This window comes from Symbiopectobacterium sp. (assembly GCF_047692315.1).
In the GTDB taxonomy this organism is placed as follows: Bacteria; Pseudomonadota; Gammaproteobacteria; order Enterobacterales; family Enterobacteriaceae; genus Symbiopectobacterium.
In genome coordinates this window covers 57,672-173,014 of sequence record NZ_JBLLJS010000030.1, presented here as the reverse complement: position 1 = coordinate 173,014, position 115,343 = coordinate 57,672, and the positions used below count along the sequence as shown (strand labels likewise).

The 115,343-nt window shown below is 53.3% G+C and carries 79 protein-coding genes and 34 pseudogenes (2 of these 113 cut by a window edge); 36 read left to right on the top strand and 77 right to left on the bottom strand.

Features of this window, described 5'->3' with window-relative positions:
• A pseudogene (gene gmhB, locus ACMZI0_RS20075) lies at positions 1-81 on the bottom strand (D-glycero-beta-D-manno-heptose 1,7-bisphosphate 7-phosphatase); it reaches 489 nt to the left of the window's first position.
• Between the two features lie 181 nt (positions 82-262).
• Here gmhB and metN point away from each other — a divergent pair.
• The 6 genes from metN to proS all read left to right on the top strand — a co-directional run bounded on the left by metN (position 263) and on the right by proS (position 5,937).
• Positions 263-1,297 (top strand): methionine ABC transporter ATP-binding protein MetN, encoded by a 1,035-nt coding sequence (gene metN / locus ACMZI0_RS20070; RefSeq protein ID WP_415674262.1) that lies wholly within the window; start codon positions 263-265, stop codon positions 1,295-1,297.
• Entirely contained in the window at positions 1,290-1,943 is a 654-nt protein-coding gene (locus ACMZI0_RS20065) for a methionine ABC transporter permease MetI (protein ID WP_415674261.1), read from the top strand. Before metN ends, ACMZI0_RS20065 begins: the two co-directional genes overlap by 8 nt.
• Before the next feature lie 70 nt (positions 1,944-2,013).
• Positions 2,014-2,826 (top strand): MetQ/NlpA family lipoprotein, encoded by an 813-nt coding sequence (locus ACMZI0_RS20060; protein WP_415674260.1) that lies wholly within the window; start codon positions 2,014-2,016, stop codon positions 2,824-2,826.
• A gap of 122 nt (positions 2,827-2,948) precedes the next feature.
• The gene (gene rcsF / locus ACMZI0_RS20055; RefSeq protein WP_415674259.1) at positions 2,949-3,356 is read left to right on the top strand and encodes an Rcs stress response system protein RcsF; all 408 of its coding nucleotides are present in this window, start codon (positions 2,949-2,951) and stop codon (positions 3,354-3,356) included.
• 10 nt (positions 3,357-3,366) lie between these two features.
• Positions 3,367-4,035, top strand: a complete 669-nt coding sequence (tsaA, locus tag ACMZI0_RS20050) for a tRNA (N6-threonylcarbamoyladenosine(37)-N6)-methyltransferase TrmO (protein WP_415674258.1) — start codon at positions 3,367-3,369, stop codon at positions 4,033-4,035.
• 183 nt (positions 4,036-4,218) lie between these two features.
• Positions 4,219-5,937 carry a proline--tRNA ligase gene (proS, locus tag ACMZI0_RS20045; protein WP_415674257.1) on the top strand — a complete coding sequence of 573 codons (1,719 nt, stop codon included), beginning with the start codon at positions 4,219-4,221 and terminating at the stop codon, positions 5,935-5,937.
• Between the two features lie 125 nt (positions 5,938-6,062).
• Here proS and rpoS read toward each other — a convergent pair.
• The 29 genes and pseudogenes from rpoS to ACMZI0_RS19900 form a co-directional block, all read right to left on the bottom strand.
• Positions 6,063-7,054: pseudogene (gene rpoS, locus ACMZI0_RS20040) on the bottom strand (RNA polymerase sigma factor RpoS).
• A 53-nt stretch (positions 7,055-7,107) separates the two neighbouring features.
• Positions 7,108-8,172 carry a murein hydrolase activator NlpD gene (nlpD, locus tag ACMZI0_RS20035; protein ID WP_415674256.1) on the bottom strand — a complete coding sequence of 355 codons (1,065 nt, stop codon included), beginning with the start codon at positions 8,170-8,172 and terminating at the stop codon, positions 7,108-7,110.
• Positions 8,173-8,373: 201 nt separating this feature from the next.
• Positions 8,374-8,997 carry a protein-L-isoaspartate(D-aspartate) O-methyltransferase gene (locus ACMZI0_RS20030; RefSeq protein ID WP_415674255.1) on the bottom strand — a complete coding sequence of 208 codons (624 nt, stop codon included), beginning with the start codon at positions 8,995-8,997 and terminating at the stop codon, positions 8,374-8,376.
• A 103-nt stretch (positions 8,998-9,100) separates the two neighbouring features.
• Complete coding sequence (truD, locus tag ACMZI0_RS20025; protein ID WP_415674254.1) at positions 9,101-10,165, bottom strand: tRNA pseudouridine(13) synthase TruD; 1,065 nt, start codon at positions 10,163-10,165, stop codon at positions 9,101-9,103.
• The gene (ispF, locus tag ACMZI0_RS20020) at positions 10,165-10,662 is read right to left on the bottom strand and encodes a 2-C-methyl-D-erythritol 2,4-cyclodiphosphate synthase (protein ID WP_415674253.1); all 498 of its coding nucleotides are present in this window, start codon (positions 10,660-10,662) and stop codon (positions 10,165-10,167) included. Before ispF ends, truD begins: the two co-directional genes overlap by 1 nt.
• 58 nt (positions 10,663-10,720) lie before the next feature.
• Complete coding sequence (ispD, locus tag ACMZI0_RS20015; protein ID WP_415674252.1) at positions 10,721-11,431, bottom strand: 2-C-methyl-D-erythritol 4-phosphate cytidylyltransferase; 711 nt, start codon at positions 11,429-11,431, stop codon at positions 10,721-10,723.
• A gap of 3 nt (positions 11,432-11,434) precedes the next feature.
• Positions 11,435-11,797: a cell division protein FtsB gene (gene ftsB, locus ACMZI0_RS20010; RefSeq protein WP_415674251.1), complete on the bottom strand. Its 363-nt coding sequence runs from the start codon at positions 11,795-11,797 to the stop codon at positions 11,435-11,437.
• Positions 11,798-12,027: 230 nt separating this feature from the next.
• On the bottom strand, positions 12,028-12,354 hold the full coding sequence (locus ACMZI0_RS20005; protein WP_415674250.1) for a DUF3561 family protein: 327 nt from the start codon (positions 12,352-12,354) through the stop codon (positions 12,028-12,030).
• A 58-nt stretch (positions 12,355-12,412) separates the two neighbouring features.
• A complete protein-coding gene (gene cysC, locus ACMZI0_RS20000; protein WP_415674249.1) occupies positions 12,413-13,105 on the bottom strand; it encodes an adenylyl-sulfate kinase in 693 nt (230 codons plus the stop codon).
• Positions 13,044-14,471 carry a sulfate adenylyltransferase subunit CysN gene (gene cysN, locus ACMZI0_RS19995; protein WP_415674248.1) on the bottom strand — a complete coding sequence of 476 codons (1,428 nt, stop codon included), beginning with the start codon at positions 14,469-14,471 and terminating at the stop codon, positions 13,044-13,046. The genes cysC and cysN overlap by 62 nt, the downstream gene beginning before the upstream one ends.
• A gap of 11 nt (positions 14,472-14,482) precedes the next feature.
• Positions 14,483-15,934: a sulfate adenylyltransferase subunit CysD gene (gene cysD / locus ACMZI0_RS19990; RefSeq protein ID WP_415674274.1), complete on the bottom strand. Its 1,452-nt coding sequence runs from the start codon at positions 15,932-15,934 to the stop codon at positions 14,483-14,485.
• A gap of 348 nt (positions 15,935-16,282) precedes the next feature.
• Positions 16,283-16,672: a hypothetical protein gene (locus ACMZI0_RS19985; protein WP_415674247.1), complete on the bottom strand. Its 390-nt coding sequence runs from the start codon at positions 16,670-16,672 to the stop codon at positions 16,283-16,285.
• A gap of 720 nt (positions 16,673-17,392) precedes the next feature.
• A complete protein-coding gene (locus ACMZI0_RS19980; RefSeq protein ID WP_415674273.1) occupies positions 17,393-18,880 on the bottom strand; it encodes a DUF1983 domain-containing protein in 1,488 nt (495 codons plus the stop codon).
• A 366-nt stretch (positions 18,881-19,246) separates the two neighbouring features.
• Positions 19,247-21,751: pseudogene (locus ACMZI0_RS19975) on the bottom strand (host specificity protein J); the annotation flags it as partial.
• 47 nt (positions 21,752-21,798) lie between these two features.
• Positions 21,799-22,068 carry a hypothetical protein gene (locus tag ACMZI0_RS19970; protein ID WP_415674272.1) on the bottom strand — a complete coding sequence of 90 codons (270 nt, stop codon included), beginning with the start codon at positions 22,066-22,068 and terminating at the stop codon, positions 21,799-21,801.
• A 122-nt stretch (positions 22,069-22,190) separates the two neighbouring features.
• Positions 22,191-22,797: pseudogene (locus ACMZI0_RS19965) on the bottom strand (tail assembly protein).
• The gene (locus ACMZI0_RS19960; protein WP_415674246.1) at positions 22,781-23,710 is read right to left on the bottom strand and encodes an NlpC/P60 family protein; all 930 of its coding nucleotides are present in this window, start codon (positions 23,708-23,710) and stop codon (positions 22,781-22,783) included. Before ACMZI0_RS19960 ends, ACMZI0_RS19965 begins: the two are co-directional and overlap by 17 nt.
• Before the next feature lie 63 nt (positions 23,711-23,773).
• On the bottom strand, positions 23,774-24,121 hold the full coding sequence (locus tag ACMZI0_RS19955) for a phage tail protein (protein WP_415674245.1): 348 nt from the start codon (positions 24,119-24,121) through the stop codon (positions 23,774-23,776).
• Complete coding sequence (locus ACMZI0_RS19950) at positions 24,121-24,729, bottom strand: phage tail tape measure C-terminal domain-containing protein (RefSeq protein WP_415674244.1); 609 nt, start codon at positions 24,727-24,729, stop codon at positions 24,121-24,123. The genes ACMZI0_RS19955 and ACMZI0_RS19950 overlap by 1 nt, the downstream gene beginning before the upstream one ends.
• Positions 24,638-25,459, bottom strand: a complete 822-nt coding sequence (locus ACMZI0_RS19945) for a phage tail tape measure C-terminal domain-containing protein (protein ID WP_415674243.1) — start codon at positions 25,457-25,459, stop codon at positions 24,638-24,640. Before ACMZI0_RS19945 ends, ACMZI0_RS19950 begins: the two co-directional genes overlap by 92 nt.
• Positions 25,443-25,745: pseudogene (locus tag ACMZI0_RS19940) on the bottom strand (phage tail assembly protein T). Before ACMZI0_RS19940 ends, ACMZI0_RS19945 begins: the two are co-directional and overlap by 17 nt.
• Before the next feature lie 20 nt (positions 25,746-25,765).
• Positions 25,766-26,152 (bottom strand): phage tail assembly chaperone G, encoded by a 387-nt coding sequence (gene gpG / locus ACMZI0_RS19935; protein ID WP_415674242.1) that lies wholly within the window; start codon positions 26,150-26,152, stop codon positions 25,766-25,768.
• A gap of 101 nt (positions 26,153-26,253) precedes the next feature.
• Positions 26,254-26,706, bottom strand: a pseudogene (locus ACMZI0_RS19930) (phage tail tube protein); the annotation flags it as partial.
• Between the two features lie 7 nt (positions 26,707-26,713).
• Complete coding sequence (gene gpU / locus ACMZI0_RS19925; protein WP_415674241.1) at positions 26,714-27,004, bottom strand: phage tail terminator protein; 291 nt, start codon at positions 27,002-27,004, stop codon at positions 26,714-26,716.
• Positions 27,005-27,180: 176 nt separating this feature from the next.
• Positions 27,181-27,633 carry a hypothetical protein gene (locus ACMZI0_RS19920; protein ID WP_415674240.1) on the bottom strand — a complete coding sequence of 151 codons (453 nt, stop codon included), beginning with the start codon at positions 27,631-27,633 and terminating at the stop codon, positions 27,181-27,183.
• Between the two features lie 80 nt (positions 27,634-27,713).
• Positions 27,714-28,133: pseudogene (locus ACMZI0_RS19915) on the bottom strand (lysozyme).
• Between the two features lie 127 nt (positions 28,134-28,260).
• A complete protein-coding gene (locus tag ACMZI0_RS19910) occupies positions 28,261-28,479 on the bottom strand; it encodes a class II holin family protein (RefSeq protein ID WP_415674271.1) in 219 nt (72 codons plus the stop codon).
• Between the two features lie 458 nt (positions 28,480-28,937).
• Positions 28,938-29,342 (bottom strand): hypothetical protein, encoded by a 405-nt coding sequence (locus tag ACMZI0_RS19905; protein ID WP_415674239.1) that lies wholly within the window; start codon positions 29,340-29,342, stop codon positions 28,938-28,940.
• 268 nt (positions 29,343-29,610) lie between these two features.
• The gene (locus tag ACMZI0_RS19900) at positions 29,611-30,075 is read right to left on the bottom strand and encodes an antiterminator Q family protein (protein WP_415674270.1); all 465 of its coding nucleotides are present in this window, start codon (positions 30,073-30,075) and stop codon (positions 29,611-29,613) included.
• Positions 30,076-30,349: 274 nt separating this feature from the next.
• Here ACMZI0_RS19900 and ACMZI0_RS19895 point away from each other — a divergent pair, with 274 nt between their 5' ends.
• The gene (locus ACMZI0_RS19895; RefSeq protein ID WP_415674238.1) at positions 30,350-31,084 is read left to right on the top strand and encodes an XRE family transcriptional regulator; all 735 of its coding nucleotides are present in this window, start codon (positions 30,350-30,352) and stop codon (positions 31,082-31,084) included.
• Positions 31,085-31,155: 71 nt separating this feature from the next.
• Here ACMZI0_RS19895 and cysH read toward each other — a convergent pair.
• The 3 genes and pseudogenes from cysH to cysJ all read right to left on the bottom strand — a co-directional run bounded on the left by cysH (position 31,156) and on the right by cysJ (position 35,466).
• Positions 31,156-31,891 (bottom strand): annotated as a pseudogene (cysH, locus tag ACMZI0_RS19890) (phosphoadenosine phosphosulfate reductase).
• 12 nt (positions 31,892-31,903) lie between these two features.
• On the bottom strand, positions 31,904-33,601 hold the full coding sequence (cysI, locus tag ACMZI0_RS19885) for an assimilatory sulfite reductase (NADPH) hemoprotein subunit (RefSeq protein ID WP_415674269.1): 1,698 nt from the start codon (positions 33,599-33,601) through the stop codon (positions 31,904-31,906).
• A gap of 32 nt (positions 33,602-33,633) precedes the next feature.
• Positions 33,634-35,466, bottom strand: a pseudogene (cysJ, locus tag ACMZI0_RS19880) (NADPH-dependent assimilatory sulfite reductase flavoprotein subunit).
• A gap of 307 nt (positions 35,467-35,773) precedes the next feature.
• Between cysJ and queD the strand changes: the two are divergent.
• The gene (gene queD / locus ACMZI0_RS19875) at positions 35,774-36,136 is read left to right on the top strand and encodes a 6-carboxytetrahydropterin synthase QueD (protein ID WP_415674237.1); all 363 of its coding nucleotides are present in this window, start codon (positions 35,774-35,776) and stop codon (positions 36,134-36,136) included.
• Between the two features lie 16 nt (positions 36,137-36,152).
• Here the strand turns inward: queD and queE are convergent, their stop codons facing one another.
• On the bottom strand, positions 36,153-36,824 hold the full coding sequence (gene queE / locus ACMZI0_RS19870; RefSeq protein ID WP_415674236.1) for a 7-carboxy-7-deazaguanine synthase QueE: 672 nt from the start codon (positions 36,822-36,824) through the stop codon (positions 36,153-36,155).
• Positions 36,825-37,049: 225 nt separating this feature from the next.
• Between queE and ACMZI0_RS19865 the strand changes: the two are divergent.
• Positions 37,050-38,029 (top strand): annotated as a pseudogene (locus ACMZI0_RS19865) (MBL fold metallo-hydrolase).
• A 57-nt stretch (positions 38,030-38,086) separates the two neighbouring features.
• Here the strand turns inward: ACMZI0_RS19865 and ACMZI0_RS19860 are convergent.
• From ACMZI0_RS19860 to rlmD, 9 genes and pseudogenes are all read right to left on the bottom strand, one after another.
• Positions 38,087-39,224 (bottom strand): annotated as a pseudogene (locus ACMZI0_RS19860) (glycoside hydrolase family 88/105 protein).
• A gap of 39 nt (positions 39,225-39,263) precedes the next feature.
• Positions 39,264-40,826: pseudogene (locus ACMZI0_RS19855) on the bottom strand (MFS transporter).
• 295 nt (positions 40,827-41,121) lie between these two features.
• Positions 41,122-42,087, bottom strand: a pseudogene (locus ACMZI0_RS19850) (ABC transporter substrate-binding protein).
• 82 nt (positions 42,088-42,169) lie between these two features.
• Positions 42,170-44,349 (bottom strand): annotated as a pseudogene (locus ACMZI0_RS19845) (TonB-dependent receptor).
• A gap of 316 nt (positions 44,350-44,665) precedes the next feature.
• Positions 44,666-45,967, bottom strand: coding sequence for a phosphopyruvate hydratase (gene eno / locus ACMZI0_RS19840; RefSeq protein ID WP_415674235.1), 1,302 nt, complete (start codon positions 45,965-45,967; stop codon positions 44,666-44,668).
• A gap of 80 nt (positions 45,968-46,047) precedes the next feature.
• Positions 46,048-47,685, bottom strand: a complete 1,638-nt coding sequence (pyrG, locus tag ACMZI0_RS19835) for a glutamine hydrolyzing CTP synthase (protein WP_415674234.1) — start codon at positions 47,683-47,685, stop codon at positions 46,048-46,050.
• A gap of 225 nt (positions 47,686-47,910) precedes the next feature.
• On the bottom strand, positions 47,911-48,708 hold the full coding sequence (mazG, locus tag ACMZI0_RS19830; RefSeq protein WP_415674233.1) for a nucleoside triphosphate pyrophosphohydrolase: 798 nt from the start codon (positions 48,706-48,708) through the stop codon (positions 47,911-47,913).
• Between the two features lie 72 nt (positions 48,709-48,780).
• On the bottom strand, positions 48,781-51,012 hold the full coding sequence (gene relA / locus ACMZI0_RS19825) for a GTP diphosphokinase (protein WP_415674232.1): 2,232 nt from the start codon (positions 51,010-51,012) through the stop codon (positions 48,781-48,783).
• A 9-nt stretch (positions 51,013-51,021) separates the two neighbouring features.
• Positions 51,022-52,427: pseudogene (gene rlmD, locus ACMZI0_RS19820) on the bottom strand (23S rRNA (uracil(1939)-C(5))-methyltransferase RlmD).
• A gap of 60 nt (positions 52,428-52,487) precedes the next feature.
• On the opposite strand from rlmD, the pseudogene barA reads away from it, so the two are divergent.
• Positions 52,488-55,263, top strand: a pseudogene (gene barA, locus ACMZI0_RS19815) (two-component sensor histidine kinase BarA).
• Positions 55,264-55,319: 56 nt separating this feature from the next.
• Here the strand turns inward: barA and ACMZI0_RS19810 are convergent.
• The 5 genes and pseudogenes from ACMZI0_RS19810 to ACMZI0_RS19790 all read right to left on the bottom strand — a co-directional run bounded on the left by ACMZI0_RS19810 (position 55,320) and on the right by ACMZI0_RS19790 (position 60,238).
• A pseudogene (locus ACMZI0_RS19810) lies at positions 55,320-55,883 on the bottom strand (RBBP9/YdeN family alpha/beta hydrolase).
• Between the two features lie 295 nt (positions 55,884-56,178).
• Positions 56,179-57,065 (bottom strand): annotated as a pseudogene (locus ACMZI0_RS19805) (glycerate kinase).
• A 107-nt stretch (positions 57,066-57,172) separates the two neighbouring features.
• Positions 57,173-58,056, bottom strand: a pseudogene (garR, locus tag ACMZI0_RS19800) (2-hydroxy-3-oxopropionate reductase).
• 56 nt (positions 58,057-58,112) lie between these two features.
• A complete protein-coding gene (gene garL / locus ACMZI0_RS19795; protein WP_415674231.1) occupies positions 58,113-58,892 on the bottom strand; it encodes a 2-dehydro-3-deoxyglucarate aldolase in 780 nt (259 codons plus the stop codon).
• 62 nt (positions 58,893-58,954) lie between these two features.
• Complete coding sequence (locus ACMZI0_RS19790; RefSeq protein ID WP_415674268.1) at positions 58,955-60,238, bottom strand: MFS transporter; 1,284 nt, start codon at positions 60,236-60,238, stop codon at positions 58,955-58,957.
• A gap of 547 nt (positions 60,239-60,785) precedes the next feature.
• Between ACMZI0_RS19790 and garD the strand changes: the two genes are divergently transcribed.
• From garD to ACMZI0_RS19775, 3 genes are all read left to right on the top strand, one after another.
• Positions 60,786-62,351, top strand: coding sequence for a galactarate dehydratase (garD, locus tag ACMZI0_RS19785; RefSeq protein WP_415674230.1), 1,566 nt, complete (start codon positions 60,786-60,788; stop codon positions 62,349-62,351).
• A gap of 538 nt (positions 62,352-62,889) precedes the next feature.
• A complete protein-coding gene (locus ACMZI0_RS19780) occupies positions 62,890-64,317 on the top strand; it encodes a methyl-accepting chemotaxis protein (RefSeq protein ID WP_415674229.1) in 1,428 nt (475 codons plus the stop codon).
• Positions 64,318-64,513: 196 nt separating this feature from the next.
• Positions 64,514-64,834, top strand: coding sequence for a FlxA-like family protein (locus ACMZI0_RS19775; protein WP_415674228.1), 321 nt, complete (start codon positions 64,514-64,516; stop codon positions 64,832-64,834).
• A gap of 42 nt (positions 64,835-64,876) precedes the next feature.
• Here ACMZI0_RS19775 and ACMZI0_RS19770 read toward each other — a convergent pair whose 3' ends face one another.
• From ACMZI0_RS19770 to ACMZI0_RS19750, 5 genes and pseudogenes are all read right to left on the bottom strand, one after another.
• Positions 64,877-65,092 (bottom strand): DUF3820 family protein, encoded by a 216-nt coding sequence (locus ACMZI0_RS19770; RefSeq protein ID WP_222158046.1) that lies wholly within the window; start codon positions 65,090-65,092, stop codon positions 64,877-64,879.
• A 3-nt stretch (positions 65,093-65,095) separates the two neighbouring features.
• Entirely contained in the window at positions 65,096-67,126 is a 2,031-nt protein-coding gene (gene ligA, locus ACMZI0_RS19765; protein WP_415674227.1) for an NAD-dependent DNA ligase LigA, read from the bottom strand.
• 26 nt (positions 67,127-67,152) lie between these two features.
• The gene (hldE, locus tag ACMZI0_RS19760; protein WP_415674226.1) at positions 67,153-68,586 is read right to left on the bottom strand and encodes a bifunctional D-glycero-beta-D-manno-heptose-7-phosphate kinase/D-glycero-beta-D-manno-heptose 1-phosphate adenylyltransferase HldE; all 1,434 of its coding nucleotides are present in this window, start codon (positions 68,584-68,586) and stop codon (positions 67,153-67,155) included.
• An 85-nt stretch (positions 68,587-68,671) separates the two neighbouring features.
• A pseudogene (gene glnE, locus ACMZI0_RS19755) lies at positions 68,672-71,283 on the bottom strand (bifunctional [glutamate--ammonia ligase]-adenylyl-L-tyrosine phosphorylase/[glutamate--ammonia-ligase] adenylyltransferase).
• A gap of 45 nt (positions 71,284-71,328) precedes the next feature.
• A complete protein-coding gene (locus ACMZI0_RS19750; RefSeq protein WP_415674225.1) occupies positions 71,329-72,660 on the bottom strand; it encodes an inorganic triphosphatase in 1,332 nt (443 codons plus the stop codon).
• A 253-nt stretch (positions 72,661-72,913) separates the two neighbouring features.
• Between ACMZI0_RS19750 and ACMZI0_RS19745 the strand changes: the two genes are divergently transcribed.
• Both ACMZI0_RS19745 and ACMZI0_RS19740 read left to right on the top strand, forming a co-directional pair.
• Positions 72,914-73,522, top strand: a complete 609-nt coding sequence (locus ACMZI0_RS19745; protein ID WP_415674224.1) for a TIGR04211 family SH3 domain-containing protein — start codon at positions 72,914-72,916, stop codon at positions 73,520-73,522.
• Between the two features lie 140 nt (positions 73,523-73,662).
• Positions 73,663-74,871 (top strand): multifunctional CCA addition/repair protein, encoded by a 1,209-nt coding sequence (locus ACMZI0_RS19740; protein ID WP_415674223.1) that lies wholly within the window; start codon positions 73,663-73,665, stop codon positions 74,869-74,871.
• Positions 74,872-74,926: 55 nt separating this feature from the next.
• On the opposite strand, the pseudogene ACMZI0_RS19735 reads toward ACMZI0_RS19740, so the two are convergent.
• A pseudogene (locus ACMZI0_RS19735) lies at positions 74,927-75,507 on the bottom strand (class I SAM-dependent methyltransferase).
• Positions 75,508-75,783: 276 nt separating this feature from the next.
• Between ACMZI0_RS19735 and ACMZI0_RS19730 the strand changes: the two are divergent.
• Complete coding sequence (locus ACMZI0_RS19730) at positions 75,784-76,404, top strand: Crp/Fnr family transcriptional regulator (protein WP_415674222.1); 621 nt, start codon at positions 75,784-75,786, stop codon at positions 76,402-76,404.
• Positions 76,380-76,436, top strand: a pseudogene (locus ACMZI0_RS19725) (hypothetical protein); the annotation flags it as partial. The gene ACMZI0_RS19730 and the pseudogene ACMZI0_RS19725, both read left to right, overlap by 25 nt.
• 90 nt (positions 76,437-76,526) lie before the next feature.
• Here ACMZI0_RS19725 and bacA read toward each other — a convergent pair.
• Together bacA and folB are read right to left on the bottom strand one after the other, a co-directional pair.
• A complete protein-coding gene (gene bacA, locus ACMZI0_RS19720) occupies positions 76,527-77,345 on the bottom strand; it encodes an undecaprenyl-diphosphate phosphatase (protein ID WP_415674221.1) in 819 nt (272 codons plus the stop codon).
• Between the two features lie 172 nt (positions 77,346-77,517).
• Positions 77,518-77,871: a bifunctional dihydroneopterin aldolase/7,8-dihydroneopterin epimerase gene (gene folB / locus ACMZI0_RS19715; protein ID WP_415674220.1), complete on the bottom strand. Its 354-nt coding sequence runs from the start codon at positions 77,869-77,871 to the stop codon at positions 77,518-77,520.
• A 107-nt stretch (positions 77,872-77,978) separates the two neighbouring features.
• On the opposite strand from folB, the gene plsY reads away from it, so the two are divergent.
• Both plsY and ppa read left to right on the top strand, forming a co-directional pair.
• On the top strand, positions 77,979-78,605 hold the full coding sequence (gene plsY / locus ACMZI0_RS19710) for a glycerol-3-phosphate 1-O-acyltransferase PlsY (protein WP_415674219.1): 627 nt from the start codon (positions 77,979-77,981) through the stop codon (positions 78,603-78,605).
• Positions 78,606-78,700: 95 nt separating this feature from the next.
• Positions 78,701-79,228, top strand: coding sequence for an inorganic diphosphatase (ppa, locus tag ACMZI0_RS19705; protein ID WP_415674218.1), 528 nt, complete (start codon positions 78,701-78,703; stop codon positions 79,226-79,228).
• Positions 79,229-79,440: 212 nt separating this feature from the next.
• On the opposite strand, the pseudogene ACMZI0_RS19700 reads toward ppa, so the two are convergent.
• The 4 genes and pseudogenes from ACMZI0_RS19700 to tamA form a co-directional block, all read right to left on the bottom strand.
• A pseudogene (locus tag ACMZI0_RS19700) lies at positions 79,441-80,299 on the bottom strand (siderophore-interacting protein).
• Positions 80,300-82,145: 1,846 nt separating this feature from the next.
• A complete protein-coding gene (locus tag ACMZI0_RS19695) occupies positions 82,146-82,487 on the bottom strand; it encodes a gamma-glutamylcyclotransferase family protein (protein WP_415674217.1) in 342 nt (113 codons plus the stop codon).
• 2 nt (positions 82,488-82,489) lie between these two features.
• The gene (tamB, locus tag ACMZI0_RS19690; protein ID WP_415674216.1) at positions 82,490-86,359 is read right to left on the bottom strand and encodes an autotransporter assembly complex protein TamB; all 3,870 of its coding nucleotides are present in this window, start codon (positions 86,357-86,359) and stop codon (positions 82,490-82,492) included.
• A complete protein-coding gene (gene tamA, locus ACMZI0_RS19685; RefSeq protein WP_415674215.1) occupies positions 86,356-88,092 on the bottom strand; it encodes an autotransporter assembly complex protein TamA in 1,737 nt (578 codons plus the stop codon). Before tamA ends, tamB begins: the two co-directional genes overlap by 4 nt.
• A gap of 361 nt (positions 88,093-88,453) precedes the next feature.
• On the opposite strand from tamA, the pseudogene ACMZI0_RS19680 reads away from it, so the two are divergent.
• Together ACMZI0_RS19680 and ACMZI0_RS19675 are read left to right on the top strand one after the other, a co-directional pair.
• Positions 88,454-88,687 (top strand): annotated as a pseudogene (locus ACMZI0_RS19680) (peptide-methionine (S)-S-oxide reductase); the annotation flags it as partial.
• Positions 88,688-88,873, top strand: a complete 186-nt coding sequence (locus ACMZI0_RS19675; protein WP_415674267.1) for a transporter associated domain-containing protein — start codon at positions 88,688-88,690, stop codon at positions 88,871-88,873.
• Positions 88,874-88,953: 80 nt separating this feature from the next.
• Here the strand turns inward: ACMZI0_RS19675 and ACMZI0_RS19670 are convergent, their stop codons facing one another.
• On the bottom strand, positions 88,954-89,160 hold the full coding sequence (locus tag ACMZI0_RS19670; protein ID WP_415674214.1) for a DUF1107 domain-containing protein: 207 nt from the start codon (positions 89,158-89,160) through the stop codon (positions 88,954-88,956).
• Between the two features lie 312 nt (positions 89,161-89,472).
• Between ACMZI0_RS19670 and ACMZI0_RS19665 the strand changes: the two are divergent.
• Positions 89,473-90,062, top strand: a pseudogene (locus tag ACMZI0_RS19665) (YtfJ family protein).
• Between the two features lie 67 nt (positions 90,063-90,129).
• Here ACMZI0_RS19665 and cysQ read toward each other — a convergent pair.
• Positions 90,130-90,865, bottom strand: a pseudogene (cysQ, locus tag ACMZI0_RS19660) (3'(2'),5'-bisphosphate nucleotidase CysQ).
• Between the two features lie 185 nt (positions 90,866-91,050).
• On the opposite strand from cysQ, the pseudogene ACMZI0_RS19655 reads away from it, so the two are divergent.
• The 5 genes and pseudogenes from ACMZI0_RS19655 to ACMZI0_RS19635 form a co-directional block, all read left to right on the top strand.
• Positions 91,051-92,991, top strand: a pseudogene (locus ACMZI0_RS19655) (bifunctional 2',3'-cyclic-nucleotide 2'-phosphodiesterase/3'-nucleotidase); the annotation flags it as partial.
• Positions 92,992-93,259: 268 nt separating this feature from the next.
• Positions 93,260-95,221 (top strand): annotated as a pseudogene (locus ACMZI0_RS19650) (bifunctional 2',3'-cyclic-nucleotide 2'-phosphodiesterase/3'-nucleotidase).
• Positions 95,222-95,353: 132 nt separating this feature from the next.
• Positions 95,354-96,019 carry an iron-sulfur cluster repair protein YtfE gene (ytfE, locus tag ACMZI0_RS19645; RefSeq protein WP_415674213.1) on the top strand — a complete coding sequence of 222 codons (666 nt, stop codon included), beginning with the start codon at positions 95,354-95,356 and terminating at the stop codon, positions 96,017-96,019.
• A 275-nt stretch (positions 96,020-96,294) separates the two neighbouring features.
• A complete protein-coding gene (locus ACMZI0_RS19640; protein WP_415674212.1) occupies positions 96,295-96,501 on the top strand; it encodes a hypothetical protein in 207 nt (68 codons plus the stop codon).
• Between the two features lie 111 nt (positions 96,502-96,612).
• Positions 96,613-96,846: a hypothetical protein gene (locus ACMZI0_RS19635; protein WP_415674211.1), complete on the top strand. Its 234-nt coding sequence runs from the start codon at positions 96,613-96,615 to the stop codon at positions 96,844-96,846.
• A 53-nt stretch (positions 96,847-96,899) separates the two neighbouring features.
• Here ACMZI0_RS19635 and fklB read toward each other — a convergent pair whose 3' ends face one another.
• Entirely contained in the window at positions 96,900-97,520 is a 621-nt protein-coding gene (gene fklB / locus ACMZI0_RS19630; RefSeq protein WP_415674210.1) for an FKBP-type peptidyl-prolyl cis-trans isomerase, read from the bottom strand.
• Between the two features lie 399 nt (positions 97,521-97,919).
• Between fklB and ACMZI0_RS19625 the strand changes: the two genes are divergently transcribed.
• Positions 97,920-98,585, top strand: coding sequence for a LysM-like peptidoglycan-binding domain-containing protein (locus ACMZI0_RS19625; RefSeq protein WP_415674209.1), 666 nt, complete (start codon positions 97,920-97,922; stop codon positions 98,583-98,585).
• Positions 98,586-98,592: 7 nt separating this feature from the next.
• Here the strand turns inward: ACMZI0_RS19625 and ACMZI0_RS19620 are convergent.
• The 5 genes and pseudogenes from ACMZI0_RS19620 to rpsF form a co-directional block, all read right to left on the bottom strand.
• Positions 98,593-98,970 (bottom strand): annotated as a pseudogene (locus ACMZI0_RS19620) (DUF488 domain-containing protein).
• A 146-nt stretch (positions 98,971-99,116) separates the two neighbouring features.
• A complete protein-coding gene (gene rplI, locus ACMZI0_RS19615; RefSeq protein ID WP_415674208.1) occupies positions 99,117-99,566 on the bottom strand; it encodes a 50S ribosomal protein L9 in 450 nt (149 codons plus the stop codon).
• A 41-nt stretch (positions 99,567-99,607) separates the two neighbouring features.
• Positions 99,608-99,835, bottom strand: a complete 228-nt coding sequence (gene rpsR, locus ACMZI0_RS19610; RefSeq protein ID WP_000135199.1) for a 30S ribosomal protein S18 — start codon at positions 99,833-99,835, stop codon at positions 99,608-99,610.
• A gap of 4 nt (positions 99,836-99,839) precedes the next feature.
• Positions 99,840-100,160, bottom strand: a complete 321-nt coding sequence (gene priB, locus ACMZI0_RS19605) for a primosomal replication protein N (RefSeq protein WP_415674207.1) — start codon at positions 100,158-100,160, stop codon at positions 99,840-99,842.
• Positions 100,161-100,165: 5 nt separating this feature from the next.
• The gene (rpsF, locus tag ACMZI0_RS19600) at positions 100,166-100,540 is read right to left on the bottom strand and encodes a 30S ribosomal protein S6 (protein WP_415674206.1); all 375 of its coding nucleotides are present in this window, start codon (positions 100,538-100,540) and stop codon (positions 100,166-100,168) included.
• 366 nt (positions 100,541-100,906) lie between these two features.
• Between rpsF and ACMZI0_RS19595 the strand changes: the two are divergent.
• Positions 100,907-101,335: pseudogene (locus ACMZI0_RS19595) on the top strand (glycoside hydrolase family 32 protein); the annotation flags it as partial.
• Positions 101,336-101,372: 37 nt separating this feature from the next.
• Here ACMZI0_RS19595 and yjfP read toward each other — a convergent pair.
• Positions 101,373-102,182, bottom strand: coding sequence for an esterase (yjfP, locus tag ACMZI0_RS19590; RefSeq protein ID WP_415674205.1), 810 nt, complete (start codon positions 102,180-102,182; stop codon positions 101,373-101,375).
• A 264-nt stretch (positions 102,183-102,446) separates the two neighbouring features.
• On the opposite strand from yjfP, the gene ACMZI0_RS19585 reads away from it, so the two are divergent.
• Positions 102,447-104,006, top strand: a complete 1,560-nt coding sequence (locus ACMZI0_RS19585; protein ID WP_415674204.1) for a Cache 3/Cache 2 fusion domain-containing protein — start codon at positions 102,447-102,449, stop codon at positions 104,004-104,006.
• Positions 104,007-104,114: 108 nt separating this feature from the next.
• On the opposite strand, the gene ACMZI0_RS19580 is transcribed toward ACMZI0_RS19585, so the two are convergent.
• From ACMZI0_RS19580 to ACMZI0_RS19560, 5 genes are all read right to left on the bottom strand, one after another.
• A complete protein-coding gene (locus tag ACMZI0_RS19580; protein WP_415674203.1) occupies positions 104,115-104,666 on the bottom strand; it encodes a hypothetical protein in 552 nt (183 codons plus the stop codon).
• Positions 104,667-104,702: 36 nt separating this feature from the next.
• The gene (locus ACMZI0_RS19575; protein WP_415674202.1) at positions 104,703-105,254 is read right to left on the bottom strand and encodes a hypothetical protein; all 552 of its coding nucleotides are present in this window, start codon (positions 105,252-105,254) and stop codon (positions 104,703-104,705) included.
• A gap of 73 nt (positions 105,255-105,327) precedes the next feature.
• A complete protein-coding gene (locus tag ACMZI0_RS19570) occupies positions 105,328-106,272 on the bottom strand; it encodes a hypothetical protein (RefSeq protein WP_415674201.1) in 945 nt (314 codons plus the stop codon).
• Positions 106,272-106,568, bottom strand: a complete 297-nt coding sequence (locus ACMZI0_RS19565; RefSeq protein WP_415674200.1) for a hypothetical protein — start codon at positions 106,566-106,568, stop codon at positions 106,272-106,274. Before ACMZI0_RS19565 ends, ACMZI0_RS19570 begins: the two co-directional genes overlap by 1 nt.
• A gap of 21 nt (positions 106,569-106,589) precedes the next feature.
• On the bottom strand, positions 106,590-106,793 hold the full coding sequence (locus ACMZI0_RS19560; RefSeq protein ID WP_415674199.1) for a hypothetical protein: 204 nt from the start codon (positions 106,791-106,793) through the stop codon (positions 106,590-106,592).
• A 642-nt stretch (positions 106,794-107,435) separates the two neighbouring features.
• On the opposite strand from ACMZI0_RS19560, the gene ACMZI0_RS19555 reads away from it, so the two are divergent.
• The 3 genes and pseudogenes from ACMZI0_RS19555 to ACMZI0_RS19545 form a co-directional block, all read left to right on the top strand.
• Positions 107,436-107,819: a YgiW/YdeI family stress tolerance OB fold protein gene (locus ACMZI0_RS19555; protein ID WP_415674198.1), complete on the top strand. Its 384-nt coding sequence runs from the start codon at positions 107,436-107,438 to the stop codon at positions 107,817-107,819.
• A gap of 99 nt (positions 107,820-107,918) precedes the next feature.
• Positions 107,919-108,125, top strand: a complete 207-nt coding sequence (locus tag ACMZI0_RS19550) for a hypothetical protein (protein ID WP_415674197.1) — start codon at positions 107,919-107,921, stop codon at positions 108,123-108,125.
• Between the two features lie 12 nt (positions 108,126-108,137).
• Positions 108,138-108,227, top strand: a pseudogene (locus tag ACMZI0_RS19545) (biofilm peroxide resistance protein BsmA); the annotation flags it as partial.
• A gap of 30 nt (positions 108,228-108,257) precedes the next feature.
• Here the strand turns inward: ACMZI0_RS19545 and rlmB are convergent.
• The 3 genes from rlmB to nsrR form a co-directional block, all read right to left on the bottom strand.
• Positions 108,258-108,992, bottom strand: a complete 735-nt coding sequence (gene rlmB / locus ACMZI0_RS19540; protein WP_415674196.1) for a 23S rRNA (guanosine(2251)-2'-O)-methyltransferase RlmB — start codon at positions 108,990-108,992, stop codon at positions 108,258-108,260.
• Between the two features lie 62 nt (positions 108,993-109,054).
• Positions 109,055-111,517: a ribonuclease R gene (gene rnr / locus ACMZI0_RS19535; RefSeq protein WP_415674195.1), complete on the bottom strand. Its 2,463-nt coding sequence runs from the start codon at positions 111,515-111,517 to the stop codon at positions 109,055-109,057.
• 41 nt (positions 111,518-111,558) lie between these two features.
• On the bottom strand, positions 111,559-111,984 hold the full coding sequence (nsrR, locus tag ACMZI0_RS19530) for a nitric oxide-sensing transcriptional repressor NsrR (RefSeq protein WP_264644677.1): 426 nt from the start codon (positions 111,982-111,984) through the stop codon (positions 111,559-111,561).
• A 466-nt stretch (positions 111,985-112,450) separates the two neighbouring features.
• Between nsrR and codB the strand changes: the two are divergent.
• From codB to ACMZI0_RS19515, 3 pseudogenes are all read left to right on the top strand, one after another.
• Positions 112,451-113,702, top strand: a pseudogene (gene codB, locus ACMZI0_RS19525) (cytosine permease).
• A gap of 3 nt (positions 113,703-113,705) precedes the next feature.
• Positions 113,706-114,928, top strand: a pseudogene (locus tag ACMZI0_RS19520) (PucR family transcriptional regulator).
• Positions 114,925-115,343, top strand: a pseudogene (locus ACMZI0_RS19515) (zinc-binding dehydrogenase) (it continues 873 nt past the right edge of the window). Before ACMZI0_RS19520 ends, ACMZI0_RS19515 begins: the two co-directional pseudogenes overlap by 4 nt.

The window sequence follows — 115,343 nt, the reverse complement described above, 5'->3', positions numbered from 1 at the left end:
ATCGATCTCATGAACACAACCATGATCGACATTAATCGTGCCGTCGCGATCGAGAAAAACGGCTGGAATTGGCTGTGCCACTGCTGTGTGCTCCTAATGGTGTTATTTGCGCGCTAGTATCGCATGTTTTTGTGATTTGCGAGAATGGGTCACAGCGACAAAGTCAATTGACTTAGACGTCTAGACGCCCTAACATCCGTACAATATTCTGCACACGGCAAAAGTTGATCTATCCAGCGATAGGCACTTACGATAAATAAAGATGATTAAACTTTCTAACATTACAAAAATTTTCCAGCAGAAAGGCCGGACTATCACAGCACTGGACAATGTCAGTCTGTATGTCCCAGCTGGGCAAATCTATGGCGTTATCGGCGCATCCGGCGCGGGTAAAAGCACGCTGATCCGCTGCGTAAATCTGCTGGAACGTCCGACACAAGGCGAAGTCTTAGTGAATGGGCAGGATTTGATGGCGCTCTCTGAGTCACAATTGACCAAAGCGCGCCGCCAGATTGGCATGATCTTCCAGCACTTTAATCTATTGGCTTCGCGTACCGTGTTTGGCAATGTGGCTTTGCCGCTTGAGCTGGATAACACGTCGAAAGAAGAAATTACCCGCCGCGTCAACGAATTGCTCGATCTGGTCGGGTTGTCGGACAAACATGATGCTTACCCGGCAAACCTATCTGGTGGGCAAAAGCAGCGTGTCGCCATCGCGCGTGCGCTCGCCAGTAACCCGAAGGTGCTGCTGTGCGATGAAGCAACCAGCGCGCTCGATCCGGCCACTACACGTTCGATTTTAGAATTACTCAAAGATATTAACCGCCGTTTGGGGTTAACCATTCTGTTGATCACTCACGAAATGGATGTGGTGAAGCGCATTTGCGATCAGGTGGCAGTCATCAGCGGCGGTCAATTGATTGAGCAGGACACAGTAAGCGAAGTGTTCTCTCACCCCAAGACCCCTCTGGCACAAACGTTCATTCAGTCTACGCTGCATCTGGATATTCCTGAGGATTGCCAAACTCGTCTGATCGCCACACCGCACAGCGACCAGAATACGCCGCTGCTGCGCCTGGAGTTTACCGGGCAATCCGTTGACGCGCCGTTACTTTCTACTATCGCGCGCCGCTTTAACGTCAATAACAATATTATCAGTGCGCAGATGGATTACGCCGGTGGCGTTAAATTCGGCATCATGTTGGCCGAGATGCACGGCGAAGAACAGGACACGATGGCCGCCATCGCGTTTTTGCAGGAACACCATGTGAAAGTGGAGGTGTTGGGCTATGTCTGAAGCAATGATGTGGTTGATGGCGCGCGGCGTCCGGGAAACCGTCGTGATGACATTTGTCTCCGGCTTTTTTGGCTTTGTACTGGGACTGCCGATCGGCGTGATGCTCTATATTACGCGCCCGGGTCAAATTGTTGCTAACCCACCACTATATCGCACACTGTCAGCGCTGGTGAATATTTTCCGTTCGATTCCGTTCATTATTTTGCTGGTGTGGATGATTCCGTTTACCCGCGCCATCGTCGGCACCTCGATCGGGCTAAAGGCCGCAATTGTGCCATTGACCGTGGGTGCCGCGCCGTTTATCGCGCGCATGGTGGAAAACGCCCTGCTGGAAATTTCCAGCGGTTTGATCGAAGCCGCACGTGCCATGGGTGCCACACCGTTACAAATAATTCGCAAGATTCTGCTGCCAGAAGCGCTTCCTGGTCTTATCAATGCTGCCACCATCACACTTATCACCCTGGTAGGCTATTCTGCAATGGGGGGCGCTGTCGGTGCCGGCGGGTTAGGTCAAATTGATTATCAGTATGGATACATTGGTTATAACGCGACAGTCATGAATACGGTACTAATATTACTGGTTATTCTGGTCTACCTGATCCAATTCGTAGGCGATCGCACGGTACGGGCAGTGACTCATAAATAAGTTTTATTACATGTCGGATTATGCCGCTCACGGCATGCCGCAAAACGTTAAATATGCAGAGGTTAAGGAAATGACAATCAAATTTAAAACCGTCGCCGCACTGGGTGCGTTATTAGGTGCGCTGGCGGGCTGCGGACAAGAAGAAAAAGACCCGAACTACATCAAAGTCGGCGTCATTGTCGGTGCTGAACAACAAGTTGCCGAAGTTGCCCAGAAAGTGGCTAAAGATAAATATGGCCTGACCGTTGAGCTGGTCACCTTTAACGATTATGTGCTGCCAAACGAAGCGCTGAGCAAAGGGGATATCGACCTGAACGCCTTCCAGCACAAACCGTATCTGGATCAGCAGATTAAAGACCGTGGTTACAAACTGGTTGCCGTAGGCAACAGCTTCGTGTATCCGATCGCTGGCTACTCCAAAAAAATCAAATCGTTAGATGAGCTGCAAAACGGTGCACAAATCGCGCTGCCTAACGATCCGACCAACCTGGGTCGTTCCTTGCTGCTGCTGCAAAAACAGGGACTGATCAAACTGAAAGATAACGTTGGCCTGCTGCCGACCGTACTGGACGTGATTGAAAACCCGAAAAACCTGAAACTGGTAGAGCTGGAAGCACCGCAGTTACCGCGCTCTCTGGATGACGATCAAATCACACTGGCTATCATCAACACCACTTATGCCAGCCAGATTAACCTGACTCCGACCAAAGACGGTCTGTTCGTAGAAGAGAAAGACTCCCCGTACGTCAACCTGATCGTTGCGCGTGAAGATAACAAAGACGCCGCCAACGTGAAGAAATTCGTTCAGGCTTATCAGTCAGACGAAGTTTATGAAGCTGCTAACAACAAGATTTTCAACGGCGGTGCGGTGAAAGGCTGGTAATATCACCCGATACGCGAGTGACAATTTTTTTCAGGACGGGCCTCGGTGCCCGTCTTGTTATTTATGTTGTAGCTTGCTTCAATAAGCGCACTTCAAAAGAAGAAAAGTAGAGAGGAAATGCTATGCGTTCTATACCGCTCGTGTTTTTAGCGCTGTCACTAACAGGATGTTCCCTGCTGCAACCCAAAACGGCACCAGCACCGCAACCGGTGATCGAACCAGCGGTAGAAGCCCCGGCCAAACCGAAACCGGCTCCGCGTCCGGCGACCGCCGTGCTTTATAACAATGCGGAAGAATTGGTGGGAAAACCGTTCCGTGATATGGGTGAGGTTTCCGGCTCTGTGTGCCAGGCCAGCGTTCAAGATGCGCCAGCCACCGTTGCCAATGCGCGCCGCCGTATGCAGACTCGTGCAACGGCAATGCGAGCCAATGCGGTCCTGGTGCATAACTGTCAGGTTGTCAGCGGCGTTGCGGGCTGCTATCGGCAGGCCATTTGTGAAGGCACTGCACTGAAGATCTCTTCTCAATAAAGCCGGTGCAATGACCACCTATCACTTCGATCAGATTGGCGTTATCCGTTCGCCTTATAAAGAAAAATTCGCCGTGCCGCGGCAACCCGGCCTGATTGAAGGTGGCGACGGAGAACTGCACCTTCTTCCGCCGTATCATCAGCCAGAAGCAGTGCGTGGACTGGAAGATTTCAGCCATATCTGGATACTGTTTGTTTTTCACCACACCATGGAACAGGGCGGGCGTCCAACGGTACGCCCGCCACGTTTGGACGGGAACGCGCGTATGGGGGTTTTTGCCACACGCTCCACGTTTCGTCCGAATCCCATCGGCATGTCGCTGGTCAAGCTCAAAGGCGTAAGAACCGCAGGCGACAGAGTGATTCTACAATTAGGCAGCCTCGATCTGGTCGACGGTACGCCAGTCGTCGATATCAAACCCTATTTGCCCTTTGCGGAAAGCGTGCCTGACGCCATTGGCGGCTCCGCGCAACTGGCACCCAACACCACGATGCCAGTGCATTTTTCTGCGCTGGCAGAACAGCAGCTGGCGCAACATCAATCCACTTACCCGCGCCCTGCGTATCGTAAAGGGGAAGTCTCGCGCGATTACGCTGCGCTGCTGCTGGTGTTCAACGTGCGCTGGCGCGTGACGGACATGCAGACCGAGGTGCTCAGTCTTGATCCAGCGCCACGCTAAGCTGAAATTGAACACGTACGGCAGTCAGCGCGCGGTAAAATTCATGCAGCTCTCTTTTGACGAAGGAAAGTCGCTGTTACACTAGGCTACTTTATCGTGTTTTAGGGCATGCGTTGCCCTTTACATCTCGTTTTGGGGCACATCGGTGCCCATTACTTTGCGTTCTGACGGAACTAAAACACCATGCGTACTAGCCAATATCTGCTCTCCACCCTGAAGGAGACGCCTGCCGACGCGGAAGTCATCAGCCATCAGTTGATGCTGCGCGCTGGGATGATTCGCAAGCTGGCCTCCGGGTTATACACCTGGTTGCCGACCGGCTACCGAGTTCTGAAGAAGGTCGAAAACATCGTGCGTGAAGAGATGAACAACGCCGGTGCTATCGAAATTTCCATGCCCGTGGTACAACCCGCCGATTTGTGGCAGGAGAGCGGTCGCTGGGAACAGTATGGCCCGGAACTGTTGCGCTTTGTCGATCGTGGCGAACGTCCGTTTGTGCTAGGTCCGACGCATGAAGAAGTGATTACCGATCTGATTCGTAACGAACTCAGCTCTTATAAGCAGTTGCCGCTGAATCTGTTCCAGATCCAGACCAAATTCCGCGATGAGGTGCGTCCTCGTTTCGGCGTGATACGTTCTCGCGAGTTCATCATGAAAGATGCCTACTCGTTCCACACCTCGCAGGAATCGTTGCAGGTGACCTATGATGCGATGTACGACGCCTACAGTCGTGCGTTTAGCCGCATGGAGTTGAATTTCCGTGCGGTTCAAGCAGACACCGGATCCATCGGTGGTAGCGCATCACACGAGTTTCAGGTGCTAGCACAGAGCGGTGAAGACGATATCGTGTTCTCCACTGATTCCGAGTATACCGCCAATATCGAATTTGCCGAAGCGGTTGCTCCCACACTGGGCCGTGCCGAAGCGAAAGAAGAGATGCGTCTGGTCGACACACCTAACGCAAAAACCATCGCTGAACTGGTCGAGCAATTTAACCTGCCCATCGAGAAAACGGTAAAAACGCTGCTGGTGGAGGCCACGGAAGAGAGCGGTCACAAACTGATTGCCCTGCTGGTACGTGGCGATCACGAACTGAATGAAGTGAAGGCGGAGAAACTTGAGCTGGTTGCCAGCCCGCTGACGTTCGCCACAGAAGCTGAGATTCGCGATATTGTCGGTGCAGGTCCGGGTTCATTGGGCCCGGTCAATATGCCGATACCGGTGGTTGTCGATCGTACCGTTGCTGCGATGAGCGATTTTGGCGCAGGGGCAAATCAGGACGACAAACACTTCTTCGGTATTAACTGGGAGCGCGATGTTGCACTGCCGCAAGTGGCCGATATCCGCAACGTGGTCGAAGGCGATGCCAGCCCAGACGGAAAAGGTACGCTGTTAATCAAGCGCGGCATTGAAGTGGGCCACATCTTCCAGTTGGGTAACAAATACTCGCAGTCGCTGCAAGCCAGCGTACAAGGCGAAGATGGTCGTAATCAGATCCTGACCATGGGCTGCTACGGCATCGGGGTAACTCGCGTGGTCGCTGCGGCCATTGAACAAAACCATGACGATCGCGGAATTATCTGGCATGACGCTATCGCCCCCTTCCAGGTGGCGATTCTGCCGATGAATATGCACAAATCTTTCCGCGTGAAGGAACTAGCTGAAGACATTTATCAGCAGCTGCGCGCCAAAGGCATTGACGTGCTGCTCGACGATCGTAAAGAGCGCCCGGGTGTAATGTTTGCAGATATGGAATTGATCGGCGTACCGCATACTATCGTCATTGGCGATCGCAATCTGGATAACGATGAGATCGAGTATAAATATCGTCGCGACGGCGAGAAAAAGATGATCAAGGTCGGAGAGATCGTTGATTTTCTGCTGGCGAATACCGTTCGCTAATGAGTGGAAGCAAGGCATAAAAAAGGTGGGGCAAGCAAGCCCCACCTTTTTTATTTGACTGATACTTTTTATTTAACGGATAACTGGGCCAAAAGAGCAAATACGGCGATGGAATCTGCCTCCCGTTATTCACGGAACAGCTCTTCAATATCCAACCCCTGTACCTGCAAAATTTCACGCAGACGGCGCAGCCCTTCTACCTGTATTTGGCGCACACGTTCACGGGTTAAGCCAATTTCACGACCAACGTCTTCAAGCATTGCCGCTTCATACCCAGCAGCCCAAAACGACGAGCCAGCACTTCACGCTGTTTAGCATTCAGTTCGAACAACCATTTAACGATATTCTGTTTCATATCGTTGTCTTGTGTGGTGTCTTCTGGTCCGTTGTTTTTTTCATCCGCCAGAATATCCAGCAGCGCTTTATCAGAGTCTCCGCCCAATGGCGTATCAACCGATGTAATGCGCTCGTTCAAGCGCAACATGCGATTTACGTCATCAACGGGTTTGTCGAGCTGCTCGGCAATCTCTTCCGCACTGGGTTCATGATCCAGCTTGTGCGAAAGTTCACGCGCGGTACACAGATAAACGTTCAGTTCTTTTACGATGTGAATAGGCAAACGAATGGTACGGGTTTGGTTCATGATAGCCCGTTCAATCGTCTGGCGAATCCACCATGTGGCATAGGTTGAAAAGCGGAAGCCCCTTTCAAGATCAAACTTCTCAACCGCCCGGATCAACCCAAGATTACCTTCTTCGATGAGATCCAATAGCGCCAAACCGCGATTGTTGTAGCGACGAGCGATTTTAACCACCAACCGCAGGTTACTTTCAATCATGCGGCGTTGCGACAAAACGTCACCGCGCAGCGCTCTCCGAGCAAAAAACACTTCTTCTTCTGCGGTCAGAAGCGGGGAGTAACCGCTCTCTCCCAAATAGAGTTGGGTTGCATCCAGCACACGCTGGGCTGCACTTTGGGATAACAACTCATCATCGGATGCCTCATTATCCCCCGCCTCTTCCTCCGCTAGCGCCTTTTCGTCAAAAACATCAAGTCCATTTTCATCGAACTCGGCATCATCATGTAACTCGTTAACTTTCAGCGTGCTTTGGCTCATAAGTGGCTCCTACCCGTGATCCCTTGGCAGAATACCGAAATACTCTGCCCGATTTATCGCTGCGGAAGGTAACGCAGCGGGTTTACGGATTTCCCCTTGTAACGAATTTCAAAATGCAAGCGTACTGAACTGGTTCCGGTGCTACCCATGGTAGCGATCTGTTGACCCGCCTTGACCTCTTGTTGTTCCCGGACCAGCATAGTGTCATTATGAGCATAGGCGCTCAGGTAATCATCATCGTGTTTGATTATGATCAGATTACCGTAACCGCGTAATGCGTTGCCCGAGTAAACGACGCGCCCTGAAGCCGTCGCCATGATCGGTTGCCCACGAGTGCCAGCGATATCAATCCCTTTGTTTCCCCCCTCCGATGCGGAGAAACTATCTATGACTTTCCCCTCAGTAGGCCAACGCCAACTGTCGACAGCAGGAGCACTGCTTTCAACAGCCGCGGGGGTGGTCACTGGAGCCGTTACGGCAGCTCCGGTGGAAGGCAACATCTTACCTACATTCTGTTTACCCGAATTTCCAGAATACGCATTAGTTGACTGAGAATCAACCTGCGTTGTTTGAATTTGCGTCATTGACGGCGGCTGAAGCACGCCCCCCCACGTAGCATCTGAAGGCGCCAGCATACCGCCACTGCTGCTCGTCCCTCCCGCCAGCATGCGTCCGCCTCCGGTTGCACCGCCGCTCACTGGCGCTGAGGCCCCATCGCTCACCTGAAGCACCTGCCCGACATTCAGGCTGTAAGGTTCAGGGATATTATTACGCTGCGCCAGCTCGCGATAATCGCTGCCGGTTATCCAGGCAATATAGAACAGTGTGTCACCGCGTTTTACCGTATAGTTAGTGCCACCGTAGCTACCTTTAGGAATCGCGTTATAACTGCGGTTGTAAACGATACGGCCATCGCGCGTGGTAATCGGCGCATCGCCGGAAGAGGAAATGTTAGAGGGCGGAGACGATAGCATGCTACCGCGGCTACTGATATTGCCTTGACCGCCTACGCTGCTGATCGTAGCGGGTTTACTGTCATTATTGGAACACCCCGCCAACCCCAAAATAATTGCCGTGCACGCCGCCATCTGACGCAGTGTTCTCGTTTGGCTTCCCATGCGCCTTGCTCCCCTATAACCGTAATACTCAATCAATACATTGATGAGATCGCTCAAGGATCGCCCTGTCATCACAGTATTGGCACCTATCCAATGCTAGCAATATCAACGTGTTCTCACTATGACAGGGTTGTATTGAAATAAGTTCTATTAAAATAAATCGTAAATGACTGATACCTGTAAAACGTGTTTGCAAAGGTATCAGGCTAGTTCACCTTTGACCAGTGGAACAAATTTGACCGTTTCGATAGTGTTAACTACAAATTCTCCACCGTGACGTTGTATACGTTGCAACGTCTGCGATTGTTCTCCCACAGGGAGCACCATAATGCCGCCTTCATCCAATTGCTCCATCAGCGCATTCGGAATTTCAGGTGCAGCCGCCGTCACAATGATGGCATCGAACGGGCCGCGTGATGGCCAGCCCTGCCAGCCATCGCCATGCCGAGTGGCAACATTGTGCAAATCCAACTGCTTTAATCGCCGTTTAGCCTGCCATTGCAACCCTTTAATACGCTCAACGGAAAAAACCTGCTTTACCAAATGCGCCAAAATCGCCGTTTGGTAACCGGAACCGGTACCAATCTCAAGCACGCGAGAGGCAGGGGTCAATTGCAGCAGTTCCGTCATGCGGGCAACCATGTAAGGCTGAGAGATGGTTTGACCGGAACCTATCGGTAGCGCAGTATTTTCATAAGCCTTATGTTCAAAGGCTTCGTCGACAAAACGTTCGCGCGGCACATCCTCGATCGCCTTAAGCAATCGCTCATCCTGAATGCCCTGCTGACGCAACAGTGTCAGCATCGTTTGCATGCGCTTGTTCACCCTATTCCGCCAGCCTCAGTCGTGATTAACGTCTTCATGCCCTTACTCAATAACGATAATGCACCGCCTTGAGTTCGTATCCTTACTTTATCGGTACGACACCTCAATCAGCAATATCCACCTGCTCCAGCGGCGTAATGATCTCACGCACTACGCTGGTAGCAAAACTGCCCGCCGGTAGCCAAAAATCCAACGTGACCGACGTCTCATCCGGCCATGACCAGCGCATTTGCTGCGGATAAAGCAACGCAGCACGCCGCGCAACCTCAACGCGTTCGCGGCGCAGCAGCCCGAGCAGCGTTTCTTGCCCCACCAGGCAGCGTTGTTTAAACGCCAACGCGTCACCCTGAGTGCCCGGTTCGCCCTCGCCCGGCATCGGTGCCGTCACACACAGTTCACGCCGATCGACGCGAGCCTGAAGCGCCGCCAGTTCGTCTTCATTTGCTACAAACCAACTGCCGCGCCCGGCGAGTTGCAACACGTCGCCTGCGACGACTTGCGTCGCAAGTCCCTGGCTCAAACGCGCACTCACGATGAGATTAAACAGTGCGCTGCGACTGGCCGACAGGTAGAAGCTGCGTTTGCTGCGCTCTTTAACGCGAATCTCATCTCTGGCCCAACGGGCCGCTTGAATCAAATTGTTACCGCCGTGGCCAAAGCGCTGGCTGCCAAAATAATTGGGAACGCCCTGTTCTGCGATAACAGATAAGCGGGCGTCTACAGCAGCGCGATCGCTGATATCACGCAGCGTCAGCGTAAACTGATTGCCACGCAACGTACCAATACGCAGCTTGCGCCGATGACGGGCGCAGGCAAGGATTTCACCCCCTTCAAGCATAAAGGCAGAGAAATCAGGCAAGGCTTTTCCCGGCAGATGCAGGCAAAACCACTGTTCAGTCACCGCATGCCGGTCTTTCAGGCCTGCATAGCTCACGGCACGAGCGGGAATGCGGGCGAATTTCGCCAATGCTTCTGCCACAAACGCGGTGTTGCAGCCACGTTTACGCACCTGTACCAGCACATGCTCGCCATCACCATCCGGCGCGAACCCGAGATATTCCACCACGCGGAAATCATCGGCTGTCGCCTTGAGCGTCCCGGTTGCCAGAGGTTCGCCATGGAGCCAGGTCAGGGTTTCCATGTTGAGCGTAGCTGGTTCTTGCTGCATTACGATGCGACCACTTCACTCCGCTCGTCTTTCACCAACAGGGCAACGGCCTCACAGGCGATCCCCTCGCCGCGCCCGGTAAACCCAAGCTGTTCGGTGGTCGTGGCTTTTACGTTGACGTCATCCATATGACAGTGGAGATCTTCCGCCAGATTGACGCGCATCTGCGGAATATGCGGAGCCATCTTCGGCGCTTGCGCGATAATAGTGACATCCAGATTTCCCAGCCGATAGCCTTTTTCCTGAATGCGTTGCCACGCCTGACGCAGCAGATCGCGGCTATCCGCCCCTTTGTAGGCCGGATCGGTATCGGGAAACAGTTTGCCAATATCGCCCAGCGCCGCAGCGCCCAGCAGCGCATCCGTCACGGCATGCAGCAGCACATCGCCGTCAGAATGCGCCAACAATCCCTGAGGGTAAGGAATACGAACCCCGCCGATCACCAATGGGCCTTCGCCGCCCAGTTTATGGACATCAAAACCGTGACCAATACGCATGGGGTTATTCTCCTTGATTATCGAATGGTTGTGAAACATGAGGTTGGTGAAGGGCACATCACTCGTTGGGTTGTGCCAGTCTAGCCAGATAGAACTCGGCCAGCGCCAAATCCTCAGGACGCGTTACTTTAATATTATCAGCGCGCCCGGAAACAATCTGTGGATGATAGCCGCAATACTCCAGCGCCGACGCTTCATCTGTCACCACAGCGCCTTCCTGCAACGCGCACTCCAGGCAACGTTGCAATAATACCCGAGGAAACAGCTGTGGCGTTAAAGCATGCCACAGGCTACCGCGATCAACCGTATGATCGATCGCCGCTCCTTGGCTGCGCTTCATGGTATCCCGCACCGGTGCTGCAAGAATGCCACCCACGTCGCAGTGCCGAATAAGCTGCAACAAGCGATCGAGATCCTGAAGATGCAAACACGGACGCGCCGCATCGTGCACCAGCACCCAGGGCGCATCGCTTACTGCACGCAAACCGGCCAGCACCGAATCGGCCCGTTGTTTACCCCCGAACACCACGCTGATACGTGGATCTTGCGCCAGCGGCAAGGAGGCAAAGCGCCAGTCATCCGGGCTGATCACCACCACGGCACGCTGGATGTGCGGATGCTGAAACAACGCTGCCAGCGTGTGTTCCAACAGCGTTTTGCCATGAAGGGTGAGATATTGTTTTGGGCAGTCGCACTCCATTCTGCTGCCGTTTCCGGCTGCGGGCAGGACGGCGACAACCTCAGGTAAGGAAACCAGCGGTTCAAACATGGGTTAACGTGACGTCATAGGGTTAGAAGAAGACAGGGCGTTGGACGCGCCAGAATTCGCAGATGAAGGCGCTGTCGCCGCGCGGCGACCGGATTGATCCGGTACCAGACGATAGAAACTCTCACCCGGTTTAATCATGCCCAATTCGTTGCGGGCGCGCTCTTCAATGGCTTCTTGTCCACCATTAAGATCGTCGATTTCCGCAAACAGCTGTTCGTTCCGGGCTTTGAGCTTGCCGTTGTTGCCCTGTTGGGCAGCTACGTCGTCTTTAACCCGAACATAGTCATGAATGCCATTTTTACCCAGCCATAGCGAATATTGAAGCCAACCGAGCAAAATCAATAATAACAGCGTTAGCTTTCCCATCCCGCCCCCTGAAAAACCGCCTAATCATCCCATAACTTTGCCTCCGACTCCATATTATCGAGGCGGATTAACGCACCATGCTGCGCTTATCCGGTTAAAGGCGGATAACCCAAGGTTTAAAAGTGTTATTGCAAAAGGAGAGAAAAAACACGAGGAACCGCGCGTTATGTGAGACATCAGTCACATTTGTTAAAGGTCGGTAACAGATAGCGGTGCTGTTACACCGCCTCTCACCAGCCAGTGATCAGCGAAAATACCAGCCAGAATAGACAGACAATCACCGCGCCGCTGCACAGCACCATCAGCGCCATATTGCCTTTGAATATCACACTGAAAAAAACGCCAATCAGCACTGACGCAGGCATTAACGCAAGAAAGAACGGCCAGGTGTAGAGCATAAAGAACAGCGTGGTATTGGCGCCATAGACCAAAATCGGCAACACAAACGCCAGCCAGTAGAAAGAAAAACCGGCGATAGCGCCCATAGACGGATAGGTGCGTTCATCTTCACGCACCACACGCCGCTTACTCACCGATAACTGCGTTACGTTCTGCATAGTCTACCCTGTAACACTCCGCCCCACCGCAAAAGGCAGTGACACCTGACAGAGCCAATCAGACTTTGATAATAGCTCGACTGTGCAGTAGATCTAATAACTGATCGGTCAAATTTGTTACCAATTGTTCGCCTTCCAACCGCAGATCAGGCGTCTGCGGAGGCTCGTACACGGCGTCGATACCGGTAAAATTGGTCAGTAATCCGGCACGCGCTTTCTTATACAATCCTTTAGGATCGCGCGCTTCACACACCGCCAACGGCGTATCGACAAACACCTCGATAAACTTTCCTTCCGGCAGCGATTCGCGCACCATCTGACGCTCCGCGCGGTGGGGCGAGATAAACGACGTCAGCACCACCAGCCCGGCATCCACCATCAAGCTGGCTACCTCGCCAACACGGCGAATATTCTCGCGCCGATCGGCGTCGGAAAAGCCCAGATCGCGGCACAGCCCATGGCGCACATTATCGCCATCAAGCAAATAAGTACTGACGCCGAGTTGGTGTAAGCGCTGTTCCAGTTGCCCTGCCAGGGTGGATTTCCCCGATCCCGACAGGCCAGTAAACCAGACAACCGCCCCTTGATGGCGGTGCAACCGCTCGCGGTCGCTGCGCGCCACCAGGTGATCGTGCCAGACAATATTCGCATCGCTGGCGTAGCGTTTCTCTTCTGATGACAACGCCATGCTACTTCCCTCCCAACAGATCGCGCGCACCCCAATGCGGGAAGTGGCGACGCACCAGCGCATTCAGCTCCAGCTCAAACGCACTGTAGGCAGAAAGTTCCTGCGTCACCTGCACAATCGGCTCGTGTACCAGCCCGGCACCGACGGTCACGTTGCTCAGCCTGTCGATAAAAATCATGGCACCCGTGGTGGCATTTTGCTGATAGGGCTCCAGCAGCAACGGTTCATCAAAGGTCAAATCCACCAGACCAATACCGTTCAACGGCAGGTTTTCTGTGACGCGCTGCGTCAGCGAATTGATCTCAACCTGATACTGAATGTTGTCTACCCGCGCACGGGTTTTCTTGTCCGCGACCTTGATATCGTAGCTGTGTCCCGGCACCAGCGGTTGTTCCGCCATCCACACCACATCGACTTGCGCATGCTGTACCGCGCGCAAATCATCCGCCTCCGGCACCAGCAAATCGCCACGGCTGATATCTACTTCATCTGCCAGCACCAGCGTGATCGCTTCTCCCGCGTGTGCCTGTTGCAGATCGCCATCAAAGGTGACGATGCGTTCTACGGTGGAGGCCACGCCGGACGGCAGCACCTTCACGCGCTGCCCGACCTGCACCACGCCGGAAGCCAGCGTTCCCGCATAGCCACGAAAATCCAGGTTGGGCCGATTAACATACTGCACCGGAAAACGCATCGGCTGCGTATCGCTCTGCCGCGTAACGTCTACCGTTTCCAACACGTCCAGCAGCGTCGGGCCGCTGTACCAGGGCATGGTCGTGCTCGACGTCGCCACATTATCCCCATCCAGCGCAGAGATAAGCACGAAGGTCACCTGTAACGATGACGGTAGCTGCTGAGCAAAATCGAGGTAATCCTGCTTGAACTGCTCGAATACCGTTTGTTGGTAGTCCACCAGATCCATTTTATTCACCGCCACCACCAGATGGCGGATACCCAGCAGCGTGGCAATGAAGCTATGGCGACGGGTTTGATCCAGCACGCCTTTGCGCGCATCGATCAGCAGGATCGCCAGATCGCAGGTCGAGGCGCCGGTCGCCATATTACGCGTGTACTGCTCATGACCGGGAGTATCGGCAATAATGAATTTGCGTCTTTCCGTGGAGAAATAGCGGTAAGCGACATCAATGGTAATACCCTGTTCGCGCTCGGCCTGCAAGCCATCTACCAGCAACGCCAGATCCAGCTTCTCCCCTTGCGTCCCCAGACGCTTACTGTCGTTGTGTAATATGGAAAGCTGATCTTCGTATATCTGACGCGTATCGTGCAGCAAACGGCCAATCAAGGTACTTTTACCGTCATCCACGCTGCCGCAGGTCAGAAAACGCAGTAAACTTTTATGCTGCTGCGCGTGCAAATAGGCTTCAACTCCGCCTTGATCGGCAATCTGTTGTGCAATGCTTTGGTTCATTTGACGATTCCTTAAAAATACCCCTGACGCTTTTTCAGTTCCATCGAGCCGGCCTGATCCCGGTCAATGACGCGCCCTTGCCGCTCGCTGGTAGTCGATATCAGCATCTCTTCAATGATTTCCGGCAGCGTCTGCGCTTGCGATTCCACCGCGCCGGTCAGCGGCCAACAGCCGAGGGTACGGAAGCGCACCATGCGTTGATCGATCACCTCGCCCGGTTGCAGATCGATACGATCATCATCCACCATCAGCAGCATGCCATCGCTCTCCAGCACCGGACGCGGGGCTGCCAGATAGAGCGGCACGATATCGATATTTTCCAGATAGATATATTGCCAGATATCCAGTTCCGTCCAGTTGGAGAGCGGGAACACGCGAATACTTTCACCCTTGTTAATCTGGCCGTTGTAGTTATGCCACAACTCCGGGCGCTGATTTTTTGGATCCCAGCGGTGAAACCGATCGCGGAAGGAGTAGATACGCTCTTTGGCACGTGATTTCTCTTCATCACGCCGCGCACCGCCGAAAGTCGCATCAAAACCGTACTTATCCAGCGCTTGCTTCAACCCTTCGGTTTTCATGATGTCGGTATGCTTGGCGCTGCCGTGCACAAATATGAAGGGATCGCCCCCTTTCAGCCGCACCACACGTTTACCGCTCGACGCCAGCGTAAACAGCAGGCGGTTGATCTCCCCCTGCGGCAATGAGTGCGCGGAAGCACGCTTGCCGACGCAGATTTTCTCCGCATCACGACGCACCAGCTCCAGCACTTCCGGACTCACCAGATAGTCATAGAGCACCACATCTGCCAGTTGAATCAGTTGCAAGCCACGCAGGGTCAACAAACCGGCATCCCCCGGCCCGGCACCCACCAACGCCACATCACCCTGCACCCGTTGCGGTTGATCCAACTGCTGGCGCAGAGTTTCCTCCGCCACCGCCTGTTGCCCTGCGGCAATTTGGTCAGCAAAAGGGCTATTAAACAGTCGTTCCCAAAATTGACGGCGTGCGCGCATCGAATGCAGCCGATCTTTGACGCGATCGCGCCATTCGCCTGCCACTCGGGCCATATCGCCTAAACTGGCAGGCAGCAGCGCCTCCAGCTTTTCACGCAGTAAACGCGCCAGCACCGGCGCTTGTCCGCCCGAGGAAATCGCCACCACCAACGGTGAGCGATCGACAATGGACGGAAAAATAAACGAGCATTTAGGCTGGTCGTCCACCACGTTGACCAAGCGATAACGCTGCTGTGCCGCTTCAGACACTGCCGCGTTCAATGCAACATCATCGGTGGCGGCGATCACCAGAAAGACCTTATCCACCTGTTCTGGGGCGAACTCCTGCGCCAGCCAATGCAACTGATCTGCTTTTTGCTTTACCAATAGCGGATCAGCCAGCGATTGTGCAAACACATGCACATCAACCCCAGCACGCAATAACAAATCAATTTTGCGCGTTGCCACCTCACCGCCGCCGACCACCAACACCACACGCTGCTTCACGTCAGCGAACAAAGGGAGATAGTTCACAATCGCCTTAACAAAGTTAAAAATTTGATAAGTGGACTATACGGTGCTGTAGGAAGGGTTATGAAATGCCGAATTGGAATGATAAGTTCCGTAATGGAATAACAGCGGGACAGGAAACGCAGCGTAATGCTTATAGATTGATTTTATTTACGTTACTAAAACCGTACCCGGCGCACGGTGCGTGAGTGTCACTGCTGTGAGAAAAAATTTCAGGTTGGGGGGGGATTATGCGCGAACCCCAGTCAGGCCGGTCATCGCAGACCGGCCTGACTGGGGTGTTACTCACGCTTGTGCTGAGGTTTCCAAAACAACTTCGTTTGCAGCCTCATTTGGCACCGTTTCAACTACTTTCCCTTGCACTTCAGCCTCTGGCATCTGCACGCGCACCGAGATAAAGGTGTCGTGCGGGATATCGATCGGATCGCCGTTCGCGTAGCCTTCAATCTCGTTACGTGCGAACGCGGGTGCGTCCGGGTGTGGCCGATGATAGGTGCGAACGACGATAGAGCCATCCAGGTTTATCTTCTCGCTGCCCTCATCACCGCCCCAGGCGCGATCGGCATTCAGGCCCAAACAGCCGGAAATGCGATACACGCCTTCGCTCAAGCGCTCGGTAGTGATGCCTTCGGCCTCGCTGGTGAGTTCGCTAGTGCCGTCTAAGAACAATTTCACGACCGGGCTTGCTGTTTTCCAGAATCCGTTAGAGTCGGCTACGGCGTTACCGCCTTGGACCAGAATACGCTGAGTTGCCCCATGAAATATTTCACCTCCGTTTGTACCGGGATAAAGATGTATAGGTCCGGTTGCTTCAATAACCCTGAGCCCCGCCCCCTATGTTCCACTAGCAAGGAAATATCGATAATAGATACGGACGGAGTTATAAGGGAAATAAAGCTGGGTACATGCTGATAGCCCATCTGTATTTTTTGCAATAACCAACAACATGTCGCTAACTGAAACAGGGTGATTTCTGGCACCAGTAGCGGCAGTATTTGAATTTTGATACCAAACTCCACATTGTTTCCCGGTGACAGTATTTAAATCCACCCTACCCATTCCCCGGCACTTTCTGAACGTCTGAATTAAATCTGCCTTCCCTCCCAAGCGGCCAGTAGCCTGTGGCCGTGCTGATGATGAGAGCATGGTCGCGACCACTCCCCAAAATATCATTCGCCCATTGCGTACCGTTGCCGACAACGCCTTTACTACCCTACACCACCTCGAGGGTGCGATTTTTACCATGCATTCATAGTTACTCTCTTAGTCGTATAGTGCGCTATCTATGTAAGGGACTAGCGCACTCTTTCAGTAGAGTTGCGGATTAAACAATCACCACTCCCGAGAAGGTGGTTTAAAGCTGACAATTAAAAAAGGAGCAGAAGTTCCTTTTTGTTATCTCGGGTTCTCATCCGGTGTTTGCGTCATAACCTTCGCAATTGAATCAGTACGTTTGTATGCGCGAACGTCAAATCTCATAAACCCAGCATAACGACTGTTACGATGCCCGAACTTAAACTTAATTATTGCCTTACCGGTACCAGCAGGAACGATTAGTTTCACGGTTGGCACTAAATTTACGCTTTGCGCGAGGATAGTTGTTTGCCCCTGGGTTTCTCGCGGCGATAAGTGAACCTCGTTAACAAGACCACCGCCGGGCACACACCGGTTAACTTGGAAATCGTCATCAACGTAAAACCCACTCCCACTCACCTGATTGATTAGTCCGGGATAAATACCTAGGCAAAACCCTTTCATTCTCCATCCTGACGGATTACCACTGATAGGAGACCAATAGGGGTCTTCCGGCTCAGGCGAACCAATGATGAACACCTCTTTTTCGATGGTGAATAGAGCGAACGCGTGCAACACCATGCCACTCTGTCCAGAGAACGACAAGCTAAGGTTAAGCAACTCCGCTGTGATGTCGCCTTCCATCTTACCGGCATAAACCCGGCCAAAGAAGTCGGCATCGCCATTCTTGTTGATCATCCACCCAGTGCGATTAATTGCACTATAGTTATTGGACTGAACAATCCCTGCAATTTTCGCATTAGTAATAGCACCGTCAACAATATGAGCGGTCCCAATCTGAGTATTAGCAATCTTAGCCCCAGTTATTGCCGCATCTTTGATTTTAGCTGACGTAATTGTTGCGTCCCCAATTACGACACTATTCAAAATCGCCTGCGTTCCCTGCGTCGTAAATACAGGTGTCGGTGTTCCTCCCGCATTGGTCATAATGGACGTTCTGTCGGCTAACAGAATAATATTTGACTGCATCCCGGTAGTTGAATTTGAAACATCTAGACAAATACCAGCCAGATATTGTTTTCCATTTGCATCAACCCCCACTTTAATGGTTCGAGAAGCTGACAATTTACCGTCAATGCCATTAACCACTTGGCTAATGTCGCTGATTTTCGTTGTGGCACCATTCACTGTCGCTGTTAGCTGGCTAATCTGCGCTCCCTGCGCAGTAATAGTGTTACCTTGCTGCGTAACCGTTGCAGATACCGCATTGACACTCTGCACAGCGCCGTTAGCCGTAGAATGTGCCGCGGCCCCTGCACTGGCGGCGGATTTTGCTGCCGCAGCGGCGTCTGTGGCGGCCTTGTCTGTAACTGCCTGCCATGCCGAACCATTCCAGCGTTTTGGTGTATTGGCGCTATTGGTCGTGTCAATCCACACGTTTTGCGTCAGGCGATCCGCCACCGCAGGTTCTGCGGTGCCATAAATCACTTTACCTTTATTACCCGCCGCAGTAGCAGCATTCGTTGCCGCCTGCTGTGCGGCAGCGGCGGAAGATTTAGCGCTATCAGCCGTAGTCTGAGCCGTTCCGACCGACGCGGTGATTTGCGTGATGGATTGCCCCTGCGACATTAAAGTATTCCCTTGTTGGGTAACTTTGGTCTGCAAGCCATCAACAACGGTAGAGAGCCCGTCAATCTCCCCTTCCGCTGCACGCATTTTGCTTGTGAGGCTATCCACATTCTGCGAGGTCGTCTTTTCCAGTGTTGTAACCGTCTGCTGCAATGTATTCAGGTTACTTTGAGTTGTGCCAATCTGCGTTTGCATTTCCAAGAGCGCGATAGTCCGCGCTTCGACTTCATTGGCTACTGCAGCGTGTGTATCTGCAATTTCTGCCACGCGAGCACCATTTTCAGTACGCCATCTGCGAGACTCTTCATCTATTGTCAGGCTATTACGCAAAATGGCTTTCGCTTGCTCAATACTGGAGAGCATGCCATCAGCAATCTGCTGTGTGTTTGTGGCAATATTTGTTACCAGTGACTGCCAGGCACCGGAACCCTCAATCTCCGCCAAAATAGCATCCGCGATATCTCCGACATCTACGCTCGATTCACCGCTGATCCACCCCGTCTACGGCCCCTGATTACCAGACTTATCGACGATACGGGCACGGTAAAAGAATTCCTGGCCAACACTGAGGCCCATTTGCTGATAGGCACGTGTGGGATACGCCACATCTGCCAGCAGCAACGCATTCTGCCCGTCGCTCGTCGGGGAATACTGAATCTCGGTTTTCAGGGTATCGTCCGTGCCAGCGGGGAATTGCCAGTCAAGCTGGACGCCAAACACCAGCGAGGTGGTGGTGAAACTGGCCAGTGCCGGAGGGTTGCCCGCTTTACCTGTTAGCGTAGTTTCCTGCGCGTTAGCCCACAGGCTAGAGATCTCCGTGGCATTGATGGCGCGCACGCGCGCCTGATAGCGTCCGGCATAAATACCCGGCACCTCAACGCCTTGTGCCGAGGTGCGCGCCGCACTGATCCAGTTGCCGTTATCACGCCGCCATTGCACTTCATACGCAATGGCACTGTCCGCTTTGTCCCAGGTAATGCGCAGGGTGGTGATATTGATACCTTGCTCAATGTGGTTATCGCCACTGATAGCCACGTTGGTCGGCGCAGGCTGTACCGAAGGCGGAACCAGACTGATTGGGCGAGATTCAATGCGCGCACCGGTATCAATTTTGGCGAATTTATCAGGGTCGAATTCGATGGTCGTGATGTCAAATGAGGCGCTGTCCTCCCACCTCTTTCACACCAATGACGCAATACAGTTGCAATGCCAAGTCGTTGGCATCTACCGCCCACACAGACTCTGGTACTGGCGTTTCGCTATACGCCGTGGTGACGGTGACAACTTTGTCGTTTACCGCCTCAATGGTGCGCCCTTCCGCTTTCCCGCTCGGCAGGTTGAGAATCAGGCGTTCACCGATTGCCGCAGAAGAGATGCGGTCAAGCATGATGTTACGTCCGTCAACCGCACTGATACGCTCACCTAATGGACGCCCGGCCAGCAATGGATCAGCGATACCAACAATGGCGCTGGGAACCGGAATATCACCGTCCAGCCCCATGGCGTAAGAAACGGTCCGATCGGCATCGTTGGTGTGCAAAATCCATTTACCGCGCCGGATCGCTTCGGTCTAGCGCGTACAACCAATTGCGGTCACATCTGCCTGTTTGATGCCGTAGCGCCGCACCAGCTTGTTATCCGAAACGGCTTCCACCGCGTCCAGATAAGCGTTATCCGGATCGGACCACGCCACCATCGCCGTGCTGTAGTGCGTCTTGCTGCTGGTGTTGCTGTAGGTAAATCGCTCGTCACGCACATTGGCACGCGTTACCACGTAATCCATCTCGCGCGACATATCGGCCAGCACGTTCATCTGGTTATTTGCCCAGAACGAGGAACCGCGAAAGATCGCCGCCAGATCGTTCAGCACCGTCCACGCATCTTCTTGCGATTGGATGTACACATCGCACAAAAAGCGGGGTTCCGTGCCGCTGCCGCCATGACCATCCGGCACAAGCTGATCGCAGTACTGCGCAATCTGGTACAGCGTCCATTTCGACAACACCAGATTAGTGGCTTTGATGCGCTCGCCAAGGCCAAAACGTTCTGAAAGCTGAATATCGTAGTAAACCCAGGCGGGATTGTTGGAGAACGCCCACTTGAACGTGCCATCCCAACTGCCGCTGTAGCGCCGAGCTTGTGCATCATAGTTAGTGGGCACGCGGATAATACGTCCATCCGGTTCGCAGGAGATAACCGGAATATTTTGAAACTGCTGCGCGTCAAACTGCAGCAGCAGCGCCGTTTCCGGATAGCGCAGCTTGGCATCGATCACTTCGGTAATGGCTTCAATCGCCATCTTATCGGCAATACGATTGCTGGTGGAATTGGGCGTGATGCGGCGCACGCGGATCTGCCAGCCGGTTGATGCGCTGGGCAAATCGATACGGTGGCTGCGCTCATATTGCGTGGTGGTTTTACCGTCAATCGCCGTTTTGAGCACTTCACGGTAGCTGCCGCCGTCCGTTGCGATATCAATGGCATATTCAATGCGGTAGCCGCCCACGAGAAGCGTATCCGCACCGCAGAGAGGTGAATGTTGGTCAGCGAACGTATCCACGGTGTTTTACTGGTCAGCTCGGTGCTTACCGTAATGTCGTTTTCGACACCGGGAAAACCGGGGATATAGCTTTGGTCAGGCGTACTGGGACGAAATGCCCACGACACGCCGGAAAAATTGGCGTTGCCGTTACTGTCATTAAGCGGCGTACCGTCAAGAAAAATACACGAGCCATCCAGATTCCCGGCAAATTCACCTTCCCCCAGTGCCAACAGTATTTTGGCGTAGGAGGTGGATTGAATGGAATCTGGCGACTCAACAGGAACGCGCGCGTTCGCGCTGCCGCCTTTGCTGCCTTTAATCGCTACCATGGGTACTCCATTAAAAAGAAAACCCGCTCAAGGCGGGTTTGTCGAAATCAGGATTTATGTCGTTTCTTCCAGGTATCAATCATCTCTTGCGTCACTTCATTCTTATAACAGATCGGCGAATAGCCCCCAGCCCGGCTCCACGCGCTGCGTTTCCCACAGCTGCTGCCGTTGCGTGCCGAATTGTAGGGGCACGGGCAATTTCCCGGATAAGCAGAAATAGACTCATCGATGATGGCTTGTTTTATTTGATCGTTATTGACGGGCTGAGATTTGGCTATGGCAACATCCGGCAATAACAATACGGAGAAAAACATCATTGGCAGAAACAATAATTGCAGTGGCAATAATAGGGATGCTTTCATCTTTTTTACCTTGGCTGTGTGCAGACAGAGGTAAATAAAGCACGACAGCGTGAGTAAAACGTTGATGAAGGCAATAATTATTGCTGGTCTTCCGCATAAATACCGGCAGAAATAATCGCGCCGCCAATACGACGACGGCCGTAAAGAATCGGCACCGGGTTGCCCTGCGCAATGGAGTTAACCGGCCCGCCGAACGCATTAAGAGGGCTTATTCTCCGGAGACTGACGCATGGAGATACCACCTTGAATCGGGGTCAGCATTTGCATTACGCCGCCCAGCATCATGGATGCCCTCATGGCACCGACTGTTAAAAGCGCCTTGGCTGGTATTAATGAAGCAGGATTCCATATAGAAGCAACCAGCAACACTGCACCCAAAATCGTTTGAAATACGCCCGCCCGCTTACTGCCAATAATAACCGGAGCAATACGAATCTCATCTGCAACGATAAAGTCCAACTCACCCAATGCAAGATTCCGCTTACCGTCAAATATGGCATAAGTTAAACCACGCGACTTACTGCTCAGTAGAAACTTTTCAAAACCGGGAATAATCACCCCCAGCGCTTTAATGGCTTCCTGCCGGGTTTCCACCGCCAGACGATGCACGCGACCAAAGGTTGCGCCCAATACGCCGTAAAGCCGAATGGTTTTTAACGGCTGATACTCAATGGCTAGCGTCATTATTCCCTCCGGTATAACGCAGTCGGATAATGGTTCTGTCCAGCCAGTAGCCGCCGTAGGGCACTTTCTGGCTGAGCTGGCCGTACATATGGCGCAGCATTTCACCGTTGCCAACGTAGACGCCGGCATAATTCGGTTCGCTGGCGCGTACCTGCATAATGATCACATCACCCGGCGCAATATCATCCGTCACCGGCGTAAAACCCGCTTCGCGGTAGTGCGTCATATACAGGTTTTCCCCCCGATTCCACCAGTCGTCTGCGCGCGCAAAATTCGGCAGTTGAATATTGCGCTCCAACTGAGACCAGTCGCGTACAATGGCGTAGCAATCCCAAATGCCGTGCACAAAAGGACGCGCCAGCAGTGGCTTAACCCCCTGCTGCGGCATCAGAGTGCGAACATCACCTTCTGGCCAACTGACGATCACCCAGGGCAGTTGCGATCGATCGCATTGAGCAAGATCGACGGGGCTGGGCATGGTAGTGGCATCGGGATGGCCGTGCACGATCGCCACCAACGTGCCGCTGTCTTCGGCCTGCGCATAGTCCTCGGGGCTCATGATGAAATGCTCCTGCGGTGCCTGCGCCAGATTTTGGTAGACCAGGCACAGCGCGGTGATGGTGCCGTCGATATTACCCACTGCCAGTGTAGGGGTGGGAGCACTGCCATCGCTGGTCATTTCCAACCCCTCAATGTGCGTCGGCCATGCCTTATACTCTTTTCCCTGCCACCAGATGGATTTTGCCGGGAGTTTACTGTCATCCCCCGCTGCGGCGGCAAGCTCGTCAGCGGTGTGGGGGACAAGATGGTTGTGAAAATAGAGCTCCGGGCCATCGAATGCGGTGCAATCCACTTCAAACAAGCGCACGCGATCGCCCGGCGCCAGCTGTTGGGCGTCGAGATTGATAGACATCGGTTCTCCAGATACAAAAAAACCAGCGCGCAGGCTGGGGAATGATGATGAAAGACGGGGTTGTTACACGCTATACCACTGGACGAAGGTCGCGGTGATAACCCCCTGAACGTTGCCTGCCGGAGCAAACTTTATCGAGTCTTCCACCACCCGATAGAGCCCCGGTTTTTCATGCGGTGGTATCCATTGGAACGATTTTTTGCGATGACGCCGCAAGAAATCCCGAATCTCGACAGCAGTGTCAAGCTTGCCACGAAAAGAGTAGGGAAAGGTGATGGTTTCCCCGTTTAACCCAGCCCAGGACAGTTGCGTATAACCATCACCAAACTGCACTTTGCGTACCGTTTCGCTGTATTGCACCTCGGGCTGGTTGCCGATTTGCAGCGGCCAGTGAAATGTTTCTATTGTCATTAGCTTCTCCGCCCTTTCATCGCCGTGCTTAACATGCGCCCCTGCCCCATTTCTCGGGTCAGCAGCGATTTAAAGCGTTGATCGACAAAGCTGCCGATTTCACTGCCAAATTGCTCCAACCCGGCCGACGAGGTCTGAGAAATATGGCCATCGCTGGCGATATTGATACTGACCTGCGGCGCCGCATTGCCGCCCACGGCCCTCATCCCCATCACACCGTTTGCGTTACGTATCAGCGGCATAATGGCTTCCGGCCCGGCCTCGCCCATCAGCCCGGCCCCCTTGGCGAAAGCAAACAGCGTGGGGCGATCGACTACCTGCCCCGAATAGGCCGACAGGCTGGATGAGGTATAAACGCCGCCTTTGGCATTGGCGGTAAACCCAAATGCTCCCAGAACCGCATTAACCCCCTGAACCAGTGCCGACTTCACAGCGATTTCCGCCAGCATGCCCAACACCGATTCGGCGAAAGAGGAGAAATTGAGTTTTCCGGTACGAACAAAGTTCATCACGCTATTATCTAGCTGTTGGAATGCCGCCTCTCCCCCAGCCTGAATAATTGAATAGGAATCCAGTGCGCTCTCTGAATATTTCCCCCCAGGATTCACTCAGGCCATTAACCCAGGTTTTGCCGATATTTTTATTTGGCTCCCCGGCTTCCTGGCTGTTATTACTCTTCTGGGTATCGCTGCGCTGTGCCGAAGCGGTTGCCTGATTCGAAGATTTACTCTCCTTGTTTTTATCCTTATCTTTATCCTTAGTCGTTGTCAAAATATCAAAAAAACCGAGAACGGCGTTAACCCCTTCAACCAACGATGCCCTGAGCGCTACGTTCGCCAGCATACTCAGCATGGATTCAGCAAAATTTGAGAGATTCAGTTTGCCGGTTTTCACAAAGTTCTTTAATCCCGCGTCCAGCGTTTTAAATGCCGACTCACCGCCCGCTTTCACCTGAGCATAGGTATCCGAAGCGGTTTTTGCGTATTCGCTCCATGACTCAATCAGGCCGTCCCGCCAGGTTTTCACCTCTGTTTTATCTTTCGATTGATCGGTGCCAATGCCATTCAATCCCGCCAACATAAAACCGCGGGTATCGTTAAAATCAGCGCGCCCCTGCGCCATCACGCGCTGTGCCGACCAGTTACCCGGCTGGACTAACACATCACTCGCTTTCAAGGCCGCACTCTGCTCAGCGACCAATTGAGAAAAACTCTGTGTCGCCTGGGTAACGACATTTCCCAGCGACAGCAAATTCTGCTGCACGCGCAGAACGCTGCTGTTTAACAACAGAGCCTCCGCGCTAAAATTTAACACTTGTTCATTACCTATCTGGGCCATAACGCACCCCTCCAAATAATCCTTCACCTATTGCCATCAGTTCATCGTCGCTCATCGTTTCCGGCTCAGCAGGCTACTGTAACAAACTGAGTTGCTGTAACGGGATATCTTGATGACCCGCCAATAACAGCATCGTGGCACGCAGGGCGCAACACTCCGCATCCAGCAGCACATCGGAAAAGTAGTGCTCCTGATAGAAATCAAACCATTCCGATAATTCACTGGAAGAGAGTTCAGACAACATCGTGCGCCAGTCGTAACGCCGAAACTCCCGTGCAAGACGCATCGCAAAACGCACCTGTGCTGCTAAGACTTTCCCGGCGTGTTGGAGGTGCTGTCACCACCGGATTCCTCACTGGCATTTTCGGGGGCGATGCCGCTGAGTTGCTGAACAAGCAAGGCAGCCTCACTGATCAAACGCGGTGGCCAGTCGTTAAGCACCTGGTTGAAAATATCATCCAATACGCGTTCCCGATCCTGTTGCCACAGTGAGCGAGATACCAGCCAGGCGTGCAGTTTGATTGTCAGGCTGCCAAAAATGGCCATTTTCTTGGCTTCCGGGATGGCGTCAGGAATGTTCTCCAAGGCGCTCATGTGTTCAACAATGGCTTCGAGGTACTCAATGCGCTGCAACCCCGAGAGTTCAGACAGCGCCACCTGATTGGGGCCGAAAGGCTCGGTTTTCAGGTACATGTGTTCTCCTTAATTTTATGTTTACCGAATAAGCCCCGCGTAAGCGGGGCATAAAAAAAGCAGCATCACACGCTGCTTTAGGGCGTTACCGCAGCAGGTGCGTCTTCCGCCAATACCGGCTTGCCGGTATTGGTCACCTTCGCAGTGCGGGTAATCACTTCCTTAACAGGAATCGATTTACCCAATGCACTGACCCAGCCCTTAAACACATCAACCACGCCGTTGGCATACTTGATTTTGTAGCCGCGCACTGCGCCGGAAGTAAACCAATCAACCAGCTCCTGCTGCCCCACATCACCGGCTTTCCACGCCAGGGTGAAACTGGTGTCCCCCACTGATTTGATGCCCTGTGCCGTATCGCTCCATCCTGCATTTTCACCGTCCAGATAGGTGTTATCGTAAGATTCCGCCGTCATTTCGCCCGGCGTCAGCTCTTTGACCTACGCCAGACGGGTCCAACCGCTGTCTCCCGTTGGGTTTGCATAGGGGTCGCCGGTGCCGGTAAAAACCCAAAGCGTAGTCCCTGCACCTTTAATGGCTTCTGTTGTAGACATAATGGCCTCACTGATAATAACTTATTGAAAATTCTAGGTACGCTGACCTCCAAATGCTCCCTTCTTCATCGCGTCGATAGTCATACCGCTGCGTTGAGAAGGTTTCCGTACTCTCCTTCAGTGCTGAAACTGACATCAGCACGGGAGAAATTTCTTGCGCCATCTTTTCATCCAGCGTCGTATCCGGGCTGTCCTCCTTTTCGAAAAGCTCAATATGCAAACTGGCTTGCCACAGCGCTTCATCCAGAGCGTTTTCCACGGGTTCCGCATCGCTGGCGTACACCGCGATGGCGGGCAAGCGATCTGGCGTTAAAGTGACGGGGCGTCCGTCAAGAAAGTGATGTTTTCCGTGATTGCTGCACGCAGCGCATCCAAAGCGGCAGCACGTAGCCGCGTATGCTTCATCATGATTTGCATGTCATCCGTAGTTGATTGTCGGTGGGGTAGACGCACTGACGACCGGCGAACAGTGGGTTATTTTCTGTCGGCCTGAGCAGTACGTATTGCATCAAGCTGGCTGTTGGCCTGCTCCAGCGCCGCCAGCAGTGGGTCAATCCAGTAAACGGCCTGGGCGTAGGTCAATCGGCAACCGGTGGTAACGGCACCACGATGGGCTGCGTCAACGTCTGGGGCAACGCTGTGCACGACACTGGCTCGTAGACGGTGCGCGTAGTCGAGCAACCGGTCAGACACAGCATCAGGCACACACTGACGCCCCACGGGATCGCGTTTGACGATCGTGCGGTAAATGATCTGTTTTTCATCGGAATCGGCCTTGATTGAGAGGCTGCGCTGATAGGTATCGGCGGCTATCTGGTTCAAGCGCTGAAAGGTAAACGCCTGCTGCGCGATAATGGATTGTTGCTGCACCTGACGCATCTCGCTTGATTGCTTGTCACGAGCGGCAACGTCAGCGTCCCAACGCATCCCTTGTATATACTAACCAGCACCAAAGGCAGCCGCGAGAGCACAGCCAGTAAGTAATAGGTTGATTTTCATCATAGGGGTTATCCCTGCGTGGCCAAACACAGCGCCTGCTCCTTGGCGCGACGCGCCACCAAACCCGGAAGCACCTCCTGCCCGACATATACCCAACGGCTGAGCTGATTACAGGCGGCAAGGTAAGATCCCGCCATCAAATAGCGGTACAGCGTGGACGTCAGAAAATTCGAACAGCCAACGTTGAACACAAAGCTGCCGACACCGTCAAACACGTTCTGCGGTAAGCGCACGCCTAACTTACGTTCGACGTTCTATTCAAGGCAGTTTTGTGCATCCAACTGATCTTCCGCGAACCAGCGGGCAACCTGCTGGTCATCCGCCAGGGTTGCCGCCCCTGAGACACGCCGTGTATGACCAATGCCCTGAGTGCTGATACGAGCCGGACACAGATAAGCATCGCGCCGGCATCCCTCTACATTGCCCATCACCGCCATGGCCGCCTGGCTGAAACGCAAAGCATTGCCTTGTTGAGAACGATAACTATCGCTATTACTCAGCACCATTGCAACGATCACGCTGACAGAGCAAAACGTAGCAGTGGCTATCTTGCGTCTACTCATCATTCATTCCCTCTTCTCTGCGCCGGTCTTCCCTGATTTTGAAAAACAAATTCACCAGGAAAGTCAGCAGACCAAACAGCAAGCTCCCCATCACGCCAATGGCTGTCCACTGGTTTGGAGAAACCGCATCAAGTAACTGAAGCATCCAATAGCCGCCGCTGGCACCCGAAGCGCCATAGAAGATACCCGTCGTCAATTTATACATACGCATAACCTCACCGCCGTCGTGCGGGGTGCCTACAGTGATAAGAACAAAAAGCGGAAAGTAATCATGAATAAAGTTCGGACGTCTCAACATCCGCGATGCCAGAGGCGAATGAAAGGCGCCACATCATTATATGGAATACTGCTCAACAAAAGAGTTACCAATGCCAAAGTGCTGTTTATATTGCGTAGCAGTGAAAAACAAAAAGGCCTCACATAAGCGAAGCCTTTTTTATGGTTGCTGTAAATTAACGACTTTTAACAGGCTACATTATCATTTGGAATTCCACAACGTTTTTAATTTCTATTTTAATCAACAGATAGAACTTGATGACATCGAACTAAATAATCATTTTTGCAGAGTAAATGGCTTTTGGGAATTCCACAACCTCTTTTTAAAATAAGAAAAAAAGAAAGTTGCAGCATCACTCTATTTACACACGGCGATTACGTGGTACCAGATGATTATTTTGCCGGGCCAGTATATTGCTGCGTAATAGGGGTTCTGTCCCACTCCCAGTTTGATTTGGTTTGTTGCTGCCAGCCATTATCCCACATGCAGTCGTAATACGAACCGTTACGGCTACCGTCGTTGACATCTGTGACATAGCTTTGTAATTCTTCAATCTGTACCGTTCTGTATTTTTTCCCACCGCATCGCCTTCTGTTTTCACAAGGCTCGGTGATAGTACTGTATCCCGTGCGGTATGCCACTTCGTTTTGAACCGGAAACTTCTGTTCAGCGTTCACCCGACAAATCGATCTCGACGTAACATGGTCAGTCGGATTATCACGAATTTTCACCCACCGCGTCGAACACCCAGAAAGCAACACTGGAACCAACATAAATAACAGCAGCGTCTTCATCATATGCTTCGGAAAGGACGAATTGGCAACATTACTTTCATTTTTTGCGATAAGACTAATCTGGAATATTCCTGATTTACTGTTTCGGTAGGTTATTGCGAAGTTCATGCGCTCCTATGCAATACGTTCGATATTGAACGATACTACACGTATAAATACACCTTTCATTGAGAAAGATCAAAGTTTGCATGCACATTCTTTAACATACCCATTAATTAGGATAGTTAACCTATCGGAGAAAACAGGCTTGTCACAGGAAATTAATTTCGCATTAGGAATAGGATGAAATAATCATTTTCATCAGACTACATTGCCTTTTGGAATTCCACCACCTTTTTATTTTCGGCGTATAAACCAGCTCTTTTTGGCATTCAAGATCGATATCCAGTTTAATATCCATCATGCTCAGACAACCATCAATAAACCCTTCCGCCATTTGCAATTGTTTTAACACCAGCGTGTGTGAAATGCCCAGCTTGGTGCCAATCACCCTCACCGGTAAGCCGAGCACATAATGCCACTCCAATAGCATATGCAGATACGGGTCGCGCTTTTTCAGGCACGCCATAGCACCGTTGATCGTCAACCCATCGTCATCGCAGCACGACGGGCGCGAGCGCTGGCTGGAGGGCAGCAGCCCACGGAACCCCGCAGCAACCGATGAGTAATACAGCCCTTGTTCAGTATGAGAAGCCCATGCGCCATAACGCTCAAGCACCTTTTGGATATCACGAATCATCTCGCCACCTTTGTTGTATCTATACCGTTAGTTGTATCTATACCGTTACCAGACAAGACCATTGGGTTCTTGCCACACCGTCCCCTGGAATAACAAAAGAGAGGCAGTCACACACTGCCACCGGAAAGCCATTAATTTAGTTAAGAACTGGCATCCGTTACTCACGATTAGCCTGTCTTGTTGATGCGATAATACCTTTAGCTATCCATAATAGCAAAAGGTATTGCTGCTTTACTTGAAAAGCAATAGCGAATGCTATAAAGTCATCAGTATGAAAACGATGAATACTTTGGCAGAACGGCTTAACCATGCAATGTCGCTGGTGGGAATGACCCAGGGGCAATTGGCACGCGCCGTTAACATGGCTCAGCCAACCATTTGGCGTTTGACCTCCGGTCAGGCGAAAGGAACATCGCGTATCATTGATATCGCCGATGCTCTGGGGGTGCGTCCGGAATGGTTGGCAAATGGTGATGAACCTATGCGTGCTCAAGCGGTAGCGCCTTACGATTCGCGCTCCAACATTCCGCCGGAATCCCAGTGGGGAACGGTTGATGTGTGGGATAGCCATACTCCATTGCGGGATGATGAAGTGGAAGTGCCGTTTCTGAAAGATATTGAATTCGCCTGTGGGACTGGGCGCATCATGAATGAAGATCATAACGGGTTTAAACTGCGATTTTCCAAATCGACCCTGCGCCGCGTCGGCGCGAATTCGGATGGCTCCGGCGTGCTCTGTTTCCCAGCCAAGGGCGACAGCATGGAACCTTTCATTCCCGATGGTACGACCGTGACCGTCAATACCAACGATAAGCGTATTATTGATGGCAAGATCTACGCCATCAGCCAAAACGGCTGGAATCGCATCAAGTTGCTGTATCAGGTTGGGCCGAACACGGTAAGTATCCGCAGCTACAATAGCGCAGAACATCCCGTTGAGGAGAAATCCCTCAGTGAAGTCGATATTATTGGTCGCGTGTTCTGGTGGGCGGTACTGGATTACTGATGGCTGCGCCAGCGCTGCGCACAAAAAAGGCCGTTAACAAACGGGCCTTTTCCCTTTCAGCACGATGTAACTTATCCCTCGTGCAACCCACACTCCCGTTTCAGACCGAAGAAGCGCGTTTCTTCTTCGCTCATCCCCGGCTCCCACTTACGCGTGGTATGCGTATCACCCACGGACAGGTAACCCTGCTCCCACAGCGGATGGTAGGACAAACCGTGCTGCTTGAGGTATTGATACACCTGCTTGTTATCCCAATCGATAATCGGCAGCACCTTGAAGACGCCGCGTTGAACCGCCAGCACCGGCAGATGTCCACGGCTGCCAGACTGTTCGCGCCGCAATCCGGCAAACCAGGTCTGCGCCTGTAGCTCACCTCAACCCACGGTTCATCGGCTCAACTTTGTTGATCTGGTTGTAATGCTCAATGCCCTCAACGCCCTGCTCCCACAATTTACCATAGCGCGCTTCCTGCCAGGCCGGAGAGTGCTCGGCACGATAGACCTTCAGATTTAGTTTTAACTGCTCGGCCAGCGTGTCGATAAACTGGTAGGTTTCCAGGAACAGGTAGCCAGTATCGGTGAGGATAACCGGAATATCAGGGCGCAGTTGCGTGACCAGATGCAGGCTTACAGCCGCCTGAATACCGAAACTGGAAGAGAGCACATACTCTCCCGGCAGGTACTCCAGCGCCCAGGCCACTCGCCCCTCGGCAGAAAGCGTTTCCAGTTGCGCGTTGGTTTCCGCCAGAGCCTGTGCCTGCTCCGGTTTTGGTAGCGCATTGAGCGCCTCAAGAGAGAATGCCAACATCATGCCTCCCGGTTAATCGTAAAAATCGCGCGCCGGATCGAGCACCGGCTTGATGATACCGCTGCGGATGGCAAAGTCACCGAACCCTTCGCTTTGCTGGCGTTCCAGCGCCCAGCGGCCAATCAGACTATCCAGCTCGCTCAGGATCTCCGCCTGCGTAATGTTTTCGCGGTACATACGAGGAATACGCGTGCCTTCCCGGTTGCCGCCCAAATGCAGGTTATAGCGCCCAACGGCTTTCCCGACCAGGCCAACCTCCGCCAGCATGGCGCGACCACACCCATTCGGGCAACCCATCACGCGCAACACGATATGCTCGTCGCCCACGCCGTGCCGCTGCATAATGCCTTCCACTTCAGTGACAAATTCCGGCAAGAAACGCTCGGCTTCCGCCATCGCCAGCGGACAAGTTGGGAACGATACGCAGGCCATCGAGTTTTTACGCTGCTCGGTGACGTTATCGTCAATCAAACCGTGCTCACGCGCCAGCGCTTCAATATTCGCTTTATTTCGTGTACTCACGCCCGCCACAATCAGGTTCTGGTTCGCCGTCAGGCGAAAATCCCCTTTGTGGATTTTGGCGATTTCGGCCAACCCGGTTTTCAGCGGACGGCCCGGGTAATCGAGGATACGGCCATTTTCGATAAACAGCGTCAGGTGCCATTTGCTATCGATGCCTTTCACCCAGCCAATGCGATCGCCACGACCGGTAAATTCATAAGGGCGCACCGCCTCAAAGGTCACGCCAGCGCGCTTTTCCACTTCGCGTTTGAAAGTGTCAACACCGACACGCCCCAGCGTATATTTGGTTTTGGCATTTTTGCGGTTGGTGCGGTTACCCCAATCACGCTGCGAGGTCACCACCGCTTCAGCCACAGCCAACGTATGCTCTACCGGAATATAGCCCAGCTCACTGGCAGTACGCGGGTAGGTTGCCTTATCTCCGTGGGCGATAGAGAGACCGCCGCCGACCAGACGGCCATTGTCTGCAATGGCAATAAAATTGAGATCGTTGGCGTGCAGATCCACATCATTTTGCGGTGGTATCACCACCGTAGTTTTAAACTTACGCGGCAGATAAGTCGCACCGAGGATCGGCTCTTCATCGGTAGTGGCGACTTTCTCCTGATCCAGCCAGATTTCGGCATGGGCACGGGTACGAGGCAGCAGGTGCTCGGAGATCTTCTTCGCCCAGTCATACGCTTGCTGATGCAGTTCTGATTCCACCGGATTAGAGGTACAAAGCACATTACGATTCACATCGTTGGCAGTCGCCAGCGCATCCAGCCCCAACTGGTTCAGCAGTTGGGGCGCCGGTTTCACGTTCGGCTTCAGGATGCCGTGAAACTGGAACGTTTGGCGGTTAGTAATACGAATGCTGCCATAGAGCGTACTCTCGGCGGCAAACTTATCGATCCCTAACCACTGCTCCGGCGTCATCACGCCACCGGGCAAACGGCAACGCAACATCATGGCATGACGCGGTTCCAGTTTTTGTTCGGCACGCTCAGCACGAATATCGCGGTCATCCTGCTGATACATCCCATGAAAACGGATCAGCAAAAAGTTGTCGCCGTTAAAGCCGCCCGCCAGCCCTTCCTGCAAATCCTCAGCAATGGTGCCGCGCAGGTAGTTGCTTTCCCGCTTCAGGCGCTCCGCATCAGCGAGTTTCCCTTCCACCACTAACGGGCCGGGATAGCGTTCATCGATTGGTAATTTTTCGCTCATTGATAAAGATCTCGCTAGTACACATCGCGCTGATAACGGCGCTCAAGGCGCAGTTCGCTTAAAAATTCGTCGGCCTGCTCTGCATCCAGACCACCATGGGCAACAATGATGTCCAATAGTGCCTGCTCCACATCTTTCGCCATGCGATTCGCATCGCCACACACGTAAAGATGAGCACCGTCTTGGATCCAGCGCCACACCTGTTCGCCCTTCTCACGCAGTTTGTCCTGCACATAGATCTTGTATGCCTGATCGCGCGACCAGGCCAGATCGATGTGGGTCAGCAGCCCGTCTTTGACGTAGCGCTGCCATTCCACCTGATAGAGAAAATCCTCTGTAAAGTGTGGGTTGCCGAAGAATAGCCAGTTTTTTCCTTCTGCACCGTCAGCTTCTCGCTGTTGCATAAAGGCACGGAACGGCGCAATGCCGGTCCCTGGTCCGATCATGATGACGGGCGTAGACGGATCGGCAGGCAGACGGAAGTGATCGTTATGTTCAATAAAGACCTGGATCTCATCCTCTTCGTTCAGACGATCCGCCAGAAAACCTGATGCACCGCCGGATCGCGCACGCCCTTCATAGTCGTAGCGCACTACGCCAACGGTAATATGCACCTCACTTTCGGCTTCGGCCTGAGAAGAGGCGATGGAATGGCGATGGAATAAAGACGCGGCGTCAACGGGCGCAGCCAGCCAATCAGTTGCTCTGGCGTCAGTTCCGTCGGCGCCTGACGCACCATGTCCACCAGCGGCGTGCGCTGGGCGAACTGTTGCAGCGCGGGCTTTTCTGCCACCAACGCCAGCAGCGTGTCATTACGTGACAACGCGGCGTACTTCTCCACCAGTGGCGCAGTGTTCTGTGTCAATTCGAAATGGCATTGCAGTGCCTGCGACAAAGGCAATGTATTTCTCGCCACGCTTACAGGCTCATCCCCTTTTAACCACAGCAGTTCCAGCAGCTCTTGCACCAATGCCGGATCGTTCTGATACCACACGCCGAGCGCATCACCCGGTTGATAGCGCAGGCCGGAATCCCCCAGATCGATCTCGATATGGCGCACATCTTTATCGGACGCGCGCCCAGTAATTTTCTGATTAACGGAGAAACTTGCCGTGTAGGGGGGCGGTTTTACTGTAAGGACTGCTGGAAATTTCATCCCGCGTTCCGCCTGCGCTAGCCTGAACGACCGCCGCGCCTTGTGCCGGTACCCGTGCCTGGAGGATATCGACAATCTGGCGACGCCACTGTTCAGCTGCCGCTTGATAATCAACATCGGCATCCACGCGATCGAGCAGGCTCTCTGAGCCCAGTTCGGCCAACCGGCCATCAACATCTTTACCGGCTTTGCAGAAGAATTCGCAAGAGGTATCGCCCAACCCGAACACCGCAAACGACGTCGTTGTTAGCGCGGGTGCTTTTTTGGAGAACAGGAATTTATGCAGCGCCACGGCCTCTTCCGGCGGCTCCCCTTCCCCTTGCGTGGAAATCACCACCAGCAACAGCGTTTCCTGCGCGATTTGCTTAAATTTATAGTCGCCCGCATTCACCAACGTAACCGCAAGCTTGGCAGCCAGCAAATCGTCACGCAGTTGTTCTGCCACACGGCGGGCATTGCCCGTTTGCGATGCACTGATAAGCGTAATGCTTTGGGCAGGTGCAGGCGCGGCGGCGCTGACCGGGAGCGAGACGGCCGACACGGCGCCGCTCTGAGCCCCATTGCCCTGCGCGACGCCCCAAAAATAGCCTGACAGCCAGGCCAGCTGCGCCGGAGAAAAATCTCCCGTGGCGCTCTGCAAACGCGCGAGCTGCTCGGCACTAAGCGGCAGCAACGAAACCGGAGTGGTCATTGTGATTTCAGTGTCCTTGTATGTCGTCCCGCCATAAAGCGATTTTTATGCAATCTAAAGTTGTATGGAATATAAGGTTACCTATCCAGCGCGCAACAATTAAAGACGCGATGGCAATATTTAATAACCAAAATGCCTAAATGGTTTTTCTGATAATCCTTAACGCTTAAAGCGTTATAGGCCACCCGATCAGATTAACGCCCCATGATTCAGATTATTCTTCGACCAAACGTGCTTCAAGGGCAACTTTCCGGTAGTATGCGACGGCTTTTCGTTTACGCTCGGTTATCCCTTCAGGAACGTTGTTATGGTCACTACGCTATTTAAAGATTTTCAGTTTGAAGCCGCCCACCATCTGCCACACGTGCCGCAAGGCCACAAATGTGGCCGCTTGCACGGGCATTCCTTTATGGTGAGACTGGAAATTACCGGTGAAGTCGACCCGCACACCGGCTGGGTCATGGATTTCGCCGACTTGAAAGCGGTGTTCAACCCTGTTTGGCAGCAGTTGGATCACCACTATCTCAATGAAATCCCCGGGCTGGAAAACCCCACCAGCGAAGTGCTGGCGCACTGGATCTGGCAGCAGTTAAAACCGGCACTGCCTCTGCTGAGCGCAGTGATGGTGAAAGAAACCTGCACGGCGGGTTGCGTTTATCGCGGGGAATAAAAGGATCGGCCTGTTATCAGGCGATATTCAAATACTTGTGCGTCTGCATTGACAGACGCCAGTTACGGGCGATACAGGTTTCGATACAGAGTTTGGTCGCCTCGTCTTTCTGGCTTATCGGCTGTAAGGCGATAATACGTGCTTTATCATCCTGCGAGCGCGCCAGCAGGGCATCCAGCGCTTCAATGTCTTTCTCTCGCGCCACCGGGTGCTTGATTTCATCAGCGCGCTGTAGCGCCTGATCGAGCACCACCATGCCGCCACGCATATTCACTTTGGGTGAAACGGTAACCCAGGTGTGCAGTGAACAGCGCACATCATGAGTGCCGCTGGTTTCGATCTGGCAGCGATAGCCGTTTTGCTCGAGATAGTCTGTCAGCGGCGTCAAATCGTGGATACAAGGCTCACCGCCAGTGATAACGATGTGCCATGCGCTATACCCTTGTTGCTGGATACGCGCCAGAATCGCCTCCGGGCTGGCAGGTGCCCAGGCATCACTCTCCTCGGTCTTTATCAAAATCTGCGCCAGCGTGGTTTCGCGTTCAGCGAACTTATCCCAGGTGTGTTTGGTGTCACACCAACTGCAACCGACTGGGCACCCTTGCAGGCGCACAAAGATTGCCGGGACACCGGTAAAAAAACCTTCGCCTTGCAGCGTTTGAAACATCTCGTTTATTGGGTACAGCATAACATCCTATCATTTAACCATCGGGTGCCAGCCTGGCTGGCAATCTGCTATTATTGCAGATTGCTTGCGGTGCGCCAAATGCCGCATTTGAGGGATAACGCCAGATAGCCAATGCAATATAACGTTACAATAGGCAATGAGAACATTTGATGAATGTTGCAGTTCAGTTAATAATCAAGGGGATTGCCCATTTTTTTCACGGTGTTTACGACAAGGAACGATACGATGAAACGTTTGAAAGCGGCGTGTCTGATGGCTATGACGGCATTTGCCCTCCCGGATGTCGCAGTGGCAGAACCCACAACGCAAGTCAAAACCCAGCCGGGTTACTATCGGCAACTGTTGGGTCAATATGAAATCACCGCGCTTTCAGATGGCACAAACGCCATGCCGATGGACAAACTGCTCACGCGCACCGATCCCAACATCATTCGCCAACTGCTGGCGGAAAAATCATTAGCCCCAACCGTCGAAACCTCTATCAATGCGTTTCTGGTCAACACGGGAAAAAATCTGGTTTTGATTGATACCGGCAACGGCCAACAATCGAACAGCAATGTTGGCAAAGTGCAGAAAAATCTGCTGGCAGCCCCGGCTATCGCCCGGAACAGGTAGATACCATTCTGATGACCCATTTGCACGGCGACCATTTTGGTGGTCTGGTGCAAAACGGTAAGCTGGCTTATCCGAATGCAACCGTGTATGTCTCGTAAAAAGAGTACGATTTCTGGCTGGATCCTCAGCGTCTGGCGCAAGCAGCACCTGAACGTAAGCCTGCATTCCAACGGGTTCAGGACACGTTCAAGATTCTGGCGTCAGCAAATAAAGTGAAAACCTTCACTGGGGATGCTGCGCTGCTACCTGGCATTACGCCAGTGTTTGCGCCCGGGTACACACCGGGGCATACCGCATATAGCATCGTCAGTGACGGCAAGAAATTGTTGGCATGGGATGATATCGTGCACGCCGAAGCAGTGCAAATGCCGATACCGGAAACCACTATCAGCTGCGATTCGGATATGGATCAGGCCACCAAAACACGCGAAGCACTGTTTGCTCAGGCTGCCAGCGAAGGATATCTGGTAGCGGGCGCACACCTGCCATTCCCAGGCATCGGCCATGTGAATACCCGCGTGGAACGTAACAGCACCACCAACGGCTATCGCTGGATCCCGGTGAATTACAGCCTGAACGGACTGAAATAACACCAAACCCCGCGAAGCAAATAATAATGCCTTCGCGGGCCCCCCCTTGCTTACCGCTTACAGATAGACGCGCAGATACTCAGACAGGCACAGGATCGCCATTGCCTGACCATATGGCATGGAGGTAAGCGGAATCTGGCGGTAGTAATCCAGATCGCGGCCCATTGCCGTACCAAACGACACATTGACCAGTTCGCCTTCCTGATTGATGTTGGCAATAACGCCGCGAATCGCTTTTTCCGCCATTTCTGCATAGAGTTTATCCACATAACGCGCGCACCGCTTTCAGGATGCCATAGGCAAACCCGGCAGTTGCGGAGCTTTCCACATAAGAGTTGGCATCATCCAGCAGCGTATGCCACAGGCCGCTGTCATCCTGATACTGCGCCAGCGCTTCAATCTGGCTTTCCAGCACCTGCAACAGGAAGCGACGCGTTGCATTTCCTTCAGGCAGTTCCAGTAGCTCGATAAACTCAGGGATCGCCACCGTCAGCCAGCTATTTCCGCGTGCCCAACGTGCTTCGGCGAAATTGTGTTTGCCATCAAACGTCCAGCCGTGGAACCACAGACCACTACGTCTATCCATCAGATACTGCACGTGCAGTAAGAACTGGTAGGTCGCTTCTTCAATAAACTCAGGGCGATTGAGCAGCTTGCCGATTTTTGCCAGCGGTAGCACGCTCATCATCAGAGTGTCATCCCACAGTTGATCGGTGTTTTCGCTGTTGTAGACGATATGCCGCAAACCGTTTTTCTGCGTGCGTGGCATCTCGTACATTACCCACTCCTCCCAGCGCTCCAGATAAGGCACCCAGCGTGCGTCGCGTGTCTCTTCATAGCGATAGGCCAGCGTCAGGAACGGGCAGACGGTGTTGACGTTTTTGGTGGGAGTGCCTTCCGCCAAACGGGCTTCAAACCAATCGTCAATGATGGCGCGCATCTGGTCATCACCAGTCTGCTGGTAGTATTGGTAAATGCCATACAAGCCAATACCGTGCGTCCACTCCCACCCGGCCCAGCCCTTGGTATCAATGACCCGACCATCATCCAACCGCAGCAGAAACTCTCCGGTTTCATCTTTGATATTGACCAGATTATCGGTAATGCGGCAGATCAACGCTTTCAGAGAGTCGCGAGAGATAAAGTGCTCAGGCTGACGCAGCAGCGGGCTATGTTTAACACTGAATACGGTCATAGATTATCATCCACTTTTATCGTTAATGCGTTAATGCAGTTAAGGCTGAGTCACCTGGGTTGCCGAATGCGCCGGCTGTTTGTGGCGATTCAGGTAACCGATATTGTTGTTGCCCCACAGCGATTCATAAGACATGCCAGAGAGCATTTCCACTACCTGACGCTCCTGCGGCGTAATGCGTTCAGGCACAGGACGTCCGGCTTCACGCATTTTCAGCGTCTCTTCACGCAGGGTCTGGTGCGTTTGCAGGTTCAGTTTAAACCGTAATGAGACCAGAAAACCCAACGCCAGCACGCAGACTGTGCCTACGCTGAGCACCATCAGAATGGTGTGGCTCACACCCGGTGCTTGTACGCTCTGTCCTGAAACAAACCCAGACAGTTGTAACACCACATCGACCAGCATCACAGCGCCTGCCTGAGAGGCCTTGCGGGTTAACGTCATGATCCCGGCGAAGATCCCTTCACGGCGCTGGGCAGTGATCACCTCATCCACATCGGCGATATATAGGTGTAGGTATTCCACGGCACATAGTTGATCCCACCACGCCCCAATCCGGCTAATGCAGAAACCAGCAGCAGAGAGAACACATCGTGCAGGCCGCTGTAATAGAGCACACCGTAAGAAATCGCAGCCAAACCGAACAGGCAAACCACCAAACGATAGGAAGGTGCCGGTCCGAAGCGAATACACAGCGGAATCATGCCAATCACCGCCAGGAATTGCAGGATAGCCATGGTGCCCATCAGGTTTGAGGCCACCGTCGGGCTTTGCATCAACACAAACACCACGTAGTAGGTGAACACGGCGTTAAACACGTCCTGCGCGATATAGCCGCCGAGGTACATCCCCAGATGCTGACGGAAAATGCGAATGCGTAGTGTGGATGAGAGTTCGACGCTCAGGCGTTTCAGGCTTTGTCCCAGCGTCAATGACTGGCGTTCCTTTTCTGCCTGCAACGACGCTGCCGACATCTCTTCGCGCGGCCGTTCCCAGGTAAAGAAATACACCAGTGTCAGCACCGCGGCACAAATCACCGAGAAGACCAGGCTTGAATAGAAGAAAGAAATCGCGTTGTCTTTACCAAAGTGGCTGAGCAGGATACCGGGCAGGAACGCTGCCAGAATCGCAGAAAGCTGCGTCAGCGCGATACGTGCACCAGAGAATTTGGTTTTCTGTTTAAAATCATCGGTCATTTCCGGCACCAGCGTTTCATACGGCACCAGAATCATGGTGTAGACCACATCAAACACCAGGTAGGTCAGCAGATAATACCAGTACCCCATGTCGCCCACCCACATCAGGCTGTAGCTGAACACACAAGGAATACCCAGCAGAATAAATAACTTACGGTGACCAAAACGTTTGCCAAGCCAGGTCGAACCAAAGTTATCCGTCAGGAACCCCATTAGCGGGCTGACAACGGCATCCAGCACCCTGGCCATCGCCAAAAATAAACGTGGCTTCAATGGGTGTCAAACCACAAAACGTGGTGTAAAAATAGAGCAACCACGCCGCCGTTAGCGCCGTGGTCCCCGCACCGAGAAAATCACCTGAGCCGTATGCCAAATAGTTGGCCAGCCCAATTTTACGCGTTTTCATTTGCCATCCTTCCTGTGTCATTGTCTTTATGAAGGTAATGCGGCAGGCCCAAACCCTTTACTGCCGTGATAGCTAAACTACTGCCGGGGCGTTGGGAAAACCTTCGCACGGTTGCCACGCACCGGGCGGGATTGGCATCCCAGAGAAGAACGCGGCGATCGACCTCAAGGTTTTTATAAAAAGCAATTTTAAACCAATGAAACCGGCAGTTTGTTTATGGCGATCACAGGGCAGAAAGGTGATGCAAAAGGAAGATGAGAACAGGAACGCCCCATTATGGCGGCGTTCCAGATGATTAGCGTGGGTGCAAAATACCCTCGACCTGCTGCACATTCAGATCAAAACCATAGGAACGCTGGTAGAAGTCATGGGTTTCTTTTGCCATATCGATATGCTGCATCTGTTGCGGATAGAGCGTTTTCGCCAGCCAGAGAAACTGCAACGCCTGCTCGGAGGTTTCGCGGCACCACCAGAACATCCCTTGCGGATTTGCATAGACACGCCCTTGCTGAACCGCCCTAAGCGTTTGCCATTGCGGATCCTGACGGATCGCCTCGGTGTCGCTCGCGCGCATGGTAATAATCACATCGGGGTCGGCTTGCACAACCTGCTCAAGGGAAACCGGCGCGGTGCTGATACCCACCTGACGAAACCAGGGTTCGGCAACGTTAATCGCGCCGCCAAGATCCATCCAGTCCTGATTGAGAGAAAGACGGCCCGACATGGTCAGCGGATCGCCTACCGCGTGGTAGACCTTTAAGCGTTGCTCACGCGGAATGCGCTCAATCACCGCCTGTACGCGTCGCACGTTATCCTGGTAATATGCGGCGAAATCGCGGGCGCGCTGTAGGGCATCAGGCCCGAGAATTTCGCCGGTAATCAGCGTGCGCTCCACCATAGCATCCAGCGAGTTGTAACGCAGCACTACCACCTGAACCCCCGCCTTGCTAAGCGTTTCTGCTTCTGCTAACGGAGTACTCTACGGTACAAACAGCACCTGCGCGCGTTTGGCAACCAGCACTTTGCTGTTAATGCCCATATCACCGCTGCGTGAGGCTAAAGCTGCCTGCGCAATCGACGGCACAAACTGACGGAATAGTGGTGTATCACGTACGATTTTGGTGGTCGCCACAATGCGATCGCCATAACCCAACATGGCAATAATTGAATTCTGCGCATTCCAGGAGGTGGCAATCCGCTCTATTCGAGCAGGCACAGTAACGGAACGATCGCCGTAATACTGCACGGTTCTCATCGGCATTGCCTCCGCCAGCGCAGAGCCGGTCAGCAAGCAGGCAAACAGTGCCAATGAGAGACGCCGCATCATCGATTGAGTCATGGCATCACCAGTCAACGGAGAGAGAAGCGCGGATTTCACGCGGTTCGCCCAGAAAAGCATTAGCGGAACCATTGGAACCATCGTTTCGTCCCGGAAAGAGCGAAGCCCAATAGCGCTCATTCGTGACGTTATTCACCATCACGCGCACTGCGGCATTTTTGTCATGCAATTTAAAGGCATAGCGCGCACCGAGATCCAGCGTGGTGAAACCCGAAGCCCAGGTCGTATTGGTGTCGTTGGCCGCACGCTTACCGGTGTAGTGCAGGTTCGCCTGATAGACCATATTCGGGGCGCTTGGGTGGCTATACTCCGCCAGCAGGTTAGCCTGGAATTTCGGTACTCCAACTACACGTTTATCACGAGTGGCCACTGAACTGGTGTCTTTAAGCTTAGGATCAAGCAGCGTCATGCTGCCAAACAGATGCAACCCCGCCAAAGCTTCACCGTCTGCCATCAGTTCTAAACCCGTAGTTAACTTGCTTGCCCTGCTCCTTGTAGATATCGTCATCCCCGGTATAAGCAAACGGACGCTCCAGACGAAACAGCGCTGCATTCACATTCATATCTTCCCATTGGGATTTCACCCCGGCCTCATACTGGGTGCTGCGGTAGGGGTTCAGCACTTGCCCATAGTTCTTCGCCGTTTTAGGTGCGACACCGCCTTGTTCCAGTGAATCAGCATAGGCAATGTAGGTCATTACATTCGGTACAATTTTATACATCAGCGACACTGTCGGGCTGACACCGTCGTTATGCTGTGAACTGCTTTTAGCACCATAGCTGTGAGACGTAAGCCAACTTTGACTAATCACCCCCATCGCCGACCAACGCTCATTGAACGTAATAGTACCCCCTGCTGTCACCGATTGCTGGCTGCTGCGACTGGACTTATAGCGTCCAGACCCAACATAGAAACGTCCATTACTCGGGTCATCGTAGCGTCGTGGGGCATTAAGAGGGCTTGATCCCAGGGTAAACTCTTTATCCTCACCCAGCGCAGCATAGTTGGTCCACTGGAATCCCGTCGTACTCAATACCACATCATGCGAAGGCCCCGCAGTGTCGATGTGGCCATTAAGCTGTAGCGTATTGCTGAGAACTCGGAATCGCCCAGCGGTATAAGGTTGGGTAAACCCAGTGGTTATAGTGTCTGAATTACTCGACAACTTGTTTGAAATCGTGCGCATACCGCGATCGGCGGTCTGGTAACCCACGCCGCCAGTCACAGACCAATTGTTATTGAAGAAGTGTTTTATACGAGAACTGACGGTTTTCGTCACCAGATCCAAGCCTGCAAAAGATTGCCCGTATCCTTTTCGGGTAACATCCGGTGCGCTGGGCAGTTGGACGTTCGGTCCGTAGGAAAAACCACCCGCATAACCCATTTTCTTAAAGCGGTATTCGCTGGCGTTAAATTCCAACACGGTATCTGGAGAGATATTCCAGCCCAGTGCTACGCTGGCCAAACGCCGCCGCAGTGTGCTGTCGCTGACGCTGCCTTCCCCCTCGTCATGCAGCAGGTTAATGCGGTAGCCTAACTGGTCATTGTCGCCCACATGACCGCCCAGATCCGCGTGCCCCGAAGCTGCACCTTTGCTGGAGTAACCGGCTGTAAAACGGTTCAAGGTTTGCGCGGTGGGTCTTTTTTGCACAAAGTTAAATTGCCCGGCCGGGCTGGCAGGGCCATACAGCGCACCGGTCAGGCTATTGATCACATCAAGTCGCTCCAGCATCTCGACCGGAAATGCGGTAGTGGAAATGATATTTAGTCCATCGAGACGACTGTTCGCCAGCACATCCCCTTGCATGCCGCGACTTTGCGGGCGCCCCACATCAATGCCGCCGCGCGCCTGCATCTGCGCTGAAGCGCTGTATTTCAGCAAATCGTTGACGTTCTTCGCCTGTTGGTTGGCGATCATGGTGGAGGTCACCGTGGTGGTGGAATAAGGCGTATCGATACGATCGCGCTTGCCAAGAGGGCCAATCTCAACGGCATCAGTGCTCATCCCTACCCCTGCGAAGTTTGGCGAATCTTCTGCCGGTTTGGCGGTTACCATGAGCACATCTTCTTTTTTTATCCCCTTCCAGCTTGACGTTAGCCTCAGCGGACCATGAGGAAGGCGACGCGGCCAATAACGCGGGCAATAGCCAACGAATACTGGTTTTCCGTTTCTGCATTGTCATTTTCTTTATCTCAGTTTTGTATTTTGGTTATCAATATGTATTTTTTTACATATTGAATCGCAACATGCAAAGATACGAGACGCTTTTTAAGAAGAAAACTCGTTCTCATTGCCCGAGATCAATAGATAATTTATTGAAAAATAAAATATTAATCTTGATGAGGAGATATCTTACCCCCAAAGAGGCAAGCGCGTGCCGAAAAAATCAGCATCCAGATTGAGGATAGCGACAGGATAATGGCATAAAAAAACCCGGAAGCGCCGAAGCCCTTCCGGGTTTTTATCACCGGGCGCGAACGCCCGATGCAGACAGGCGATTACGCCTGGCCTTTCACTTCTTTCAGACCGTTGAATGCAGCACGGCTAGCCAGTGCTTCTTCGATACGGATCAGCTGGTTGTACTTGGCAACACGGTCAGAACGGCTCATGGAACCGGTTTTGATCTGGCCAGCAGCCGTACCTACTGCCAGATCGGCAATGGTAGCGTCTTCGGTTTCGCCAGAACGGTGAGAGATAACGGCAGTGTAGCCTGCATCTTTCGCCATCTTGATAGCAGCCAGCGTTTCGGACAGAGAGCCGATCTGGTTGAATTTGATCAGGATGGAGTTAGCAATACCTTTTTCGATGCCTTCTTTCAGGATCTTGGTGTTGGTTACGAACAGGTCGTCACCCACCAGCTGGATTTTGTCGCCCAGCACTTTAGTCTGGTAAGCAAAACCTTCCCAGTCAGATTCGTCCAGACCGTCTTCGATAGAAACGATCGGATACTCTTCGGTCAGGCCTTCCAGGTAGTGCGTGAACTCTTGAGAAGAGAAGGTTTTGCCTTCGCCTTTCAGTTCGTAGTTACCCGTTTCTTTGTTGTAGAACTCAGAAGCCGCACAGTCCATTGCCAGCGTAACGTCTTTGCCCAGCACATAACCGGCATTTTTTACCGCTTCAGCGATAACAGCCAGTGCTTCGGCGTTGGAACCCAGGTTCGGCGCGTAGCCACCTTCGTCACCCACAGCAGTGTTCAGGCCTTTGCCTTTCAGCACCTTAGCCAGATGATGGAACACTTCAGAACCGATACGGATCGCTTCTTTCACCGTTTTCGCGCCAACAGGTTGAATCATGAACTCCTGGATATCAACGTTGTTGTCAGCGTGTTCGCCACCGTTGATGATATTCATCATCGGCAGAGGCATGGAGAATTTACCCGGAGTGCCGTTCAGTTCAGCGATGTGTTCGTACAGCGGTTGGCCTTTGGACGCAGCAGCAGCTTTGGCGTTAGCCAGAGAAACGGCCAGAATAGCGTTAGCACCAAAGTTGGATTTGTTGTCAGTACCGTCCAGGTCGATCATGATTTGGTCGATGGCAGCCTGATCTTTGGCATCTTTGCCCAGAATGGCCTGTGCCAGCAGTCCGTTCACAGCGGCAACGGCTTTGGTTACGCCTTTGCCCAGGAAACGGGATTTGTCGCCATCACGCAGTTCCAGCGCTTCGCGAGAACCGGTAGATGCACCTGACGGTGCAGCGGCCAGACCTACAAAGCCCCCTTCCAGGTGAACTTCGGCTTCAACGGTCGGGTTTCCGCGTGAGTCGATGATTTCACGGCCGATGACTTTAACGATTTTGGACATTAGATTTTCCTCAGTACAAGTTAAACTAAAACCTTAGACGAACAACGCGCGGTACTGGACCGCGCGTTGCTGAAAAACCCTTACTTCACCTGACGCTTTTGGTAAGCACCAGCGGCTTTAACAAAGCCGGCAAACAGGGGATGCCCATCCCGCGGCGTCGATGTAAATTCCGGATGGAACTGACAGGCCACGAACCACGGATGCTCTGGGAGTTCAACAATCTCCACCAGCTTGCGGTCGGCGGAAAGACCAGCAACGCGCAGTCCCGCTGCTTCAATTTGTTTCAACAGCATGTTATTCACTTCATAACGGTGGCGGTGACGTTCAATAATGGTCGCCTCACCGTACATCTCACGCACCAGACTGCCCTCTGCCAGATGGCATGCTTGACCGCCTACGCGCATGGTGCCGCCCAGATCGCTCTCTTCGCTGCGCACTTCGAGGTTGCCCTCTTCATCACGCCATTCGGTGATGAGCGCGACGACCGGGAACTTACAGTCTGGCACAAATTCCGTAGAGTTTGCCGCTTCCATGCCCACAACGTTACGGGCAAACTCCATCAATGCGACTTGCATTCCCAGGCAAATGCCCAGATAAGGGATGTTATTCTCACGGGCGTAATGCGCCGCCATGATTTTACCCCCAACACCCCGGTAGCCGAACCCCCCTGGGATCAAGATAGCATCAAGATCTTTGAGAACTTCAACGCCACGCGTTTCTACATCCTGCGAATCGATCAGCTTAATGTTGACGGTAAGGCGATTTTTCAGCCCGCCGTGCTTGAGCGCTTCGATCACCGATTTGTAGGCATCCGGCAGTGCGACGTATTTGCCCACCATCCCGATGGTGACTTCGCCACCCGGATTGGCTTCCTGATAGACAACCTGTTCCCATTCGGACAGGTCTGCTTCCGGGCAATTTAAGCTGAATCGTTTACAAATATAATCGTCCAATCCCTGCGATTTCAAGAGCGCCGGGATTTTATAAATCGAATCAATATCTTTTAAGGAGATTACTGCTTTTTCCGGCACATTACAGAATAAAGCAATCTTTGCACGCTCGTTGGCGGGCACGGTACGGTCAGAACGGCAAATCAGCACATCCGGCTGAATACCGATTGAAAGCAGCTCTTTTACAGAGTGCTGAGTCGGCTTGGTCTTCACTTCGCCCGCTGCCGCCAGATAAGGCACCAGCGTCAGGTGCATAAACAGGGTATGCTCGCGACCGACTTCCACCGCCATCTGCCGAATCGCTTCAAGGAACGGCAGAGATTCGATATCACCCACAGTCCCACCGATTTCCACCAACACTACGTCGTGGCCTTCGCCACCTTCAATGATGCGTTCTTTAATGGCATTGGTGATATGCGGAATCACCTGGATAGTCGCCCCCAGATAGTCGCCGCGACGCTCTTTGCGCAGCACATCGGAGTAGATACGACCTGTGGTGAAGTTGTTGCGGCGCGTCATTTTGGTGCGAATAAAGCGCTCATAGTGGCCCAAGTCAAGATCGGTTTCCGCACCGTCTTCGGTGACAAACACTTCACCGTGCTGCGTCGGGCTCATCGTGCCCGGATCCACGTTGATGTATGGGTCCAGTTTCATGATGGTAACGTTGAGGCCACGGGCTTCAAGAATAGCCGCCAGAGAGGCTGCGGCAATGCCTTTACCCAGAGAGGATACGACCCCGCCGGTCACAAAAATATAATTAGTTGTCATGCTGAACCTGAGAGTTTAGGTTTATAACAATGTGAAGTACCAAGACGGGAAAGTAGTATACCTGAACCTGATGAAGGCTACAAATGTTGCTTTTCGTCATTGTGACGATCGTAACGCCGTGGTCAAACCGACATATCACGCACAAATTACTATAAATATAATGTTATAAATCATAAATATAAACAATAAAACTGCAAAAAAATGCTGTTTGGTTGATAAAATACTCTAACCGGCCTTTTCCTGCCGTTTTACCTGCTCCCAGGCAGCATCCATTTCTTCAAGCGATGCTTGTTCGACTGTTTTTCCCGAGGCGATAACAATCTGTTCTACCTGACGGAAACGGCGACTGAATTTGCGGTTTGCCGCCTGAAGCGCGTTTTCGGCTTTTTGACCAAGATGTCGCGAGAGATTGACGGTAGCGAACAGCAGATCGCCCACCTCTTCAGCCAGTTTTTCTTCATCCACCACTGCCTGCCAGGCTTCGTGCATCACTTCATCGATCTCTTCATACACTTTGTCGACCACCGGCCCCAGACTATTCCAGTCGAAACCGACAGACGCGCAACGCTGCTGAATTTTGTGCGACTTCATCAAAGCAGGTAGCGCGTCAGGAATATCATCCAGCACCGAATAGCGGGCTTTCTCTGCACGCTCCTGGGATTTGGTTTGCTCCCAGTTGGCAAGCACCGCATCACTGTCGGTGAGCGTTGCATCGCCAAAAATATGCGGGTGCCGCCGCTCCAGCTTGTCGCTGATGGCGTCGCACACCGCTGAGAAATCAAACCGCTCCTGTTCTTGCGCCATCTGGGCGTAAAACACCACCTGAAACAGCAGATCTCCCAACTCACTGCGCAGATCGTCAAAATCCTTGCGCGAAATCGCGTCCAGCACCTCGTACGTCTCTTCCAGCGTGTAAGGTGCGATGGTGTCGAAGGTTTGTTTGCGATCCCACGGGCAACCGTTTTCCGGATCGCGCAAGGTTTTCATAATGGCGAGAAGACGTTCAATAGCCGCTGCTGTCATGCCTGATTCCTGAAATAAATGATAAAAAAACGCCGTTCCCGGCGCGTGCCGGAAACGACGCCTTTTTTGCGATTACGCCCCTTGCTGGCGGCGCGCGTCAATGACATCCAGCAGTTGGTTGAGCTTCGCCAGCACTCTGCCTAACACCTGAAGATTGTAGATCTCGATCTCCATGTCGATCACCGCGATCTGCTGTTTGGTATCGCTGCGACTGGATACGCCCAGCACGTTCACCTTTTCATTCGCCAAAATGATGGTGATATCACGCAGTAACCCGCTGCGATCGTTGGCCGTTACACGTACCGTCAGCGAATAGCCGCTGGAGTAGCTTTCCCCCCACACGGCATCAACAATCCGCTCCGGCGCATGGCTGCGCAGATCGTCCAGTTGCTCACAGTCGGCGCGATGGATAGAGATGCCGCGCCCACGGGTGATGAAGCCAATGATCTCATCGCCCGGTATCGGCTGGCAACAACGCGCAATATGGTGCATTAGATTGCCAACCCCTTCTACCACAATGCGGTCGCTATCTTTACGGCTGCTCTGCGGGGGCGCTTTCTGCTGGGTGAGCTGGCGCAGAGCCTCGCGATCCTGCTCCTCGGCGCTGGGCTGATTGAGCTGCGTCTGAAGGAAATTCACCATCTGGTTGAGACGGATATCCCCGCCGCCAATGCCCGCCAGCAACTCATCGAGAGAGTTGATGTTATAGAGCGGCAGCAGCAGCTTCTCAGCCGCCTTCAAACTGATACCTAAATGCTCCAGTTCGTTATCCAGAATCTGGCGGCCCGCAAGAATATTCTTGTCACGATCTTGCTTGCGGAACCAGTTGTGGATTTTGGAGCGCCCACGGCTGGTGGTGATATAGCCCAGATTCGGGTTCAGCCAGTCGCGGCTAGGGTTCGGCTGCTTCTGGGTGATGATTTCAATCTGATCGCCCATCTGCAACTGATAGGTAAAGGGCACAATACGGCCGCCAATTTTAGCCCCGATGCAGCGATGCCCGATATCGCTGTGAATATGGTAGGCAAAATCCAGCGGCGTGGAACCCTCCGGCAGGTCGACTACATCCCCTTTCGGCGTAAACACGTAGACGCGGTCGTCGAAGACCTGGCTGCGCACTTCGTCCAGCATTTCGTCCGAATCGGCCATCTCATCCTGCCAGGAGAGCAGTTTACGCAGCCAGGCAATACGCCCTTCATAACCCGAGCGCCCGCCCACCGCAGTGCCCTCTTTGTATTTCCAGTGCGCCGCAACGCCCAACTCTGCATCTTCATGCATCTGTTTGGTGCGAATCTGGATCTCAAGGGTTTTGCCCCCCGGCCCTAACACCACGGTGTGAATGGACTGGTAGCCGTTAGGTTTCGGGTTTGCCACGTAGTCGTCGAACTCGTCCGGCAAGTGGCGATAGTGTGTGTGCACAATACCCAGCGCCGCATAGCAGTCTTGCAAGCGTTCAACCACAATACGCACCGCGCGAACATCAAACAGCTCATCGAACGACAAGGATTTCTTCTGCATCTTGCGCCAGATGCTGTAGATATGCTTGGGCCGGCCATAGATCTCGGCCTTCACGCCCTCGCCCGCCATCGCGGTGTGCAGCGTTTTTACAAAATCGTCAATGTACTGTTCACGGTCAATCCTGCGCTCGTGCAACAGTTTGGCAATCTTTTTGTACTCGTCAGGGTGCAGATAGCGGAAGCAGAAATCTTCCAGCTCCCATTTGAGCTGACCGATACCGAGGCAATTCGCCAATGGCGCGTAAATGTTGGTACACTCTTTGGCCGCCAATACGCGCTCTTCTTCCGGAGCGTCTTTCACTTCACGCAGGTGCGCGATTCGCTCCGCCAGCTTGATCACCACGCAGCGGAAGTCTTCCACCATGGCCAGCAGCATACGGCGAATGTTGTCCACCTGCTCAGAAGCGACAGAATCATTTTGCGTCGCTTTCAACTGGCGGATAGCATCCATATCGCGCACGCCGTGCACCAAATCGACGATATTCTTGCCAAACGCTTCGCGCAGTGTCTCTTCATCCACCGCGCCAGAATCCGCCAGCGGGAACAGCATCGCCGCGCGCATGCTGTCGTTATCCATGCTGAGCGTGGAGAGGATCTCCACCATTTCAATGCCGCGCCATAACAGCAACATCGCATCGGGATGTCCCTGCGTATGCTGTTCACAGTAGCGCCAGGTCTCGGCTAAGCGTTCACACGACTGCTGATTATTGATGCCCAACGATGCAATCCAGGCATCTGGCACAAACTCGCCGTCCGTATTCAAATGCGCACTTCTTACCGCAACCATAAATTCTCCCTACAATGCCGCTTTGCCAGAGCGTGCCGCCTTACCAGAACGCTGCAAAAACAGTGCCATCGATTCAAGGTGGCCGGTGTGAGGAAACATATCCAACATGGCGACTTGCGCCAACGTATAACCCGCGGCCAGCAGCACTTTACTGTCCCGCGCCAACGTGGTGGGGTTACACGAAACATAGACCACTCGCTGTGGCGCAAGTTTAACAATTTGCGGCATCACTTCCACCGCCCCGGCGCGTGCCGGGTCTAGCAGTATCTTATCAAATCCCTGGGCGCTCCAGGACTGTTGCGCAACATCCTCGTCGAGATTTTGGTGAGAAAATGTGACGTTAGACAAGCCGTTACGGCGCGCATTCTCTCGCCCCTTCTCCACCAACGCAGGCACACCTTCGACCCCGACCACCTCTGCCGCGCGCGCCGCCAGTGGCAAGGTGAAATTACCCATGCTGCAAAACAGATCCAGAATGCGGTCTTGCGGCTACACATCCAGCCACGCCAGCGCTTGCGCCACCATCTGCTGATTCACCGCGTCATTGACCTGAATAAAATCGCGCGGACTGAATGTGAGGACCATGCCACTCACGCTATAAACCGGCGTATCCCCCGTCAGGGACGTGACCACATCCGCCTCCGGTGCCAGATAGACAGCCACCTGGTGCGCCACGGAAAACACGCGTAAGGCATCAGTATCCGCCGCGCTCAAAGCATCGAGATGGCGCAGCACCAGCAGCGGGCCGTTATCCGCCAGCACCAGTTCAACGTGCCCGAGCCGTTTCACCCCCTGCAACTGGCTCAGACAGGCGCGCAGCGGAGCTAACAAGGCATCAAGCTCTGGAGCCAGCACCGGACACGTGGCGATATCCACCACATCGTGAGATTGCCCCTGACGATACCCCATGCGCAAACCCGACTGACGTTTAGGCATTGTCTTCGCGCTGGCTGACGATTTCCCGCCCGCAGACGCCGGCTTGTCACCCGTCAAAAAGTATAACGCAAGACGCGCACGCCGACGGTAGCCATAGGCCGGCCCCGCAATCAGCCCGATATCCGTCAGCGTTTGCCCGGTTTCTCGCGTCATCAGCTTTTGCAACGCGGCCGATTTACTGCGCTGTTGCAACGCAACATCGGCATGCTGCTGCTGGCAGCCGCCGCACACGCCAAAATACGGGCAACGAGGCTCAACGCGCTGCGCGTCAGCAGCCGTTTAAGTTCACCGCGCGCATACTGGCGTTTATCTTCCGTCAGTCGGATCTCCGCCTGTTCCTCCAGCAACACGCCGGGCACGAAAACGGTTTTACCTTGGTGACGCGCCACCCCTTGCCCGAAAGGATCGAGATCGGTCACTGTCACGTTAATGGTTTGCAGGGTCGTCACACGCCGGTTTGGAGAGTAGAATTGCGCCATAGTTTACAACTGTGTCTTTAAGCTGAACGTCTGGGCCTAATTCTCCCACATTGGAACCTCATGACCAAATACAGTCTGCGTGCCCGCATGATGATACTGATCCTGGCTCCGACGTTAATTATCGGACTGCTGCTCAGTACCTTCTTCGTTATTCACCGCAACAACCAGTTGCAGGATCAGCTTGCCAGCGCCGGTGCCAGCATTATTGAACCGCTCTCCGCCGTTGCCGCCTACTCGATGGTATCGAATCAACAAGAGATGATTCAGCTGCTGATCAATATGTTACATCGTCGTCATTCCGACATTGTGCGATCCATCATCATCACTAACGCGCAACACCAGGTATTGTTCAGCACGGATTCACGCCACATCACGCAGCTTCTCGATGCAGTGAAGCAGCAGCAGATGCCAGCCGGGCTACACTCACATTCGGTCGATGACAAGCTGTTGCTGCATATGCCTATCATTATCGGCCCGGAATTTACCCGCCATGCGGGCAAGGTCGAGCGTCCCGGCACCACCGTGGGTTATGTGCTGCTGGAGCTGGATATGGATTCCATCCTGCTACAGCAATATCAGGAGACGTTTTATCGCGACGCTGTTAATGCTGGCATGTATAGGCATTGCCGGGCTCTTTGCCTATCGGCTGGTACGGGATGTCACCAAGCCGATACGTAATATGGTGGATACCGTCGATCGTATCCGTCGCGGCCAATTGGACAGCCGTGCGGAAGGATGCATGCTGGGTGAGCTGGATATGCTGAAAAATGGCATCAACGCCATGGCAATGTCCCTGACCGCCTACCATGAGGAGATGCAGCAAAACATCGATCAAGCTACCTACGATCTGAGGGAAACCCTGGAACAGATGGAGATCCAGAACGTCGAACTGGGTTTGGCGAAAAAGCGGGCGCAAGAGGCGGCACGTATCAAGTCCGAATTTTTAGCCAACATGTCGCACGAGCTGCGCACTCCGCTCAACGGGGTTATCGGTTTTACCCGCCAAACGCTGAAAACCACGTTAACCGCCACCTAGAGGGACTATTTACGCACTATCGAACGATCCGCCAACAATCTGCTGGCCATCATCAATGACGTACTGGATTTCTCCAAGCTGGAAGTGGGCAAACTGGTGTTGGAAAATATCCCGTTCTCACTGCATAACACGCTGGATGATGTGATCACTCTGTTAGCGCATACCGCCCATGGGAAAGGGCTGGATCTTACGCTTAACATTCAACCCGGCGTACCCGAACGCTTTATCGGCGATCCGATGCGTCTGCAACAGGTGATCACCAACCTGCTGGGCAATGCCATCAAATTTACCGAAAAGGGCAATATCGATATCCGCGTTGAACGCTGCCGTCAGAGCCATAAACGTCTGGAGTTGGAAATTCAGATCCGAAATACCGGTATTGGCATCGCCGAAGGGCAACAGGCGCAGCTGTTTCAGGCATTTCGCCAGGCAGATACCAGCATCTCCCGCCGCCATGGCGGCACCGGGCTGGGGCTGGTTATCACCCAGCGGCTGGTGAAAGAGATGGGCGGCGATATCCACTTCCAAAGCACAGTAAACCAAGGCTCCACCTTTTGGTTCCACATCACGTTGACCTGCGACCCAAACAGCACCGTGGAAGAGAATAATTTCGTCCTGCTGCAAGGGCACAGCATTGCCTATGTGGAAGCCAACGCTTCCGCCGCGCAAACCGGGTTGGATATTCTGGGGCAAACGCCGTTGCAGGTGCACTTTAGTCCTACGCTTGAACAGCTACCGACGCAACATTTCGATATCTTGCTGCTCGGCGTACCGGTTCGCCATCGCAACACCTTGCTGGATTACGCCTCACAACTGCGCCACATGAGCCGCAAAGCGCCCTGCGTTATTCTGGCCTTGCCCAGTCTGGCGCAAATGGATGCCGAACAGTTGAAATCCTTCGGTATCCACGCCTGCCTGAGCAAACCGCTTTCTGCGGTACGCCTGTTGCCGTTAATACAGGAAGGTCTGCTGGTTCAGCAGTTATCCTTGCTGCCGGAACCGCGCACCGCGCTGCTGCCAACACCACGCTTGCCGCTGTGTGTTATGGCGGTAGATGACAATCCGGCCAACCTGAAACTGATCGGAACCTTGCTGGCAGAGCAGGTAGAAAACACACTGCTGTGCGACAGCGGTGAAGAGGCTATCGCGCAGGCGGCAATGCAGGATATCGACGTCATACTGATGGATATTCAAATGCCCGGCATGGATGGCATTCGCGCCAGCGAACATATTCGCCAGCTTTCCCGCCATGCCACAACGTCGATTATTGCCGTCAGCGCCCATTCGCTGAGCGACGAGCGCAAATCATTACTGCAAGCGGGGATGGACGGTTATCTGGCCAAGCCGATTGACGAACAAATGCTGGCATCGGTATTGGCGCGCTATACCCGACCGCAGAACACACAGGCTGATAGCGAGAACGACGGCATTGCGCACTTGCTGACGGAACATGATGACAGCCAGCTTTCGCTCGACTGGTCACTGGCAACGCGTCAGGCAGCCAATAAGCCCGATCTGGCGCGCGATCTGCTCCAAATGCTGCTGGATACCTTACCCGGCGTACAGCAACACGTCGAAACGTTGTTAGCGGGCCACCCGGTTGAAGACACGCTCCCTCTCATTCACAAATTGCACGGCAGTTGCGGCTACAGCGGCGTGCCGCGCCTGAAGCAACTGTGTTACACGCTAGAAACCGAACTGCGTAAAGGAACAGCACTGCTTGAGCTGGAACCGGAATGGCTGGAATTGCTCGATGAAATCACCAATGTGCGCCAGGCCGCTCAGGCGCATTTGCAGTAGTCAGCAGGCATTGTGGCGACCAGATCGGATTCTGGATGTCAGATTGAGTCAGCAATTCACCGTCTTGATGCCACGGCCTTTTGCAGTTCCGCCAGTACTAGAGGGAATTCGGTGAAGCCATCACTCCCCAGAAAGTGGTTGCCATGCTCAACCGGGATAAACTCGGCATGCAGGGATTTTGCCAACGACTGACTGAATCTGAAAGGAACGACGGAATCATCATCAGCCGCAATGACAACCCGAGTGTTCGCCCTGCGAGCTAGCCTGTCATAATCAATGTCTGGCTTTATGAAGCTGTCGAGTTGCGGGAGAATCGGCAGGCTGTCATTGAAGCCGGAGACCAGAATATAGCCGCCGATGGGTTCTTTTTTCGGGTTTTTTTCAATTAATATCAACAATATAATTCAGAAAAGGCTGTGCGCAACAAAGTAGATATTTTTATCAAGGGATGCCACCTGTGTCTCAAGGGCTCGTTGCCACTCGTCCGGTTGGGGAGCATCAGGCGTGGGTAAATTAATGATGGAAACCGTAGCTCCCTTTTTTGCCATCTCGCGTTTGAGCCAAGCGAACCAATGCTCTGACGGTGAAGCGCCGTATCCGTGGACAATGTATATGTGCATGTTTGATTGCCGTGTGCTTGATGAGGATGTACAGCCAGACAATGCGACTACCAGCGCAAGGAGTAGGCCGATGAGTTTATTCATATACACTAACGCTCGCTGAACAGGCTGAAAAGTCAGATTTTATCGATAGACTTCAATATTAGTTCTTTGCGTCCGACAGCACAGAGCGGCCCGCACCATCAGTAACAAAATGAGCTGATTTTGGATCTTTAATTGCGCGTCGCCCCCGGCACCAGCGCGGGGACGACGAAGAAAGGAGCCGCCACGAAAAGTTGGCGAAGAGAGAGAGTTGTTAGAGCGTTTGCGCCAGCTTGATGGTTGCTGCGACGTTACGTGCCGTCATGCGCACGTTGTCTGCCGCGTTATCCAACGCTTCCTCCAAAGAGCAGATGTTGTAAAGCACGCTGAATACCGCATCCAGACCGTGTTCGTGTACCACGCCCACATCCGCCGTCAGGCTGCCCGCAATCGCGACCACCGGCTTGTTGTAACGCTTCGCCACGCGTGCTACGCCAATCGGCACTTTGCCGTGCACCGTTTGGCTATCGATGCGCCCTTCACCGGTAATGACTAAAGAGGCATCCCGCACCAATGCATCCAGCCCCAGCGCTTCAGTGACAATCTCGATACCCTGACGCAGTTCCGCGCCGCAAAAGGCCAATAACGCGGCCCCCATGCCCCCCGCCGCTCCGGCGCCCGGCACCTGATCCACATCGATATCCAGGCTGTGACGGATCACCTCGGCGTAATGCTTGAGGGCATTATCTAGCTGCACGATCATCGCAGACGTCGCCCTTTTTGCGGCCCGAACACCGCAGACGCGCCCAGTTTGCCGGTCAACGGGTTCGTCACATCGCACGCCACCTCAAAACGGCAGCTTTTAATGCGTTGATCCAGCTCGCTGACGTCGACACGTTTGAGCGCATCCAGCGCGCTGCGGATCAACTCGCCGGTACCATAGCTGGTGGTCAGCAACGGATTGCGTTTTGCAGGGGGTACCCGCTCCAATCCGCTGGCCGCCACCATGGCTTCAACCGTACCTTCGCCGCCATCCGCCACGGGCAGCTTGACGTAGCTGGCGTCAGGAAAAACTTCCCGAAAACCGGCTTCAATCTGTGTAGCAACTTCCTGTGCTGACAAGCTCTCTTTATAAGAATCCGGTGCGATAACTATTTTCATAAACGATCCGATTTCATAAACGATCCACCAGTTTCAACGGGCCGCGGAGTCGTTACAGGTCAGTATGTCAGGTCGGTATCGAATAGTCGTCGTACCGACCTGTTGCCTTAGCGAGTCACTTCAACTTTGGCCAGCTTTTCGTAGTACCGTGCTAATGCACAGTGATCTGCCGTTCCCAGCTCATCCGCTTTCAGCGCCTGCATCATTTCCATCACCGCCGCCGTTAACGGCAACTGTGCGCCAACGCCGTGCGAGGTATCCAGCGCATTCGCCAGATCTTTGATGTGCAGATCGATACGGAAGCCCGGCTTAAAGCTGCAATCCATCACCATTGGCGCTTTGGCATCCAGCACCGTGCTGCCCGCCAACCCGCCGCGGATCGCCTGATACACCAGATCCGGGTTAACACCTGCTTTAGTCGCCAACACCAGCGCTTCAGACATGGCGGCGATATTCAACGCCACGATCACCTGGTTAGCCAGTTTGGTCACGTTGCCCACACCGATGTCGCCGGTGTGCACCACGGAACCCACCATCGCCTTCATCACGTCGTAACAGCGATCGAACACCGCCTTGTCGCCGCCCACCATCACGGAAAGCGTGCCGTCGATGGCTTTCGGCTCACCACCGCTCACTGGTGCATCCAGCATCGCGATACCTTTTTTGCCAGTGCGGCTGAAATTTCGCGGCTCGCCAACGGAGCGATGGAGCTCATGTCAATCACAACAGCACCTTCGCGTGCGCCGTCGATAACGCCGTTTTCACCCAGCACCACCTCTTTCACATGTGGCGAGTTGGGCAGCATGGTGATGATGATATCGCTCTGCTCGGCGACCGCTTTCGCGGTTTCTGCAGCGATGGCGCCCGCTGCGACCACTTCCGCGACCATAGCGCTGTTTCTGTCAGAGACCACCAATGAGTAACCTGCCTTGATCAGGTTTTTGCTCATCGGTTTACCCATAATACCCAGTCCAATAAAACCAATTTTCATTGCGTTAACCCCGTAGTCCGATAGTTAAATGCGTTAATGGCCTGCCTGGCCCGGATTTATTCAAATGACTTTTTAAACTTGTCACACAGCGCCGCCGTGGCACCGCGGAACACGCCCAGATCGCTGCCGACGGCAACAAAGCTGGCACCCCACTCCAGGTAACGACGCGCATCCGCTTCAACCGGCGCCAAAATGCCGCTCGGTTTGCCGTGCGCCGCCGCACGTTCAAAAATATGGCGGATAACTTTCTGCACTTCCGGGTGGTTCGGTTGCCCCAGGTAGCCCAGTGCCGCAGAGAGATCGCCCGGTCCGACGAAAATACCGTCAACACCATCAACCGCAGCGATGGCATCCAGGTTGTCGACGCCCTCCTGGGTTTCGATCTGCACCAACACCGTGATGTTGTCGTTAATCTTGGCGAAATAATCCGGAATGGTGCCAAAGGCATTGCTGCGATGCCCCACCGACACGCCGCGAATCCCGGCCGGAGGATAGCGGGTCGATGCCACGGCGCGAACCGCGTCCTCTTCAGTTTCTACAAAAGGAATCAGGAAGTTGTAGAAACCGACATCCAGCAAATGTTTGATGATCACCGGCTCATTGCAAGGGGGGCGAACCACAGGCGCACTGTGGCTGCCCTTGAGGGCCATCAATTGAGGAATAAAGGTGGTGATGTCGTTCGGTGCATGCTCGCCATCCAGTACCAGCCAGTCAAACCCGGCCAACCCCAACACTTCAGTAGAGATCGGGTTTGCCAATGCACACCAGCAGCCGATCAGGGTTTTCCCGGCATGTAAATCTTGACGAAATGGGTTAGGAAATACAGTCAGACTCATAATAACCTTCTGTTTCATTTACATTCGTACATGACAATGGCGATCGGAACACCAGGACGCCATTAATTTTTCTTCAATTCCATACGCTTGATTTCGCCGACCACCAACAGGTAGCACAGCATTGCCATCAGCGCAGAGATACCGACAAACAGCAGCGCGCTGTTGAATGAGTGCAATTCTTTAACCAAATAACCGATGACCAACGGCGTAACAATTGAAGCCACGTTACCAAACACATTAAATACGCCGCCACAGAGTCCGATAATTTCTTTTGGTGCCGTGTCGGAAATAACCGGCCAGCCCAATGCACCAAACCCTTTACCGAAGAAAGCCAACGCCATCAGTGCCACAACCAACGTATTGCTGTCCGTGTAGTTACACAGAATGATGCTGGTGGCGAGCAACATGCCAAAAATAATGGGAACTTTACGCGCTACAGTTAATGAATATCCGCGTTTTAACAGGGCATCCGAGAACACACCACCCAATACGCCGCCTGCAAAACCATACAGTGCAGGAATCGCAGCAACCATGCCTACTTTCAGAATTGACATTCCTTTTTCCTGGACCAGATAAATAGGGAACCAGGTCAGGAAGAACCATGTGATGGTGTTAATGAAATACTGACCAAGGAAAATCCCCAGCATCATGCGGTTCGTCAAAAGCTGTTTAACGTAACCCCATTTCGGCGCATCTTTCTTGGCATCCTCTTTTTTGTGGTCCATATCAACCACAGCACCGCCTTGAGAAATATACGCAACCTCTTCTGGCGTAACACTTGGGTGATCGGTCGGGTTATGAATAAACTTGACCCAAATAATGGTCAGCACAAAACCAATAAGCCCCATGGACAAGAACACATGCTCCCATCCCCACTGGTAGGTCAGCCACCCGAGGAACGGTGAAAAAATTGCCAGAGAGAAGTATTGTGCTGAGTTAAAAATGGCAGACGCCGTGCCGCGCTCTTTGGTTGGGAACCAGGCCGCGGTAATACGGGCATTGGCCGGGAATGACGGAGCCTCGGAAAAACCCAGCATAAAGCGCAGTGCAAAGAGTGTTACCGGCGCCCATACCAGCGGCACCCAATCAACAAAACCTTGCAGGAACGTGAACAGTGACCAGAAAAAGATACTGTAGGCGTAGACCTTTTTAGAACCAAAGCGATCCAGCAACCATCCACCAGGGATCTGCATAGCAAGATATGACCAGCCAAACGCAGAGAAAATATATCCCATATGTACCGCATCCAGTTGCAGCTCTTTCGCTACAGCGGAACCCGCGATAGATAATGTGGCACGGTCGGCATAGTTAATCGCCGTCACGATAAATATGATGAGTAGTATAATGTAGCGAACATATCCCGTTTTTTATATTAATGGCTTCGGAGCTCATGAGGAATTCCTCTTTTTTAAAAGAGATGATTAGTTTTCAACTCGACTGAACCGAAAAAATTCGTTACGCGAGTTATTATAGGTACAGAAAAAAAAGCAAATAATGGTTATCATCTTCCGCTACGAATATCTGAAAGCCCCCTAGTATAAAAAGGTCTGCAATGAACATCATTGTGCAAATGCATAGCATTTAGCGAAAATAAAAATCATTATTTTTGAACATGCACAATAAACTGCGAATCCAATCACATAAAAATTTGTTTTACTATTAGCCTGACAACAATAGTGAAGAGAATCACACACCATCGTTTATTTGCCATATAATCTATAAAAAAATAAGGGAAATACTATTAAATTGCACAGTGTGTGACGAATGAACAATCGGTTATCATGAGCCAAAAGTACATATCGCCATCATCTCTTCGCTACGACATAAGATAAAAACCATCATTAGTTAACGTTATTTTTTTACTTATTTGACGAAAAGAATACTGGAGAAAATATGTCACAGAATACCCAAGATTCTGTGCAACCGCTCTACATCAAGGTTCATGATGATGATAATGTTGCCATCGTTGTGAACGATAACGGCTTGCGAGCAGGAACAAAATTTAGTGATGGACTGGAATTGATTGAGCATATTCCTCAAGGCCATAAAGTCGCACTGACAGATATTGCCCAATCAGGCTCAATTATTCGCTACGGTGAAGTGATTGGCTATGCGGTAAAACCGATTGCCCGTGGTAGTTGGATCGATGAATCCCTGGTTGAATTACCGGAAGCACCACCGCTGGAAACGCTGCCGCTGGCGACCAAAGTTCCAGCGCCGCTACCGCCGCTGGAAGGGTATACGTTCGAGGGTTATCGCAACCCGGACGGCAGCGTGGGCAGTAAAAACCTGCTCGGTATTACCACCAGCGTGCGCTGTGTCGCTGGCGTGGTTGACTACGTGGTCAAGCTGATCGAGCGCGATCTGCTGCCCCGTTACCCGAACGTCGATAGCGTGGTGGCACTGAATCACCTGTATGGCTGCGGCGTTGCCATCAACGCGCCTGCCGCCGTGGTTCCTATTCGCACCATTCACAATCTGGCGCTGAACCCCAATTTTGGCGGTGAAGTACTAGTCGTCGGCCTGGGCTGTGAAAAATTACAGCCAGAACGTCTGCTGGAAGGTACCCCCGATGTTCACGCCATCTCGCTGGATGACACCAGTATTGTGCGTTTGCAAGATGAGCATCATGTAGGCTTCCAGTCAATGGTCGATGACATTCTCACCATGGCGGACCGTCACCTGCAACGCCTCAACCAGCGCCGCCGGGAAACCTGCCCGGCTTCTGAGTTGGTGGTGGGGATGCAGTGCGGAGGCAGCGATGCCTTCTCCGGCGTGACGGCCAATCCGGCGGTGGGTTATGCTTCAGACTTGCTGGTGCGCTGCGGAGCCACCGTGATGTTTTCGGAAGTGACCGAAGTGCGCGACGCCATCCACCTTCTCACCCCGCGCGCCGCAACCGAAGAAGTGGGTCGTCGCCTGCTCGGAGAGATAGCCTGGTATGACAATTATCTGGATACCGGTAAAACCGATCGCAGCGCCAACCCCTCCCCCGGCAACAAAAAAGGCGGGCTGGCGAACGTGGTAGAAAAAGCGCTCGGCTCGATTGCCAAATCGGGTCAAAGTGCCATTTCCGAAGTACTCTCTCCGGGGCAGCGTCCGACCAAGCGCGGGTTGATCTACGCGGCAACCCCTGCCAGCGATTTTGTGTGTGGCACCCAGCAGTTAGCATCGGGGATTACGGCGCAGGTCTTCACCACTGGACGCGGCACCCCTTATGGTCTGTTAGCCGTGCCCGTGATCAAAATGGCGACACGCACCGCGTTAGCAGAAAGATGGCATGATTTGATGGACATCAATGCAGGCACAATCGCCACCGGCGACGCCACCATCGAAGAGGTAGGCTGGGAGCTGTTCCATTTCATCCTTGATATTGCCAGCGGACGGAAGAAAACCTGGCCAGATCAATGGGGCCTTCATAACGCACTCGCGGTATTCAACCCTGCGCCTGTAAATTGATAAATAAACCTTTTTTATATTTCGCCGGACAACATATCGTTGGCCGGCGTTTATTTTTTTATTCAATGGTTCATTAACCTTTTCTGTTTTTTCCATAACCCTTTTGAGGGATTATCAGATTCTTCCCAGATATAACGCCACTTCATTTATTTACAAATTTGAACAAATTTGTAAACCGCAGTAACAATTCATCGTTTCATTCCACCCTGTAGTTTCACATGAAATTATTATAACCGGATGTTTTAACTCATTATATTTAATGGGATTTATATTTAAAAAAGTGCTATTTAAAAACGAAGGAATTGACAGCATCCTCAGCAACATCATAAATTTACTCGCTCTGATGTCTGCGTGTTCAAATTCGAACGTGGGATTGTTGTACCCCGCGCCCACAGTGACGTGGCAAACGTCATCAGTGTGAAGTTATTACATTTTTATGATCATTAGCGCAGTGACATAAATTAATAACCTTTTATTTTACATGCCTCTAGCAGGGCATGAATTTATTAACACAGCACCATTGCACCAGGGGTTCCAAATGAGGGTCAATACGCCTGTTACGCAGCAGGAGTATCTGTTGGACGTGGACACAACATTGATGTCCACCACAGATACTCAAAGTTATATTACCTACGCCAACTCCGCTTTTATCCGCGTCAGCGGTTACGCCGAAGATGAACTTATCACTCAGCCCCACAACGTGGTGCATCACCCTGATATGCCCGTCGAAGCGTTCGCAGATATGTGGTACACCCTGCAACAAGGCGACAGTTGGACTGGACTGGTGAAAAACCGACGTAAAAACGGCGACCATTACTGGGTTCGCGCCAACGTCACGCCGGTTTACCATAACAATCAGTTGAGCGGCTATATTTCCGTGCGCAATACCCCCAGCGCGGAAGAGATCAAATTTGTGGAACCCCTGTACGAAGCCGTACAGCAAAAGCAGGCGGGCAGCCGCGGCTTTTATAAGGGATTAGTCGTTCGCACCGGCTTATTTGCTCCACTCTCTGTGCTGCAAAAAATCTCGGTGCGTTGGCGCATCCGTTGTCCGCTGTTTATCGCTGCACTAGCACCCGCTCTGCTCACTTATTTTGGCGTCGATCCGGCCTGGTCGGCGCTGGCAACGGTCGTCCTGTTTCTGTTGTTAGATGCCTTTTTGCAAAACCAAATCAGCCGTCCACTTAAAGCCATGCAGAAGCAAGCGCAGAGCGTTGTTTCCGGGCGAAAAACGTCACACATTTACTTCAACCGCGTGGATGAAATTGGCCTGTTGATGCGATCCATTAACCAGTTCGGCCTCAATCTTCACTCGTTGGTGGATGACGTTGGCACCCAGGTGCAAGGCATGACAGACGTGAGCCAGCGCCTGACGGACAACAATACCGCACTCAATGCCCGAACCGAAGAAACCTCGGCCAACCTGCAACAAACCGCCGCGGCGATTGAAGAGATTACTGTCGCAATGCAGCAAAGCGCAGAAACCGCGATTCAGGAGACGACGATGGCAGAAGCTGCCAGCCAGACGGCGCAAAAAGGCGGCGATATCATGGGGGAAACCATCGGCATGATGGAATCCATCTCCAAGGCGAGCGATAAGATCGTCGATATCATCGGCGTGATAGACAGCATTGCGTTTCAAACTAATATCCTCGCACTGAACGCCGCCGTGGAAGCCGCCAGAGCGGGCGTGCAAGGACGCGGTTTTGCTGTTGTCGCCGCCGAAGTGCGCAATCTGGCTCAACACTCGGCATCTGCCGCCAAAGAGATCAAAACGCTGATCGATGCTAACGTCGCAAGCGTAGAGTCAGGCGGTAAAATGGTGGAAAACGCGGGAAAACACATCGCGGATATCGTTAGCGAAGTGCTACAAGTCTCTACCATGATCAAAGAGATCAGCAACGCCACGCAAGAGCAAACACAGGCATTGGATAAGGATAATTCCCTCGCCGTGCGTCCTGCTTAATGTCGATATTTTCCCCTTGTTTTTCTCTTCAAGTGCCCTTGTTTTCTTTTTGCGCAGAAAAAACACACTTTGTTACATTTACTGCGAAAAACCTGATCCTATCGTTCTGTATTCCAACAAAATCCCTGTCAAGCTAGAGGGCGTAAACATCGATACTCTATGAGCACAATCAGTGCCATAATGACAAGGAGAAAAAATGACCAGCAGCAGCGCGAGCTCAGGTACAAGCAACGAGCAGCAAATTGCTCTTCTTAATCAGCAGATTAAAATGCTAACGCAGCAGGCCAAAGAGCTCTCTTCTTCCCTCGAGAAAGCCAGCACGGATGAAGAAAAAGCCAGCATTCAGGAACAGCAGCAGTTGATTAAGGCGCAGATTCAGGCGCTTCAGGCCCAAATCGCCCGGTTGCAGAATGAGTCGTCAGAGAGTAAACAGCAGCAGGCGGCATCCACGTCTACTGCCAAAGAGGAAGGCGTTAACAAGCCGACCGAAGAGAATCAAATCAACATCTACGTGTAGACGTTTAGTCACATGCGCAGCACCGCAACTGCGGTGCTGCTTCTAACGCTGCTTGAGCGGCGTGACCAACCCTTGCAGCCCTTCAATCTTGATGGTCAGCGTAAGTTGCATCAGATCGCCCAGTCGCCCTTTAGGAAACGAATCTTTGCGTGCAAACCACAGCAAATACTCCTCGGGCAAATCGATCAGTACGCGGCCCTGATACTTGCCAAACGGCATCTGCTGTGTGGCAATGGCGATCAAATCCTCTTTTTCCATCGGTTACGCTCCGAGCAGGCGGATCATCTCAGCTTCATCAATCACCGGGATACCCAATTCTTGCGCTTTAGCCAGCTTAGATCCTGCCGCTTCCCCGGCAATCACCATATCGGTTTTCTTGGAAACGCTACCACTGACTTTAGCGCCCAACGCCGTCAGGCGATCCTTGGCTTCATCACGGGAGAGTTGGCTCAGTGAACCGGTCAGTACAATGGTCTTGCCCGCAAAGGGATTATCGAGCGTCGCGACATCCACCTTTTCGATTTCCGGCCAGTGAATATTAATGCCTTCGGGATTGATGAGTTCGCGAATCACTTGCTGATTGTGCTCTTCTTGCAGGAAATGGCGCACGTGTTTTGCCACTACCGGCCCCACATCTGCCACCTCCAGCAGCGCCTCTTCATCCGCCGCCAGCAAGTTATCCAACGTGGCAAAATGCTGCGCCAGATTGGCCGCTGTCGCTTCGCCCACATCACGAATACCCAGCGCAAACAGGAAACGGGCAAAGGTGGTGAATTTGGCTTTTTCCAGCGCATTAACCAGATTCAGCGCCGATTTCGGCCCCATACGATCCAGACCGGTCAAGATACCAGCCGTGAGTTTGAACAGATCGGCGGGCGTTTTGACGTACTCTTTTTCCACCAGTTGATCGATGATTTTGTCGCCCACGCCTTCCACATCCAACGCACGGCAGGAGACAAAGTGTTTTAACGCTTCTTTACGCTGTGAGCCACAAATCAACCCGCCAGTACAACGTGTTACGGCTTCGCCTTCAACACGTTCCACATCGGAACCGCATACCGGGCAAGACAGGGGAAAATCAATCGGACGCGCATCGGCTGGGCGCTCCGTTTCCACCACGCCAACAATCTGCGGAATGACATCGCCTGCGCGGCGCACGATAACGCGATCGCCGATATGTATGCCAAGGCGTTCAATTTCATCACGATTGTGCAACGTGGCATTGCTCACCATCACACCTGCAACGGCAACCGGCTCAAGGCGCGCCACGGGCGTAATTGCGCCAGTGCGCCCCACCTGAAAATCAACGCCGTGCAGCCAGGTCAATTGTTCTTGCGCAGGGAATTTAAAGGCAACCGCCCAGCGCGGCGCGCGTGTGACAAACCCCAGTCGCTCTTGCAATGCCAGGTCATCGACTTTGACCACCACTCCGTCAATATCAAAACCAAGCGCAGCGCGCTCTTGCTCCACCTGCCGGTAAAACGCCAGCACTTCTGCACTGCCGGAACACAAACGAATGCGATCGCTGACCGGCAATCCCCAGGCTTTGAACTGCATCAGGCGTGCCAGGTGGCTTTCAGGCAAGGTGCCGCCTTCCAGCAGGCCAACGCCGTAACAGAAAAAGGTCAAGGGCCGTTCGGCGGTAATACGGGGATCGAGTTGGCGTAACGAACCCGCCGCCGCATTGCGCGGGTTGGCAAAAATCTTACCGCCGGTGCGCCGGGCTTCATCGTTCATCTCTTCGAATCCACGGTGTTTCATAAAGACTTCACCGCGCACTTCCACCCGCGCCGGGATATTGTCACCACGCAACCGCAGCGGAATGGCACCAATAGTGCGGATATTGGCGGTAATGTTTTCCCCTGTACTGCCATCACCGCGCGTGGCCGCCTGCACCAGCAGGCCATTTTCATACAGCAGACTTACCGCCAGACCATCGAGTTTCAGCTCGCAGCAGAAGGTCAGATCTTCACTGCTTTTCAGACGATCCTGTACACGTTTATAGAACGCCAGATAGCTTTCATCGTCAAACACGTTGTCCAGCGACAGCATCGGCACCTCATGACACACGGTGTCGAATGCCGACAATGGCGCCGCACCGACACGCTGCGTGGGCGAATCCGGCGTAATCAGTTCAGGATGTTGCGCTTCAATCGCCTTAAGCTCATTCATCAGGCGGTCGTATTCCACGTCGGGAATTTCCGGCGCATCTTCAACGAGATATTTGCATTCGTGATGGCGCAATTGCGCGTGCAGCTCAGCCACACGCGATGTCAGATGTTCTACTGTCACTGGATGGTTACCCGTACTCTTTTGGTTTATCGCGGCGTATTCGCTTTGATGGCATTGATAATGTTAGTGGTAGAATAGCCATCTTCAAAGTTCAGTACCTGCACGTCGCCGCTGTTAGCCCACACCTCTTTACTGCCTGCGATATCTTCCGGCTTGTAGTCGCCCCCTTTCACCAGAATATCCGGCAGAATTTCAGCGATCAGGCGCTGTGGGGTATCTTCTTCAAACGGCACCACCCAGTCCACCGCACCGAGGGAACTTAACACTGCCACACGTTGCGGCAAAGCATTTACCGGGCGCGTTGGGCCTTTTAAGCGGCGGGTAGAATCATCACTGTTCACTGCAACAATCAGGCGATCGCCCAGTTTGCGCGCATTCGCCAGATAAGAGACGTGGCCGGCATGCAGAATATCGAACACGCCGTTGGTCATCACAATCTTCTCGCCACGCTGGCGCGCCTGCGCGACGGCGGCTTTCAGTTTCGCTTCATCCATAGCACCAAAACCGCTCTCAGCGCGGCCACGAATGGCATTTTCCAGCTCAATAGGCGTTACGGTAGACGTTCCCAACTTGCCCACCACCACACCAGCAGCGGCGTTCGCCAGGAAACAGGCATCCTCCAGGGAGTTGCCCGCCGCCAGCGAGGCAGCCAACACGCCAATCACGGTGTCACCGGCACCGGTCACATCGTGGACTTCCTGTGCCTGGGTCGGCAGATTCAGCTGCGCTTTACCCGGCTGAAGCAGCGTCATACCCTGCTCGGAACGGGTGATCAGCAGTGCAGAAAGGGCAAAATCGGCAATCATTTTCTCGCCGCGCGCCACCAGCTCTTCTTCGGTTTTACAGCGTCCGGCAACTGCTTCGAACTCGGACAAATTCGGCGTCAGCAAGGTGGCACCGCGATATCGAGCAAAATCGGTCCCTTTCGGGTCAATCAGTACTGGCACGCCCGCCGCATTGGCGGTTTGAATCATTGCCTGCACATGGGCCAGAGCGCCCTTGGCATAGTCAGACAGCACCAGCGCGCCGATTTTCGGCAGCGCCTGCGCGATACGTTCCAACATCGGCTGCGGATTAACCCCGTCAAAGCCTTCTTCGAAATCAAGGCGAATCAACTGTTGGTTGCGCGACAGCACGCGCAGTTTGGTGATGGTTGGGTGCGTCGGCACGGAAACGAAATCACACTTGACGTTCACGTCGCTCAGTTTAGCGCTCAGCGCGCGCGCCGCGTCATCAATGCCCGTCAGCCCGACCAGGCGGGAATTGGCACCCAGCGCCGCAATATTCATGGCAACGTTGGCAGCACCGCCGGGGCGTTCTTCAATAGTGTCGACTGTAACCACCGGTACAGGCGCTTCTGGCGAAATGCGGCTGGTAGGACCGTACCAGTAGCGATCCAGCATCACATCCCCTACCACCAGCACGCCAGCCTGACGAAAATCAGGTGATGAAACTTTCATGCACCTACTCCAAGATGTTTTTTGTCATACAGTTGGCCGCGATAATAGCACAGCCCCCGCAGCCCTTCGAAACAACATTCTTTGCCTACTGCGCCCCGACGCCGAGCCATTTTTCCCAGCTGGTTTTCACCTGCTGCCGCTCTTTGATAAAGCACTCGCTGCTCACGCGCGCCGACTGCTCCTGCAACGCCAGATGGTGCAACTCATCGCGCAGGGTGATGTAAGCGAGCGTTAAAGCACGCGCCTCTTCCATCACGTCGCACTGGGCCATCAGTTCCAAAATGCGTACGTTATCGGACCAGCGGGTAGGCGCGGCTGCAAAAACGCATAGCGCAGCACCAGATATTGCACGATAAATTCGATATCGGTGATACCGCCTTCATCGGTTTTCAGATCAAACAGCGCAGGGTCCTTGTTGGCCAGATGCTAGCGCATCTTCTCGCGCACTTCAGCACGCAGCGTTTCCGGCTCCCGTTCCTGACATAAAATCTGACGCCGTATCGCTTCAAACTGCGCCTGCACGCCGGGCTCGCCGTACACCATGCGCGCACGTACCAGCGCCTGATGTTCCCAGGTCCATGCTTCATGTTGCTGATAATCGCCAAAAGCGCTGACGGTGCTGACCAGCATACCTGCCGCCCCAGACGGACGCAGGCGGGCGTCCACCTCGTAAAGGATGCCCGAGGAAGTGCGCGTGCTAAACAGGTGCATCACACGCTGCGCCAGACGGAGATAGAACTGGCGGCCATCGATACTACGCTCACCGTCCGTCATGACCTCATCCGGGCAGTCCAACAGGAACACCAGATCGAGATCGGAACTGTAGCCCAGCTCCCAGCCGCCCAGCTTGCCATAACCAATCACCGCAAAGCCGCGCCCTGCGCGCTGTTGCAGATGCGTCGGTTGCCCATAGCGTGCCACCATTTGCGTCCAGGCTTGCTGCACCACAGCAGCAATGATGGCTTCCGCCAGATAGGTTAAGTGATCGCTCACTTTCATCACCGGCAGCACGCCAGCGATGTCGCCTGCGGCAATACGTAACTGCTGCGCCTGTTTGAACTGTCGCACCGCTTCCAGTTGCTGCTCTTCGTCTTCCTCTGGCACGCGCATCAGGTATTGGCGCAATTCGTCGTGATAGGCTTCCGGTGCCAGCAGGTGATAGAGCGTCGCGGGGTCAAGCAGTTCATCCAGCAGCAGCGGCATAAGGTGATCGAGCACGTCACGGCCGCGCGGACCGATGGTTCGCTTGACCAAATCGTGACGAAAATCGGTAATGGCGCGCAGTAGCTCATTACGCGTGCCTTCGCTGAGGTTAGGCATCAGCGCGCCCATGTCCACCTCGTCGGGCTCATCCAGCCATAAGCTGTTGTAGCCGCTGCACTCCGGTGCATCCTGCCCGTCCTGAGTATCATCGCCAATCAGGTCGTTAAACACCCGACGCACCGCCAACATATGATTCTGCAAGGCATCATGCAGCGCATCCCAATCATCAAACCCCATGCCCCACGCCAGGCGCTGCTGATTCAAATCCTCTTGCGGCAAGGTTTGCGTCTGCTCATCGGCGATCGCCTGCAACAGGTTTTCCAGCCGACGCAAAAACAGATAGGCATTGCTCAGCTCGTCCACCTGCTGCGGCGAGAGCAGGCCCAGGATACCGGTGTGCTGCAACGTCGGCAGCAGTTCCCGGCCTTGCAGCCCCGGTTCGCGTCCACCGCGAATCAGTTGGAAAACCTGGGTGATAAACTCAATTTCGCGAATACCGCCTGCGCCCAGTTTGATGTTGTTACGCAGCGATTGGATCACACTGAAATCGATGTAGCGGCGGAACACAAACGGACGCAGCAGCGCGCGCAGTTCCTGACTATAAGCATCTTCCATGCCTCCCATCAGCCGCGCCTTCACCATGGCGTAGCGTTCCCAGTCGCGCCCCTGCTCCTGGTAATACTCTTCCATCGCGGCGAAGCTGAGTACCAACGGGCCGCTGTCGCCAAACGGGTGCAAGCGCATATCAACGCGGTAGACAAAGCCATCTACCGTCATCTGATCCAGCGTTTTGATCAGGCGCTGTCCTAACCGGGTGAAAAATTGCGCGTTATCCAGCTCGCGCCGTCCCCCGCGCGTTTGGCCGTTTTCCGGATAGACAAAAATCAGGTCGATATCAGAAGAGAAATTCAGCTCACCGCCACCCAGCTTACCCATGCCCAATATCAGCAGCGGCTGCGGCTCGCCCTGAGCATTGCAGGGCGTACCCCACTCGCGGCAGCAGGCGTCATACAACCAGCCGCGCGCCGCCACAATCACTGTCTCGGCCAATTCGCTCAGTTGACGCAGCGTTTGCGGCGTGGTGCTGGTGGTCAGCGCCTGCGACCAGGCAATTCGCACCAGCATACGACGACGAAACTCACGCAAGACGCGCATCAGCGTCGCCTCATCGTTCACGTTCTCCAACGCTTGCGCCAGCCATTGCCCGTAATGCTGCCACTCCTCCGGCTGCGGCGGTTGCTGCCGGAGCACTTCCCACCAGTCGGGATAGCGCGCCAGCGCCTCGCTGACAAACTCACTGGAGGCCAACACGGCCAGCTCCTCTGGCGCGATGGACGCGGGGAGCGTTATGGTTTCTCGCAAGTGGGATAACACACGCTGGGCCTGCTCCGCCAGCATAGGCGGCAACGCAGAGGAGAACGGTGAATGTGACATGGCAACTCCCTGATAATCCCGACGCACCGGGAAACGATAACCCTATTACGCGCTGGCGCTGCTTAGCCAGTACGGCGCTTGCTCCACGGCCTGATGACGCGCTTTCTCCAGCACGCTGTCCACGCCCGAGGCGGGAAGGTGCTTGATGCCGTGCTCCACATTGCGCCACTGTGCAACGAAGGACTCGACGGTTTCTTCCGGATAGGCGCTGGAGAGCAGCAGGAACGCATTGATGTTACGCTGTAAACGCGCCAACTGTTGCTGATAGTGCTCGGCATCCAGCAGATGACTGAACACGGAACGCAGTTCCGCCATGGCGCGATCCAGCATCACATCGCAAAAACGTTTATAAGAGCCCATTAAACGCATGCGGCTTTTGTTATCCATATGTTCACGCCAGCCGCCGTTAATCAGCCATGAGGTGAGCACCAACTTACTTTTCAGGTAGTTGGCTTCGTAGCACACCCGTTCAGCATCGGTTTCACGCTCAAGGCGTTCTTCCAGATAAGTCAGCGCAGCCCGGAACAGCGTGGTCACTTTGCGCGGCACCACGCCGCCCACCAGCACCAACATTTCGCGCATCAGCGCACCGGCTTCCAGCAGTTGCAAACGCGCCTTGTGTTCACCACGTGCCCACAGCTCTTCATGGTATTGCCAGTGAGCCAACGCATGCTCCAGCGCGGCACCAATCGCGTGATCGATGGTGCTCTTGGCAGGTAGCGTCAGCATGCGCAGCGCACGACACTCGCGCGGCATGGCACCCTGTGCCAGATGATAACCACGCGCCGCTTTGCTCAGGCTTCCCTGTCGCATTCCGCCCCACTCCGCCAGTTCTTGCGACAGCGCCAGCAGATCGTCGGTTTGTCCGGCTTTCAGCTCCATCTCCAATTCCAGAATAGGCTCGCTCAGCTCACCGGCAGTCACATCGCCCTGGTCAAAAGCGATTTCAATCAGACTTTGGTGATAAGCGATAACCCATTTTTCACGCTGAAAATGGGTGCTGAACAACGGATGCAGCGCCTGCGCAAGCGCCTCCACATCGCACCCTTGCGGCCACACTTCCGACGGCAGCAAGCGAATATCCAGATTGGCATCCGCCAACGGCACATTGTATTCAGGACGTTGGTGCAACCCGCCAATCACCGTGCCTGCAGTTTTCAGCGTCATTTCATGCTGGCCATTTTCACCGCGAACACGCAGTCCCATGCCATGCTGACGCAGCGTATTGTCCGCCGTTTCATAATAGGTGTTGCTGAGCAGTCGACCTTCCAGATGCTCGCTATGGCTATAGTCGGTTTGCCAGGCAGTCAGCTTGCGCGGCAGCGTGGCTGCCACACCCGGGCGCACAATAAAATTCAGTTCAATCTCTTCACTCATCGTCATTTCAATCTAAAAAGCATGGCCCTTGCGGGTCGGATGCTGACAGCCATTCGTCAGCGACGGGAAATACGGATACTTGCTATATTACAACACCTTACCCGTAACATCTGTGGCAGAAAAAAGTGCACTGGGCAGCAATGTCGGGTAAAGGGGAGTGGGTAATAGGAGTGTTCTCATTTCGGTTTACCCATTGCCTCGTCAGACTTATGCCTCTACCATCACCCAACCATTCGCACAACATGATGAAATTATGAAGAAATTAGGCCTCGATTGTTTCACCTTTGCCAGCCTCACATTGAGTTGGGCGAGTCATGCAGAAGATAAACGCTACATTTCCGATGAGCTGTCGACCTATATTCATACCGGCCCAGGCACCCAGTACCGCATCATTGGCACGCTCAATGCCGGTGAGGAAGTCACCGTTCTCAGCGTGAACGAAAACGCCGGTTATGCCCAAATTCGCGATGCCAAAGACCGCACCAGTTGGCTGCCGCTGAACCAACTGAGCCAAACCCCCAGCCTGCGCTTGCGTGTGCCCGAACTGGAAAAACAGGTTTCCGATCTCACCGCGCGGTTGGGTAACATCGATCAGGAATGGAACCAACGCACCGCCGATATGCAGCAAAAAGTGTCTGCCAGCGACAATATCACCACCGCGCTGCGTAACGAAAATCAGGATCTAAAAAATCAGCTGATTGTCGCGCAAAAGAAGGTCGATGCCGCCAATGTACAACTGGATGACAAGCAACGGGAAATCATTTTGCAATGGTTCCTGTATGGTGGCGGTGTCGCAGGCATCGGTTTGCTGCTGCCACATCTGATCCCCAGCGGAAAGAAAAACGATCGCTGGATGCGCTAAGCGTAAGCAGCATCGCGGGTCACATTCACTTGTCGCGCAGATTGCGGCAGGCTGGAGGGTATGCAACTATTAACCTTATGTTAATGAAAAAGTCATCGTGATGGCCTTTGAAGGATGACAAAAGCGATCGGGAGTCAGTATTGAAGAGTTATCTGGTTGGCGGTGCAGTACGGGACACCTTACTTGATCTTCCAGTTTCAGAACGTGACTGGGTGGTGGTGGGTGCCACGCTGGGGCAGATGTTAGCGCTTGGCTACCAACAGGTCGGGCGGGATTTTCCCGTCTTTTTGCACCCAGAAAGCAAGGAAGAGTATGCGCTGGCGCGTACTGAACGCAAATCAGGCAACGGCTATACCGGTTTTATTTGCCATGCTGCGCCCGATGTTACGCTGGAAGCGGATCTGCTGCGACGCGATTTGACCATCAACGCCATCGCCCAAACCGAAGAGGGAGAGCTGATTGATCCCCACCACGGCCAGTACGATCTGCAACAGCGTCTGCTGCGCCATGTTTCTCCGGCATTTCAGGAAGATCCGCTGCGCGTATTGCGCGTGGCGCGCTTCGCCGCGCGCTTTGCCCACCTCGGCTTTCAAATTGCCGAGGAGACGCTGGCGCTGATGCAATTCATGACTCGCGCCGGTGAGCTGGCTTTTCTGACGCCGGAACGGGTGTGGAAAGAGACGGAAAAGGCGCTGGCAACCCGCTCGCCGCACGTCTATTTTCAGGTGCTGCGCGACTGCGGTGCGCTGGCGATGTTGTTTCCTGAAATCGACAATCTGTATGGCGTACCCGCCCCGGCGCAATGGCATCCAGAAATCGACAGCGGCGTTCATACTCTGATGACGCTGATGATTGCCGCTCGCCTCACACCCGAGATCGATGTGCGTTTTGCCACGCTGTGCCATGATGTGGGAAAAGCCCTGACGCCGCCCGAGCTGTGGCCGCGCCACCACGGGCACGGCCCTGCGGGCGTAAAGCTGGTTGAGGAACTGTGCCAGCGCCTACGCGTGCCTAACTCGCTGCGCGATTTGGCTAGGCTGGTGGCGGAATATCACGATCTGGTGCATACCGTGACGGTATTGCAGCCCAAAACTCTGATGAAACTGTTTGATGCACTGGACGTGTGGCGCAAACCGGAACGGCTGGAGAAGCTGGCGCTCACCAGCGAAGCGGATGCCCGTGGTCGCACCGGGTTTGAGGAGTCACCCTATCCGCAAGGGGAATACCTGCGCGAGGCATTCGCCATCGCCAGCGCCGTCACCAGCGCAACGGTAGTGGCCGACGGTTTTCAGGGCATTGGCGTGCGCGATGAGTTGCACCGGCGGCGCATTGCTGCGCTCACCGAATAGAAAGCGCAGAAAATCCCGGCAGCTGCGGGTTAACATCCCTTATTGGGTGCTTCACCTATTTAGTGCTACAGACCGCAATGTAGTTAAGCTGGTGCCGGTAGCGGCGGAAAGTGCGAAACAGCCTAAGGAAAGTTGCGCGGTTTTCCGCCTTCAGCGCATTGCGCACAATCTTTGCCGCTCCGCCCCAGCCTTCATCGTAGATCATGCCAGATGGCGTCATCAGCGTCATCGCACCCTGCACGTTTTCCACCTGGCTGAAACCACTTTCAAGGAATAGCGTGCGCCATCCCGCCTGGGTTAACGGCTGCACATTGACATTGATGGCGGCGCGCATCTGCGCCGTTACGTCGCCCGACTCCTGCGGCAACAACATGATATCGTGCGTCAGCAATCGTCCACCGGGTTTCAGCACGCGTAAATATTCCTGAATCAGCGGGCGTTTGGCTTTATCGGCATACATGGTAAACATCGCTTCATTAATCACCACGTCAAAGTGATTATCGGGAAACGGCAGCGCCAGCGCGTTTGCTTCCAGCGCCCTTCGACGCCGGCGGCCAGAATGTTGTGCCGTGCTTGCTGTAACGCCGCTTTATCCATGTCCACCCCGACGATAGCGCAGCCATAACGCTGCGCCATTTCGATGGCGGTGGTGCCCATATTGCACGCCACTTCCAGTACGCGGGTCGATGGCGTCAGCATGCCCTGCTGCATCAACCATTCGGTGGCCGCACGTCCACCGGGGCGCAGGCGTTTTTTACCCAGTCGCGCCAGAAATTTATGTCCCGCCAGTTTCTCTGACATGCTGCTCTTCTCTTCGCGATTGCCGCGCTGCGATGCTTGCTGAAAATAAGCAAATGATTATTATTTCTGTTTGATAGTCAGACACTGTAGAGCCCGGCGAGTGAGACGCAAATGACGTTTGTCAAAATGCCCATACCGACAGCAGAACATTGTGAGGTGCTGCTTTTTTCCCACCCGTGGCTGCGTGACGAACCTGAAGAGGTGGTGCTCGCCTTACAAAGCGCATGCTGCCGTATCCGCTTTCAGACAGGGGATATGCTATTTCGCGAAGGGGATAGGATGCGTTATTGTCCGCTGGTAGAGCACGGCGAGTTACAGGCATTTCGTCATACCTATCAGGGGGATGACAAAGTGTTAGGCCAATTTGTACGCGGCGAATGGGTCGCGCTCGCGGCCGTGTTTATGGAGCATGGTCGCTTCCCGATGAACATTCGCGCGCTCAGCGCGGGGCAAGCGATGTTGATCCCACGAGAAACACTTCACCAGTTTTGTCTGCAACGCCCGACGCTGGCGTTGCAACTGCTAGGCAACCTCAGCCAGAAGCTTTATGCCACCATCAACCAAATCGACTGGTTAACCTCCAGTTCGGCGGGCGAACGACTGGCGGATTATCTGCTGCGCCTGCATCGTACGCAGCAAGGCCCCAAGGCCCACAGCAAAACGCGCAGGTTCGGCTACCGCTCAATCGCGGACAGTTGGCAACGCAGTTGGGAATACGCCCGGAGACCTTGAGCCGCCTGATGGCAGAGTGGCAGCGGCGGGGTTACATCACCTGCCGCGCCAGTTACATCACGTTATGCAATCTGGATTACCTGCGCGCTTTGGCCGCGCGCAGGCGCAACGCCCGTTCTGATTTAGAAAAACACCAGATACACCACACCGGCCACGAAGAAGCGATAAATCGCAAATGGCACAAACGAGATGCGTTTGATCAGTTTCAGGAAGGTTTTGATAGCGACCAGCGCAACCAGAAACGCCGTGATAAAGCCCACGGCGAACATCGGCAAATCGGCCAGCGACAGGAAATGCCAGCTTTTATACAGATCCAGCACCGTCGCCCCCATCATCATCGGCACCGCCAGGATAAAGGAGAACTCTGAAGCCGCGTAGCAACTGACGCCAACCAGCATCCCGCCTGAGATGGTCGCGCCCGAACGGGAGAACCCCGGCCACAGCGCCAAACATTGAAAACAACCAATCATGAACGCCTGACGATAGGTGATATCGTCCAACCCTGCCGCACGCGGCGTCTTCGGCTTCAACCATTCAGCCGCCAGCAGCAGAAAACCGCCGACAATCAGAGCGTACATCACATTCTGCGGATTAAACAACGACTTGATGGTGCTGTGGGACACTAGCCCCAGCACCACCGCCGGGATCATTGCCAGCAGAATGTGCCCTAGCTTCAGTTGATCTTTACCACGCCCTTCATGGGGGACTGCCCCAAAATGGATGCCAATGAGCCCAAACAGGCGACGCCAAAACATCACAACCACGGCCAGAATCGAACCCAGTTGAATGATGACCTCAAAGGTTTTCGCCTTCTCATCGTCAAATCCAAGCCAACTGCCAACGATAATCATGTGCCCCGTCGACGACACGGGCAAAAACTCCGTTAACCCTTCAACAACACCAAGAATAAATGCCACAACCAACGTGTGGAGATCTGCCATGCTCACGCCCTGCCTTTCCGAACCGAAATAAAAGAAGCACCCATAAAAAAAGTGGCAACGCTACCCGCGAACGCCACTTTAAACACCACCACAATAGACTAAAAAACGGGGTGTTAGTTTCACTGACAAAAAAGATTCATCAAAAAAGTCACATGTGCAAATCGGTGCGCATTTATCGCATGCCGCGCTCAATAACAACGCCGACCTGGCGCGCCTGAGCTACTGCCCCCGGCTTACACACTTTGATACGCAGCCAGGGAATGGCAAAACGCTGCATCAACAACTGCGCCACCTCTTCCGCCACGCGCTCAATCAGCGCAAACGGCTGGCTGGAGACGTGGGCAATCACGGCTTCACTGACATCGGCATAGCTGAGACAGTCGCGCACGTCGTCGCTTGTGGCTGCCTTGCGGTTGTCCCAAGCCATTTCGATATCGAGCACCAGCTTTTGCGAAATGGTTTGTTCCCAGTCGTAAACGCCGATAGTGGCAATCATGGTCAGTTCTTCTATAAATACAATATCCATCACGTCATTCTCTGTTTTTGGCGCTGTTAGGTATCACTTCCACTGGAATATGCGTATTATCCACGGATGGGAACTGTAAAACGACCTTTATTCAACGGAACCGCGTTATGAGTGCTACCGCGCTTGGCATGATAATTTTCGCGTATCTGTGCGGCTCCATCTCCAGTGCGATTCTGGTGTGCCGCATCGCAGGTCTGCCCGATCCACGCCAGCATGGCTCAGGAAACCCCGGCGCGACTAACGTATTACGTGTTGGTGGCAAAGCGGCTGCCGCCACCGTGCTGGTGTTTGATGTGCTGAAAGGCATGTTACCGGTCTGGGGCGCTTATGCGCTTGGCGTCACACCGCTTTATCTTAGTATTACCGCCCTTGCCGCCTGTCTAGGCCATATCTACCCGGTATTTTTCCGTTTTCGCGGCGGCAAGGGCGTGGCGACGGCGTTTGGTGCCATCGCGCCGATTGGCTGGGATTTGACCGGCGTGATGACCGTCACCTGGTTGCTTACCGTCCTGCTCAGCGGCTACTCCTCCCTCGGCGCCATCGTGAGCGCGCTGATCGCACCTTTTTATGTGTGGTGGTTCAAACCCCAGTTCACCTTTCCGGTGGCGATGCTCTCCTGCCTGATCCTGATGCGGCATCACGATAATATTCAACGTCTGTGGCGTGGTCAGGAAAGCAAGATTTGGAAGCGCCATGGCAAAGAAAAAACCCCGCCGAGCGATGGCACCGATTAGACACTGCGCAGATTGAAAAACCGCAGCACTTTACCCATTGGGTTGGCTATAATGACCGCCACTCCATTTCTGACGTTAGAAAAAAGGAAACAGACATGAGTTTGATCAACGTCCCGGCGGGCAAATCGCTGCCGGATGATATCTATGTAGTGATTGAGATCCCTGCCAACGCTGGCCCCATCAAGTATGAAGTCGATAAAGAGACCGGTGCGCTGTTTGTAGACCGTTTCATGGCGACTACCATGTTCTACCCGTGCAACTACGGCTACATCAACAACACGCTGTCTCTGGACGGTGACCCAGTTGACGTGCTGGTGCCGACCCCTTACCCACTTCAGCCGGGTTCAGTGATCCGCTGCCGTCCGGTTGGCGTGCTGAGAATGACTGATGAATCCGGTGAAGATGCCAAAGTGGTTGCCGTGCCGCACACCAAACTGAGCAAAGAATACGATCACATTAACGATGTGAACGATCTGCCGGAACTGTTGCGTGCCCAAATCGCCCACTTCTTCGAGCAATACAAAGCGCTGGAAAAAGGCAAATGGGTGAAAGTGGAAGGCTGGGAAAACGTGGACGCGGCCAAAGCCGAGATCGTTGCCTCCTTCAAACGCGCGAAAAAATAAGCGTGTAGCGCAAACTTGTGGCAAGAACTCTTCTCAGAGTAAGACTGATGCCAATGTCCGTTGTTAGGTGAAGTACGTCGATGGGGTCGTGCGGCGTGAGCCGCCGGAGTGCCCCTCGTCGTGATTCACCGGGTAACACGGACATGCAGAAAGAGTTTGTTCGCAATCTTACGGTGAGGGCTCTCCTCGCCGTTTTCTTTTCAACCAATATCTCAAAGATCGCGCTGCCGTTCGCGGCTCCAGTAAGCCATAAACATGATGATGTCGCGTGGCACCTGACGTTCACCGGATAAGTAACGCCGCAGGTTTTTCACTACCGAAGACTCCGCCGCCACCCAGCCAAAAAACTGTCCGTGTGTCTGACTGGCAGATTCCCACAGCAGTTCCCCTTCCGCCACCTCGTGCAATTCAGTCGTTTCTGCTTCCGAGCGAACCTCCGGCAAACGCACATGCGCCCGCACGCTGTGCAGCAGCCGTTCGCCGTAGGATGCACCCTGCGGCTTGCGCGGCTTCCAGTGGCACTTCGATAAATGCCTGCACCTGCGCAGGATTAGGCTGTTGCGCCAGCTGCTCCAGAATGCCCTTGATGGCAGGCAGCGCGGTTTCATCGCCAATCAGCAAGGCATGGGCCATTTCCGCAGGCGGTAACCACTCATAGCCGCCGCTGTCGCCTTCATAATCCCCCACACACGGCGCAACAATACGCAACGCATCTCCCGGTTTTGCCTGTATTGCCCACGCAGAAGCCGGCCCTTCGGTGCCATGAATCACAAACTCTACCGCCATTTCACCGTTAGCCACATCCACATCGCGCAAGGTGTAGGTGCACATCACAGGCCGCTGCGCCTTGGGCAGCGCCAGCCACTGACGATACCAATCATCACTGTCTGGCAAATCGGGATAAACACCATCGGCAGGGGGAAGCAGAAGCTTGATGCGTTGATCCGGTGCATCCATTTTCATCTGGCGTACTGATTCGCTGGAAAATACACAGCGCATCAGAGAGGGCGTCAGGCACGTCTTACGCGCCAACACCACGTCGAAAATACGGTATTTCTGTTTTTCTGCCATGACCTTTCTCATCTTATCCCGCAGGGGCAGCCAGCATGACTCCTCGTCGAACCTAAAGGGGGGTTACATTAGCACTCGAAGTTGATAATGAGAAACATTATTGTTAATGAATTAATATGTCACAGCGTCAAAGATTCTTAGGTGACGGTAAATTATGTAATTTTAATTAAATATAACTTAAAGTGTGATAGGAAAAACTCATTATTTTCGTCAGAGTGAACTGAATACCCATTTATAATGGAAATAACTTTTTAGATTATAAAATCATTAATCAAGCAATCATAATTAAAACAATAATTCCTCGAATAACTCTTTTCGTGATAAGAATAAAAATTGATTCTTATCACGTTTTGCTCTTTTTGTGTAAAGAAAATGGTTTTTGCACATGCCTATCCTACTATCTACTCAGGCTGGCAAATTTAACGAGTTTACTCTTAAATGCGCTTAAAAAACCAATCATCCTACATATCTGGCCTGGTTAATACCACAACTACTGGGATATTATCCTTTCTGACTTTCTAATTTTCTGATTTACATGAAAGAATAAACAATGAGTAAGTATATGACCCTAAACTCTCATTAAAGGACATTATTTATGTATAATCACCCTCCTGTAAATGGTATGTTATATCTTGAATTGCAGATCGTTCCCAATGGAGGCAATACGCTTTCTACGAGCATAGTATTCTCGCCAAACCTTCTACCTTACACAGCTTTAACAGATGGCGATTACTCAATGTTTTACCCAGAGTTTAATTTGGGTGATATCTACAGAGGTACAGTAGAAGTCATTTCATATATTGATTTCTCAGAACCATTACCTGAATATTGTACCGTTACCATTTTAGAAAAAAAACTTACAAATTCAATATTATGCTGATTACCACTCAACGGAGCTGATTGGTTATGTCAATTCCACTTCAGAGTTCATAACCTAGGCGGAGTCTAACGTCCCTTTGCCGCAGGTTATTAGCCGGCGGATGGTGATCACATGGAAAGAAAACAATGTGCTACCATTTCAAAAAGAATAATATTTAATATATTCAGCATATTCAGATTTAGGATGCACTAAAGCATTTCGATAATCATGCTTGTTTGAATAAAGCACACTTCGTATATAATTTTGTGAGGAATTTAAAATGTTTAAACACTCCCTCTCAACACAATGGATTAGGTGTTATATGGATGAAAGGCACGTTGCCACAAAATCAGACAGTCGATATATCCACTAATTTTAGCACAGCGGATCTTCGTTTTAGCTTGTCAACGGATAACGCAAATGTAATCCCCCCTTTAGTCAATGAGATATTGAAACCTCAGCATCACAACATTTGTTTTTATACTCAATCACTAAAGAGCCAAAATATGCGCATGTCATCATTAGCCGAGGTGTAATGACAATGCAATTATTTTCATCAAGCACATCGACTAATATAATTGGTGTGGTTACATCTTTAGTTCCGTTTGAATTTATAGATGAAACCTTTCCAGAGTCCATAGTAATCCAACGACAAGAACTGTATTCTGAAAATGAGTTAGCCGTTGATTAACTACACACAGGAATCTGGCAATTTCTTATCGTCAGGTTCCTATTTTCTCACACATTGTGAGCATATAAACTTCGCAGTTGAAAATTCTTTAAGCACATTTTTTACCAAAGGGAAACGTTGCAAACAGCACTGTAATTTCAACATTCAGTGACAAACGCAATCCAATACAATGGATTTTACATAAGCCATTTATTCAACGTCAGGCATCAGAAAGGGCACACAAGATGGCGCGAAGAAAGTGAATCGTAACCGACACAGAGCCGGTTACGATTTTATTTACAGACTACCCAGTATCATTACTGCTCGCGCATCAACCAATCGCCATTGCCAATACGCGGCAACCCTGTTACCGAGTGTTGATACAGATAGATCCACGCACTCCCTAGCGGGGTGTTGATCAACTCGCGTTTGTATTCGTGACCATCACGCTTTAACGCATCGAGTTCTGTCAGGATGGATGAGCTTATGCGATAAACTTCGCAAAAAATTTCCCCCTCCCCGACTACCACCGCAGGATAATGGCCAAGGTCATACATCTCGTAACCACCGAGCTGACAATCCCCTAGCCACTGTGCGTTCGTCATCCAGTGACTGTTTCCCTGTTTGCGTCGTAAACTGCCATAAACAATGATTCGCATCGCTAAAACTCGAACTGATAGAGCACATTCAATGCCTGATCGAGACCAGACACCGCTTCCAAATAGAGTCTTGGCATTAACCGATAACGCAACGTCAACGTTGCCAAAGAGTCAAATATGCCAATGCCGTATCTGACCTGAAGGTCCGGGAGGACGTAACCGCTGACCACAACCTGAGATTCGTCGCCAGCGCCCTGTGTATCCAGAGCTAAATCACTTACGCCAAAGGCCTCGCCAATTCTACCCACAACTTGGCCACTTTGCGCAACCCCTAACCCTACTAAGGCCGAGGTCATCATATTACTGTCTGAACCGGTGCTGTCCAGCCCTTGACCGCGTAACAAGTACGATAATGCTTCTTGTTGCGATAATGTCGGGGTAGAAAACACCTCAATGTGCGGCGCGCTGGCCGCGCCAGTGATGCGTACGCCAGCCGTCACGCCATCGGCGGTATTGTCAGGATTGCGCACCGCTTCGATATTCAGATTCGGTTCAGCGGGTGGACCGGAGAACACCAGAATCCCTTTTTGTACGATCAAATCCTGCCCGTAGGCCTTGAAACGCCCGGTTGGGATATTGATTTGTCCGTTCAGCCCCAAACTGCGTTCATCCTGCACCATTTTCAGATCGCCCTGCAAACTGGCGCGCAGGCCAAACGCATCAAGGCGCACATCGTCACCCACGCGGATGGTCAGGTTGCTGTTGATAGGAATCGCCGCCGTGTTGCGGGTTAGCGGTTGACGTTGCTCATCCAGCAATACCTCATCATAAGAAACATCCACCGCATTTTCCGGCATATCTTGCACCGTAATTCGCGCCCACGGCACCTTGACCGAGCCGTTGAGCGTAAAGAGCTGCGGCGTAGCCTCAAACTCAATATCCGGCGAAACATCAAGCCGCACCGTCGGCGGCAACGTCACCCGAACCCGGTCGCCCTTGGCCGCAATACGTGCCCGCCACGCCTCCGGCTGACGCCAATCCGCATCACCGCTCAGATTAAGCTGCCCTTGCGTGGTTTTCAAAAATCCCTGTAGCGTAGAACTCATGCCGTTAAAGTTCACCGCCAAACGGCCATCGGTCAGATCGACCGGCATCCAGTGACCGTCAATATCCAGCCCTTCCAGCGCCAGTTGTCCGTTCAACTGCGGCTGACGCACATTACCTCCAACGCGCAAAGCGCCGTTCAGCATGCCCGCCGCTTTTTCCCCCCGGCTTAACGCCGGATTCAGCAGCGCAAGAGAGATCTTGTCGATGGCGATATCGCCCCCCAGTTGGCGTCGCCCCTGTGGGTCCGTGACCTGAATATCACCGCGGAACTGGCCGTTATTATGAATGGCGATGAGCCACCCCAGCGTTGCACGGCCGCGATCTACGCCAGCATTCAGCGTAAAAGTGTCAAAATCGACAGGCAGCGTGTTGCCGTTCATCTGCTGGCGCAGTGCAATCTTATTCCCTGTCAGCGCAATTTTTACTTGCGGCAACCCGCCCCCTGGCTGCCAGGCAACGTCGGCACGGCCAGTAAATACGCCGCTCAGCGCAGTATCTGAACCCAAAAACGGTTCAAGCATCGCCAAATCAAAACGGTTCAACACCACGCTGGCTTGCCCGCTGGGGCCAATGTCGACAGCACGAGGCCCGCACAGCTCCGCATTCGGGTTTTGCCAACAGTGCGCACCAAGCGTAATGCACGCCAGCGCTTGCTGATAATCCAGCGACATGGAGGGCGACAAACGCCATTCCCCCACCAGCGTAGTGAAATGGGTTTGATCCAGCGTGCCGTGCCAGCGCTGCTGCGCCCTGTCGAAATGCCCGGTCAGGGCCAGCTGTCCGGCGACAGGCTCCCCTTCCACGTTCAACCGCAACTGATGCTGCTGCTCGTTACCCTGGGCGTTTAGCGTCAGCAGAGAAACCGAGATCCCTTCCTGGCGTAATTGTTCGACGCGCAGCGCCATCCGACCGTTGACCTGCGCTTCGGAACGCACGTCGCTTTCCAGCGTCAAACGTTCGATGGATAAGCCCTGCCAACGCAGTCCTGTGGCGTTGAGATCCGCCAACGGCTGCTGTGCGGTGTGGTTACCGCGCAGCCGCACCGTTCCGGCAACGCGGCCAGCCAGTCCCGGCAACGCGCCATTCAGCGCAGGCGCATCAATAACGCCGTCCAACTGCCATTGCTTACCCAGCTCGCCTTTGACATCAAGCTGATTGCGTCCCAGCGCCAGGTTGATGCCGGGGATACTCCACTGGCCGGCGGCATTGCCGCTCAGAGAACCTTGCGCCGTGAGTTTGTTTTGCTTGATGTTGCCGTTCAGGCGCAGTTCGGTAACCGCCACCTGCCAGTTACCGCCGTAGAAACTGCCGCGCGTGCTGATCTTGCCATCAATACGCGCAGGCCATTCCGGCCATTGCTTTGCCGTATTAATGCCATCCAGCACCAGCTCGCTGCGCCAACTGATGGCCTTGCTCCAATCCACCAGTACGCGCAACTCAGTGGTGCCTTGCAACGCAGAGAGTCGCAGCGGGCTTATATCAAACTGCCGCAAGTTACCGTTACCTTCCAGCGCCAGCGAGGCGGGCGGCACAGCACTACCGCGAATATCACCGTTGATCTTCAAGGCATAATCTGTGGCCTTCCCGGTCAGGCTTAACGCCAGATTATTGACCTGATACTCCGCATCTCCGGTCAATGGCCAGGCAAGATGCTCAGACTGCATGGTCAGCACCAACGGCAGTTCAGGCTGGGCCAGTTGTGCTTTCAAGGTGAGCAGCGCACGCTGCGGCCCGGAGAGATTAAGCGTGGTGTTCAGCCAGTCATGCAAGCTGCCATCCACCGTCAGTTTGATCTTCTCGCCTTTCAACGGCTCGGTGTTCACCACGCCGTTCAGGATAAACGACAGCGGCCAGTTATCGCTCAGCATTGCTTCGCCCGTGGCGTGAATGGCCCCTTGCGGCGATTGTATTGCCAGCCTTGCTAACTGAATATGTTGCTGTTGGGTGGAGGCTTGCAGTTGCAACGTGGTGATGGTGATGTCTTGATCACCCGTAAGCCGCAACTGCTCGCCGCGCAAATCACTGATGTCTACGTCCAACGGCAGCGTAAATTCTGGCAACGCAGGCAGCAGCGGTTTAGCAAACAGCGCCTGTAGCTGTTCCCCCAGTGGCGGGGGCATGTCCACTTTTTCCGGCGCAGGTGGCGCCGCCTCAGGTTGCGGTGCAACAGCGGCCTGCGCGGTCGCCGAGGCGATATCCCCAACTTCAGATGCCGTGACTTTACCGTCCTCGGTGGCTGCCAGCGTACTTTCTGCGACAGTCGCTGCCGGTTTGGTTTTCGGTAATGCCACCAGCAGTGCATTGATTTGCGTTGGCAGCAATGTCAACGCACGACCTTCCCAGTGCATGCCCGTGCGTAGTTCACCCAGTGACAGCGCGGTATCATCCAGCGTGACGCGAATATTGTTCAGTGTCAGTTGGCTAAGACGTATTGGGAACGGAGCGGACAGTTCTCCCACGGGCTCACTGGGCGCGGGTGCCTCAGCGGGCGGCGGCAAGGCGCTACTGTCGATCACCACATCGAGATCGCGCAGCGCAATATCATTGACGCAGATCTGGCTGCGCGCCAGGCAGCCCAATTCCAGCGCGAGATGCAACTCACCGGCCTTGAGCGTGATACCCGGCGTTTGATACCCCACGCCACGTAGCGTTAAATCGCGCCAGCCGCCTTGCACCTCGGCGATCTCCAACCCAGACACCCAGCGCGCCGCGCCATTGAGTAGCAGATGCAACCCCGGCGTGGTAAACAGCAATCCCGCCAGCGTGATAAACAACAGCAACAAAAATGCGATGGCCCCAATGCCTATTTTCTTTATCAGGCTCATAGTTCAGGCCCCAAACCAATATAGAACTGGAGATCGTTACGTTTCTCGGAATCGTTAACCGGAACGGCAAAATCGAATTTGACGGGTCCCACCGGTGAGGCCCAGCGGATCCCGACACCGGCACCGGTTTTCAGGTCGCTAATCTTGAGATCATTTACCGCATCGCCGGTATCGACAAACACCGCCCCCCACCAACGTCCGGTAAAGTTGTATTGGTATTCCAGAGAACCGGTCAGCAATTTTGACGCACCGGTCAGTTTGCCTTCGTCATCATGCGACGAAATGGAGCGGAATTTATAGCCGCGAATGCTGCGATCGCCCCCGGCAAAGAAACGCAGTGACGGCGGCACGCGAGAGAAGCTGTTGGTTTCAATCCAACCAACATTGCCACGCGCCACGAAGCGGTGCTTATCCTCCAGCGTGCGGATCCAGACGTTCTGCGCCTGTATTACCGCAAAATCGATATCCGAACCCCAGGTGGTATCCGAGATATCCAGCGAATAACGCTGTGAATCGCCCCAGGTAGGCATCGTTCCGCCGCGTTGCCGCGTGCGGTTGATACTGAGACCCGGATAGAGCAGCATGGTGGTGTCAGTCACGCTACCCTGAGTAAAGTGATCGAGGCTCCAGCGCAGGTTGATGGAACGCTGCCAGCCGCGATTAAGCGTCCAGAAGCGCGCCACGTTCAACGTGGTGCCGTCCGATTTGGTATCATTGAGATCTTCACGCTTGAACCCTGCTTGCAGCAGGTAGAACTGCTCCAGCGGGCTTCTCAGCAAGGGGATCTTGTAGCTGAAATCCAGCGACTGTTCCGGCGCCGAAACACTCAGGCTGCTTTCCAGACTGTGTCCGCGGTCGTTAATCCACGGCCTGCGCCACGTGGTTTGAAAACGAGGCCCCACATCCGTGGAAAATCCCACCCCGGTCTCCAGCAAATTGCGCGCACGTGGCGTGACCACCGCATCCAACGGCAGCATTTTGTCCGCTTTTCCCGCCGCGAAATTGGGGGAGACCACCACCGACGTAAACCACCCGGTAGCGGACAAGCGACGGTTAAACTCACCCAAATCTTCGCTGGTATACTCATCGCCCCGTTTGAACGGGATCAGATTGCACAGATAGGCTTCATCGATCTGGCTGCCCTGAAAATGCACGTCGCCAAAACGGTAACGGGTGCCGCCGTCATAATCGATATCCCAGAACGCTTCCCGCGTTTCGCGGATCACCCCTAGCTGGCTTTTGTTGTAGTGCGCATCAAAATAGCCTTTACGCAGCGCAAGATTATTTAATGAACGTTTGAAATCATCATAGTCGCCGTGATTCAGCACGCGGCCCACCGCAGGTAGGCTGCGGCGACGCAGTTGGAGGAAATCGCTGTCGCTGCTCGCATTGCCCTGGAGCAGCACATCGGTACCCGCAATTTTGACTGGCTCACCCGGCGTCACCGTCACCAGCAGTAGCGGGCGACCACCGTTTTCTGACGGATGGTATTCAAAATTGATTTGCGGATCGTAATACCCTAGCGCCCGCAACCCGTGCCGGATCGCATCATCAACACGGGCACGAAAGCGCCCGTCGGCACTGACTTCGTCAGGACCGATGGTCGATAGCCGCGCACGCACGTTGCGCTGTAATTCCCCTTCCAATCCCACCACTTGCAAACGTACGTTCGCTGCATAGGACGATGCAGTTGCAAGCAGGCACACCAAAAGCAAAGTACGGTATCGTGACACGCCAACTCCCCATTTTCATTTATACCCGTCATACCTCAAGCTGCATGTGCGTTGGCTGCACTCACTCACCCGAATCACTTACTTGAGTAAGCTCACCGGGATTCGTTCACTTGCCGCCTTCCTGCAACTCGAATTATTTTGGGTATATAGCGTTCTACACAGGCGTGTGTTGAAAATCATGTCAAAAACAATCCCACTCAACGTCCTCATCTACACCCACTCTAAAGTGTAATGAGTAATTTCAAAAATGCAGGTTGCGCAACACCTTAACCTTAAACGAGCTTTAACAATAAAGACAGCACGAACTTTCTTAGTTATTCTGTTACCCATTCGCAATATTGGTTATCACCGGAGTAAAAACGTGGCCCAACACAGTGATAAAACCCAACGCATCCGTCAGTCAGATGCGCTGCCAGGACGTGGCACCCCGATGCCGCTCGCGCGCCTGCACGTTGTCAGCCAACATTCCATGACCCATGTTCCTGACAATATGGACGTTGCCCTGTTCGCCATGGGGTGCTTTTGGGGCGTGGAACGCCTGTTCTGGCAACAGGAAGGCGTATACAGCACCGCAGCGGGCTACACCGGCGGCTTTATGATGTATACGCTGCGCAAGATTCCTAAACGCACCGATTACGTCCGCTTTGCAGGCTACAAATTTGAAGTGGTGGATATCGACAGCTACAAGATCGACCAGTTGCTGGTCACCCGTCTTGAAGAGAAAAGTGCGGCTTCAACGGCAGTTGCCGATGCTGAATTACCGGCTGAGCCAAAAAGCTAATCATCGACGCAGCCAGCCTGATGCGCTGGCACCATGGCTGCTGCCCGTCACTAGCGGCAGCAGCATTTTTCTCGAACCGCTCAACCCATGTCGGCTTGCAGCCGCATTACCTGACGGTTCACCTCAGACATCACCAGCAAATGCTGTTTGTCCTGGGTTTTCGGCAATAATATTTTGCCATAGTCAAATTCAAAAGCACCGATCCCTCTGATATACAACCGGCCGCGAAACAGTGTTTTCACGTATTTCGCAACTTTTAACGGGTTGTAACGTTCGAAGATCCGCATTGTATCTCTCCTCCCGTTTTCATTTTTCTATTCGGCCCCAAACCGGGGTATAAAAGAACGCGTTAATAGAACGCCTAACTATTAGTGTCGTCAGATGGCATTTAGTTCCACACAAAAAACAGCATAATTCACAGGTTTTTCATACTGTTATAAGATAGTTCCGTTATCGATCAGCATAGTTTTATTTTTACCTTTACGTAACAAAAATTGTGAATCTTGATCACATTCCAGACAGGACAGACCAGATATCCTCCTCTACGTTTAAGCAACGGTTTCGCGTAACCTTCGCCGCTTTCTACCTGAGGACACTCTATGACTGCCTGCCACACCTCTACGCTGCGTCAGCGGATAGCCCTGCTTAGCTTGTGCACCCTGTTGGCCCTGCCCGCTATGGCGCACAAGCTTACGCTCAACCAAACCGTGCCTCCCACCGGCGTTGCCGATAAAGGAGAGCTGATGTATCAGAACGAACAGTTTAGTTACCAGAAATTGGAACAGCGCACAGCTTGCTGGAAAATGGAAAAGTGCGCGTCATCCAGCATATTGCAGGCAGAACCTCGGCCAAAGAGATGAACGATCCGCTGATCAGTGCCATCAAGGCCGCTAATCTGGCGCACGAATATTACCAAACGACGACAATCGTCAATACGGATGACGCTATCATCGGCACCGGCCCGTTTGTTCGTAGCAGCCTTGAAGAGAGTAAAAAAACCTTCCCGTGGTCGCAGTTTATCGTCGATAGTCGCGGCAATGTCCGCCAGTCTTGGCAGTTGGAACCCAAAAGCTCAGCGATTGTGGTGCTGGATAAGCGCGGGCTGGTGCGATATGTCAAAGACGGGGCGCTAAGCGCGCAGGAAGTTCAACAGGTGATGGACCTGCTGCCGCAGTTGCTGAAAGAGTAATTACCGGCAGATAACAGGCGTGGACGATCGTCACACCACGCCTGTCTCAATCAAACCGCTGCTCCAATCAAAATAACGACACCCGGAATCCGGGGTTAAGAAAGGATTCACGCGGCACATAATTGAGGGTTTTTCCCTGCCAATCATGCACCTGCGCGCCCGCGGCGGCGGCGTGCCCCGCAGCGGTGTCCCACACATTGGTCGGCCCGAAGCGGGGATAAAGCTGCGCCTTGCCTTCTGCCACCAGGCAAAATTTCAGCGATGATCCAATCGCCACCGTTTGGTGTTCACCCAGCTGAAGCAAATAGTCTTTTAATTCTGCATCCAGATGAGAACGGCTCACCACCACCAGCGGTGGATGCGCATGATTTACGCGGATCAAACGGCGCACACCCTCCACCTCTTTCCATGCTTTACCACCGGCCGCCGCATACATTACATCGGTAGCCGGCACATACACCACGCCCAGCACCGGCGCGCCGTTTTCAATCAGCGCGATATTTACGGTAAATTCACCGTTACGATTAAGAAACTCTTTGGTGCCATCCAGTGGATCGACCAACCAGTAGCGCTGCCAGTGTTGGCGTACTTCCCAGGTGGGGGGATCTTCTTCAGACAGCAGAGGAATATCAGCAAACATCTGCGCCAGCCCCTGCTTGATAATGTGATGCGCTGCCAAATCCGCTGCGGTCACAGGGGATGCGTCTTTTTTTGTGCGCAACGTCGACAGGACGTTCGCCATCATATACCTGCATGATGGCCGCGCCGGCGTCGCGCGCCAACTGGCAAATTTGTTCCAACATAGTGAACCTCGTCTTTCTGGTGCCCGTTATATATACAACTCAACTCGGTAACGGCCCCTAATCTTCGTCAAAAGAGTGAGATGCGCCACTGACCTGTCATGATTCTATGCCAATTACTCCCTTTAGTAGGATACTTTATGAGTATCAAATCCAAGTGCAACGCCAACATGAAGGAGTCAGGCAATATGAAGCACGAGCTCGCGCCAGGTTTAGTGGCCCTGTTCGTTACCACCTCACTGCACGCTGCCACCGTCGATCTGCGCATTTTGGAAACCACCGATCTGCACAGCAATATGATGGATTTTGATTATTACAAAGATACCCCCACCGATAAATTCGGTCTGGTGCGCACGGCCAGTTTGATCCACGGCGCGCGTCAGCAAGCTACCAACAGCGTACTGGTGGATAACGGCGATCTGATTCAAGGCAGTCCGATGGGAGATTATATGGCCGCCAAAGGGCTGCAACAGGGAGAGGTGCACCCGGTGTATCTGGCCATGAACCGGCTGGACTATGCCGTCGGTAATATCGGCAACCATGAATTCAACTATGGTCTGGATTATCTGCACAAAGCGCTGTCCGGCGCGGCCTTCCCCTATGTGAACGCCAATGTGCTGGACGCCAAAACCGGCAAACCGCTGTTCACGCCCTACATTATCAAAGATACCTCGGTCAAAGATCGTGACGGCAAAACCCATACGTTACGCATCGGCTATATCGGTTTTGTCCCGCCACAAATCATGGTGTGGGATAAAGCCAACCTGAGCGGTAAAGTCACCGTGGCTGACATTACCGAAACCGCGAAGAAGTGGGTACCAGAAATGCGGCAAAAAGGGGCCGATATCGTGGTTGCCATTCCCCACTCCGGTTTGTCGGGCGAGCCTTATAAAGCCATGGCAGAGAATTCGGTGTACTACCTGAGCCAGGTGCCGGGCATTAATGCCATTCTGTTTGGCCACGCTCACGCCGTTTTCCCCAGCAAAGATTTTGCCACCATTCCCGGCAGCGATATTGCGCAGGGCACCCTTAACGGCATTCCCGCCGTGATGCCCGGCCAATGGGGAGACCATTTGGGCATTGTCGATCTGGTGGTGAGCAATGACAGCGGGAAATGGCAGGTGACGCAAGGAAAAGCGGAGGCGCGGCCAATTTTTGACAAGGCACAGAAACAGTCGCGGGCCGAAGCGGATAAAGATCTGGTGAACGTGTTGTCCGATGCGCATCAGCAAACGCGCACCTTTGTCGGCAAACCCATTGGTAAAGCCGCTGACAATATGTACAGCTATCTTTCGCTGGTGCAGGACGACCCCACTGTGCAGATCGTCAATAACGCGCAACGTGCCTATGTGCAGCACTTTATTCAGTGCGATCCCGATCTGGCTGACATTCCCGTGCTTTCTGCCGCCGCACCGTTTAAAGTGGGTGGCAGAAAGAACGATCCCAACAGCTATGTAGAAGTGGAAAAAGGTGAGCTAACCTTCCGTAACGCTGCCGACCTCTATCTCTACCCGAACACGCTGGTGGTGGTGAAAGTGAATGGGCAGAAGGTGAAAGAGTGGCTGGAATGCTCTGCCGGCCAGTTCAATCAAATCGATCCGCACAGCAAGGCACCGCAATCCTTGATTAACTGGGAGGGTTTCCGCACCTATAACTTTGATGTGATTGATGGTGTCAGCTATCAGATTGATGTGACGCAGCCTGCCCGCTACGACGGAGAGTGCGCGCCGCGTAACCCCAACGCCGAGCGGATTATCAATCTGACCTATCAGGGCAAGCCTATAGACCCTAAGATGAAATTCCTGATTGCCACCAATAACTACCGCGCCTACGGCGAGAAATTTGCCGGAACCGGCGAAAAGTATGTCGCTTTTGCTTCTCCCGATGAAAACCGTTCCGTGCTGGCAGCCTATATCAGTGCGGAAACGCAAAAACAGGGTGAGGTGAAACCTCAGGCAGACAACAACTGGCGTTTAGCGCCAATCAAGAGCGACACGCCGCTGGATATTCGCATAGAAACCGCGCCGTCAGCGAAGGCGGCCGCCTTTATCAAGGAGAAAGCGCAATATCCTATGACGTCACTCGGTCATGATGATGTGGGTTTCGCGTTGTATCGTCTCGATTTGCAAAAACAGCAATCTCAGAACGCCGCGTTAAGCGGCGTTCTGAGATTGCTGCACCCACCGACTCACGCTCGTCATACTCGGTTAATCCTCCCTCATTTTTCTGGTATTCACCATTAAGCCGTTATCCGATCGGAACCTACCTTCAACAGCCCAATAAATACGGATACTTCTACTGGCCTTTCGTGGCGCGATGACAATTCGTTTCCTTCTGGAAAGGTAGTTTTAGGGTTGCCCGTCCACGAGCAACCCAACCATGAAGGAGTCAGGCAATATGAAGCATGTGCTCGCACCCAGTTTAGTGGCCCTGTTCGTTACCACCTCACTGCACGCTGCCACCGTCGATCTACGCATACTGGAAACCTCCGATTTACACAGCAACATGATGGATTTTGACTACTACAAAGACAAACCTACTGATAAATATGGTCTGGTGCGCACAGCCAGTTTGATCCACAGCGCACGGCAGGAAGTCACCAACAGCATACTGGTGGATAACGGTGACCTGATTCAGGGTAGCCCGCTGGATGAGTATGTCGTTGCCAAAGGGCTACAGCACGGGGAAGTGCATCCGGTGTATCTGGTCATGAACCGGCTGGACTATGCCGTCGGTAATATCGGCAACCATGAATTCAACTACGGTCTGGATTATCTGCACAAAGCGCTGTCCGGTGCGGCTTTTCCCTATGTAAACGCCAACGTGCTGGACGCCAAAACCGGCAAACCGCTGTTCACGCCCTACATTATCAAAGATACGCCGGTAAAAGATCGCGACGGCAAAACCCACTCATTACGTATCGGCTATATCGGTTTTGTCCCGCCACAAATCATGCTATGGGATAAAACCCACCTGAGAGGCAAGGTAACCGTGGCAGATATTACCGCCACCGCGAAAAAATGGGTGCCGATCATGCAGCAGAAAGGGGCTGATATTGTGATTGCCATTCCCCACTCAGGGATTTCTACTGAGCCTTACAAAGCCATGGCAGAGAATTCGGTGTATTACCTGAGCCAGGTGCCCGGCATCGACACCATTCTGTTTGGTCATACTCATGCCGTTTTCCCCAGCAAAGACTTTGTCGCCATTCCCGGCAGCGATATTGTTCGGGGCACGCTTAACGGCATCCCCGCCGTGATGCCCGGTCAATGGGGCGACCATCTGGGCATTGTCGATCTGGTGATTAGCAATCACAGCGGGAAATGGCAGGTGACGCAGGGCAAGGCCGAAACGCGCCCTATTTTCGACAAGGCATAGCAACAATCGCGGGCCGAAGCAGATAAAAATCTGGTGAAGGTGTTATCCGATACACACCAGCAAACGCGCGCGTTCTTTGGTAAACCCATCGGGAAAATCGCAGAGAATATGTACAGTTATCTGTCACTGGTGCAGGATGATTCCACCACGCAACTCATCAATGATGCGCAGCGCGCCTATGTGCAGCACTTTGTTCAGGGCGATCCTGATCTGGAAAATATTCCGGTGCTCTCTGCGGTATCACCGATAAAAGCGGGCGGCAGAAAGAACGATCCCAACAGCTATGTGGAAGTGGAAAAGGGTGAACTGACTTACCGCAATGCCGCCGATCTCTATGCTTACCTCGACACACTGGTGGTGATGAGAGTGAACGGGAAGCAGGTGAAAGAGTGGCTGGAGTGCTCTGCCGGCCAGTTCAATCAAATCGATCCGCACAACAAGGCACCGCAATCCTTGTTTAACTGGAGCGGTTTTCGCACCTATAATTTCGATGTGATCGACGGCGTCAGCTATCAGATTGACGTGACGCAACCCGCGCGCTACGACGGGGAATGCGCGCCGCGCAACGCCAACGCCAACGCCAACGCCGAGCGCATTGTCAATCTGACCTATCAGGGCAAGCCCATCGATCCCAAGATGACGTTCCTGATTGCCACCAATAACTACCGTGCTTTCGGAGAAAAATTTGCTGGGACTGGGGAAAAGTACATCGCGTTTGTCTCTCCCGAGGAAAACCGCGCTGTAATAGCAACTTATATCACGGCAGAAACGAAAAAACGGGGGGCGGCAAAACCTCAGGTAGACAACAACTGGCGTTTCGCACCCATCAAAAGTGATACGCCACTGGATATCCGCATGGAAACTTCGCCCTCACCAAAAGCCGAGCTCTTTATCAAAGAGAAAGCGCAATATCCCATGACGCCGCTCGGTCACGACGAGGTGGGTTTTTCGTTGTATCGTATTGATTTACAGAAACAATAATCGCCTTAAGATCGCCGCTTGATGCGGCGTTTTATTTCCTCAAGGCTCTCCCTACTCCTTTCTGGTTATGGTCAACACATAAAGATGCATTTAATATAAATCTTATTAATTGCACCGTTCAGGGGTCATATCATGTCTTATCGCGATCGCACGTTAGGGGAGCTGGCTATCGCCATTCCTCGCGCTACTGCACTTTTCCGTGAATACAATCTTGATTTTTGCTGCGGCGGCAAGCAAACGCTGCTGCGTGCGGCCAACAAGCTTGATCTGGATATCGAGGCACTGGAAGCACGCCTCGGCGATCTGGCGGCACAACCGTCAACGGAAACCCACTGGCCTTCAGCACCGCTGGGCGACATCATTCCCTACATCATCCAGCGTTTTCACGATCGTCACCGCGAGCAGTTGCCAGAATTGATCCTGATGGCAGAAAAAGTGGAACGCGTTCACCATGAAAAATCAGCGTGCCCGCACGGGCTTGCCGCACAGTTGACGTTGATCCTCGACGATCTGTCACAGCACATGATGAAAGAAGAGCGCATTCTGTTCCCCATGATTCAGGCGGGTATGGGCGCACAAGAGTCTGGCCCGATCTCGGTAATGGAACATGAGCATGATGACGCAGGACAACAGTTGGAAGTCGTGAAAAACCTGACCAACAATGTGACGCCACCAGAAAATGCCTGCAACACCTGGCGCGCGCTGTACGCCGGTATCAACGTTTTTATCAGCGACTTGATGGAGCATATCCATTTGGAAAACAACATCCTGTTCCCTCGGGCGCTGCGCGGCGAATAATCCAAAGTAGTCGTATTAACAAGCGATATCACGGTGCAACCTGTTAACCGGTTGCGCCGATTTCCCCGCCGTTATCTCTCTTTTCAACGTGACTTTCTGCTATGTGGATTTGTGCCGATCGCCAAGATGCGACGAAATCAGACAAGGAGATTGCCTGGGGCGTAATCGCGCTCACATTGTGCTTTTTTCGTGCCGTCAATAAATTGGGATTCGAATTCATCTGGCTTATGATGTAACATCTGCGTGGCCTCCCCACACTCCCTTCGGTACGGATAATGCTGCAAAAAAACATAATACATATTTTGGGTGCTTCCGGGTCCGGTACCACATCCATTGCCACATGTCTGGCCAAGCTGGTAGGCTATCAACATCTCGATACCGATGATTTTTACTGGCGCAATACACCACCGCCCTATACTGCGGCGAATGAACCCCATGAAAGGCAGCAGCAACTCGCCCGAGCACTGAAAGTACACGAGTAATGGATTCTCAGCGGTTCGCTGTGTGGCTGGGGAGATATTTTTATCCTCGACTTCGAGCTCGTTATCTATGTCTACGTCGAGAATGAAACGCGACTTAAGCGAAGAGAATTAATGCGATTTGGGGAAGCCATTCTGCCCGGTGGCAACCAGTACGAGCGGTATCAGGCATTTATGGAATGGGCGACGGGTTATGAGACCACCATGGATATCAGCCGAAATGCCCTTCGGCACAAGCAGTGGCTGGAAAAGCTCCCCTGTCCCGTCATCCGCATCATCAATGAAAGAATCGTTAATGAGGCCGTAAGTGACATACTAGCACACTTAGCATTGAGCCCGCACGTTTGAACGCGTCTTTCTGGCGATTAGCAAGGGGCATCGTTCCATGCCCCTTGCGCGCATTACAGGATTTCCAGCAGCTCGACTTCGAAAATCAGCGCGCTAAAAGGCGGAATGGATGCACTAGCACCACGTCCGCCATACGCCAGATTATGCGGGATATAGAGTTCCCATTTGGAGCCGACCGGCATCAGCGTCAGCGCTTCAATCCAGCCAGGAATAACACCGCTTACCGGAAACTCTGCCGGCTGCCCACGCTGCACAGAACTGTCAAACACGCTGCCATCGATCAGGCGGCCGGTATAATGCACGCGCACGCGATCTTGTCGTGCAGGGATCGCTCCTTCACCCTGCGTCAGCACGCGGAATTGCAAACCGGACTCAGTCTGGCTGACCCCGTCTTTACCGGCGTTTTCTGCCAGGAAATTTTGCCCTTCTACGGCCAGCGCTTGCTGACGCTCACGACGCACCGCATCAGCACGTTCATGGATTTCACGCAGCGCGCGATGAACAACATCCACAGGCACCGCGGGCGCATTGCCTGCCAGTGCGTCACGCAGACCTGCGACCAACGCTTCAGGGATCAACCCTTCCAGGCCAGATTCTTGCAACTGTTGGCTAACCTGCAAACCAATACCGTAACTGGCCTGCGCCTCAACGCTCTCATAAGAAGGGGTGCTCATGGATGTTCCTCATTGTGTAAAAAAATGAAAACGCAGCATAACAGCGCAGGACGGCAGGGTAAAATCTTCTGTGCGATTGTTGTCTTGTCCGCCACGCGCGATTAACGCTAACGTCGGCGCACAGCGAAGAAAACAGGCTCAGCCAGTATGAAAGGCGAGCGAACGCTGCTCCCTCTTCTATACTAAGGGTTCCACTTTATCTCAAATTTTTTACCTTAAGCATCAACACGTTAGAGATTATGACTCTTGTATTACTTTCGTTGGTGCGTTGCCTATATACTAGACAATTCTATACCCTGGATAATTCGAGAGCAGGAAGACGGTGAACGAGTACAGCCAACCCACCTGCAACATGAAGTATAACGGGTATATGTTGCTATCGCTGCAAGAGAGGTCACCATGGGCAGAATCGCGCCCAGGAAACGAGTAGCCCCCGCAAGGGATTATCAAGCGCTGATCCGCAGTGTACTGCGTTTTCTGCCGCGTTTGCCCTTGGCTCGGGCCATAGAACCGCGTAATACCCCCTCTATCGCCCTGTCAGCGCATACTCAGCGCGTGCGCGATCTACTGAGAAACCTGTGGCATCACCCAGACAGCTACCGCTGGATGGATCCGCTGCCCGCTTTTCACCGCCGCGCGATTCTGATCGCCATCGTTCTGCTGCTGATCGCGCTGCTGTGGCCTTATTCCCCGCCAACGTCACGCGCACCGCAATCTGCAACGCCCATTGCGCTTAATGAACCTACCCCGATGCAGTCTAACCTCACGCCTAACGTGCCAGCACCAGCAGAAACAGCAGCCCCGGCCTGGCAGACCTACCCTATTGCCGCCGGGCAAACGCTGGCGCAGCTTTTCAGAGACAATAACCTGCCGGTCAACGATGTGTTTGCGATGGCGCAGGTAGAAGGAAGGGATAAGCCACTGAGCAACCTGCGCGCAGGGCAAGAGGTCAAGCTGCAGCTCAATGCGCAAGGAATGGTGTCTGAACTGGAGATTGAAACCGCCGATGGTCAGCGTGTGCACTTCACTCGCCAATCCGATGGCGTGTTTCTTCGCACGCGTTGATACCCGTTCAGGCTTTACACTGCGTGAGCAGAAAATCCCGTAGTACCTGCGCATGATTGCGCTGCGGGCCTTTGCTGGCATAAAGCAATGTCACTTCACCCGCACGAGCCAACGCCAACACAATGGTCTGCCAACGGCTTTGCTACGCCAGTTCAGCGCGGTATTGCACAACAAATGTGTCCCACGTGTCTGGCGCGGCGTGAAATGCCTGGCGCAGTGCGGTGCTGAGGGCAACCTCTTTAAGCCACTGCGCCCCTTCCAGCCGCTCACGCCGCACACCGCGTGACCAGAGTCTATCCACCAGAAACGTGGGGTGCACAAAGGGCAACTGTGCATCATACACCCGCTGTAAATGAATACGCGGTACATCAGCGGTTATGGACATATTGATAACCTCCAGGCAGAAACCAGGTTAGCATACGCCCAAAGGCATCTGCTGTGCTTATCGATAGTCCATAAAACGCAAAACGCCGACCCTAAGGTCGGCGTTTCACGCATTACGCTCAGTGCCCGAAGGCACCGTGGCGTCACTTATTCAGCAACGACCAGCACGTTCAGCGTAGCGAACACATCGCTGTGAACCTGGAAGCTCACTTCGTAGTCGCCCAGCGTACGCAGTACACCGTTCGGCAGGCGAACTTCGCTCTTCGCGATAGCAACACCCGCAGCGGTGACAGCATCAGCGATGTCACGCGTACCGATAGAACCGAACAGTTTGCCTTCGTAGCCTGCTTTGGACGCGATGGTAACAGTACCCAGCTCAGTCAGTTGCGCAGCACGCGCTTCAGCGGCAGCCAGAACGTCAGCCAGTTTGGCTTCCAGTTCGGCGCGACGCGCTTCGAAGAACTCAACGTTTTTCTTGGTTGCCGGCACAGCTTTGCCCTGCGGAACCAGGAAGTTACGAGCATAGCCCGCTTTAACGTTTACCTGATCACCCAGGCTGCCCAGGTTTGCTACTTTATCAAGCAGAATAACTTGCATTACCTTATCCTCTCAAAGTCTCGTTAGTGGACTGTGGCCGATTACTGATGACGATCAGTGTACGGCAACAAAGACAGGTAGCGCGCGCGCTTGATAGCACGGGCCAGTTGACGCTGATATTTGGCACGAGTACCGGTGATACGGCTCGGGACAATTTTACCACTTTCAGTGATGTAGTTTTTCAGCGTTGCGATATCTTTATAGTCGATCTCTTGAACGCCTTCCGCGGTGAAACGGCAGAACTTGCGACGACGGAAATAACGTGCCATTTGGCTAGTCTCCAGAATCTATCAATTCAATCTGCTCGGCATGTAACACCAGTTTGTTCAGCCCATTGCGCCCTTGATGGCTGCAAATGAAGCCCTGAACCCTGATGTGCACACCGACCGTTATACTGTGGGTAATTGCTTGCGACTCACGTCCGCTGACAATCACGGGCATACGACACCATGCTTGCCGACGGAGTCCCGCTTCCTCCTGTACCGAGCGGTGCTCAAGCACAAACTGGCAGTGAGGAATGCCCGACGGGCTGACCTTTCGTATGGGTGCCTTGCAAACGATGCCAGACAGTTCCAGACGATTAGCGGTCGCCACGGCAATTACTCTTCAGAATCCCCAGCTTCAGCGTATTCATCACGACGCTCACGGCGTTCGTCTTTCGCTTTCACCATCGGAGACGCTTCAGTTACAGCGTGCTTGGTACGCATAACCATGCTGCGGATAACGGCATCGTTGAAGCGGAAGTTAGTTTCCAGCTCATCGATCACTTCCTGCGGGGCTTCAACGTTCAGCAGAACGTAGTGTACCTTGTGCAGTTTGTTGATCGGGTAAGCCAGCTGACGGCGGCCCCAGTCTTCCAGACGGTGGATCTTGCCTTCTGCACCAGTGATAGCACCAGTGTAGCGCTCGATCATGCCCGGAACCTGTTCGCTTTGGTCAGGATGGACCATAAATACGATTTCGTAATGACGCATCGAATAGCTCCTTACGGATTTTTCAGCCTCCTGTCAGGGTTCAGCCGCGGCCCATGGAAGCAAGGAACGTGTGTGTATGCGGCTGAAAAAATGACGCGTAATTATACTTAGCCCGGTGAATAAGCGCAAGGCATTCACTCGCCGTTTTGTGGCTATTTGCATCGAAAAATTAAGAGGAAAAAATTACAAAAAACAACACAGTTCACGCATTATTAAGGAGTTAAAGCAAATAATCGTGATATATCTCCCAGTTACCCGACTCGACCGTTTGCCAACCTCAGCGTTAACGTCGACAATTTTTATCATTCAATCCGGGCGGCTCTCTCCAGCGGAACCGTTGTTCAGCGACGATGACAGGTGCATGCCATGATAAAAAACCAAACGCTTCACGATGTCAGTCAGGCTCAATGCCAACTGGAAACACAGCGCAAAGCACGTTTTTACCCGACTTTTCATCTCGCGCCACCAACGGGCTGGATGAACGATCCGAACGGGCTCTCATACTGTGATGGCCTCTATCATGTGTTTTATCAACACCATCCTTATGATGAACATTGGGGTCCCATGCACTGGGGGCACATGACAAGCCACGATCTGGTGCAATGGCGGCATCAACCCATTGCCCTGGCACCGGGTGATGCGTTCGATCGGGACGGCTGCTTTTCTGGCTGCGCAGTGAACGACAACCGCATTCTGACGCTTATCTATACTGACCACGTCTGGTTACAGGGTAGCGGTAATGATGGAGCGATTCGTCAGGTGCAATGCATTGCCACCAGTGAAGATGGCCTCCATCTACGCAGAGCAATGACGCTAGCCTAGCGATGATACGTCACGCCGGCCCGATGACCGACGTCTCAGACAAAGGCACGGATGCCAGATGACGAGTAAAGAAGCGACTGCCTGCCGTCAGTGCCAGCGGGGTAATGCGGTGCCCCACGTCGCGTTCGGTCAGGTAGGTGACGTTATGATGCTGGTTATCCGCATGATGCTGGTTATCCGCTTTCAGTGCGGCATAAAGGCGGGCGCTATCGGCTGCGGGCACCACATCATCGGCGTCGCCATGCCACAGGAATAACGGGCGATTTGCCAGCGCAGACAGCCTGTCAGTGACGTCATAATTGACCAGCGTTTGTGCCAACTGACGCAACAGATCGTCAGAACCCGGACTCCCCGCGGGGACCGGCGGGAAAAGCGTGCGTGACAACGCAGAGAAATATCCGGAGCCCATAAACGCTGCAACCACCGAAATCCACAGGTAGCGCGCCATAGAGGCCAGCGCGGTCATACCGCCGAGTGACGCGCCCGCGACGCCGATGTTGTCATCCGCAATCCATCCACGCTGACGCGCGGCATCCACTAGCCCAGGTAATTCCTGCACGTTAAATTGCAGAATATCCCAGAAATGGCGTAGGCGGCGGGCCTCATCACCGTCGTAACGCGCGCCGTGCATCGCCGCATCGGGCAAAATAACACGAAACCCCACTTGTGCTAACGCATAGCCAAAATAAGCATATACTTCCTTGGACGAGGTATAGCCATGAAAAAAGAATATCGTCGGTAACGGATGCCCCTGCTTTCCGCTAGGAGTTGCGTGCAAGACATCAATCCCGTTCAGTGTGTCTGGCGAAATTTCTACCATGTGGGTTCTCTCTCTTTTTTCTTTCCGCACATCGTTAAGCATAAGCTCGAATTGTCTAACATCCTATCACCAAAAACAAATTTTTTTAAATACAAATTCGCAATGATTTATATCAAAGACTGCAATGTAAAGTTACACAAATCAGATGAATTATTTACTTACTCTGCCGTTACTGGCGTTAACTGCTGGCGCTTGCCTATACAGCGGTTGACGACATCATGGGTCATTTTCCAGCACGGATTGCACTAATAAAAGAGACATAACATGCTGCGATTTTCTTCTTTTCGACACTGGGGTTTAGGCATCAAGCTCTCGGCGATCGCCTCGCTGAGTGTGGCCGTGCTATTTTTGGTTTTTACACTGTCACTGACGCGCTCCGCGGGAGATCAGTTAAAAGCGCTGACGCTGCACGATATGCAGAGTCAGGTAACCGGTGTAACAGACATGATCAACATGTACGATGCCGGACTGCAAGCGGAGGTGGGCAACTACAGCACACTGTTCGCCAGCTTTCTCCCCACGCAATACAGTATTGACACGGCCCAGCGGGTCCCTTTCGGCGATGGCTCACAGCCAACGCTGAAGGCGGGTGACACGCTGTTGAATTTGAATACCGCTATCGTGGATGATTTTCTCAGCCGCACTGGCGCAATTTCAACGCTGCTTGTTCGCGATGGCGATGACTTTGTGCGTACCACGACGTCATTGAAAAAAGAGGACGGCACCCGCGCCATCGGCACACGACTCGACAGAGAAAGCGCAGCCTATGCCAGCATTATGAAAGGGGGAACCTACAGAGGCCTGGCCCCTCTGTTCGGCAAGCAATACATCACCCAATACATCCCGATTAAGGATGCGTCGGGCCAGATTATCGGTATCCAGTTTGTTGGTATTGATATCACGCGCGAGTTTACCCTGATGCAGCAACGCATTTTGGAAAAACGCATCGGTGAAGATGATGGCCATTTCTTCGTGATTAATGCCAAAAAGGGCAATGAACGCGGTAATTATCTCTATCACCCAACGCGCGCCAATCAGCATCCTGACTGGTCAGAAAGAGCGCTGGCTCAGACCCTTGCCGCACATGACGGCACGCTGGAGTACCGCGACAACAGCTTAACGCCCAACGAACAGGAACAGGTGATGGTGTTTCAGGCCGTACCGCAGTGGGGATGGGTTATCGTCGGTACGCTGAGCAAAAGCAGCCTGTTGGCCAACATTACTAACACTCGCAACCTGTTTTTGGCTGGCGGTGCCCTGCTGACGCTGATTTTTGCCGTGTTCTTTATGTTACTGACACGCCAATGGCTGAGCCGACCGCTGGAAGATGTGGTAAAAGTGGCAGAACAGTTCTCTGCCGGGAACCTGCAAGCCACGCTGACTACGCAGCGCAATGATGAAGTGGGCCGATTGATCGGTGCCATCAACGGTATTGGCCAAGGACTGACGCGCATCGTTGCTCAGGTGCGCGCTTCAACAGAGGAGATCAGCGCCAGTACCGATGCGCTGGAAAAAATTGAAGCGGGCTACCGTATCTCCGCCAAAACCCAATCGGCGATGGACGATTTACTGCAACGCATTCATCAGCTCAGCACCATTATCAATGAAATTGACACCGCCTCACGCGAGCAATCTACCGGCATTGAGCAGGTCAATATCGCCGTGGTGCAGATTGGTCAGGCGACGCAGAAAAGCACTGAGCTGGCGAGTAATTCGGAGTATACCGCACAGGGTCTGCGCCAAAAAGGCCATCACCTTACCGAGCTGGTCAGCGTGTTTCAGATTAACGAGTCAACCCATTCGCTGACGCAGTTGCAACGTTAACCGAGGGTTTCATTCCCGGCCTCCAATGCGCTCAGGCAGCGTGAGGCCGGTTGTGTTTACACGACAGGTAATGAGCCAGACGATAATGCAGCCTCGCCCAGATAGTGATCATAACGCTGAAAGGGCAAACCCGCGTGTTAACGTTGTGCGCGTTACTCTGACCAGGCTCTGGCCCTCAGAAAGGTTATCCGGTCCTGGATACACCAACCGGTAAGTCGATATCTGTTCCTCTGGCAGTGCAAAATTACAGCGGCAATGGGAGAAAACCAGCGTGTTATAGCGTTCTCCTTTTATATTGCGCAGTTGCCCTTCCTTGTCGAGATCAATCACTCGCTGAACGCTTGCCAATAACGGATCGGTATCAACTTCAAGTTTGATCCCGGTGTTCACAATCAGCACATCGCTTAACCTGGCTTTGTGTTCCGCAGCCAATCGCCGATTTTTCACCAGCGCCTGACCAATCTTCCATTTTGTGTCACCTTCATAATGGAAATGGCGATAATTTTGCAACCCCTCCGAGCGTCCCATGCTGTTTTTTGCCTTGTGAGGCTGATAATCACCTTGATATCGCCATTCATTGTGGTGCTGCGGGATAAAATACGTGTCCTGCTTTTTTCCTCTGACCGTTAAAAATGCCCGGAAACCCGCTTCATCGTTCATAACTCTATATCCAGCCCCAGATCCTCAAGAAAGGTGTCATGCGGGGAGAGCATTTTTAACGTGATATCCGGGGGGAAGAATTACGCTTGGTTGAGTCAAGTCGCTATCGAAGTATCCGCCATGGGCCGAAATCACCAGGGTTTTGCTACCGTGTTGTCGGGCCCCCTTGGGACTTTTGGTAAAAAACTGCACATAATGGTTATCTGCCAAAGTGCGATAGCCGACGGTGCCAATGTCTCGCGCGTTGCGCACATTGATGGGCGTAAAATCAGGACTGTTTTTATAGAGCCGCTTGCCGCCATAGCGCCGCTCGCCCCTGATTTTGTTGCCTTTTAATCGAGCCTGTGTTCGCGCAAATGATTTACTCTTGCCCGCATATGCCATCATTTGTCGGGCCTGTATCTGTTTGACACTCAAACGCCCAACACCGATAGCATCGCTCAGGGTGCCGAAAGCGAGAAACCATGCTCCCACCTGCGCTTCAGAGAGGGCTTGTTCATACACCGCACCGTTATCAGTGCTGACCACCTGTTGCAGATTGACGGCAATTTCGTCCAAACCAGAGGCAAGTCCGATGGTGGCTAACACCGCAGCGCCAGTGGGGCCAGTGGTCGTTAGCAACAGCATGCCAGCAATAGTACCGGTGGCGGCCAATACCCTCTTATAAAAACATTAAATTTTTGGCGCGGGTAAATTCATCGCGGGTATACACCACGGCATCAATATTCTTCGCCATCTGATCCAATAGCGCCTGATAAAGCCGATGTTGATAATGCTGTCGATATTCCAGTCGCAGCACCGGTTGTAGGCAAAATAGGGGCAATGCCGATCCACGATAAATATCCGGGTGACACAGCAGCGTGGGTTTCAATCCCCCCGCAGCCAGGCGCTGCTCATCAAAAATCGAGAGATGCTTACGAATAAAATTTTCAAACTCGGCATCAAAAGCATAACGATCGGCGATTTTCATTTCTGAATGGGCCAGAGAAATATACACCACGCGCGAATCAAGCACCGTTGACAGAGCAAGAAGATACGGAACAACGTTATCCTTCACAGTCACCAGTTGCGGATTTAATTTGCCTTCAAGAAAGTAGCGAATCGCAGGGGGTATGTCGGATAAAGAAAGCGTTTCAAGCGCATGAATCAAAATACCAATGGCACGAAAATCGAGCGTCGCTTCAAACAATCGCTGAAACCGAGCATTGTCCTTCAGCGCACTGAGCAATGCGCCAAGTTCAGTGGCAATACGATCCGCAATGTTGGACGTTCTCATACACACCAGACGCACAAAGGGATTGATGTCGGCAGGGAAGTAGAACGAGGGCTCACCCTGTGCGAGCGCATCACGCGCGTGAACACCTAAATAGAGCTCTTTTGTCGTAAAATGCTCAGGCAGATCGATCGGGTGCCCGTTGAGCATCCGGCGGGCGAGCATGACGTTGTGAGATTGCTCTAGCGGCGGGGGCGGAAAATTTTCGGCCAGTTGCGCATAGTATTTGTCGTAGATGCCCGTTATCACGTGATTCAGACCTGCCGCATTTTCCTGCCAGGAAGCGGATTGCTGAATAGTATGCTGGCGTGATTCCAACGCATATTTTTTCATTAACGATTGCGGCGCGGCGCAAAATGCGGAGGCGTTTCATCCAGATACTGTTTGACGTAGCTGATATGACTGAATTTCGCCAGCCGCCGCCGGGAGGCGCGTCCCATCTTTTGATAACTGAGGCGAAACGGCGTCTCTTTCTCTCCCAACCCCAGCAATAGCATATCGATCACCATCCAGGTGTACGCCGAGCCTGGTACTTTCATGTCTTGCTGTGGAAAGCGCGAAAATTCAGCGCTCAATGTCGCAATGACGTGAGGCTTATCCGCCGCCAGTAATTTAGCGCGGTCATACATCAGGCTAAAACGAGAGACCGATCAGGACATATGCTTCGTACTGCGCTGAGTTCTTGTTACCTTTTCCGATTGCCATCCCTCTGAGGTCTGAAACTGACGCAAATAAGCCGCCAGCGCAGCATGCTCTGCTTCTGATAGCGCCTCGGCATTCTGATACGCATCCCCCTCCCTACCCACTTCAGCAAGCGCGCTGGCGTATTCCATTGCCTCTGGCGCTTGCGGCAAAATCTCCGGCGCGCAGCCGGTATATCCGGCGGGGGGAAATAGGGAGAAAATGCACCAACGCTGGCATTGTCAGGATAAAAACCGTGAGGAAACCTCTCAGGTTCATCCTGATATCGCGGGCGAATCGTTGCGATCCCCGCGGCCCCTCCCCGCCACGCCATTCCGCCCAACAGCAGAAGTCCACCCAATAGCAACGTTTTTTTAACGCGCGATGCCCCTGCTCTCCCCCGTTTGTTACTGGGTCTGGATGCGGTGTTACCGGCCTCAACACCGGATTCCAACGTCAGTGGCGAGGCAGACACAACGCGCAGTATGTGTCGTAGCGGTTTGCGTTCATCGTAAGCAGTGTTTGGTGGCGTTTTACTCAGAAGCGGTGACATCACAGAACACATCGGGCTGCCAGAAGCACCCGAAACCGGAGGTAACAACGTCATGGCAAGATACCTTTCTAAAGTGGATAAAAAAGGAGAGCGAAAAAAGGTGGGATAATAAATCAAATAATAAACAGCATGTTACAGAAAACACCTCTGCTATATGATGCGTTAAAAACCTTATAAAACAGAATAAAGCGTTTCATTTCTTGAGAATAATAGCATAACCGTCCATACTTTATCTCAGGCCATAACCCTCAAGGACATCATTATGAAGAGAACGCTTATCGCCCTTATGTTAGGTGTCGTTTCTGTTGGTGCGTTTGCGCAGCAAGGTGGTTTTGTCGCGCCGAACAGCGCCGGCACTACGCCAGGAGGATTTAAAGGACCGGTGCCCGGTTTGACTACCGTAGAGCAGGCCAAAACCCTCAGGGACGATGCTTGGGTGGTATTGGAAGGTCATCTGGTCCGGCAGTTGGGGCACGAACTGTATGAGTTTCGCGATAGCTCCGGCACCATCAGTATCGATATCGATGACAAGCGCTGGGCTGGGCAAACAGTTACCCCCAATGACAAAATACGTCTCGAAAGTGAAGTGGATAAAGACTGGAATAGCGTTGAAATCGACGTTAAATCCGTTCATCTGGTGAAATAAAGCGGCATCATCAAGGGGCGTTATGCCCCTGTTCACTCAGGGCAAGCGGCGTTACACTGTGGAATATCGCGCACCTTTTTTCACTGTTGCAAGGAACTTATGACTGCGCTAAAGCTGTTAACCGCCTTTTTCCTCACGATGCTGCTGTGTGCCTGTAGTGTTTTTCAAGGCAAACCCATGCCGCTGCCACCGCCGACACAACATGCGCAGCTTATCGTCTATGCCCAAACCGGCACCTTAGAGAAAATGGGATCGATATCGGTAAACGTGCGAGGCAGTGCCGACGACGCCGATCACGCCATTTAACAAAAAGCGGACGCCTACGGCGCACGCTATTACACCATCACGTTGAAACAAGAGCATGCGTTAACCAACACGTGGACATCACGCGCCGTGCTGTATCGCTAAGCAGGCGTGTTCACACGCAGACTGATGCTATTAAGCCAGACGCTGCCTGACCGCTTCAAACAGACAAACACCGGTCGCGACAGAAACGTTAAGCGACGACACGCTACCGGCCATCGGGATGCTAATCAGCTCATCGCAGTGTTCACGCGTCAAGCGGCGCATCCCTTCCCCTTCCGCCCCCATCACCAGCGCCAGCGGGCCTGTCAGCTTGCTTTGATAGAGCGTGTGATCGGCTTCACCCGCCGTCCCGACAATCCACACCTGATTTTCCTGCAACAAGCGCAGCGTGCGCGCCAGATTAGTCACGCGGATCAAGGGAACGCTTTCCGCCGCACCGCAGGCCACTTTTTTCGCGGTGGCATTCAGTTGCGCAGAACGATCGCGCGGCACAATGACTGCGTGAACCCCGGCGGCATCGGCGTTGCGTAAGCAGGCACCGAGGTTGTGAGGATCGGTAACGCCATCCAATATCAACAAAAACGGCTGCGCGGCGTTGGCCAAGAGATCCGGCAGATCGTTTTCCTGATACTGACGCCCTTCTTTGATGCGCGCCACGATCCCCTGATGCACAGCCCCTTCAACCTTGTTATCCAGCCATTGGCGATTCGCCACCTGAATCACGATACCGTTGGCTTCCAGTGCAGCAATCACCGGTTGCAAACGGCGATCTTCACGCCCTTTGAGGATAAACACTTCCAGAAAACGCTGCGGATCGCGTTCTAACAGGGCGTTGACTGCGTGGATACCGTAAATAATTTCGCTCATTGATACTCTTCAAACGTGGTTTGTGAACGAACGGCAGAAGCTCTGCCGTTCGCAGCGGCCATTTACTGCGCCGCGTTCTTTTTACTGGCGCGTTTCGCCTTGGTGGCGGCGGCGATCTTACGTGTTTTTTCGACGTTTTTCTGCGTTTTGTCGGTTTTTTTCTTCGCTTTGGCCTTGGCTTTCACCTTACCGGATGCAGGCTTTTTCCCCGCGCTATCGTCCTTGCGGAACGCACTGTCAGGCTCAAAATTGACTGGTTTCTTACCGCCGCGCCGTGCAGGTCTTGCCTCACGACGGGCTGGTTTTTTCGCCTTGTCGCGCGCGGTTTTGCCTTCCCCACGCACTTTGCGCGTACTGGGGAGCAAAGAGAAATCGATATTGCGCTCATCCATATTGACCGCTTCCACGCGAATTTCGACCTCATCACCGAGACGGTAGACTTGCCCACTCGATTCGCCGATCAAGCGCTGACCCACGTTGTCATAGCGATAGTAGTCGTTATCCAGCGTGGAGACATGCACCAGACCGTCGATAAACAGATCGTTGAGACGCACGAAGAAGCCAAAGCCGGTCACGCTGGAGATAATCCCGGTAAAGGATTCACCTACGTGGTCCTGCATAAAGTCACACTTCAGCCAGTCGGCGACATCGCGTGTGGCTTCATCCGCACGGCGCTCAGTCAGAGAGCAGTGCATACCCAGTTGCAGCATCTCATTGAGATCGCTATGCCAGCCGCCAGTCGGTGTCCAGCGTTCACGACGTTCGCTCAACAGATACTTGATGCCACGGTGCAGCAAAAGATCGGGATAACGGCGAATCGGTGAGGTGAAGTGCGCATAGGAGGTCAACACCAGACCAAAGTGGCCGCGGTTTTCCGGATCGTAAATGGCCTGCTTCATGGAGCGCAGCAGCATGGTTTGCAGCATTTCATGATCGGGGCGATCCGCCACCAGCGTCATCAACTCTGCATAATCTTTTGGCTCCGGTTTCATTCCGCCTTTGAGCGTCAGGCCAAGCTCACTCAGCACGCTGCGCAGTGCCAGCACATGATCTTCACTCGGACGATCGTGCACCCGGAACAGCGCGGGTTCCTGATTTTTCTCAACGAATTTTGCCGCCGAGATATTCGCCAGGATCATGCACTCTTCAATCAATTTGTGCGCATCGTTGCGCACCATAGATTCCACGCGCTCGATAAGACGTTCCGCGTTGAAAATAAACTTCGCTTCTTCGGTTTCAAAGGCGATACCGCCGCGCTCTTCGCGCGCTTTTTCCAGCACCTGATACATCTTGTGCAGTTCTTCCAACCCGCCCACCAACGGCTGGTAATGCGCGCGCAGTTCCGCATCCCCTTGCAGGATATGCCACACTTTGGTGTAGGTCAGGCGTGCATGGGAGCGCATCACGGCTTCGCAGAATTTGTACGTCGTCAGCTTGCCGGTGGCGGAAACCGTCATCTCGCACACCATACACAGCCGATCAACGTCCGGGTTCAACGAACACAAGCCGTTAGAAAGCACTTCCGGCAGCATCGGCACCACTTGCGAGGGGAAATAGACCGAGGTACCGCGCGCGCGCGCTTCGTGATCCAGCGGCGTATTAGGACGCACGTAATAGCTGACATCGGCGATGGCAACCCAGAGACGCCAGCCGCCACCGCGTTTTTTCTCACAGTAGACCGCATCGTCAAAATCACGCGCGTCTTCACCGTCAATCGTCACCAGCGGCAGCGAACACAGGTCAACGCGCCCTTTTTTCGCGCTCTCCGGCACCTGTTCGTTGAAATCCTTAACCTGCTCTTCGACCTGTTTCGACCAGGTGTGCGGGATATCGTGAGTGCGCAGCGCGATATCCACCGCCATGCCGGTGCCCATTTTATCGCCCAGGATCTCAACAATGTTCCCGATGGCTTTGGTGCGACGCGTTGGGCGCTGGGTTAATTCCACCACCACCATGTAACCCATACGGGCACCGTTGATGTTCTCTTGCGGGATAAGAATGTCGAAGCTCAGACGGCTGTCATCCGGCACCACAAAGCCCATACCGGCATCGAGGAAGTAGCGACCGACGATCTGCCCGGTACGCGGTTCCAGTACGCGCACGATACGGCCTTCACGCCGCCCTTTGCGATCGGTGCCCAGCGGTTGCGCCAGCACCACATCGCCATGCATGGTGCGTTTCATCTCTTCGGCTGACAGGTAAAGATCGTCTTTGCGCCCTTCTACGCGCAGGAAGCCAAAACCATCGCGGTGGCCGATAACCGTACCACGCAGCAAATCCAGTTTCTCCGGCAGCGCATAGCATTGGCGGCGGGTAAACACCAGTTGACCGTCACGCTCCATGGCGCGCAAACGGCGGCGCAGCGCTTCTTGCTGCTCTTCCGTCGTCAATGCCAAATCGGCAGCCAGTTCGTCGCGGCTAATGGGAGTATTGCGTTTTTCGATATGGGCCAGAATATATTCGCGGCTGGGGATAGGTGATTCGTATTTTTCTGCTTCACGTTCCAGGAATGGATCTTGGGACATTGCGGTTCCTCCGTTGTCTTCAGCAGAAGGCTGAACGGACTTCATTCAACCAACAATAATTTATAAAGCGGCGGGTTCTCTTTCACCATATCGGCCAACGTATGCTGGTCCAGTTCGGAGAGAAAGCGCTGAACGCCCTGTTGCAGCACCAGTTTTAACCGGCATGCCGGCGTGATGTGGCAAAACTCATGGTTGCAGTTCACCAGAGACAGCGGCTCCAGCGCGCGCACCACATCGCCAATGCGGATGGTTTCCGCGGGCTTGCCCAAACGGATGCCGCCATTTTTTCCGCGCACCGCCATCACAAAGCCAGCCCGACTAAGTTGATTGATAATTTTGACCATATGATTACGAGAGACGCCGTAAACTTGCGTCACTTCAGTAATATTCGTCATCTTCCCTTCTGGCAACGATGCCATATAGATCAGCGCGCGTAATCCGTAATCCGTGAAACTGGTTAACTGCACAGAAACCTCGGATACCCTCGGGTATCGGTAGGAACGTCGCAACAACGTTCATCAAATCATCAAAACCCATGCTAGCACACACTTCTGCGTTTTTACGGCCAGAGCAGCAAAGCCGCAGAAAGAAAATACGCCACCAACATGAACGAAAAACAACATAAGAGCCAGATTTACTAGCAATAATAAACCAGTCGCAAATGATCCGGCGAATTATTTAGCACATTCCCTGGGTTTCAGCACCGGTTCCGTCTTTTTTCTGTGAAGAGACATCCCCCATTCTTGTGCAATGCACGCCACCATGCACAATTACAGGGCACGCAAACAGTGAAAAACGAATATAAATGTGCAATATGCACTGATAACGTTATTCTGTTTATCCACCTTTTTCTGCTGTAAAATGGGCACGGATATTGCTGTATTTCCCGCGTTTTTATCAGCCCCACTGCGGGCATACCAGAGGAACGCAATGATGTCGGCTCAAAACGAATTCCCCCTTAGCGAAGCACCCAAAGAGGGGCGTAAGGGATTACTCTCCATTTCCATGGTGTTGTTCAGCTTTACCTTTTTACCGGCACCATGTTTGCCGGCGGAAAAATCGGCGTCGCCTTCAATATCGTCAATATGCTGTGGGTAGCGATTATCGGTAATGTCTTGCTTGCCACTTATGCTGCCGCTCTGGCGCTGATCGCTGCGCGCAGTGGCTTGAACTCGGTGCTGATGGGCCATTTTTGCTTTGGAGAGCCCGGCAGTAAACTCTCTGATTTCCTGCTCGGCTTTGCCGAACTCGGCTGGTACGCCTGGGGAACCGCCACAGTGGCGATTGCCCTGGTCAAGCTGCTGGCGCTGCCGGAGAGCGTCACTTCGCTGTTGATGGTGTTGTTTGGCCTCGGCTTCTGCCTTACCGCCATCGTCGGCTACAAAGGGCTGGATGCCCTGTCGCGTATCTCCGTGCCCTTGATGTTTGTGATGCTGGTTATTTCTATGTGGATTGCCACGCACGACGTCGGCGGTTGGCAAGGATTGGCGAAAATTGTGCCTGACCAAACCATGAGCTTTTCCGCAGCCATCACCATGGTGTTCGGCACCTTCGCCAGTGGCGCCACGCAGGCCACCAACTGGACGCGCCTCGCACGCAGCGGCCGCATTGCCGTCAGCGCCAGCTTTATCAGCTTCCTCGGCGGTAACGGGCTGATGATTATTTCCGGCGCATACTGCGCCATCGTTTACAAACAGGCAGATATCGTCGCGGTGATGATGCTGCAAGGGCTCTCCATCGCCGCAGTGATTATGTTGTGCCTGAACCTGCGGACCATTCAAGGGCCGACCCATCTATAACGTTTCCGCTGCGGCTTGCCACCTGTTGCGCAGCGAGCGCCGCGCTGATTGGCGCAGCCATCGGCATCGTGCTCGCCATTGGTGGCATGTATGAAATGCTGATCCCGTTCCTGATCCTGCTGGGGTCGATCATTCCTCCGATTGGCGGAGTGATCATGGCAGATTATGTGTTCCGTTATCGCGGCCAGTATCCGTCTATTCAGTCCACCACACTGCCCCGCTTCAACTACATTGGCCTGAGTGCTTATGCCATCGGTGCTGTTCTGGCCTATTTGTCACCGTGGATTGCGCCACTGGTCGGTATCGCTGCCTCGGCGGGGAGTTACGTACTGATTAGTATGTTGGCAAAACGTTTTGCGCCTACCCTGGCGCTGTCAGGAGAGTAAGTGATGAACCTCACGGTGGGCGACATTCTGGCGCTGCCGGGGCTGAAGCCCTGCGACTGCGCGCAGGCCAACGCCACTGCCATCGACCGGTACGCTGGTACTACGTGGCGGAAAATGAAGGGATCACGGATTGGGTGATGGGCGGTGAACTGGTGTTCGTCACCGGCATCAACCATGCCCGTGATGAAGCGAACCTGCTGCGTTTGTTGCAGGAAGGCCATCAGAGCGGTATCGCCGGGATGGTTATTCTCACCGGTGAGGCTTTTATTCATGCGATCCCTGATTCTGTCGTTGCACAGGCGGATGTGCTGGGTATTCCCCTGATTGAACAACCCTACATGCTGAAGATGGTTATCGTCACACAGCTGGTGGGCACGGCGCTAGTGCAACGCGACAGCCTGCTACGTTCACAGCGGGAGATTCTGGCCCAACTGCTTACCGGTGATTATCCCAGTATCGAACTGAAGCGCCAACGTGCTTCACATTTGCAGTTGACGCTGAACCGCCCGCACCGGGTGATTACCCTTCGCCTGTCCGGCATCCCTGCGCTGTTTGATAATCACCCGCCGGACAGCGCAGAAGCGCAGTTACAAACCGCGCGTCAGGCGCTGGAGGAGCGACTTGCCGCCCAGCCCGCTTCACTGCCGCTGGTCACGCTGGGTGAACTGTTTATTCTGTTCTGGCCCGAAGACGATGCCGCTTTTCTTGATGGCAAAGCCTGGCTGGGAGAGATGCTCCAGTCATTAAGCACGTCGCTCCAACCGCTGACGCTATTTTGTGGCCTCTCCTACACCGTAACGCAGGCCCACCACTACCGACGCGGGTTGGGAGAGGCGCGGCGCGCACTGGAAGTGGCCGAAAGCATGCGCCCCGACAAAGGGATCTGTGATTTCAGCGCTTTGGGCGTATTGCAATTGCTGACAGCGATCCCCGATCAGGAACTGGTCAACCGTTTTATGAAAGAGACGCTGGGGCCGCTGTTTGCCGCCAACCGTAAACACCCGGCGCTGTTAATCGACACGCTGGAGGCGATACTGCAAGAAAACGGCAACGTGATTAAAGCCGCCGAGCGTCTCGGCATTCACCGCAACACCCTCAATCAACGTTTGCAACGGATCGAACGTCAATTCGACCACCGCGTGAACGATCCGCAGTGGCGGCTGAACGTCTCCGTTGCCCTCTTAATCTGGCGCATGTCTCATGCGCAACAGCAGGAGTTTCTATGAAAATTATCAACGCCGCGCTGCGTCATCAATCTGGCCTGTTCACCCTCTCTCTGGAGGATGGTGTGATTGCCGCTATCGATGCGCAACCTGCCTTAATTGCGCCTGTTACTGCCCCCGATGTGCTGGATGCCAAGGCAATCTGGTGATTCCGCCACTGGTGGAACCCCATATCCATCTGGACGCCACCCTGACAGTAGGCGAGCCGCAATGGAACATGAGCGGCACGCTGTTTGAAGGCATTGAGCGCTGGAGCCAGCGTAAGGCCACCATCGATCATGAAGACACCAAACGTCGCGCCCACACCACCATCGGTATGCTGCGGGATCACGGTATTCAGCATGTGCGCACCCACATTGATGTGACCGACCCGACGCTGGCCGCACTGCAAGCGATGCTGGAAGTGAAAGAAGAAGCG

Excerpts from the sequence above, each read along its gene's own strand:
- cysC (WP_415674249.1), bottom strand. The coding sequence starts at position 13,105 with ATGCGCTGGTGCGTCGCCACTTCCCGCATTGGGGTGCGCGCGATCTGT.
- nlpD (WP_415674256.1), bottom strand. The coding sequence starts at position 8,172 with ATGGGAAGCCAAACGAGAACACTGCGTCAGATGGCGGCGTGCACGGCA.
- ACMZI0_RS19945 (WP_415674243.1), bottom strand. The coding sequence starts at position 25,459 with ATGGCCCAGATAGGTAATGAACAAGTGTTAAATTTTAGCGCGGAGGCT.
- ACMZI0_RS19565 (WP_415674200.1), bottom strand. The coding sequence starts at position 106,568 with ATGTATGACCGCGCTAAATTACTGGCGGCGGATAAGCCTCACGTCATT.
- ACMZI0_RS20060 (WP_415674260.1), top strand. The coding sequence starts at position 2,014 with ATGACAATCAAATTTAAAACCGTCGCCGCACTGGGTGCGTTATTAGGT.
- ACMZI0_RS19635 (WP_415674211.1), top strand. The coding sequence starts at position 96,613 with ATGCGATTTGGGGAAGCCATTCTGCCCGGTGGCAACCAGTACGAGCGG.
- ACMZI0_RS19955 (WP_415674245.1), bottom strand. The coding sequence starts at position 24,121 with ATGACAATAGAAACATTTCACTGGCCGCTGCAAATCGGCAACCAGCCC.
- ACMZI0_RS19670 (WP_415674214.1), bottom strand. The coding sequence starts at position 89,160 with ATGCGGATCTTCGAACGTTACAACCCGTTAAAAGTTGCGAAATACGTG.
- hldE (WP_415674226.1), bottom strand. The coding sequence starts at position 68,586 with ATGAAAGTTTCATCACCTGATTTTCGTCAGGCTGGCGTGCTGGTGGTA.
- ACMZI0_RS19910 (WP_415674271.1), bottom strand. The coding sequence starts at position 28,479 with ATGCGTATGTATAAATTGACGACGGGTATCTTCTATGGCGCTTCGGGT.
- mazG (WP_415674233.1), bottom strand. The coding sequence starts at position 48,708 with ATGACAGCAGCGGCTATTGAACGTCTTCTCGCCATTATGAAAACCTTG.
- garD (WP_415674230.1), top strand. The coding sequence starts at position 60,786 with ATGTCACAGAATACCCAAGATTCTGTGCAACCGCTCTACATCAAGGTT.
- ACMZI0_RS19905 (WP_415674239.1), bottom strand. The coding sequence starts at position 29,342 with ATGATGAAGACGCTGCTGTTATTTATGTTGGTTCCAGTGTTGCTTTCT.
- ACMZI0_RS19585 (WP_415674204.1), top strand. The coding sequence starts at position 102,447 with ATGCTGCGATTTTCTTCTTTTCGACACTGGGGTTTAGGCATCAAGCTC.
- ACMZI0_RS19550 (WP_415674197.1), top strand. The coding sequence starts at position 107,919 with ATGACTGCGCTAAAGCTGTTAACCGCCTTTTTCCTCACGATGCTGCTG.
- fklB (WP_415674210.1), bottom strand. The coding sequence starts at position 97,520 with ATGAGCACCCCTTCTTATGAGAGCGTTGAGGCGCAGGCCAGTTACGGT.
- rnr (WP_415674195.1), bottom strand. The coding sequence starts at position 111,517 with ATGTCCCAAGATCCATTCCTGGAACGTGAAGCAGAAAAATACGAATCA.
- ACMZI0_RS19695 (WP_415674217.1), bottom strand. The coding sequence starts at position 82,487 with ATGCGAATCATTGTTTATGGCAGTTTACGACGCAAACAGGGAAACAGT.
- pyrG (WP_415674234.1), bottom strand. The coding sequence starts at position 47,685 with ATGACAACTAATTATATTTTTGTGACCGGCGGGGTCGTATCCTCTCTG.
- rpsF (WP_415674206.1), bottom strand. The coding sequence starts at position 100,540 with ATGCGTCATTACGAAATCGTATTTATGGTCCATCCTGACCAAAGCGAA.
- ACMZI0_RS19895 (WP_415674238.1), top strand. The coding sequence starts at position 30,350 with ATGAAAACGATGAATACTTTGGCAGAACGGCTTAACCATGCAATGTCG.
- bacA (WP_415674221.1), bottom strand. The coding sequence starts at position 77,345 with ATGGCAGATCTCCACACGTTGGTTGTGGCATTTATTCTTGGTGTTGTT.
- garL (WP_415674231.1), bottom strand. The coding sequence starts at position 58,892 with ATGAGTCTGACTGTATTTCCTAACCCATTTCGTCAAGATTTACATGCC.
- ppa (WP_415674218.1), top strand. The coding sequence starts at position 78,701 with ATGAGTTTGATCAACGTCCCGGCGGGCAAATCGCTGCCGGATGATATC.
- relA (WP_415674232.1), bottom strand. The coding sequence starts at position 51,012 with ATGGTTGCGGTAAGAAGTGCGCATTTGAATACGGACGGCGAGTTTGTG.
- ACMZI0_RS19970 (WP_415674272.1), bottom strand. The coding sequence starts at position 22,068 with ATGATGTTTTTCTCCGTATTGTTATTGCCGGATGTTGCCATAGCCAAA.
- eno (WP_415674235.1), bottom strand. The coding sequence starts at position 45,967 with ATGTCCAAAATCGTTAAAGTCATCGGCCGTGAAATCATCGACTCACGC.
- ACMZI0_RS19750 (WP_415674225.1), bottom strand. The coding sequence starts at position 72,660 with ATGAGTGAAGAGATTGAACTGAATTTTATTGTGCGCCCGGGTGTGGCA.
- rpsR (WP_000135199.1), bottom strand. The coding sequence starts at position 99,835 with ATGGCACGTTATTTCCGTCGTCGCAAGTTCTGCCGTTTCACCGCGGAA.
- ACMZI0_RS19730 (WP_415674222.1), top strand. The coding sequence starts at position 75,784 with ATGACGTTTGTCAAAATGCCCATACCGACAGCAGAACATTGTGAGGTG.
- metN (WP_415674262.1), top strand. The coding sequence starts at position 263 with ATGATTAAACTTTCTAACATTACAAAAATTTTCCAGCAGAAAGGCCGG.
- ACMZI0_RS19745 (WP_415674224.1), top strand. The coding sequence starts at position 72,914 with ATGAAGAAATTAGGCCTCGATTGTTTCACCTTTGCCAGCCTCACATTG.
- ACMZI0_RS19920 (WP_415674240.1), bottom strand. The coding sequence starts at position 27,633 with ATGCGTTGGGACGCTGACGTTGCCGCTCGTGACAAGCAATCAAGCGAG.
- ACMZI0_RS19775 (WP_415674228.1), top strand. The coding sequence starts at position 64,514 with ATGACCAGCAGCAGCGCGAGCTCAGGTACAAGCAACGAGCAGCAAATT.
- cysN (WP_415674248.1), bottom strand. The coding sequence starts at position 14,471 with ATGAACCAAAGCATTGCACAACAGATTGCCGATCAAGGCGGAGTTGAA.
- ACMZI0_RS19780 (WP_415674229.1), top strand. The coding sequence starts at position 62,890 with ATGAGGGTCAATACGCCTGTTACGCAGCAGGAGTATCTGTTGGACGTG.
- tsaA (WP_415674258.1), top strand. The coding sequence starts at position 3,367 with ATGACCACCTATCACTTCGATCAGATTGGCGTTATCCGTTCGCCTTAT.
- rplI (WP_415674208.1), bottom strand. The coding sequence starts at position 99,566 with ATGCAAGTTATTCTGCTTGATAAAGTAGCAAACCTGGGCAGCCTGGGT.
- gpG (WP_415674242.1), bottom strand. The coding sequence starts at position 26,152 with ATGTACCTGAAAACCGAGCCTTTCGGCCCCAATCAGGTGGCGCTGTCT.
- ispD (WP_415674252.1), bottom strand. The coding sequence starts at position 11,431 with ATGTTTGAACCGCTGGTTTCCTTACCTGAGGTTGTCGCCGTCCTGCCC.
- truD (WP_415674254.1), bottom strand. The coding sequence starts at position 10,165 with ATGCAGCAAGAACCAGCTACGCTCAACATGGAAACCCTGACCTGGCTC.
- yjfP (WP_415674205.1), bottom strand. The coding sequence starts at position 102,182 with ATGGTAGAAATTTCGCCAGACACACTGAACGGGATTGATGTCTTGCAC.
- ACMZI0_RS20005 (WP_415674250.1), bottom strand. The coding sequence starts at position 12,354 with ATGCAGAACGTAACGCAGTTATCGGTGAGTAAGCGGCGTGTGGTGCGT.
- ftsB (WP_415674251.1), bottom strand. The coding sequence starts at position 11,797 with ATGGGAAAGCTAACGCTGTTATTATTGATTTTGCTCGGTTGGCTTCAA.
- ACMZI0_RS19555 (WP_415674198.1), top strand. The coding sequence starts at position 107,436 with ATGAAGAGAACGCTTATCGCCCTTATGTTAGGTGTCGTTTCTGTTGGT.
- ytfE (WP_415674213.1), top strand. The coding sequence starts at position 95,354 with ATGTCTTATCGCGATCGCACGTTAGGGGAGCTGGCTATCGCCATTCCT.
- folB (WP_415674220.1), bottom strand. The coding sequence starts at position 77,871 with ATGGATATTGTATTTATAGAAGAACTGACCATGATTGCCACTATCGGC.
- ACMZI0_RS20065 (WP_415674261.1), top strand. The coding sequence starts at position 1,290 with ATGTCTGAAGCAATGATGTGGTTGATGGCGCGCGGCGTCCGGGAAACC.
- proS (WP_415674257.1), top strand. The coding sequence starts at position 4,219 with ATGCGTACTAGCCAATATCTGCTCTCCACCCTGAAGGAGACGCCTGCC.
- rcsF (WP_415674259.1), top strand. The coding sequence starts at position 2,949 with ATGCGTTCTATACCGCTCGTGTTTTTAGCGCTGTCACTAACAGGATGT.
- tamB (WP_415674216.1), bottom strand. The coding sequence starts at position 86,359 with ATGAGCCTGATAAAGAAAATAGGCATTGGGGCCATCGCATTTTTGTTG.
- ACMZI0_RS19675 (WP_415674267.1), top strand. The coding sequence starts at position 88,688 with ATGATGTATACGCTGCGCAAGATTCCTAAACGCACCGATTACGTCCGC.
- ispF (WP_415674253.1), bottom strand. The coding sequence starts at position 10,662 with ATGCGTATTGGTCACGGTTTTGATGTCCATAAACTGGGCGGCGAAGGC.
- ACMZI0_RS19770 (WP_222158046.1), bottom strand. The coding sequence starts at position 65,092 with ATGGAAAAAGAGGATTTGATCGCCATTGCCACACAGCAGATGCCGTTT.
- ACMZI0_RS19960 (WP_415674246.1), bottom strand. The coding sequence starts at position 23,710 with ATGTCTATCAATCTCGACGCCCAACAGCTGGCGCCGGGCGATCGCGTG.
- rlmB (WP_415674196.1), bottom strand. The coding sequence starts at position 108,992 with ATGAGCGAAATTATTTACGGTATCCACGCAGTCAACGCCCTGTTAGAA.
- ACMZI0_RS19570 (WP_415674201.1), bottom strand. The coding sequence starts at position 106,272 with ATGAAAAAATATGCGTTGGAATCACGCCAGCATACTATTCAGCAATCC.
- plsY (WP_415674219.1), top strand. The coding sequence starts at position 77,979 with ATGAGTGCTACCGCGCTTGGCATGATAATTTTCGCGTATCTGTGCGGC.
- ACMZI0_RS19580 (WP_415674203.1), bottom strand. The coding sequence starts at position 104,666 with ATGAACGATGAAGCGGGTTTCCGGGCATTTTTAACGGTCAGAGGAAAA.
- ACMZI0_RS19625 (WP_415674209.1), top strand. The coding sequence starts at position 97,920 with ATGGGCAGAATCGCGCCCAGGAAACGAGTAGCCCCCGCAAGGGATTAT.
- ACMZI0_RS19640 (WP_415674212.1), top strand. The coding sequence starts at position 96,295 with ATGCTGCAAAAAAACATAATACATATTTTGGGTGCTTCCGGGTCCGGT.
- queD (WP_415674237.1), top strand. The coding sequence starts at position 35,774 with ATGGTCACTACGCTATTTAAAGATTTTCAGTTTGAAGCCGCCCACCAT.
- ACMZI0_RS19980 (WP_415674273.1), bottom strand. The coding sequence starts at position 18,880 with ATGTCGCAGGGGCAATCCATCACGCAAATCACCGCGTCGGTCGGAACG.
- queE (WP_415674236.1), bottom strand. The coding sequence starts at position 36,824 with ATGCTGTACCCAATAAACGAGATGTTTCAAACGCTGCAAGGCGAAGGT.